85 protein-coding genes and 17 pseudogenes (2 of these 102 only partly in view) are annotated in these 115,343 nt (G+C 61.7%); 13 read left to right on the top strand and 89 right to left on the bottom strand.

Going from position 1 to position 115,343, the window contains the following annotated elements:
• Both OMP40_RS37565 and OMP40_RS37560 read left to right on the top strand, forming a co-directional pair.
• Positions 1 to 558, top strand: the 3' portion of a protein-coding gene (locus OMP40_RS37565) for a helix-turn-helix transcriptional regulator (protein ID WP_277539247.1). It extends 327 nt beyond the left edge of the window; 558 of the gene's 885 nt are visible here — the last part of the coding sequence; its start codon lies off the left edge, out of view; the stop codon is at positions 556 to 558.
• Between the two features lie 93 nt (positions 559 to 651).
• Positions 652 to 1,786: pseudogene (locus OMP40_RS37560) on the top strand (glycoside hydrolase family 88 protein).
• Positions 1,787 to 1,852: 66 nt separating this feature from the next.
• Here OMP40_RS37560 and OMP40_RS42905 read toward each other — a convergent pair.
• The 5 genes and pseudogenes from OMP40_RS42905 to OMP40_RS37540 all read right to left on the bottom strand — a co-directional run bounded on the left by OMP40_RS42905 (position 1,853) and on the right by OMP40_RS37540 (position 5,521).
• Positions 1,853 to 2,140: a GDSL-type esterase/lipase family protein gene (locus tag OMP40_RS42905; RefSeq protein ID WP_420872139.1), complete on the bottom strand. Its 288-nt coding sequence runs from the start codon at positions 2,138 to 2,140 to the stop codon at positions 1,853 to 1,855.
• Positions 2,128 to 2,352 (bottom strand): annotated as a pseudogene (locus OMP40_RS42900) (SGNH/GDSL hydrolase family protein); the annotation flags it as partial. The gene OMP40_RS42905 and the pseudogene OMP40_RS42900, both read right to left, overlap by 13 nt.
• A 96-nt stretch (positions 2,353 to 2,448) precedes the next feature.
• Complete coding sequence (locus tag OMP40_RS37550) at positions 2,449 to 3,351, bottom strand: aldose epimerase family protein (protein WP_277539245.1); 903 nt, start codon at positions 3,349 to 3,351, stop codon at positions 2,449 to 2,451.
• A gap of 6 nt (positions 3,352 to 3,357) precedes the next feature.
• A complete protein-coding gene (locus OMP40_RS37545; protein ID WP_277539243.1) occupies positions 3,358 to 5,097 on the bottom strand; it encodes an extracellular solute-binding protein in 1,740 nt (579 codons plus the stop codon).
• 94 nt (positions 5,098 to 5,191) lie between these two features.
• Positions 5,192 to 5,521, bottom strand: a complete 330-nt coding sequence (locus OMP40_RS37540) for an ABC transporter permease family protein (protein WP_277539241.1) — start codon at positions 5,519 to 5,521, stop codon at positions 5,192 to 5,194.
• On the opposite strand from OMP40_RS37540, the gene OMP40_RS37535 reads away from it, so the two are divergent.
• Positions 5,511 to 6,032 carry a hypothetical protein gene (locus tag OMP40_RS37535; protein WP_277539239.1) on the top strand — a complete coding sequence of 174 codons (522 nt, stop codon included), beginning with the start codon at positions 5,511 to 5,513 and terminating at the stop codon, positions 6,030 to 6,032. The genes OMP40_RS37540 and OMP40_RS37535 overlap by 11 nt on opposite strands.
• Here OMP40_RS37535 and OMP40_RS37530 read toward each other — a convergent pair.
• The 5 genes from OMP40_RS37530 to OMP40_RS37510 form a co-directional block, all read right to left on the bottom strand.
• The gene (locus OMP40_RS37530; protein ID WP_277539237.1) at positions 5,972 to 7,027 is read right to left on the bottom strand and encodes an ABC transporter permease; all 1,056 of its coding nucleotides are present in this window, start codon (positions 7,025 to 7,027) and stop codon (positions 5,972 to 5,974) included. The genes OMP40_RS37535 and OMP40_RS37530 overlap by 61 nt on opposite strands.
• Before the next feature lie 243 nt (positions 7,028 to 7,270).
• Positions 7,271 to 8,326, bottom strand: a complete 1,056-nt coding sequence (locus OMP40_RS37525; RefSeq protein ID WP_277539235.1) for a response regulator transcription factor — start codon at positions 8,324 to 8,326, stop codon at positions 7,271 to 7,273.
• Positions 8,319 to 8,918, bottom strand: a complete 600-nt coding sequence (locus OMP40_RS37520) for a sensor histidine kinase (RefSeq protein ID WP_277539740.1) — start codon at positions 8,916 to 8,918, stop codon at positions 8,319 to 8,321. The genes OMP40_RS37525 and OMP40_RS37520 overlap by 8 nt, the downstream gene beginning before the upstream one ends.
• Entirely contained in the window at positions 8,803 to 10,074 is a 1,272-nt protein-coding gene (locus OMP40_RS37515) for a hypothetical protein (protein WP_277539232.1), read from the bottom strand. Before OMP40_RS37515 ends, OMP40_RS37520 begins: the two co-directional genes overlap by 116 nt.
• Before the next feature lie 116 nt (positions 10,075 to 10,190).
• A complete protein-coding gene (locus OMP40_RS37510; RefSeq protein WP_277539230.1) occupies positions 10,191 to 11,891 on the bottom strand; it encodes a hypothetical protein in 1,701 nt (566 codons plus the stop codon).
• Between the two features lie 50 nt (positions 11,892 to 11,941).
• On the opposite strand from OMP40_RS37510, the gene OMP40_RS37505 reads away from it, so the two are divergent.
• On the top strand, positions 11,942 to 12,328 hold the full coding sequence (locus tag OMP40_RS37505) for a hypothetical protein (protein WP_277539228.1): 387 nt from the start codon (positions 11,942 to 11,944) through the stop codon (positions 12,326 to 12,328).
• 143 nt (positions 12,329 to 12,471) lie between these two features.
• On the opposite strand, the gene OMP40_RS37500 is transcribed toward OMP40_RS37505, so the two are convergent.
• The 5 genes from OMP40_RS37500 to OMP40_RS37480 form a co-directional block, all read right to left on the bottom strand.
• Positions 12,472 to 13,677 carry a glycoside hydrolase family 2 protein gene (locus OMP40_RS37500; RefSeq protein ID WP_277539226.1) on the bottom strand — a complete coding sequence of 402 codons (1,206 nt, stop codon included), beginning with the start codon at positions 13,675 to 13,677 and terminating at the stop codon, positions 12,472 to 12,474.
• Positions 13,562 to 15,112, bottom strand: a complete 1,551-nt coding sequence (locus tag OMP40_RS37495) for a glycoside hydrolase family 2 protein (protein ID WP_277539225.1) — start codon at positions 15,110 to 15,112, stop codon at positions 13,562 to 13,564. The genes OMP40_RS37500 and OMP40_RS37495 overlap by 116 nt, the downstream gene beginning before the upstream one ends.
• Positions 15,113 to 15,182: 70 nt before the next feature.
• Positions 15,183 to 17,423, bottom strand: a complete 2,241-nt coding sequence (locus OMP40_RS37490; RefSeq protein ID WP_277539222.1) for a hypothetical protein — start codon at positions 17,421 to 17,423, stop codon at positions 15,183 to 15,185.
• Positions 17,402 to 18,343 carry an EF-hand domain-containing protein gene (locus OMP40_RS37485; protein WP_277539220.1) on the bottom strand — a complete coding sequence of 314 codons (942 nt, stop codon included), beginning with the start codon at positions 18,341 to 18,343 and terminating at the stop codon, positions 17,402 to 17,404. Before OMP40_RS37485 ends, OMP40_RS37490 begins: the two co-directional genes overlap by 22 nt.
• Before the next feature lie 1,578 nt (positions 18,344 to 19,921).
• Positions 19,922 to 20,932, bottom strand: a complete 1,011-nt coding sequence (locus OMP40_RS37480; RefSeq protein WP_277539217.1) for a LacI family DNA-binding transcriptional regulator — start codon at positions 20,930 to 20,932, stop codon at positions 19,922 to 19,924.
• Between the two features lie 262 nt (positions 20,933 to 21,194).
• Here OMP40_RS37480 and OMP40_RS37475 point away from each other — a divergent pair, with 262 nt between their 5' ends.
• The gene (locus OMP40_RS37475; protein ID WP_277539216.1) at positions 21,195 to 23,147 is read left to right on the top strand and encodes a hypothetical protein; all 1,953 of its coding nucleotides are present in this window, start codon (positions 21,195 to 21,197) and stop codon (positions 23,145 to 23,147) included.
• Positions 23,148 to 23,235: 88 nt separating this feature from the next.
• On the opposite strand, the gene OMP40_RS37470 is transcribed toward OMP40_RS37475, so the two are convergent.
• On the bottom strand, positions 23,236 to 23,727 hold the full coding sequence (locus OMP40_RS37470; RefSeq protein WP_277539214.1) for a DinB family protein: 492 nt from the start codon (positions 23,725 to 23,727) through the stop codon (positions 23,236 to 23,238).
• Between the two features lie 205 nt (positions 23,728 to 23,932).
• Here OMP40_RS37470 and OMP40_RS37465 point away from each other — a divergent pair, with 205 nt between their 5' ends.
• Positions 23,933 to 24,835, top strand: coding sequence for a LysR family transcriptional regulator (locus OMP40_RS37465; protein WP_277539739.1), 903 nt, complete (start codon positions 23,933 to 23,935; stop codon positions 24,833 to 24,835).
• Between the two features lie 511 nt (positions 24,836 to 25,346).
• Here the strand turns inward: OMP40_RS37465 and OMP40_RS37460 are convergent.
• Genes OMP40_RS37460 through OMP40_RS37450 form a run of 3 tightly spaced genes read right to left on the bottom strand, consistent with a single transcriptional unit; the run spans position 25,347 to position 29,163 of the window.
• A complete protein-coding gene (locus tag OMP40_RS37460; RefSeq protein ID WP_277539212.1) occupies positions 25,347 to 28,193 on the bottom strand; it encodes a hypothetical protein in 2,847 nt (948 codons plus the stop codon).
• Positions 28,099 to 28,986: a hypothetical protein gene (locus tag OMP40_RS37455; protein ID WP_277539210.1), complete on the bottom strand. Its 888-nt coding sequence runs from the start codon at positions 28,984 to 28,986 to the stop codon at positions 28,099 to 28,101. The genes OMP40_RS37460 and OMP40_RS37455 overlap by 95 nt, the downstream gene beginning before the upstream one ends.
• A 27-nt stretch (positions 28,987 to 29,013) precedes the next feature.
• Positions 29,014 to 29,163: a hypothetical protein gene (locus OMP40_RS37450; RefSeq protein ID WP_277539207.1), complete on the bottom strand. Its 150-nt coding sequence runs from the start codon at positions 29,161 to 29,163 to the stop codon at positions 29,014 to 29,016.
• 53 nt (positions 29,164 to 29,216) lie between these two features.
• Between OMP40_RS37450 and OMP40_RS37445 the strand changes: the two genes are divergently transcribed.
• On the top strand, positions 29,217 to 29,354 hold the full coding sequence (locus tag OMP40_RS37445) for a hypothetical protein (RefSeq protein WP_277539205.1): 138 nt from the start codon (positions 29,217 to 29,219) through the stop codon (positions 29,352 to 29,354).
• Between the two features lie 50 nt (positions 29,355 to 29,404).
• Here OMP40_RS37445 and OMP40_RS42895 read toward each other — a convergent pair.
• The 17 genes and pseudogenes from OMP40_RS42895 to OMP40_RS37365 form a co-directional block, all read right to left on the bottom strand.
• Positions 29,405 to 29,518, bottom strand: a pseudogene (locus tag OMP40_RS42895) (hypothetical protein); the annotation flags it as partial.
• 13 nt (positions 29,519 to 29,531) lie between these two features.
• Positions 29,532 to 30,191, bottom strand: a complete 660-nt coding sequence (locus OMP40_RS37440; RefSeq protein WP_277539203.1) for a GH116 family glycosyl hydrolase — start codon at positions 30,189 to 30,191, stop codon at positions 29,532 to 29,534.
• 371 nt (positions 30,192 to 30,562) lie between these two features.
• Positions 30,563 to 31,576 (bottom strand): annotated as a pseudogene (locus OMP40_RS37435) (GH116 family glycosyl-hydrolase); the annotation flags it as partial.
• 17 nt (positions 31,577 to 31,593) lie between these two features.
• A complete protein-coding gene (locus OMP40_RS37430; RefSeq protein WP_277539201.1) occupies positions 31,594 to 32,445 on the bottom strand; it encodes a carbohydrate ABC transporter permease in 852 nt (283 codons plus the stop codon).
• 30 nt (positions 32,446 to 32,475) lie between these two features.
• Complete coding sequence (locus OMP40_RS37425; RefSeq protein ID WP_277539199.1) at positions 32,476 to 33,345, bottom strand: carbohydrate ABC transporter permease; 870 nt, start codon at positions 33,343 to 33,345, stop codon at positions 32,476 to 32,478.
• 68 nt (positions 33,346 to 33,413) lie between these two features.
• Entirely contained in the window at positions 33,414 to 34,436 is a 1,023-nt protein-coding gene (locus OMP40_RS37420; RefSeq protein ID WP_277539738.1) for an ABC transporter substrate-binding protein, read from the bottom strand.
• Positions 34,385 to 34,732 carry a hypothetical protein gene (locus OMP40_RS37415; RefSeq protein ID WP_277539198.1) on the bottom strand — a complete coding sequence of 116 codons (348 nt, stop codon included), beginning with the start codon at positions 34,730 to 34,732 and terminating at the stop codon, positions 34,385 to 34,387. The genes OMP40_RS37420 and OMP40_RS37415 overlap by 52 nt, the downstream gene beginning before the upstream one ends.
• 121 nt (positions 34,733 to 34,853) lie before the next feature.
• A complete protein-coding gene (locus tag OMP40_RS37410; RefSeq protein ID WP_277539196.1) occupies positions 34,854 to 35,438 on the bottom strand; it encodes a sensor histidine kinase in 585 nt (194 codons plus the stop codon).
• Between the two features lie 148 nt (positions 35,439 to 35,586).
• A pseudogene (locus OMP40_RS42890) lies at positions 35,587 to 35,634 on the bottom strand (hypothetical protein); the annotation flags it as partial.
• Positions 35,635 to 36,528: 894 nt separating this feature from the next.
• Positions 36,529 to 36,849 (bottom strand): helix-turn-helix transcriptional regulator, encoded by a 321-nt coding sequence (locus OMP40_RS37400; protein ID WP_277539192.1) that lies wholly within the window; start codon positions 36,847 to 36,849, stop codon positions 36,529 to 36,531.
• A 28-nt stretch (positions 36,850 to 36,877) separates the two neighbouring features.
• Positions 36,878 to 37,339 carry a response regulator gene (locus OMP40_RS37395; RefSeq protein ID WP_277539190.1) on the bottom strand — a complete coding sequence of 154 codons (462 nt, stop codon included), beginning with the start codon at positions 37,337 to 37,339 and terminating at the stop codon, positions 36,878 to 36,880.
• A gap of 415 nt (positions 37,340 to 37,754) precedes the next feature.
• Positions 37,755 to 38,867, bottom strand: coding sequence for a prenyltransferase/squalene oxidase repeat-containing protein (locus tag OMP40_RS37390; RefSeq protein ID WP_277539188.1), 1,113 nt, complete (start codon positions 38,865 to 38,867; stop codon positions 37,755 to 37,757).
• Complete coding sequence (locus OMP40_RS37385) at positions 38,836 to 39,150, bottom strand: hypothetical protein (RefSeq protein ID WP_277539186.1); 315 nt, start codon at positions 39,148 to 39,150, stop codon at positions 38,836 to 38,838. The genes OMP40_RS37390 and OMP40_RS37385 overlap by 32 nt, the downstream gene beginning before the upstream one ends.
• Positions 39,151 to 39,584: 434 nt before the next feature.
• Entirely contained in the window at positions 39,585 to 40,166 is a 582-nt protein-coding gene (locus OMP40_RS37380) for a hypothetical protein (RefSeq protein ID WP_277539183.1), read from the bottom strand.
• Positions 40,163 to 40,672 (bottom strand): carbohydrate ABC transporter permease, encoded by a 510-nt coding sequence (locus tag OMP40_RS37375; RefSeq protein ID WP_277539182.1) that lies wholly within the window; start codon positions 40,670 to 40,672, stop codon positions 40,163 to 40,165. The genes OMP40_RS37380 and OMP40_RS37375 overlap by 4 nt, the downstream gene beginning before the upstream one ends.
• A gap of 344 nt (positions 40,673 to 41,016) precedes the next feature.
• Complete coding sequence (locus OMP40_RS37370) at positions 41,017 to 42,045, bottom strand: carbohydrate ABC transporter permease (RefSeq protein WP_277539180.1); 1,029 nt, start codon at positions 42,043 to 42,045, stop codon at positions 41,017 to 41,019.
• 80 nt (positions 42,046 to 42,125) lie between these two features.
• Positions 42,126 to 43,457, bottom strand: coding sequence for an ABC transporter substrate-binding protein (locus tag OMP40_RS37365; protein ID WP_277539178.1), 1,332 nt, complete (start codon positions 43,455 to 43,457; stop codon positions 42,126 to 42,128).
• A 179-nt stretch (positions 43,458 to 43,636) separates the two neighbouring features.
• On the opposite strand from OMP40_RS37365, the gene OMP40_RS37360 reads away from it, so the two are divergent.
• Entirely contained in the window at positions 43,637 to 44,770 is a 1,134-nt protein-coding gene (locus OMP40_RS37360) for a Fic family protein (RefSeq protein WP_420872118.1), read from the top strand.
• Here the strand turns inward: OMP40_RS37360 and OMP40_RS42885 are convergent.
• The 29 genes and pseudogenes from OMP40_RS42885 to OMP40_RS37230 form a co-directional block, all read right to left on the bottom strand.
• Positions 44,767 to 44,937, bottom strand: a complete 171-nt coding sequence (locus OMP40_RS42885; protein ID WP_420872117.1) for a helix-turn-helix domain-containing protein — start codon at positions 44,935 to 44,937, stop codon at positions 44,767 to 44,769. The two genes, OMP40_RS37360 and OMP40_RS42885, sit on opposite strands and share 4 nt — an antisense overlap.
• Before the next feature lie 542 nt (positions 44,938 to 45,479).
• A complete protein-coding gene (locus OMP40_RS37355; RefSeq protein ID WP_277539172.1) occupies positions 45,480 to 46,106 on the bottom strand; it encodes a response regulator in 627 nt (208 codons plus the stop codon).
• Positions 46,107 to 46,109: 3 nt separating this feature from the next.
• On the bottom strand, positions 46,110 to 47,903 hold the full coding sequence (locus OMP40_RS37350) for a sensor histidine kinase (RefSeq protein WP_277539170.1): 1,794 nt from the start codon (positions 47,901 to 47,903) through the stop codon (positions 46,110 to 46,112).
• Between the two features lie 642 nt (positions 47,904 to 48,545).
• The gene (locus tag OMP40_RS37345; protein WP_277539169.1) at positions 48,546 to 50,219 is read right to left on the bottom strand and encodes a ribulokinase; all 1,674 of its coding nucleotides are present in this window, start codon (positions 50,217 to 50,219) and stop codon (positions 48,546 to 48,548) included.
• 84 nt (positions 50,220 to 50,303) lie between these two features.
• Positions 50,304 to 51,005, bottom strand: coding sequence for an L-ribulose-5-phosphate 4-epimerase (gene araD, locus OMP40_RS37340; protein ID WP_277539166.1), 702 nt, complete (start codon positions 51,003 to 51,005; stop codon positions 50,304 to 50,306).
• A 191-nt stretch (positions 51,006 to 51,196) separates the two neighbouring features.
• A complete protein-coding gene (locus OMP40_RS37335) occupies positions 51,197 to 52,879 on the bottom strand; it encodes a beta-L-arabinofuranosidase domain-containing protein (protein WP_277539164.1) in 1,683 nt (560 codons plus the stop codon).
• A gap of 29 nt (positions 52,880 to 52,908) precedes the next feature.
• Positions 52,909 to 55,278 carry an FG-GAP-like repeat-containing protein gene (locus tag OMP40_RS37330; RefSeq protein ID WP_277539163.1) on the bottom strand — a complete coding sequence of 790 codons (2,370 nt, stop codon included), beginning with the start codon at positions 55,276 to 55,278 and terminating at the stop codon, positions 52,909 to 52,911.
• Positions 55,279 to 55,402: 124 nt separating this feature from the next.
• Positions 55,403 to 55,771, bottom strand: a complete 369-nt coding sequence (locus tag OMP40_RS37325) for a hypothetical protein (protein ID WP_277539161.1) — start codon at positions 55,769 to 55,771, stop codon at positions 55,403 to 55,405.
• Positions 55,772 to 55,781: 10 nt separating this feature from the next.
• Entirely contained in the window at positions 55,782 to 57,206 is a 1,425-nt protein-coding gene (locus tag OMP40_RS37320; protein WP_277539159.1) for an extracellular solute-binding protein, read from the bottom strand.
• A 67-nt stretch (positions 57,207 to 57,273) separates the two neighbouring features.
• A complete protein-coding gene (locus OMP40_RS37315; RefSeq protein WP_277539157.1) occupies positions 57,274 to 58,158 on the bottom strand; it encodes a carbohydrate ABC transporter permease in 885 nt (294 codons plus the stop codon).
• Positions 58,159 to 58,171: 13 nt separating this feature from the next.
• Positions 58,172 to 59,077, bottom strand: coding sequence for an ABC transporter permease (locus tag OMP40_RS37310; RefSeq protein WP_277539155.1), 906 nt, complete (start codon positions 59,075 to 59,077; stop codon positions 58,172 to 58,174).
• Positions 59,078 to 59,194: 117 nt separating this feature from the next.
• The gene (locus OMP40_RS37305) at positions 59,195 to 60,982 is read right to left on the bottom strand and encodes a sensor histidine kinase (RefSeq protein ID WP_277539153.1); all 1,788 of its coding nucleotides are present in this window, start codon (positions 60,980 to 60,982) and stop codon (positions 59,195 to 59,197) included.
• Positions 60,979 to 62,610, bottom strand: a complete 1,632-nt coding sequence (locus OMP40_RS37300) for a helix-turn-helix domain-containing protein (protein WP_277539151.1) — start codon at positions 62,608 to 62,610, stop codon at positions 60,979 to 60,981. Before OMP40_RS37300 ends, OMP40_RS37305 begins: the two co-directional genes overlap by 4 nt.
• A 78-nt stretch (positions 62,611 to 62,688) precedes the next feature.
• Positions 62,689 to 63,789 (bottom strand): hypothetical protein, encoded by a 1,101-nt coding sequence (locus OMP40_RS37295; RefSeq protein ID WP_277539149.1) that lies wholly within the window; start codon positions 63,787 to 63,789, stop codon positions 62,689 to 62,691.
• A gap of 126 nt (positions 63,790 to 63,915) precedes the next feature.
• Complete coding sequence (locus OMP40_RS37290; RefSeq protein ID WP_277539146.1) at positions 63,916 to 65,016, bottom strand: GntR family transcriptional regulator; 1,101 nt, start codon at positions 65,014 to 65,016, stop codon at positions 63,916 to 63,918.
• Positions 65,017 to 65,112: 96 nt separating this feature from the next.
• Positions 65,113 to 65,532, bottom strand: a complete 420-nt coding sequence (locus OMP40_RS37285) for an HAD-IA family hydrolase (protein WP_277539144.1) — start codon at positions 65,530 to 65,532, stop codon at positions 65,113 to 65,115.
• Between the two features lie 142 nt (positions 65,533 to 65,674).
• Positions 65,675 to 65,770, bottom strand: a pseudogene (locus OMP40_RS40955) (HAD hydrolase-like protein); the annotation flags it as partial.
• A 191-nt stretch (positions 65,771 to 65,961) separates the two neighbouring features.
• Entirely contained in the window at positions 65,962 to 67,095 is a 1,134-nt protein-coding gene (locus OMP40_RS37280) for an S-layer homology domain-containing protein (protein WP_277539142.1), read from the bottom strand.
• A 242-nt stretch (positions 67,096 to 67,337) separates the two neighbouring features.
• On the bottom strand, positions 67,338 to 67,865 hold the full coding sequence (locus OMP40_RS37275) for a hypothetical protein (protein ID WP_277539139.1): 528 nt from the start codon (positions 67,863 to 67,865) through the stop codon (positions 67,338 to 67,340).
• A gap of 13 nt (positions 67,866 to 67,878) precedes the next feature.
• A complete protein-coding gene (locus OMP40_RS37270; RefSeq protein ID WP_277539138.1) occupies positions 67,879 to 68,019 on the bottom strand; it encodes a hypothetical protein in 141 nt (46 codons plus the stop codon).
• A gap of 46 nt (positions 68,020 to 68,065) precedes the next feature.
• Positions 68,066 to 68,419 (bottom strand): annotated as a pseudogene (locus tag OMP40_RS42880) (discoidin domain-containing protein); the annotation flags it as partial.
• Positions 68,420 to 70,700: 2,281 nt separating this feature from the next.
• A complete protein-coding gene (locus OMP40_RS40950; RefSeq protein WP_338131384.1) occupies positions 70,701 to 71,747 on the bottom strand; it encodes an alpha-galactosidase in 1,047 nt (348 codons plus the stop codon).
• The gene (locus OMP40_RS40945) at positions 71,692 to 72,864 is read right to left on the bottom strand and encodes a glycoside hydrolase family 36 N-terminal domain-containing protein (RefSeq protein WP_338131383.1); all 1,173 of its coding nucleotides are present in this window, start codon (positions 72,862 to 72,864) and stop codon (positions 71,692 to 71,694) included. The genes OMP40_RS40950 and OMP40_RS40945 overlap by 56 nt, the downstream gene beginning before the upstream one ends.
• A 20-nt stretch (positions 72,865 to 72,884) precedes the next feature.
• A complete protein-coding gene (locus OMP40_RS37255) occupies positions 72,885 to 73,703 on the bottom strand; it encodes a carbohydrate ABC transporter permease (RefSeq protein WP_277539133.1) in 819 nt (272 codons plus the stop codon).
• A complete protein-coding gene (locus OMP40_RS37250; RefSeq protein ID WP_277539131.1) occupies positions 73,703 to 74,473 on the bottom strand; it encodes a carbohydrate ABC transporter permease in 771 nt (256 codons plus the stop codon). Before OMP40_RS37250 ends, OMP40_RS37255 begins: the two co-directional genes overlap by 1 nt.
• A 162-nt stretch (positions 74,474 to 74,635) precedes the next feature.
• Positions 74,636 to 75,406 carry an ABC transporter substrate-binding protein gene (locus tag OMP40_RS37245; RefSeq protein ID WP_277539737.1) on the bottom strand — a complete coding sequence of 257 codons (771 nt, stop codon included), beginning with the start codon at positions 75,404 to 75,406 and terminating at the stop codon, positions 74,636 to 74,638.
• 16 nt (positions 75,407 to 75,422) lie between these two features.
• Positions 75,423 to 75,815: pseudogene (locus OMP40_RS37240) on the bottom strand (ABC transporter substrate-binding protein); the annotation flags it as partial.
• Between the two features lie 362 nt (positions 75,816 to 76,177).
• Positions 76,178 to 77,767: a response regulator gene (locus OMP40_RS37235; RefSeq protein ID WP_277539129.1), complete on the bottom strand. Its 1,590-nt coding sequence runs from the start codon at positions 77,765 to 77,767 to the stop codon at positions 76,178 to 76,180.
• Entirely contained in the window at positions 77,761 to 79,557 is a 1,797-nt protein-coding gene (locus OMP40_RS37230; protein ID WP_277539126.1) for a sensor histidine kinase, read from the bottom strand. The genes OMP40_RS37235 and OMP40_RS37230 overlap by 7 nt, the downstream gene beginning before the upstream one ends.
• A 222-nt stretch (positions 79,558 to 79,779) precedes the next feature.
• Here OMP40_RS37230 and map point away from each other — a divergent pair, with 222 nt between their 5' ends.
• Positions 79,780 to 80,532, top strand: coding sequence for a type I methionyl aminopeptidase (map, locus tag OMP40_RS37225; protein ID WP_277539124.1), 753 nt, complete (start codon positions 79,780 to 79,782; stop codon positions 80,530 to 80,532).
• Between the two features lie 69 nt (positions 80,533 to 80,601).
• Here map and OMP40_RS37220 read toward each other — a convergent pair.
• The 3 genes and pseudogenes from OMP40_RS37220 to OMP40_RS37210 form a co-directional block, all read right to left on the bottom strand.
• Positions 80,602 to 81,463, bottom strand: a pseudogene (locus OMP40_RS37220) (VOC family protein).
• Between the two features lie 456 nt (positions 81,464 to 81,919).
• A pseudogene (locus tag OMP40_RS37215) lies at positions 81,920 to 82,301 on the bottom strand (TetR-like C-terminal domain-containing protein).
• A 172-nt stretch (positions 82,302 to 82,473) separates the two neighbouring features.
• Positions 82,474 to 83,232 carry an MBL fold metallo-hydrolase gene (locus tag OMP40_RS37210; RefSeq protein ID WP_277539122.1) on the bottom strand — a complete coding sequence of 253 codons (759 nt, stop codon included), beginning with the start codon at positions 83,230 to 83,232 and terminating at the stop codon, positions 82,474 to 82,476.
• Between the two features lie 229 nt (positions 83,233 to 83,461).
• Here OMP40_RS37210 and OMP40_RS37205 point away from each other — a divergent pair.
• Positions 83,462 to 84,110: pseudogene (locus tag OMP40_RS37205) on the top strand (M15 family metallopeptidase).
• A gap of 42 nt (positions 84,111 to 84,152) precedes the next feature.
• Here the strand turns inward: OMP40_RS37205 and OMP40_RS37200 are convergent.
• The 8 genes and pseudogenes from OMP40_RS37200 to ypfJ form a co-directional block, all read right to left on the bottom strand.
• On the bottom strand, positions 84,153 to 84,401 hold the full coding sequence (locus OMP40_RS37200) for a hypothetical protein (RefSeq protein WP_277539120.1): 249 nt from the start codon (positions 84,399 to 84,401) through the stop codon (positions 84,153 to 84,155).
• A 175-nt stretch (positions 84,402 to 84,576) separates the two neighbouring features.
• A pseudogene (locus tag OMP40_RS37195) lies at positions 84,577 to 85,050 on the bottom strand (Rossmann-fold NAD(P)-binding domain-containing protein); the annotation flags it as partial.
• 169 nt (positions 85,051 to 85,219) lie between these two features.
• Positions 85,220 to 85,507 (bottom strand): cysteine-rich CWC family protein, encoded by a 288-nt coding sequence (locus OMP40_RS37190; protein ID WP_277539119.1) that lies wholly within the window; start codon positions 85,505 to 85,507, stop codon positions 85,220 to 85,222.
• Between the two features lie 15 nt (positions 85,508 to 85,522).
• Entirely contained in the window at positions 85,523 to 88,417 is a 2,895-nt protein-coding gene (locus OMP40_RS37185; RefSeq protein ID WP_277539117.1) for a phospholipid carrier-dependent glycosyltransferase, read from the bottom strand.
• The gene (locus OMP40_RS37180; RefSeq protein WP_277539115.1) at positions 88,309 to 89,319 is read right to left on the bottom strand and encodes a hypothetical protein; all 1,011 of its coding nucleotides are present in this window, start codon (positions 89,317 to 89,319) and stop codon (positions 88,309 to 88,311) included. The genes OMP40_RS37185 and OMP40_RS37180 overlap by 109 nt, the downstream gene beginning before the upstream one ends.
• A gap of 220 nt (positions 89,320 to 89,539) precedes the next feature.
• Positions 89,540 to 93,268 carry an S-layer homology domain-containing protein gene (locus OMP40_RS37175; protein ID WP_277539113.1) on the bottom strand — a complete coding sequence of 1,243 codons (3,729 nt, stop codon included), beginning with the start codon at positions 93,266 to 93,268 and terminating at the stop codon, positions 89,540 to 89,542.
• Between the two features lie 97 nt (positions 93,269 to 93,365).
• Positions 93,366 to 96,296, bottom strand: coding sequence for an RICIN domain-containing protein (locus OMP40_RS37170; RefSeq protein WP_277539111.1), 2,931 nt, complete (start codon positions 96,294 to 96,296; stop codon positions 93,366 to 93,368).
• 923 nt (positions 96,297 to 97,219) lie between these two features.
• On the bottom strand, positions 97,220 to 98,050 hold the full coding sequence (gene ypfJ / locus OMP40_RS37165) for a KPN_02809 family neutral zinc metallopeptidase (protein ID WP_277539109.1): 831 nt from the start codon (positions 98,048 to 98,050) through the stop codon (positions 97,220 to 97,222).
• Positions 98,051 to 98,360: 310 nt separating this feature from the next.
• Here ypfJ and OMP40_RS37160 point away from each other — a divergent pair, with 310 nt between their 5' ends.
• Positions 98,361 to 99,623 carry a TraB/GumN family protein gene (locus tag OMP40_RS37160; protein ID WP_277539105.1) on the top strand — a complete coding sequence of 421 codons (1,263 nt, stop codon included), beginning with the start codon at positions 98,361 to 98,363 and terminating at the stop codon, positions 99,621 to 99,623.
• 98 nt (positions 99,624 to 99,721) lie between these two features.
• Here OMP40_RS37160 and OMP40_RS37155 read toward each other — a convergent pair whose 3' ends face one another.
• The 3 genes from OMP40_RS37155 to OMP40_RS37145 form a co-directional block, all read right to left on the bottom strand.
• Complete coding sequence (locus OMP40_RS37155) at positions 99,722 to 100,075, bottom strand: stalk domain-containing protein (protein WP_277539103.1); 354 nt, start codon at positions 100,073 to 100,075, stop codon at positions 99,722 to 99,724.
• Entirely contained in the window at positions 99,981 to 101,213 is a 1,233-nt protein-coding gene (locus OMP40_RS37150) for an RCC1 domain-containing protein (protein ID WP_277539101.1), read from the bottom strand. Before OMP40_RS37150 ends, OMP40_RS37155 begins: the two co-directional genes overlap by 95 nt.
• A gap of 184 nt (positions 101,214 to 101,397) precedes the next feature.
• Complete coding sequence (locus tag OMP40_RS37145; RefSeq protein WP_277539099.1) at positions 101,398 to 103,848, bottom strand: glycoside hydrolase family 31 protein; 2,451 nt, start codon at positions 103,846 to 103,848, stop codon at positions 101,398 to 101,400.
• 661 nt (positions 103,849 to 104,509) lie between these two features.
• Between OMP40_RS37145 and OMP40_RS37140 the strand changes: the two genes are divergently transcribed.
• Entirely contained in the window at positions 104,510 to 105,199 is a 690-nt protein-coding gene (locus tag OMP40_RS37140; RefSeq protein ID WP_277539097.1) for a hypothetical protein, read from the top strand.
• Positions 105,200 to 105,777: 578 nt separating this feature from the next.
• Here the strand turns inward: OMP40_RS37140 and OMP40_RS37135 are convergent.
• The 7 genes and pseudogenes from OMP40_RS37135 to OMP40_RS37110 all read right to left on the bottom strand — a co-directional run.
• Positions 105,778 to 107,242, bottom strand: a pseudogene (locus tag OMP40_RS37135) (ABC transporter substrate-binding protein).
• 249 nt (positions 107,243 to 107,491) lie between these two features.
• Positions 107,492 to 108,362 (bottom strand): annotated as a pseudogene (locus OMP40_RS37130) (carbohydrate ABC transporter permease).
• Positions 108,359 to 109,282 (bottom strand): carbohydrate ABC transporter permease, encoded by a 924-nt coding sequence (locus OMP40_RS37125; protein WP_277539095.1) that lies wholly within the window; start codon positions 109,280 to 109,282, stop codon positions 108,359 to 108,361. The pseudogene OMP40_RS37130 and the gene OMP40_RS37125 overlap by 4 nt, the downstream one beginning before the upstream one ends.
• Before the next feature lie 93 nt (positions 109,283 to 109,375).
• Complete coding sequence (locus OMP40_RS40940) at positions 109,376 to 109,519, bottom strand: helix-turn-helix domain-containing protein (RefSeq protein ID WP_338131382.1); 144 nt, start codon at positions 109,517 to 109,519, stop codon at positions 109,376 to 109,378.
• A gap of 887 nt (positions 109,520 to 110,406) precedes the next feature.
• Positions 110,407 to 110,694 (bottom strand): annotated as a pseudogene (locus OMP40_RS40935) (response regulator); the annotation flags it as partial.
• 15 nt (positions 110,695 to 110,709) lie between these two features.
• Entirely contained in the window at positions 110,710 to 110,985 is a 276-nt protein-coding gene (locus OMP40_RS37115; protein ID WP_277539776.1) for a sensor histidine kinase, read from the bottom strand.
• Between the two features lie 171 nt (positions 110,986 to 111,156).
• Positions 111,157 to 111,390, bottom strand: a pseudogene (locus OMP40_RS37110) (sensor histidine kinase); the annotation flags it as partial.
• A gap of 869 nt (positions 111,391 to 112,259) precedes the next feature.
• On the opposite strand from OMP40_RS37110, the gene OMP40_RS37105 reads away from it, so the two are divergent.
• A complete protein-coding gene (locus tag OMP40_RS37105; protein WP_277539093.1) occupies positions 112,260 to 112,499 on the top strand; it encodes a hypothetical protein in 240 nt (79 codons plus the stop codon).
• Positions 112,500 to 112,955: 456 nt separating this feature from the next.
• Here the strand turns inward: OMP40_RS37105 and OMP40_RS37100 are convergent, their stop codons facing one another.
• The 3 genes and pseudogenes from OMP40_RS37100 to OMP40_RS37090 all read right to left on the bottom strand — a co-directional run.
• Positions 112,956 to 114,092, bottom strand: coding sequence for an Rpn family recombination-promoting nuclease/putative transposase (locus tag OMP40_RS37100; protein ID WP_277539091.1), 1,137 nt, complete (start codon positions 114,090 to 114,092; stop codon positions 112,956 to 112,958).
• A 214-nt stretch (positions 114,093 to 114,306) separates the two neighbouring features.
• Positions 114,307 to 114,984 (bottom strand): annotated as a pseudogene (gene deoC, locus OMP40_RS37095) (deoxyribose-phosphate aldolase); the annotation flags it as partial.
• A gap of 26 nt (positions 114,985 to 115,010) precedes the next feature.
• Positions 115,011 to 115,343 carry the 3' portion of a sugar-binding transcriptional regulator gene (locus OMP40_RS37090; RefSeq protein WP_277539089.1) on the bottom strand. The gene runs 618 nt beyond the window's last position, so 333 of the gene's 951 nt are visible here — the last part of the coding sequence; the start codon falls outside the window, past its right edge; its stop codon occupies positions 115,011 to 115,013.

Genomic DNA, 115,343 nt, shown 5'->3' with positions numbered 1-115,343 from the left:
TTGAGGCTGAAGCGGGGCCTGTTGTCCCGCTCCTTCTGCGACCTTGGCACGTCGGAACGTCTGCCGGGCCTGCTGCGGGACTTCCACGAGCGCTGCGGCGCGGTCGGGCCCGCCAAGGAGGAGGAGCGTTCGCTGTTCCTCGTGTCGCTGCTCCACGAGCTGCGGCACCGGGCGTTCCCGGAAGCCGGCCGCGACGGCTCGCCCGAAGCCGAGGGACGCTCTCTTCATATCGACCGGATGATGGATTGGATCGAAGAACGGTACGCGCGTCCGTTCGACCTCCAGTCGCTCTCGGGCGAGCTTCATCTGTCGCCGTATTACCTGTCCCATCTTTTCAAGGAGCATACGGGCAGCAGTATCCGGGATTACATCACCGCCCGCCGGATTCGCGAGGCCTGCAGGCTGCTCAGCTCGACCTCGGATTCGATCCGCTCGATCGCGGAGCAGGTCGGGGGCTTCGGCGCCTCCCACTTTTGCCAGCTGTTCAAGAAGTGCAAGGGCGTGAGCCCCGAGACGTTCCGCAGGACGGTGCAGCAGGGCTTCTCCGCTCACCCTTGACCGCAACTTAGCCATATACTCCCGCAACCCGCCCGAAGCCCGATTTTATATAATGTGGGTGAAAAGAACTTCGGATCAGGGAGGCCATTCGATATGTGGCAGCAAGCGATAGGCGACGCGCTCGGCATTACCGCCCGCAATCTCAAGCAATTCGGGGACCGATTCCCCCCATGTCAGCGACGGGAGCAACAAGTACGTGCTGAACGACAATACCGACTGGACAGACGGTTTCTGGTCCGGCATCCTGTGGCTCTGCTACGAATATACGGGAGACGAGCAATACCGCGAGGGCGCCGTCCGGACGGTCGCGAGCTTCCGCGAACGTCTGGATCGTTTCGAGAATCTCGATCATCACGACATCGGCTTCCTATACTCGCTGTCGGCCAAGGCCCAATGGATCGTCGAAAAGGACGAATCCGCGCGCAAGCTGGCGCTCGATGCCGCCGACGTGCTGATGCGCCGCTGGCGCGCGGATGCGGGCATTATCCAGGCCTGGGGACCGAAGGGCGATCCGGAAAACGGCGGACGCATCATCATCGACTGCCTGCTGAATCTGCCGCTTTTGCTCTGGGCCGGCGAACAGACGGGCGATCCCGAATACCGCCGCGTCGCCGAGGCGCACGCGCTGAAAAGCCGCCGGTTCCTCGTGCGCGGCGACGATTCGAGCTATCATACGTTCTACTTCGACCCAGAAAACGGGAATGCCATCCGCGGCGGCACGCACCAGGGCAACACCGACGGCAGCACGTGGACGCGCGGCCAGGCTTGGGGCATCTACGGCTTCGCGTTGAACAGCCGCTATCTCGGCAATGCCGACCTGCTGGAGACGGCGAAGCGCATGGCGCGCCACTTCCTCGCCCGGGTGCCGGAGGACGGCGTCGTGTATTGGGACTTCGAGGTGCCGCAGGAGCCGTCCTCGTACCGAGACAGCTCCGCGTCGGCCATCACGGCATGCGGCCTGCTCGAGATCGCGAGCCAGCTTGACGAGAGCGACCCCGAGCGCCAGCGCTTCATCGACGCGGCGAAGACGACCGTGACGGCGCTGCGCGACGGCTACGCCGAGCGCGACGACGGCGAAGCCGAAGGCTTCATCCGCCGCGGCTCCTATCACGTGCGCGGCGGCATCTCGCCCGACGACTACACGATCTGGGGCGATTATTATTACCTGGAAGCGCTGCTGCGTCTGGAGCGCGGCGTGACGGGGTATTGGTACGAGCGCGGACGTTAAGCCCCCGCCAATGACAAAACGCAAGAAGCCGGCAGGATTAAGGAGATCCTGCCGGCTTCTTGCGTTTTATCGAATAGCCAAAATGCTGCGTTGAACGACGTCAAGCCACGCGTTTGCGATCAATCGGTTGCCCGCCGCCGTTGGGTGAACGCCGTCGAAGATCCAATCCGAAGCTTTGGTGCGCTCAGCCGCCCGGTCGAACGGTTCCTGAAGCGGAACAAATTGCGCTTGGAACTCCCGTGCCAGCTGCCGGACGACGGCACCGTAATCGTCGATTCGATCCGCCAGGCGTCGTTGACCCCGATCAGAATGCTGATGATGTCTGGATTCAGATGAAAGGCATCTTCGTTCCATCTGGCATACAAGTCGGACACGCGGTTGCCGCTCACGCCTCGATTGACAAACCGGTGCCCGCTGTCCGCGCGCTCGCAGCCGAGCTGCGCCGCGATCAAGTAGGCATAACTGTGGCCAAGCGCCGCATTCGGGTCGTTGCCGTCGCGCCTCCAGCTGCCGTCCGTAATCGAGTCGCCCTGAAACAAAACCGTCCTGCCCTTTCCGCCGCTCATGCGCTCCACTCCGTTTCGTTGTCGGTACCGTCAATGAGAGAAAGTTTGCTGCCTGCCCGCACGGCCATGGGAAGCAAATGACTCAAAGGCCAATGATCAAGGGAGCAATACCCGAAACGCCAAACGCGCATCAATCGTACCGTACGGCTCCAGCCGTAAAGCCGTCCCGGCAGCGATGCTGTCTTCCAGCGCAGCCGACGGCGGCGAGGAGAACATCTCCAACCCCACGTTGTAGTGGCTGCCGAAGTAGGGCGGGCTTGTATCGCCGCCATGATCCCGCCAAAACCAGAGAAACGGCCATACCTGGGCATCCCAGCTCACCTCGGCGCCGATGTCGTCCGGACGCATTAGCGCGTAGCGGCCGGGCCCGGCCGGAAGCACGCCGAAGCCTCCCGGGCTGCCCTTCGCAGGAAGCTCATAAGTTGTCTCCCCGTCCGGTAAGGAAATGAGCGTACCCGGGACAAGAAACGGCTCGCCGAACGTGATGTGATGTCCCCAATCGGCATGGACGACGGCGGGCGAGACGTTCGTCAGCCGCTCTTCCAGGCGAAAGCCGGCTTCGCCGCTCGTCATCTCGAAGCGCTTCTCGATAGCCAGCGGCAGCGACCGCAGCTCCAGCCTGAAGACGACGCGGATGCGCGCAGGGCCGTCTTCCTCGATGTCGTATCGCCAGGCGGACAATGCCGCCTCCCCGTATGCCGCAAGCTCCGTTCCCCGATGCGTGTGACGACCGCCTAGATTGGGGAGGATCTCCTGCCATCCGCCCTCGTATTGGCTCTGAAAATCGTGAAAGGCCGCCTCCTTCGGGCGCAGTCCGAGCCTGGTAAACCAAGCGAAGTCGGTGTCGGTCGGCTTGTGCAGCAGCTCGATCAGGTCCGTGCCCTTGCCGGGCAGCACGGTCAGACGGAACGCCTCGTTTTCCATGACGACGGCTTCATAGCCTTTGTAGACCAGATCGCGCTTGATCCGGCAGCCGAAGTTGCGGTCGTCCGCTCTCACGCCGCGTTACGTCCCGCTCTGCTGCGCGAGGAACGCCTCGACCTGCTTCTTCAGCTCCGCCTTGATCGCCGCGATATCGCTTTGCAGCGCTTTGTTGCCTTCCCATTTCGCTTGCAGCTTCTGCAGGCCCGCCGCAGGCGTCTCGACCATGCCCAATTGGTAGGCTAGCGTTTCATTGAAAATCTTGGCGAAGTCCGGATTGGCCAGCTGGTTCTTCACCGGCTCTTGATTGAAGGCGAAACCGGCAAGCGCGGACCGCACGTAGGATTTTTCATCGGCCACGTACCGGTAGTACGCGACCAGATCGTCCGGAACATTGGCCGACAGGCGGATATAGTTCGGATTCCAGGTCAGCATGTAGCCCGGGAACGTATAATTTTGCAGCGTATCGATACCGTCGGGATACTTGAATTTATCGTCGCCGACCGGCTCCCAGTTTTTTCCCTTGATGCCGAGCTCGAACAGGTCGTGATTGTCCTGGTTTTCGAAAATCCAGTTAATGAACGCCATGGCGCGGTCCGCGTTGGCCGAGGTCTTCGGGATGCACAAAAAGTTCCAAACGCGGAAGTCCGAGATGAGCGTCGGATTCGGCTGAACCATGTCCCGCACGGTCTTCTGCACGACGAACATGCCGAGCTCCGCCGACGGAACGCCCGCCTTGAGCTGCGCGTTGACGGCGTCCAGGTTGGCCACGCCCTCCATCATCGAAGCCGCCTTGCCTGCCGTGAACGTGCCGCGCGCATCCTTGCGGACGATCGGCTCCTTCTCGATATACCCTTTGTCGTGCCATTCGCGGATCGTCTGATACGTCGTATAGTCCGGCTGATTGAATGGCGCTGGAAATGCCGCGGCGCTATCCAGCTTGTCGCCCGTCAGCTTGACGCCCTTCACCGTCTTGCCGTCGAGCTGCAGCGTCGCCACGACGTTCGGCGCCAGGTTGAGGTCCCACAGTCCCGCTTCGTACTTCACGGGCAAGTCCTTGTTGAAGTCGATCGCGGCCGTCGCGCCGTAGTTGCCGTCGTTGCGGATGACGAACGGAATCATATTTTTGTCGTTGGCCAGCACTTGATCGAAGTAAGCCGTCAGCTCCTCGTAGGACTTGATGTCGTTCATCCCGTACTTGGCCGCCAGGTCCTTGCGGTAATAGATGACCGGCATATCGCTCAGGTATTGGCCAAGCGGCACGCCGTAAGTATGCAGTTGCCCGTCCGCGCCGGTGAACTTGTTGTTGTCCAGATAACCGCTGCCGAACGCCTTCTTGAGCCCCGGATATTGGTCGTTGTTAAAATAGCCGTCGAGATTCGTATAGTTGTCCTTGGCGATGAACGCGTTCATATTCATCCAGGGCGCGTCGAAAGCGATATCGACCTGCTCGCCCGCCGCCAGCTTCAGCTTCAGCTTATTGACGTAATCCGCTTGCGGCGTGAACGTCACCTTGAGCTTCAGGTTCAGCGTATCCTTCGTCTGCCGTTCGAACTCGGCCACCACTTCGTCGAACTGCTTCGGCTTGTCGCCCCACAGCATAATGTTAAGCGTCAGCGGCTCCGGCGTCTTTTCCCCGGCCGTCCCCGCCGTCTGCGTCGCCGCCGCGCTGCCGGACGCGCTTGCTTCGCCATTCGTTCCGCTAGCGGCGGTTCCGCTTGCGGCATTGCCGCCGGTTCCGCCGTTGCTGCACGCCGCCAGCAGGCTCAGCGCCAGCGCGGATGCCAGCATCGGCGCCAGCTTTGCTTTTACGTTTCTCTTCATGTCTAGCCCTCCCGGTTATGAATGATGCGAATGAAGCCGTATCGAATTGCGGTGCTGAAGCTATGTTAACCGGCCTTGCGGCCGTGCTCAGCCTTTAATAGCGCCAACTTTTAATCCCCCCGACGAAATAACGCTGCAGGAACGGATAGAGGAATATGATCGGCCCGACCGTGACCATCGCGGTGGCGAGGCGCACCGTGTAAGCCGGAACCGCCTGAACCGCCGACGGCGTGCCCGATACGGCGATATTTTGCGCCATATCGATGTTGCGGATAATCTGCATGATGATATATTGCAGCGAATAAAGCTTCGGATTTTCGATATACAGCATAGCGGGCGCCCACGACGACCAGTAGGCAAGCGCATAGAACAGTCCGATCGTGGCCAGCGCCGGCAGCGACAGCGGGAGCACGATGGACCGCAAAATCCGCAGCTCCCCCCGCGCCGTCCAGCTTTACGGATTCGAACAGCTCCTTCGGAATGTCGTTGAAAAAGTTTCGCATCAAAAACAGGTTCCATGGCGACAGCGCGGCAGGAAGGATGTAAACCCAGATCGTATCCTGCAGATGGAGATACCGTGTCGTCAGAATGTAGCTGGACACCATTCCGCCGCTGAACAGCATCGTAAAGTAGAAAAACAGGGCGAGCTGCGGCGCATAACGGAGTCGGCTGCCGGACAGGGAATACGCGGCAAGGCTGGTGACCAGAAGACTGAGCGCCGTGCCGGCGACCGTGATAAAAATGGTGACGAGGTACGCGTCCGGTATCGTATTCGTGCTGAAGATCGCTTTGTATGCGTTAAACGAGTAGGCTTCGGGCAGGAGCCGGTATCCGTTGCGCAGCAGCGTCGCTTCCTCCGTAAAGGAGCTCGCGATCACGAGCAGGAACGGATACAGGCACAAGGCGGCGAAGACGATCGTAAAGGCATAGAATAGGACCGCCAGCCATTTGTCGTTGCGGGAATTTTGCATTGCGGCCGTGTCGCCTCCTTGCTGTTTAGAATCAGGGCGGATTCGCGATCGAGCTTGGCTGCGATCTTGTTCGCCGTGACGACGAGCAGGAAGCCGACCACGGATTGGTACAGCGCGATGGCTTGCGTCATGCCGAGCGAGCCGGACGTCCGCAGCGCTCTGAACACGTAGGTGTCGATCGTATCCGTACTTCCGAAGAGGAACGAGTTGTCGCCGACGAGGGAGTAGATCATCTCCAGATTGCCGCCGAAAATGTTGCCCAGACTGAGCAGGAACAGCATGACGATCGTGCTCTTCAGCAGCGGCAGCGTAATGCGGAAGATACACTGGAAGCGGGTGGCGCCGTCGATCCGCGCCGCCTCGTACAGCTCCCGGTCGATGCCGACGATCGCGGCCATGTAGACGATCGCGCCGAAGCCGGCCGTTTTCCACAGATTAACGAGTACGAGGATCGGCGGCCATACGCCGGGCTCCGTGTAGAAATCGATGGGCGCAAGTCCCGCCGCATGCAGGAACTGATTGATCGCGCCGGTATCCGCCGTAAAGAAGGTGACGGAGAACAGCCCGATGATCGGCCACGAGATAAAGTTCGGCAGGATCATGACGGACTGTACGGTCCGAACGACCGCATTGCGCCCGAGCTCGGTCAGCATGACGGCGAGCGCCAGCGCCAGCGCGGTTCCCGTGATGATGAACATCAGGTTGAAAAACACCGTGTGGAACGTAATGATCAGCCAATCGCTGCCCCGGAAGAAAAACCGGAAGTTGTCGAGGCCGACCCACTCGCTGCCGAACAAGCCGGCGAGCGGATTAAAATCCTGGAACGCGATCGCGACGCCCGCCATGGGCAAATACGAGAACACGACGCTGAACAGGATAGCCGGAACGGCCAGCAGGTAAAGGGAACGATTATGAACGATTTCCCGGATGCCTCTATGTTTGTTCGTTATGCGGCTCATCTGCCCGCCCCCCTTTCGCTTCTTATTGTAACCCCTTTCAGGGAAAGCCCGGGACGGAACGGTTTGCTCCATTGGGAAGGTTTTTTTTGCGCTGATTCGCCGCAAAAAGCAAAAAAACCGGCCTTTTCGGCGATAAGATTCGCCGTAAATGGCCGGATGGCACCGGGTTGTACCGGGTTGTACTGGGCTGCACCGGGTTGTAATGGAGGGCACTGGATGCCTGCCATTGGATGGCTCGGATGGCTATTCGTCTTCCTGCGCCTTGATTTCATTCCGGCTGCGGAGGCGGTACTCGCCCGGCGTAAGACCGGTCTTGAGCCTGAAGATTTTGCCGAAATACTTTTCGTCCTCGAAGCCCGACAGCTCCGCGATCCGGTACACCGGCTCGTTCGTGTTCCGCAGCAGCTGCTCCGCCTCGCGGAGGGACATGCGCTGCGCTGCCGCAACGTAGGACTGCCCGGTAATCTCCTTGAAGCATTTGCTGAAGTAGCCGACGCTCATCGTCACCGCCTTGCACACGTCCGCCTGGCTCGGCCGCTCGCCCGGCCGCTCGTGCAGCAGGTCCACCGCCCGAATGACGGACCGGATCACCTCTTCCGAGTACATGGTGCCGCGAAGCAGGCGGCGGGCCGCTGTCCGGAACGCTTCCGCTTCCTCGGCAAGCTCGGATACCGAGCTACCGGCCGGCCATCCGGATGCCGGACGCGCTTGCTCGAGCGACGGACATTTGTCCAGCCACAGCTGCAGCGACTCCTCGAGCTTGCCCCGCCAGACGGCGGCAGGCAAGGCGCGGGCCGTATCGTCCAGCATCTGCCCGTACCGGCGGTCGTCGACCAGCCAGCTGAGCGTCTCCCATGCGGCGGCGATGTCGTCTCCCTGGATCCCGGTTCCGACAGCGCCGGCCGAAGACTCGCCTTGCTGCTCCTGCAGCCGCCTGGCCACGCGCCCGAGCAGTTCCTGGACCGAATCGTCGTCGAGCTGCGTTTTGACCATATAATCGACCGCGCCAAGTCGCATCGCCTGCTGGAGATAGTGGAAGTCCTGGTGGCAGGTCAGCATGACGGGCAGCATGCGGGGATAACGCTCCCTTACGATGGCCAGCAGCTCGAGCCCGCTCATGCCCGGCATCGAGATATCCGCCAGCAGCACGTCGGCCTGCAGCCGCTTCAGCGCCTCCAGCGCCTCTTCGCCGCTCGAGGCTTCGCCGACGAGCATCATGCCGAACCGCTCGAACGGCATCATGCTTGCGATGCCCCGGCGAACGAGCGGCTCGTCCTCCACCATGAGCACTTTAATCATCGAGGACGCCTCCTTCCGGCCGGATCGGCACCAGGATTCGAATGCGCGTGCCTTTGTCCGGCTCGCTGTCGATCTCGAGCCGCGCCGCGCCGCCGTAGTGCACGTCCAGCATTTTTTTGACGTATTGAAGACCGATGCCAAGACCCTGTCCGCGTCCGCCGCCCTCGAGCAGCTCGTTCATCCGCGCCTCGGTCATGCCTTTGCCGTCGTCGGCGACGGCAATGGCCAGGCGTTCGCCGCCTTCCTCCCTGATCGTCACGCGGATGTCGCCCTGCTCGCTCAGCAGCCCGTGGTACAGCGAATTCTCGACGAGCGGCTGGAGCACGAACCGCGGGATCGGCGTCTCGCCCAACCGGGGATCGCAATCGATCGAAACGTTGAACCGGTGATCGTACCGGACGTTCTGCAGCTCGATATAATCGCGGAGGGCGACGATCTCGTCGCGGACCGTCACGACCATGCTGCCCTTGCCCAGGTTATAATGCAGCACGCGCGTGAACACCTTGACGAGATTGTAAATCTCGTCCTGGCCGTTCGCCTTGGCAAGCCATTGGATCGTATTGAGCGAGTTGTGCAGAAAATGCGGATTGATCTGGCTCATCAGCTTCTCGACTTCGAGCTCGCTCCTGCGCTTCTCCTTGCGCTCGACCTCCGAGATCAGATCGATGATCCGCTCCCGCATCGACTGGAAGCTCGCGAACAGCATATCGAACTCCTGCAGCTTCGTTGCGATCGCGGTTTTTGCCGACGGATCGTGACTGAAGCGCCTGATCGCGCGGTTCATGCGCTGAATCGGATGATACACCATGCGCCATATATAAGAAGCGGCCAAAATGGTCACCAGAATGGACAAGGCGGCTACGAGCAAAAATTGGCGCTGCCACTGGCGCAGCTCCCGGCGGAAGTCGTCGAGCCCAACGAGCGAATACAGCCTCCAGCCTCCGCCGCCGGCCGACTCGAAACGCTTGTACGCGTTCAAGCCTTCGCTTTGCGGATCCAGACGCTGTCCGACCTCGGCCCCCCTCCGGCAAGTCACTGTACATCACGGTGCCGTCGGCTTGCGTCAGCACGTTAAGCGGGGCGCCCTTCGCCTCCGTTCCCGACGGCCGCAGCAGCTCGCCGAATTCGGCCTCCAGATACATGTAATAGGAACGGCCGGCGCCGTATTCGACGAGCCTCGTCAAGGAGAGGACGGGCTCGTCGTGCCCCGCCAGCGCCGACGGATGCGGTCCGAGAAACATCAGCTGGTTCGCCCGGTACAGCACGTCCTCCGGTCGCGGCCGCAGCACCGTGTCGGGCAGGTCGGGCTTGATCGGCGCGGATTCGAACTGGTAGGCGGACGGATAATCCGGCATGAAAAAGAACAATCCGTTCACGATCAGATTCGAGTAAGCGATATTGATGAGCGACTTGTCGATGCCGCGGAACAGCTCCGTCTTCTCCACCGGGTCCGCTGCCGTCAGATAGGCGATAATATCGTCGCCAAGGCCGCCGTCCACGACGAGCAGCTGCGATACGCTGCCCAGCGTGGCGGCGGCCTTCTCGATGGCGGCCCGCTGTCCGTCGACCATGGACTGATAGTTCGCGACGATTTTCTCGCTCTGGCCTTTGTACATCCAGTAATAAGAGGTGAATCCGATCAGCACGATCGGCGTAATGGTCACGACGATCAGCAGAATGCTAAGCCGGCCCCGCAGCGTGTCCAGACGGATCGCGCGCCAGAGGCTCGAACCAACGGCACGGCTCATGGCGCTGCTCCTTCCCGTCTACGGCTTAAGTTCCTACAGTATAGAACAGTTCGCCGTGCCGAGTCATCCGTCCCATTGAATCAGGTGCCTGTCTTCGCGCGACTGTCGCGCGACTGTCACCCGACCACCTTCACCCGGACCGTTACCCGCTCGCTTGGCGCGAGCCGCACGGCAACCCGGCCTGCAGCGTCAGGCACGACGCGCTCCGCCGCGGCGGACGCTCCTCGCAGCGCTTCGACGACGACGTTGGCGGAAGGCGATCCCGTCTCCAGCGCGCAGCTCTTTTCCGCTTCACCAAGGTTGACGACCAGGAAGGTCCGCGCTTCGCGAACGTCGGAACGGCGCGTCAGCTCGTAGCCGTCCAGGTTCATGACGTAGATGTCCGGCTCGCTGCAGGACAGCCATTGGTCCCACAGCATCGCCGCCCGGAAGGTCTGCCCCGCGCCATAGATTTCCTGGCCCGCATAACCGGTCTTGTCGTCCTCGAGCGTCCCCAGATTTTCCAGCGGAATATATTCGAGCTCCGACAGCCGGAATTTGTCGGGCAGGCAGCGCGGGAAGCAATAGTAATTGTTGGTCCTCGCCTGGTTAAACGCCAGCAGCAACCCGGGCGATGCGTCTCTGTCCTTCAGCGTGGAGGCAATCCGGGCCGAACATTCGATATTTTCGAAAAACGCGGGATACAGCATCGGCGTGCATGCCTGGAACATGCCCCAAATCCGGTAATCGGCAAAAGAAGGATCGTCGTACCAATACATCATGCGGAGGTTTTGCGCGAGCAGATAGCGGTAGGCCTCCCCGTAGGAAGGGTCCCCGGTCTCTCTCTCCAATCCGTCCGCCGCCTGCACGGCCATCGACAGCAGGAACGACTCCTGGTGCAGGCTGTTCACCGGCAGCTGCAGCAGCACCTGGAGCGAGCGCTCGGCTTCCGCCAGATATTCCGCGTCTTTCCTTGCCTTGTACAGCAGCAGCATAAAGTAAGCGTAGGCGCCGGCCACCGGATAGTTGTCGCCGTTGCCGTGCTTGCGAAGCTCGGGCGCGCGGAACGACAGCGGAAACAGATAGCCCGTCTTCCGGGCAAGCGGAATGACGATCCGGTTCACGGCTTCCTCGATGCGCGCGCAAGCTGCCTCGTCTTCTCTGAACCAGGCGGCACGCCACCATTCGTGCAGCAGGTAAACGTACTGCCAGGTCCCCCAGATCCGCGGCTGTTCGCCGAGAAACTCGCCTCCCGCGTGGTTGATATATTGCCAGACCTTATCCCGCAGCAGCGTGTATTCGGACGCGGGGGCCGCTTCCGCGAGCTCCGTGAGCGGATGGATCATCATCAGCGCCGCGTCGAGTCCGGGCTGGTTGCGGAAGTCGATCGTCAGCCCCTTCGCCTTGAACGACTCCTCCCACGCCGGCGACACGCCGTTGACGTAAGGAATCAGCATGTCGCAGTTGCCGTCGTTGCTCCAGCAAGCGTTCGTATCCAGCAGGTCCGCGGCGCACTTCAAGCCGAACTCGCGCCAGCTCGCGCGGTTGGGGGGCGAAGCCGTCGCCTTCGGGACGAAATGGAGGCAGGCTTCCACCAGATCGACTACGGCGCTCTGCTCGGTCGGAGGCGCGTCCAGCGAGAAGCAGCGGATGCCGTAGGAGAAGCGCGTGCCCGCCACCGGGATGTCGGCCGAGAACGCGCGGTCTCCGATCAGCCCGACCGCCAGCTCGCCCGGTCCGTAGCCGTAGGTTCTGCGCAAGCCGCACCGGTAATGGAGGAAGCGCTCGATGCCCGATTCCGCCATCCACCCCATGGCGGACATATCGAAAAACAGCATGACGCCGAATTTTTTTGTACGAATCGTAATAATAGCAAGCCGGAAAATCGTTGCCTCTCGCTTCGTCGTTCCACTTGGTCGGATTGTCGATGTTCGTCTTGAACCAAACGTGGTCGCCGCGCTCGTATGGCGGCAATTCACCCAGGTTGACGGCGATCTCCGGCTCGAGCGGCCCGCTGCCGATCGCCACCTTCCCTTCGCCTTGCAGCGCGATCTCGATCCGCACCCAGCCGGTCGCCGGATCGGCTTCGGCCGTGCCGGTCCACTCGTACAGCAGGCGTCCGCCTTCGAATACGGCGCCTTCGAACGCCAGCGCGTTCGGCGAACGCCGCTCGATTCGCGCCGGGAACAGATTAAACCGCGCGCCCCGCACGAGCGGCTGCAGCGCCGGCGTCATCGCCCTGGCCTGTTCGCCCTCCTGCGATGCCAGCGTGTAACCGTAACCGCCGACCGCCTCATCGTATTGCCAAATCAGCTTCGTCTGCCCGCCGCTTGCCAGTTCGTAGTCCTGACGGACCGTTTGAATGTCGTTCAACATGGTTTCCCCTCTCGCTTCCTTTGCCGTCGTGCGGCTTTGTTTTTATGCATGGTCCCCGAGGTATTCGGCTCGTGCGTTGAACCCCTCCGCGCGAAGCGAAGACAGCCTGCCGCTCCGGCCGGACCAGCCGACCGTCCGGCATTCCCCGGGCAGCAGCGTCAGTCCGTTGTCCGCGAAGCGAACCGGGCGTCCGGCTTCGTCCTCCGCCTCCATCCACAGCTCGACCGCCGCGACGCTTGATTGGTTGGATACCAAAACTTCGCGGTCGCTCCTGGAGGCGGGCCGGATCGTCACGGCTCCCGCCTCGGGGAGCGACCGAAGCGGCTCCCAAGCGCGGCTGCCATTCGTCGCCGTGTACAAGTAGGTCGTCTCCGCGAGCGTCCGGCCGTCCAGCGCCGCGGCTTCGAGGCGCAGCAGGAAGACCGGCTCCGCCAGCTCGGGCACGGCAAACGCGACCGCGCCGAGCGGCGCCGACCCGGACGGCAGCGGAAAAGCGGCAAACTCCCGCTCCGCCAGCAGCGCGCCGCCGAGATCGAAGGCAGCCGCGCGGACGACGGCACCGGCTGCCGGATGCAAAGCTTCGGCATACTCGGCGTGAAGATGGATCTCCGCGCGGAAGGCGTCGCCGGTCCGATAGTCCGTCCGGTCGTACCGGGCCGACACGTGGAGCGGTGCAAACGCTTTTTTCAAGGCGTAATAAGCGGGCTTGGGCATGCCGTCGTACTCCAGAACCGACGTGTTCGCGTTATTCGGGAACGGCTCGTTGCCCATCCACACGAGAAATCCAGATGCTTGCGGCGCGCGCCTGCGCGTCGCTTCGGCCGAATAACGAAGCGACTCCTTCTGCAAAAATCGGCTGCAGCGCGCGAATTGCTCCAGTTCGTCCTCGTCGCGGCGCCACGGCCCGAACGACTCGCCGACCGCTTCCCACGGCACCCACCAGCTGCCGCGATGCGTCCAGTACGGATTGTCCGCGGTCGGCGGCCACGCGTCGCACCTGCCGCGCAGCGCGCGAAGCAGACCCGGGCGGGAAGCGCCCGGCGTGCCGGTCTCCGAGCGGAAGAGCGCATCGTCTCCGTTGAAGAAGGCGTAGTGGCCGGGACTCCCGGCATAAAGCCACGGGCCGTGCACGTCATGATGGAGACCGCGTCCGAAATCCCTCGCATCCGCGCAGAACGCCGGCCCCGACGCGCTGGCCGGCAGGAAACGCCGGCCCGGATCGAGCTCGCGGACCAGTCCGGCCAGCATGGCGATGTTCGCGTGACGCTCGTCGACCGGGCGGAAGCCTTCCCACATCAATTCGTTGCCCCCCGCACCAGAGCAGCAGGCTCGGATGCGCCCGCTTCTCGCGCACGGCGGCCGTCGTGACGGCCGCCAGCCTCTCAAGCAGCTGCGGATCGTCCGGCGGGCAGTTGTCGAGCGCGCTGGACGACTGGAGCAGCTCCTGCCAGACGAGCAGGCCCCGGCGATCGCAATAATCGTAAAATGCGGGCGTCTCGATGATGCCCCCGCCCCAGACGCGCAGCACGTTGACGTTCATCTCCGCGAGCGGGTCGAGCCGTGCCCGGTAGTCCGCCTCCGTCACCGCCCCGTAATAAGGGGATACGGGCACCCAGTTCACGCCGCGTAGAAAGACGGGCAAGCCGTTGACGACGGCCGTATACGGCAGCGCGTCGGCCGGCGATCCCGGATTGGCGCGCCACTCGATGCGGCGGAAGCCGATCGTCCTGGCTGCCGCGGCGAGGACGCGGCCTTCGCCGTCGCGCAGCTCGAGGCGGGCCCGGTAGCGCGGCTGCGCCCCCATGCCGGCAGGCCACCACAGGTCGATGCCGGCTACCTCGGCCGCAAGCGCGAGCTGCGCGGGGCCGGCCCGCAGCGGCTCCCGCCGGCGCGTCTGCCAGATCGTGCGGCCCTCCGCATCTTCAAGCGCGTACAGGCAATCGTATTCGCCGGGTCGCATGACCTCGACCTCCGTGCGAAAGTTCACCGTGCCTTGCCCGGGCGCTTCAGCAGGCGCGGCCTCCGGATAGAAATCCCGGACGGCCACGCCTTCGTAAGTGCGAAGCCGGACGTCCCGCCAGATGCCGACCGCGACCATCCGCGGGATCCAGTCCCATCCGTAGCCGAAGCGCGCCTTCAGGCGGCGGATCCGCGACGAGTAGCCGACCTGGCCGTCCAGCTCCGGCGGCTGCCGGAGCATCACCTGCAGCAGGTTCGCGCCGCCGGGCGCCAGGCTGCCCGTCACGTCGACGACGACCGGCAGGAACGTCCCCTCGAAGTCTGCAGCCTTGCGTCCGTTCCAGAACACGCTGCCCGCATAGTCCAGCCCCTCGAACGCCAGCTCGCAGCGATCCCGCGCCCAGCCGTGCGGAATATGCACTGTCTTCGAATAAATCCACTCCCGCTGCGTCACCCATTCGCCGTGCAGACTGTCCAGACCGACGAACGGATCAGCCATCCGTCCTGCCGCGAGCAGATCCGTCTGCACGGCGCCCGGCACCGAAGCCGGCAGCTCCGCCACGGCCGGCAGGATAGACACGCCGAGCTCCATCGACAGCCGGGGCTGCCATTGGTTCGGGTACCATCCCGTCAGCCGCCAGTCGGTACCGCTCAGCAGCAGCTCAAAGGCAGCTTCCGGAGCCGTCTCGTCCGCGGCTCCCGAGTCACGACCGAAGACAGCCATCGGTACCGGTCCCCCCCTCTTCTTGCGAGCGCAGGGCGTCCGCCGTTCCCGCATCGCTTGCCATCTTTCCTCATCCCTTCTTCTTGTCGCCCGCCAGCGCGATCCGTTCGGTGCCCGATCCCGTCGCAGTGGATGCCTCCACTCGGTATAAGCCTCCCTGCCAGCCCTTCGTCAGATGGAGCACCGCCTTGAACCGGCCGTTCGCATCCGTTCGAACACGCTCTTCTTGCGCGATGCCGCCGATCGCGACGCGAACGTCAGCTTTGCTCGCCGCCTTGCCGCCGGCCGTCTTGACCGTTCCCTCCACCCGAACGATCCGGCCCGCGCCTTCGGCCTCGACCGACGAGATAACGACGCGGTCGCGTGCGGCGACCGCCGCCGGCGTACCGGCGGTCAGGCTGCGGCTGCGGCTGTCCCGGACAATCGTGCGCAGGCTCCCGTCCAGGGCGCGGTACGTGACAGAGGTTTCGACGGGATACAAATACACGGCATCCAGTTCCGCTTCGGCGCCGACGCTTTTCAGAACGAGCGTACCTGCTCCCTTTGCCAGATTGACGGACCCGAGCCGGACAATGGCGATTCGCCCGTCCGTCCCGGCCAGCGTCGTTTTCATCGGCGCAGCCCCGTTCAGGGAAGCCGACAGCGTCGCGGCCTGACCCGGCACGCGCTGAATGACGCTCGCGTAAACGTCGTATTCGCCCGCTCCCGGCACTTCGACGGCGAAGCTACGGCTCGCGTCTGCCGTCATCCGCACGTAGCTGCCCTGCGACAGCGACGGGCTGCCGTACCGGATCTCCGGCACGCTCATCCTGTAGAGCTTGGCCAGCGTGACCGTCGCGTAGCCTTCGTGCGGCAGCGGATTCGTCGACGCATTGGAGAATCGGATGCGCAGCTTGGCCGTCCCTTCCGGTATTTGCGCTTTTGGCGTCGTCTTGACCGTCGACTGTCCGGAGTACCAAGTGCGGCTGGCGTACGTCATCGCGCTATCGTCGGCGAGCAGCGTCGTTTGGCCTTGCGCGTCGACCGCCAGCACCTCCGCCGCAAGGTCGGTATCGAACTGCAGCATCGCCGCAAAGTCCAGTTTGACGGAGTCGCCTGGCCGAAGCCCGTCCGCGCCGCCGACAGGCACATCGCGATACAAGTAGCCGTCGCCGTAGATCCGCACGTTGTCGTGCCCCGTCGCCTCCACGAAGATCGCCCGCTTGCCGAACCAGCCGGGGTATATTTCCGCTTCGGCATCTAGCGATGTCGCATCCGCATAGACGGCAGCTTCGTCGGTGCTCGGTGCGTTGCTTTGCTTGCGGAGCGCCCGCGCCGGATCGTTCAAACCGGCATCCGCCACGGGAATCTCTTCGTCGTCTCCGGCGCCTTGCCGATAGAGCTGCTCCGCCTCCAATGTCTGAACGCCGCGGCTCTCTGCCTTCGTTGCCGTCATCAAGCGCGCGGCGGCCGGCTCCCGCTTGATTCGAAGAATCGCCCGCAGCGCTTCGTCGACCGACTCGGCGCCGCTGTTCGTATTCACGCCGCTGTCCGTGACGCCGTCGAACGCCGCGCCGGTCGTCTGGTCGAACATGGCGACGCCGTCGCGCGTATCGCCGGTCCACCAGGCCGCCGCGATGCCGGCCATCTCGGCGTACTTCGTTTTGCCGGTCACCCGGTACAGCGCCAGCAGATTTTCAACGTAGCTCGCCGTGCCGTAATTAATCTGCGGATAAGCCGCCTTGTTCGGCGACCGCCGATAAGCCCTGCCCGAGATCAGCAGGTCGCTCAGGAAGCTGTCCGCCGCCTGCTCGGCCGCCTGGATCCAATCGCTTCTCCCGCTCAGCTGCCCGGCGATCGCCATCGCCTTTATCTGGGTGCTGCCCCATTCATACCAGGTGCCGTCGCTGTGCAGGAACGCGGAGAGCGGATACGTATTGAAGTCGCCTTCCTGCGACATCGCCAGACCTTCGCCGAGCATCCGGACGAGCGCAAGCGAGGTGTTTTTCTGCGTCCCGGCAGGCAGCGCCCCCTGATGCTGCGCCAGCGCCGAGATCGCGGCCGAGCTAAGCCAGTTGTCGCGCTGCAGCAGCCATGCGGGCGCTTTTTTGCCGTCAACGTTGTCGTACGTGCCGTAAAGCGGCATTACCAGTTGCCGGACGCGCTCGAGACAGAGCGCCGCCCGCGTCCGCACCTTCGCGGCGAATGCCGCGTCCTTGGCCTCGAGCGCGGGCAGCGCCGCCGCCATCGCCTCGTAGGCGCGGACCGCCCAGAAGCCGAAGCCGGTGAACGAGGAGTGGCTGTCCTTTTTTATACAGCTTCCCTTGGGCATCCTCGGCGACGAAGTTGTCGAAGTCGCCCTCCGGCGACTGCATCCACATGGCGAACGACAGGCCGCGCTTGATCATGTCGTAGCTGTACGCGTCGCCGTACGTCCTGTAATGCTCGACATAGACGAGGACGGCGCGGGCGACGTCGTCGAGCGCCGCCACCCCCCTCCTGCGGATCGCCGACCCACTTGTAGCCTTGGCCGAGATCGCTCCGGTCGACGGGCTCCGCGTACAGATGGGAGATGAACATCGGAATGCCGTCGATCTCGATTTTCTCGTTCATGAACCGGAAATGATCGAAGTTGGCATACACTTCGGCAGAATCCCTCAACGCGAATTTCCGGAAAAAGGAGGCGTCCTTGCCCGTCAGTTGGCCGTCCTTGTCGTAGTCCAGCTCGGCGACCAGCGTGCCCCGTTTGATTGTCGCCTGCAGGAAGGCGAGATCCGCCGCGTCCACGCTGCCGCTGCCGTCCAGGTCGTAGCTGCGGTCATCCCGCATGGCCGTCACCTGGACGTCCGTCACGCGGATGGGCGCCGTATTGTCGTTGTGCAGCTCCAGCCAGAGCTGGGCCGCGCCATCCGGAACGGGCGGTCCCGATTCGTCGCTGACGGTGCGCCAGGCGCCGCGCTTAACGGCGGACAGATCCGAGATCTCGAGCAGCGTGTTCGCGCCGTCGTTCACTCTGGCGGTTACGGAGGACGTCCGCGTCGCGTCCGGATGAAGCATCAGCCGGAGCGAGACGGCCGGCTTGTCGCCGGCATGCGGCTGGCGTTCGCCGCTTCCGACCGGGAGATTCCGCCACACCGCGGAGCCCGGCTGCATGACCAGCGCCGACTTGCGCGTGACGGCGCCGCCGCTCGACCAGTCCGAAGCGCTGCCGAGCGGCGCGGCGAAGTCGGGGTTGGCGACCGGGTATTCCACCCGCGTGCCGTCTCCCCCTCACGCCCCACAGCTTGACGCGATGGACGTCGATCTCGCCATTGGTATCGTTGTGAAGCTCCACGTAGACGACCGGCTTGCCCGCACCGATTTTGCCTTCGGCATGGATCGTTTTTGTCGTCAGCTTGACGGTCTCCCCCTCTCGCTGCATCCGAGAGATCGTTGACCTCCGCCAGCGCCGGTCCGCCGTCGTTGATCCGCAGCATGACGTTCGCGTCGACGTCCGCATCGGCGCTTACCGTCGCCTCCACCTCGCCGTAGACCACATCGCCGGCCGAAGGGCCCCTGCCGTCGTTCGTCACCGGGATGCCCTGCCAAACGGCGCTGCCCGGCTCCATGGCGAGGTAATGCTCCGTCTCCGTGTCTCCGGCGCTGTCCCAAGTACCCGCGAGCGGCGATTCAAAGTTTGCGTTCGGCATGTCGTAGACAATAGACTTCTCGGCCGCCGATGCACGGGAATTGTCCCCTGCCCCCGACGGTAATGCCAATACGGCCGCGATTGTGATTGCCAACGTGCCGGACGTCCATTTGCGCAGCACAAAATCCCCTCCTTCGTATGATTGCATGGCTGGGCAAAGCATGAATCCGCTTACAGTTAGGAACGGAAAACGAAATCAGATGCGTGGGGCAGCGAACAACGCAAGTCATTCTTCTAATTTACTGTAAGTCTTACATTTTTACTTACATTTTGATTATAGATTCATTCTCTTGCCGCTGTCAACCGATCCGTTCGTTTGGAAAAAGCCGAAAACGCCATTTTCCCTGCCGATTAGCGCATAAAGGCTGCGCAGGCCGCGGGCGATGTTTTCTTTATTTCCGCTCGCGCTCACAGGAACGCGACCCTCCAGGATGTCATTCGTGCGGCCTCCGATTGTCCGGATATCGCTCCAAGTATCCGCAACAGTCGCCAAACGAACCGCCCGTTTACAAACTAACGATCTAATCTCGCGCAAACGGACACAGTTGGCGCTAAGACGTCCGACTAACTTGACCGTCCGACTAATTTGCCTTTCGCCGCTGCCCTCCGGATCGCGTCTTCGTTTGCTGCGCCTGCTGCTTGCGAACCAGTGCTAACCGACACCAATTAAAACAATGATTCGGCGCTTAGGAGGTGCTGGCTGGCGGTGTTTGGCTGGATGGTATGTGACTTGGCGGTGTTGACTGGGCGGTGGGTAGTTGGCGGTGAATGACTGTGCGGTATGTGGCTTGGAGTGTTGGCTGGGCGTTGGGTAGTTGGCCGACGCCGGCGTGGTTGGCAGGCAGGGTGGGAGTAGGGAGAGGAATCGGCGGGCGGCGACGAACAGTTGTTAGAAGGCAGTTATTTTTCCGCGAGACTGCGAGTTGTCACCCGATAGTTGCTGAAAGGCAGTTATTTTCCGGATTTTTGCTCCTGGGGCAGTACAACGGCGCAGATAGATGCCTTTTAACACCTATTTGCGCCGTGTAACCTCCCGGAGCCAAAATTAACTGCTTTCTGGCAATTATTTTCTTCAAAAAAGCCGGACCTCGCGGCCCGGCTGCACGTGCTTCAGTGATACGGTTTTCCGGAGGGCGTGCCGCCTAATCACGCTCTTCCTTCTCCAGCATCCGGGTGGAGGCCCGTACGACGAGCTGCACGTCGTATACTTCGTCAAGCGGCTCCGTCGACTGTACGGCCCCCTGCATGCGGTCGATCAGATAGCGGGCCGCGGCCATGCTCATCTGCTTCACGGGCTGCCGAATCGTCGTCAATGGCGGGAAAAGGTCGGCGCTGCCCGGCACGTCGTCGGCGCCGACGATCGAGAGCGCTTCGGGAATCGGCACGCCTTTGATGCGAAAATGCCTGTACAGCGTCGGCACGAAATGATCGTTCGCCACGAACAGCGCCGTCGTGGACGGGTAGCGGGACAGGTAGTGATCGATCTGCGCGCACCGGTCCGCATCCTCAAGGTCCCGTACGCGAATCAGATGCTCTTCGCCGAACTCCCGCAGCCCGCAATCTGCCGCTGCCTCCCTGGCCCCCGCCAGCCGTTCGTAATGGTCCGGCGACGTGAACTCGTCTACGATGGCGATATGGGCATGTCCCATGGAAGCCAAGTGCTGGATCGCCGCATACCCGCCCTTCCGCTGGTCGGCGCGAATGCTCGGCACCCGGACCGTCTGCAGCCGGTTGAAGACGAGTACGGCCGGTACGGCCGAAGCCAGCTCGGCAAAATGCTCCTCCGTATAGGGAACGGTCGTAAAGATCGCGGCCCCGATCCCTTTCTCCGCAAAATAGGCCTGGAGATCTTCCTTTTTCTTCGGCACATCCTCGAGCGCGCACAGCTTAACGCTCATCCGTTCGGCGAACGCGACCTCGCCGATGCCGGAAATGATGCTGCTCTCCACGGGAAGCGACCGCGTCGACGTAAAAAATGCCAGCTCCTTGGGCCGCTGCACGGAAGCGCCGAGCTTGGGCGAGAAGCCATGCCGCTCCATGATCTGGAGCACGCGATCGCGCGTCTTGACGTTGACGGCCTCCGGCTTATTCATCACGCGGGATACGGTGGCGATGGAGACGCCCGCTTCCTTTGCGATATCGTAAATGTTCATCGATTCGTTGCTCCCGTTTTTATTTTAGTATAGCACCGATCATGAAAGACTTACAAACGTCTGCGTTACACCTACCGTTTCTGTTTACTGTGTGGCGTTTTAGAGCGAGATGCTTGACGACCACATATGACAAACTTTATGATAATTTACGAAAGAAATAATGTAACTCTTTCAGAAAAGCGAAAGGAGGATGTCATTGCCTGTGGTTTAAGACGCTGCAGACCCAAAAAATTGAAAGCGTAACCAAAGGAGGAAAATGATCATGAAGCATTTAAACAAGGCGATCGCCCTCGCCATAACCGGTTCGCTGCTCGCCGGCTATGCCCCTTCCGCTTACGCAGCCACCAAAACCGTCGACTTCGCCAACTTTCCAGTCAACTTCGCACATCTCAATTGGCAAGCGGTGACTTCGCACTCGGCCACCACCGGCTTCTCCTATGCGCTCGGTACGGGCAACGGTCAGCGCACCAATCAGCATGGCGTCTCCTGGCCGGACAGCGCCTATTACGACACGGTGCTCGGCAGCGGCGGTTATACGGCCGTCAACGGCTGGCCCATGAAGTCCCTTGTTCTCTACGCGACGGAGAAAAACGGAAACTGGCTGGCGAACGGCTGGAACTACACGCAGGATATGGCGGAAGGCGCCAGCGCCGTCGACGATTCCGCCCGGGCGGCCATCGCGCTGGCCGACGATTATTTGCTGAACGGCAACCTGGCGTCCTACCAAAGCGCGCGGGACCTGCTCGCGTTTACGGCCTATATGACGACTTTAAGCGGCAAGGTATACAATTTCGCCTGGCTGGACGCGCCGGCGCTGTTTGGCTGGGACCCGGTGCAGCAAGGTGTCGACAAACATTTTATGTACCGGTCGGAATTCGTCAAACGCACCCAGTATCCTTCCGCGCTGCCGAACGGCGACTGGATGGACGCCGCCTCGGACTCTTCTCATATTTTGACGAACGCCTCAAACCAACCTGTCGCCGCCCCGCCCTTTATCTCGCATCCGAAGTACTCGATTTACATGGACGACCTGCGCGATCCGACAGGCGCCGATATCGCCCCCGTCTACGACGGTCCGCTCTATACGACCGCATCGGGCGGCGTCACCGGCTACAAGACCGGCATCAAGAAGACCTGGACCACCAGCACGCACGAGATCGGGCTCGACGACGCGCGTAATTTGTGGGCGATGGTCAAAGGGCTGCACATGCTGCAAAAACTCATATACACGAACGGTTCGCTGACCGCCGACCAGCTCTATTTCGCCAAATTCCTCGAAAATCATATCCAGCGCATGATGAACAACGTGCTCGCCTATAATCTGTCGGGCTTCGACTCGAAAATGGCCAGCAACCTGCTTATCGCCTTCACCGATTATTACAGGCTGCTGTACGGCACGACGGACTACGGCACCTATACGCCCGTTCTTCCGGCCAACAGCAACACGACCGCGACCTATGACGACCGTCCGTCACAGAGTACTCTTTACGCGCAGATCGACGTGCTTCTGAACAGCATCACCGCCAAGCAGCTTCACACGACCGATTGGAGAAACGGCATCTTCGTCGACGACGCGACCGCCGGCAATTGGTACGCTTGGGGCGAGCTCCAAATCTACGCCCTCTCCAACGTGTACGCAATGAAGCGATCGATCGGCCAAACGCCGGCGCAACTGAACGGCCTGCTGGATATCATTACGTATTCGGCGGACAACTTTTACGGCCTCGAAGCCTATCACTATATCGACGGCGTCAACAACTTCAGCCGCACCAAGGAGCGAATCACCCAGATCAACGGCTGGAGCGCGCAGTTCCATACCAATTCCGCGCAGTTCGCCTACCAGAACTCCTCGCTCGTCGTCGGGCTCAAGGCGCTTGCCGAAGCTTATTACCTGTCGGGGCGGGCGGACGCGGCGGCCAAGCGCACGCAATATCTCGAATATGCGAAACGAGTGGCGACCTGGTTCATCGGCAATAACAACGCGCTGGCGGATATGTATGACGGTGCTCTCGGCACGGGGACATATAAGGGCCAGGGGGCCGTGTTCGACGGCATCACCGTCAACGGCGGCGTGCCGACGGTCAACCGCGGAGCCGGTGGCGAATCGTCCGCGGAAGGCCTGTGGGCGATGATCCATATCAAAAAAGGCCATCTCGCAGTACGGCCTCTCTTCAAGCTTCTCGTTCGATTATTAAACCGCGGGTCTGCAAAATAAGAAGATCGCCTTCACCCAGCCGGAAAGGTTTAGGGGGGAGGCGATCTTTTTGGAGCGGCTGCCACTTTGCTTCACCGCTTTTTCGTCTTCAGGACGCGGATACACCTGCCGATCGCGCGATTGCCGCCTTGACCAAACTCCCGCAAGTCGCCAGATGCATCGACTCGTGCATCAGGCCGAAGTTGAACAGCTCGCCCGCAAGGCGGAACGTGAGCGGTCCGAACTGCAGCGGCGACGGGAGCGGCTCGTTCAACCTGGCCGGCCCGATCTCGCCTACAGACGCGAGCTGGCGCGCCATCATCGCGAGGAGTTCCTCTTTGTCCGGCGGCGCCGCGGTCCAATCCGCGGGCTTCGTGCCGGAGTTAAAGAAGGCCGCGTACGAGGCCGGAATAGCCGACTCGGCGGAAAAGCAAAGCGACCGGTATGCGTCCATCCAGTAGATGAGATGTCCGACGTTCCAGCGAATCGTGTTGTTGAAGCCTTCGGGACGGACGTCGAACAGCGATTCGGGAATGGCTTCGATCGCATCCATGGACAAGCGGCGGACGGTTTTGGCGGAATCCAAAATGATCTGAGACATGAATCATACCTCCTCGGCGAATGGGCGGAATCTGAAACTGACCTCAGTTTACGTCCGTTCACAGGTACCATCAATGCAGCCGCCCTTATCGAAACGTTAAGCAGAACTTAACGATCGAACGTTGACACAAGCGAGGCTCGCGCTTGAAAATAAAGGGAACGGCGGATGGATGCCATAAGTTCGCGTACGGGAAGCGGGGATGGAAATGGAGCTGAAGCAGCTTCAATATTTTATGGCTGTCTGCGAGGAGCTTCACTTCTCCCGGGCGGCCGAGCGGATGGGCGTGAGCGCGCCGAATATCAGCCAGCAAATTCGGGCGCTGGAGGAGGAGCTCGGCATGCTGCTGTTCGACCGCGTCGGGAGAAAAATCGTGCTTACCGACGCCGGCGCGATCCTGCGGGAGCACGGCTCCGCCGCGCTCGGACAGCTGCGGCAGGCGAGCGACGCGATCGCGGATCTGAAGCACAAGCAAGGCGGGGCGCTGTCCATTGGCGTCCTTCCCGGAGACGCGGACCTGTTGTTCAACGCACTGCTGCTCGATTTTCACCGCGCCTACCCGCAGGTGTCGGTATCGCTGCTGGAAACGATGAAGGTTACGGAGCAGGTGCTCGACCGCAGCCTCGACATCGGCGTCACGATCAGTCCCGTCGCCGACGAGCGTCTGACCGCGATCCCCTTGTTCCGCGAGGAGTTCGCGCTGGCCGTGGACAGTCGGCATCCGCTCGCGGCCGAGAGCGCCGTGCCCCTGGCTAAGCTGGCGTCGCTCCGACTCGTCCTGTTCCCTGGCGACCATCAATGCCGCAGGCTGCTCGAGCAATGCTGCGGCGAGCAGGGATTTCGCGTTCAGCCTCATATGGAAGCGACGACGCTGGTCACCCTGCTGCGAATGGTGGAACAGGGCATCGGCGCCTGCGTGCTGCCTCGCTTGCTGCTGGAAAACCTGGATCGCCCCGATATACGAACCTTGCGCCTCATCCAGCCTACGCCGAGCCAGGACATCTGCCTCGTCTACCGCAGCGACAGATACGTCGGCTACGCGATGCGGACGTTTATCAAGACGCTGCGCCATTCTATCGAGGCCGCGATCCGGCACGCAAAAATCTCGTAAATAGCCTAAATAAAACAACCCGTCGACGCTGTTCCGAAGGAGTATGCTTCATACGCTATCGGAATTGCCATTCGGGCGGAATCGAACGCATCGGCGGCGCAGGTGACGGACTGAGGGGCCGTTATTCCTCTTCCGATCGCGCTGCGCGCCCCGCTCGCGGACTCAGGAGGCGCTATCGCGGGATTTCCTGCCTTCCTTTGCCTTAATCCGAGGAAATAACGTCCCTCCAGTCCGAAACAATAGCCATGGGATCGATTTTTACGAAATAGCGCCTCCTGAGTCCGATACCCGCTGTCCGACCTGCCTTCCACGGCTACCCACCCTTCTTATTCAGCATTTCCGATCAGTCGTAAAAAGCCCGCATCCGCGTTTTCCTTAAGGAAAAGCGAATGCGGGCCTTCACGGTTTTACTTCGACGCCTCTTCCTTCAGTGCCTTCAAGCGTTTCATGATGTCGTTAGCGCCGCGGCCGAAGCAGCCGCTTGTATTGATTCTTTCAGTTGCCGGTTCTGTCAGGGCTGCGTCGTCAGTTTCACCACTTTGACCTCGTCGGGCTGAAGCGTCAGCGAGAATTGGTCGCCTGTTGACGAGACGGGCGTATTGCCGGTCATCTCCAGCGCCGTCACTTGCGCGCCGAGCCCCATTCCCGCACGGTCGATCGTGATCGTCGTCGCCGCCGCCGCGCTGCCTTGATTCATGAGCGTGAGATAGACGGTGTCGCCCGCGCCGTAGCGTTCCATCGCGATCGACGATTGGCTCGCGCTTGCGCGCGTCACCGGCTGCCAGCCCGCTTCCGCCACCGCTTTTACGAGCGGGATGTAGGTGAGAAACAGTCCTCTGTCGCGATCGTAGAAGCTTGCGTTTTTCCAATAGTTGGACGCATTGTCCGCCGTTGCGCTGAACGCGCTCGGATAGATGCCGTAGAACAGCAGCTTCTCCATATAGCGCTCCATGTAGGCATGGCCGAACTTGGTGAAGTCGGTATTTTGCAGCATCAGGTAAGGCTTCGCCCCGGACAGCGTGCGGTACTTGCTGAGCGTCTCGTCCGAATCGGGATTAAAGGCGTCGCCAGCGCCCAGCCAGTTGCGTTCGTTGCCCATCGCGTCGAGCCACGGCATATACATCGAGTAGGCATGGGGCGTTCCGTTGGCCATCAGGTACCGCCCGTCGGCATGGAGGTCGTCCGCCAGGCGGGTGGTGGCTTCCAAGCTGGAAAACGCCCGGTGTACGGCAGGCTGCAGCGTCACCTTGGAGTATACGAGCGGCGCGATCGCATAGGCGAAATGGTCGCGGTTGTAGTTCAGCGTGTACGGCCAGCCGTCAAGCGTATCCAAATACTCACCGTCGGGCTTCGGACCCGTCGTATTGTAGCGGGCATCCATCTTGTCTTCGCTAAAATACATCCGGTAGCCGTTCGAGTCGCCCGGCAGGTCCGGGTTCGCGTTGATCATCCAGAGCGCGCCCACGTTCCACGGCGTATCGAGCCACTGCAGGTACGGGTCGCCCGCGGCGTTTTGCATTGCGGCCGCCTGCGCCATCTGCGCCTTCTCCTCGCCTGTAGCGGCCGCGGCATCGCGCGCGCCCTCCGCCGTCGCGACCGTCTTGGGCAGTTGCGGGTCGATGCTCTGCCACCAGGAAGACAGCTCCTGGTAATGGAACACCAGAATATCGTTCGCATTGGCGTAGGCGGTGTCGGTCGGATCGTCGTCGCCTTCCTTGAACCGGAAGCCGAAGTCCTCGTTGTCCGGAATGTCGGAGATCGAGGCGAACGGCATCCAGATGCCTTGATCCGGAATTCTGACCTCGTAGAACTCGGGGAAAAGCTTCATATATTTATCGAAAGCGCCTCTGAAGCCTTGCGCGCCGTCGAAGCCGTAAATGACGAAGCCGAAGTCCGCGGCCGACGGGAAGTTGTCCGTGTCCGGAGACAGACCCAGCTCGAACGTAATCAGCAATTGCCGCGTGCTGCCGTTATAGTCGAGCCGGTAATGCGTCGGGCGATGATAATCCGTGCCCAGCGACAATCCTTTGCCCGTGGCGGGATCGTAAATGGCCGATATCGGATAGATGGACAGCGGGCCCGTCTCGAAATCGGGAATCTGGCTGTTCGTGTACACATCGCCCGCCTGCCCGGTACGGATCGTCCGTTCGCCGCGAACGTAGTCGCCCCACTTCCAGCCGTCCGCGTTGACCGGCAGCGCATAGGTAAGCGTGACGGCCCGGTCCGCGCCGCGCAGATCCGTCAGTTTGCCCGACACCTTGATCCCGCCGGGCACGGCTTCAAAGGCCGCGTCCACGCTCAGATCGAGCCCTTCGGCGGTGCCGCTGAAACCGTCCGTCCGGCTGCCCGCCGAGCGCGCGAATCCGTATACGTCCGAATCCGCCGCCTGATCGCGGACCAGAAAGCCCGACGCCGTGCTTGCCGACGCCAGTTCGCTGCCGCCCAGCTTCAGCGAAGCGATGCCCCGATCGCCCAGAGACAACGCCAGACCGTCCTGCGATTGCAGCGTCGCGTACGCGCTTCCCGGATCGAACGGCAGCGGCGTGACGAGCGCGTCCTCGAATACGGAAGCCTCCGCGGCGATCTCCTTGACCGAGAAGTCGTCGAACCACACTTCGCCCGTATGGCCGTCCCGGAAGATACCGTAGACGGAGATCGTCTGTACCGCCTTTTGCGGCTGGAAATAAAGCTGTCCGTATTGCCAGTCGTGGCTGCCCGTGCGAAAAGGCATCGTCTGCGCGAATTGGCTCGTGCCGTCCGCATAGAACACGTCCATGTAAAGCGCGTAGCCGCGGTCGATGTCCCCGCTGACGTTCGCCGCCTTGCTCCAGCCGCTGAAGACGATGAGCTTCGGCGAAGACTGGTTCAGCTGCAGCGTCTGGTAAATGCCCGAAGCGTCGGTCCCGGCCGCGTTGGTCAGCTTGACTCCCCGGCTGCCGCCGCGCCCGCCGCCGGCCTCTACGGCGTAGCCGTGCCCGAACGAGCCCCAGCCGTCGATCGTCGCGCCGGTCGCGTTTTGCAGCGAACCGTTCTGCAGGCGCTCGGCGCCGGTCGCGGACAGCTCGCGCTTCTGCATCGCGATGCCGGCCTCGGCGGCGTCCGGCAGCTCCTCCAGCGTGACGTTGTCGAACCAGACCGTGCCTGCGCGGTCGTTGAACAGCGCGTACACGGCGATCTCCTTGACCGGCTTCGCCGGATTGATATAAAGCTGCCGCGGCTGCCAGTCATGGGTCCCGGCATCGAACGCGGCGTATTGTCCCCACTCATGCGTATCGTCCGAATAGGTCAGGTCCGCATAGAGCGAGTAGGAAGCGCCTGTCGTTCCCGCAACCCCGTTCGCCTTGCTCCAGCCGCGCACGAGCAGCGGCTTGACCGTCGTGCGGTTCAGCGTCGCCGTCCTGTAGATGCCGTACTCGCCGGTTCCCGACGCATTCGTCGCTTTGGCGGCGACGCTCGCGCCTCTTCCTTCCCCCCGCGGCGACCGTATAACCGTTCTGCCATTCTCCCCAGCCGGCGATCTTGCCGGAGGCAACGGTCTCGAACGCGCCGTTCGCCAGCAGACCGGCCGGCAGCTCCTGTACGGATACGTCGTCGAACCAGACTTTTCCCGTCTTGCCGCGCATGAGCAGATATGCGGTCATCTCCTTGACCGGCTTTTCCGGATCGATATACATCTCGGCCTTCTCCCAGTCGTGCGTGCCCGTCTGGAAGCCTTTGGCTTCGCCGTACAGATGCGTGTTGTCCGTATAGGTCAGATCGACCCACAGCGAATAGTCCGTGGAGACGCCGCCGCTGACATTTTGCGCCTTGCTCCACCCGACGATCTTGAGCGGCTTGGCCTCGGTACGATTCAGCGATATGAATTGGTAGCCGCCGCACTCGCCTGCGCCCGTCAGCTCGCAGGACAAGGAACGCGAGCCCGAACGGCTGACGGACGAATCCACCGTATAGCCGGCGTACCAGCCGATCCAGCCGCCGGCGGAGCCGCCGGATACCGACTCCATGCTCCCGTTCCCCACCAGCTCGGTTCCCGCGTGCGGATAATCCGTCTCGGCGTAATAGGCGGACGCCGGCAAGACCGGACCGGCGACGCCCCCGAGCAACATCAAGGCGATCAGCATCATCGTCAAACCTCGAATGGCTGCGTGCATAGACCGATTCCTCCCGATTACGATTATTTAGTAATGGATCGTCATATTCGCTCCCGCCTCCAGCGTGACGGGCTCCTCCAGCATCGCCGCGCCATCGGCGACGATACTGCGCCTGTCGGCGCCGTTCACGGTCACGCTGCCCCCCGGACGCGCCTGCCAGCCCGCCGCTGCGAACACCGCGAAGCGTAATCGCGCCGCCCAGTAACGTCAGCCGCAGCAAGCCTGCCGACATGTCCACCTCCCCCCAGCCGCCGCCAAGCGACCAGAAGCAGCGGAAACGTCCGCCCGGCGCCGCGGCGGGCGTGAAGCCGATCACGCCGCTTGTCAGATCGAACGCCGTCCCGCTCATGGCGAGCAGCAGCGCATAAGAGGACATCGCCCGCGCGTAATGGCTGCCGCATTCGAATTCGTTCCACGGGTTGCGCCGCTCCCCGTCGTAGCGCTCCCGAACGGCCTCTACGACGGACAAGCCTTCTTCCACCATGCCCGCGTAGATCATATGGCTCGCCGCCTGGTATTCGAAGCCGGTCATGCATTCGTCCGCGTCAGGGGACGGGGACGAGCGGCCGCCCGCCGTTCGGCCAGGTACATACGAGCAAGCCCCGCTCGTCGTTGAGCGCGTACACCCGGTTGGCGTTGGCGTGACCGCGCATGGACGCAAAATTATGGCGATAGATGCTGGCGAGCGCCCGGCGGACCTGCCCCGGGTCGAAAATATCGCCCAGCCCCGCGATGCTCGCATGCCATTGGCCGATCACCTGGTCGATATGGCACCCTTCGCCGATCTGGTACTTGATCTGGCCCAGCTCGGGATCGATCGGGTATCGGTCATCGGCAAGGTCGAGCAATTGACGATAATATTCGCCGTTAAACGCGTGGCGGTCGATCCATTCCCTGCCTTGCGCATACAGGCGGGCATACTCGGCCGCGTCTTCGTCCCCCACGGCCTCGCCCATCCGCGACGCCGCAAGCAAGGCGGCCTGGTAATAGCCGTTCAAATACGCGCTCGGGCCGTACAGCTCGACATCGAGCGTATGATGCTGGGCGCCCTCCAGCACGCCGTCCCGGTCGCGATCCCAGCCGTGCTCGTTGTCCGGATGCCAGGCATAGGCCAGCGCCTTTTTGACCGCGGGCCAGAGGGACCGCATCCACGCCGTATCGCCCGACAGCTTCCACTCGCGGTAGGTACGGACGATGGCGCCCATCTGGCCGTCGACGGCCGCATGGTAATCCCACTTCTCCCTGCCCAGCGGCAGCATGAGGCGGAAGGCCATCTTGCCGCTCGGGTACTGGTTGTACAAGTAGTCGGCGCCGCGCATCGCTCTGGCGAGCCCCGGGAACAAAAAAAGCAAGCGCCTGCTCGTAGTTCCATACATGCGTGCAGCTCCCTTCGCAGGAGCCCTCGTCGGTATGACAGCCTTCGAAGCCGTACAGCGTGCCGTCCGTCAAACGCAGCACCGTCGGCGACTTGAGCGTCGACAAGTTGGCCGACACCGCGTCCAGCACCGCCTCCGGCAGGCTGGAGCCAAAAAAGCGTATCCTTGAACAAGCGCGTCTCGCCGAACAGACGCTCGTATTCCGCGAGCACATAGGAAGCGGTCTCCGCGGCGCTTTTAAACCGTACGGCATAGTAGTTCTTCCAGGCGGCCGCGCGGCCGCCGTCCGAGTCCGCGGGCGGATTCCAGTAATTGTACGCCCACGGGAAATGCCAGGCGATCGCGAAGCGGAACACCGCGCTCTCCCCCGGTCCTAGCGTACGATGCGCCCCCAGGCTGCAAGTATCGTAATTTTTCTCGACGACGCGGTAGGCGTCCAGATCCCGCGGCGCCGCGTACGCTCGTTCCCGGAGACGCCCCGGCGACGCGAATTCTTTCCAGAACACGGTCACGTTGTCGAACCACTCGCCTCTGTACCAGTAGGTCTGCCTGCTGATATCGTCCGCGTCCGTGGCGATCGTCAGCTCTCCGTAATCCGGATCCTCCGAAGTCCGCGCGGCCGTAGACAGCGCGACGCCGCTGACGCCGTCCGCATCGAACGAGGCGTTGAACGACTGCTCGGTAAACGGATTGGAGACGCACCCGACGAGAGAGACGTCAAGCGGATGCTCGGATTCGTTGAACACCTCGTAGGCGAAGATCGCCGCCGGCAGCGACGAGTCCGCGTCGTTCATCGGTATAAACGGGTTAAACGCGGTCAGCTTCACGCGCAGCGGATCCCCGGCATCCTTGAATTCGAGCTCGGCCACCGGGAACTGCCCCTTGAACGTCCAATCGCGAAAATGAGGAAAGCCCGTCATCTGTCCCCGGCGCGGGCCGAAGCCGTAGCCCTCGAATTTGCCGCGCCCTTCTCCCGAATAAGGCGGCTGCTTGTCGCCCTGGACGATCTTGGCCATCACCGTCTGTCCGTCCCGCTCCGCCTTGACGGCGAAGAAGGAGAAGCCGTTCAGGTTCATGTGGGAAGGGCGATTGCGAATTTGCCAATCGGTCAGGCCGCCGTTGCCGGCCAGGCCGATGCATCCCGTCCCGATTCCGCCGAGCGGAAATGAGATTTCCTGCGTATGTCTTCCCGTGTATACAAAGCCCTTTTTCATGTCCGTCGGCGTCTCCTTTATCCCTTCAGCGAACCCGAGGTCATGCCCGCGATAATATAGCGCTGGAGAAACAGATAGAATAGCAGCAGCGGCGCGATCGATAGGAACAGCATGGGAAACAGGCTCGTCCAATCGACCGAAAATTGTCCGATATTTCTGAATACTTCCAGCAGGAGCACGCCTTTGTCGCGCGATTGCAAAAACAGAAGCGGCGTAATGAAGTCGTTCCAGGTGCCGAGTACGTTCAAAATCGTAACCGTCGCCAGGACGGGCGTCAGCAGCGGCAGCGTCACCGAGCGGAAGGTGCGGTACACCGTGCAGCCGTCGATCTTGGCCGCTTCCTCCAGCTCGAGCGGCACGGTCGATTCGATGAAGCCTTTGAGGAGGAAAATGGAGAAGGGCAAGCCGTAAGCGATCTCGATCAAAATGACGCCCGTCAGCGTATTCATCAGCCCCAGCTCCGACACGAGCCGGAAAAGCGCCAGAATGCCCATCTGATAAGGCACCATCATGCCGGCGAGGAAGAGGACGAATACGAATCGCGTATAGCGGCGGCGTCTGCGCGCCAGCGAATACGAAGCCATCGCGGCGAACAGGACGATGCCGGCCACCGCGCCTGCGCTGATCGTAACGTTGTTCGCGAGCGCCCGGCCGAACTGCATCGTGTCCAGCGCGACCGCATAGTTGTGCCACGACCAGTCGGACGGCAGTCCGAGCGGGCGGCGCAGCGCCTCGGCCGGCGACTTGAAGGTGGTGACGAACAAATAGTAGACAGGGATGATAAACGCGGCAGCCGCAAGCCACATGGCCGCTTCCGCGAGCCTGCTAGCCCATGACCTGCGGCTTCCGGTCCGTCGGTCGATTTTCATTTCAGCGATTCCCCCCAGAGCTTTACAAGCCTAAGCTGCAAATACGTGATGATGCCGACCATCGCGACGAATACGATGCCGAAGGCGGAGCCGAAGGCATAGAAGCCTTCGCCGAGTCCCTTTTTTGACCATCAAGGACACGATCGTTTCCGTCGCATGTCCGGGCCCGCCGGAGGTGAGCGAGTAGACGATATCGAATACCTTAAGGCCGCTGATCATGACCGTGACCGTGCAGAAGGTGATGGCCGGCGCCAGAAGCGGCAGAGTGATGCGGCCGAAAGACTGCAGCGGGCCGGCCCCGTCCAGCTTCGCGGCTTCGTAGTATTCCGGGTTGATGCTCTGCAGGTTGGCCAGGTAAATGACCATGTTGTAGCCGACCCACTGCCATACCTGCGTCAGGATCACGGCATAAATCGCGATATCGGAGTCGCCCAGGAAGTTGATCTTGCCGATGCCGAGCGCGGCGAGTCCGCGGTTGATCAGGCCGAAGTCGGAGGTGGAATACAGATAACTCCAGAGGAAGCCGATGATCAGCGGACTGAAGACGGCGGGCATGAAAAAGACGGAGCGAAGCAGCGCGCGCGTCCGAAATCCGCGGTTCAGCGCCGCGGCGAGCGGAATCGCGAGCGCATTGATCAGGATCGTGGAAATAACGGCGTACGTCAGCGTGTTGCGAATGCCGGTCACATAGATGTCTTCCCGGAAGATCGAGCGATAGTTGCGCCATCCGACGAAGGAGACCTGATTCGGATGAACGTCCGACCAGTTCGTAAAGCTGTAATAAAACGTACCGGCCGCCGGATAGACGAAAAACAGGACGTATACGGCCAATGCCGGCAGCAGCAGCAGCGCGTACGCGGGTTCCAGGCGTCCCGGCCGTCTCGATCGTATACGTAGCATCGGGCTTCTGTTCCTTTCATAAAAAAGGGAAGCGGCGTACGGCATGCACGGCCCCTTCCCTGCACGGATTATTTGCTGCGGAGCGCGGCGGCTTTTTTGTCCACCGAAGCGAGCGCCTGCTCGGGCGTCTCCTGTCCGCCTACGACCGCCTGGATCATCTTGCCGAGCTCGTCGATGATCGGGTTGCGCAGCGCGCCCCAGCCGTTCGGCGGGAAGTACACGTTGCCCTGCTTGAACGCTTCCTGCGCGTCGCGGTACTCGGCCGGCATCTCGAACTCGACGCCCTTGAGGAAGGAGGAGCCGCCTTTGTTGTCGTTCCAATAGGCTTCCTGCCCTTCGGGCGTAGACAGCAGCTCCAGCACCTGGAACGCCGCTTCCTTCGCCGTCGACTTGGCGTTGATGCCGAAGGCGACGCCGGGACCGCCGACCATCCAGCCCGGTCCGCCTTTGGTGCCGAGGTTGGGGAACATGCCGATGTTCATAGCCGGGTTTTTCTGCTTGAACGTATCCATGTACCAGGGGCCTGTCTGGAACATGGCCGCCTTGCCGCTGGTGAATTCGTCGATCGCCTGCTCTTCCTCCAGGCCCAGCATGTCCTTCGTGAAGATGCCCCGCTTCAGGTATTCGGTCCATGTGTTCAGGGCCGGCAGCAGCGCTTCCTTCATGGACGCGCTCCCCGTCCGGAACGCTTCGTCGAAGCCTTTGCCTTCCGGCATGCCGATGTAGTCGTTCAGCGCCAGCGCGATGAAGGACTGCATGGCGACGTTCGCGTTCTTGAGCCCGATCGCCTGCGGCTTGATGCCGTTGTCCTGGAACGTTTTGGCGACGGCGAAGTATTCGTCCAGCGTCTTCGGGATCTGAAGATTGTATTTTTTGAAAAGATCGACGTTGTAGTAAATGCCGTTGAACCAGCTCGCCTGGGGAAGCCCGTACAGCTTGCCGTCAAACGTCACGTACGAGGTGCCGGAGTCGTAATACTTCCCGGCAAAGCGCGGGGTAAGGTCCTCGAAATAGCCGAGCTTGACCGTCGTCTCGTCGATCAGTCCGCCGACGATGTCCGGCCCTTCGCCGGCCGCGAGCTGCGTCTTGATGATCGTGTCGTACTGGGTCGCGTCGATGAACTGATACTCCAGGTCAACGTTCGGCAGCTTTCTTCGATCAGCTTGAGCAGCGTCTTCATGCTGTCTTCCTTGTTCCAGTAGGACATTCTGACTTTCACCTTCGCGGCGGCGCCGCTCGGCCCTTCGGATGAAGCGTTTGCATTCGATGTTTGTTGCGAAGCCGGACGCGAAGCGTCCGCATTGTCTTTGCCGTCCGAGCCGCAGCCCGCCAGAATCGGCGCAAGACCCAGCAAGATGGAGGCGGCGGCAAGCAGCTTTTTGGTCATAACGACGAACATCCCCTTCTCTTCTCGTTGATGCGGCGACCCCGGGTTGTCGCCGCGCGCTCCTGCCAGTTCAGTATACGAAGAAGAAGAGCCCCTTCGAAATACAACAATTTATCGATCTCTATCGAAAAACCGCTGGATGTGCGCTTCGCTGCGTCCCGGGCAGCCGCGCCTCCACCGTCGTGCCGACGCCGACCCGGCTCGATACGGCCAGTCCGTACGGCTCCCCGAAGTACAGGCGCAGCCGCTCGTGGACGTTGGTCAAGCCGTAGCCGGAAGAATGGCTCGTCAGCAATCCGGCGGCGGTCTCCTCGTCCATGCCGACGCCCGTGTCGGAGATCGACAGCACGAGATCGCCGCCCCGGATGCAGCCGCCGATCGTCAGCATGCGAAGGCCCTCCGTTTTTTCCTTCAGGCCGTGATCGATCGCGTTTTCGACCAGCGGCTGAAGCACCAGCCGCACGATGCCCAGGGGATAGACGCGTTCTTCCAGCTCGTATACGACGTCGAAGGCATGGCCGGACATGATCTGCTGCAGCTCGACGTAGCTCCGTACCATCGCCACCTCGTCGCGGACCGAGATGTACTCTTTCCCTTTGTTCAGCGCGGTCCGGTAGAACTTCGCCAGCAGCGTCACCGTGCGGCTGATATCGTACGCTTCTCTGCCGATCGCCTGCGAGTTGATCAGCGACAGGGAATTGTACAAAAAAGTGCGGATTGATCTGCGCCTGCAGGGCAGTCAGCTCCGCCTCTTTTCTGGCGATCCGGTTGACGTACGACTCCTCGATCAGCAGGTTGATCCGCCTCAGCATATGTCCGAAGCGGTTCGTCAGCTGTCCGATCTCGTCCCTGGAAGCGGCCGATACGACGAGATCCAATTCGCCCTCCTCCACCCGCTTCATGCGATCGTTCAGCTTGTTGAGTCCGTGCAGCAGCGTGCGGGAGAACAGCGCGATGATGACCGACAGCACCGCCATGCATAGCAGAATCATGGCGCCGGTCGCCTGGATAATGCTCGCCGTGCCTTCGGCGATATGTCCGGTCCCGGCATAGTAGGACAGCGTCCAGCCCGTCTGCGGAATGGTCCGGTCCATGCGGAGGAAATCGGCCTGCGACGCTGCCGTCCCCTCCTTCAGCGAGGAATAGACGATGCCGCCGTCGCGGTCCTTCAGCACGACGCCGTCGGCGCCGTTGATCTTGTTCGCCACTTCGCCGACCATGCGCTCGAAGTCGAAGCGAATGTACAGCATGCCCTGCCGCTCCCCCGTTGCCCGGCTCGTAAATGTTGCGGGTGGCGAACAGCGTGCTGCCGTCGCTCCACCAGCGCGTCGCCGTGGAGGTGCCGGTTTCGACGTACCAAGGTTGTCCGCGAACGAGGGAGGCCGGCTGAAAAAAATTGCCGAACGGCGTATTTCTGCGCTCCGAATAAATCGCGATCTCCTTCATCTCCGACATAAAAAAAAGATAGTTCCAGAAGATCGGCTCGACGTCCTCGTTGAGCTCCACCGCCAGCTCGTACACGTCCTTGTCCGTATCGGAGACCGCGCTGACGACCTTCGGATTAAATACGATGGACTTGATCGGATACTCCTGCCGCTCGAAGCGGTAGGCCAGCTCCGAGGCAAGCTGGTCCGCCGTCGCGGCGGAGGAAACGCGAAGCTGACGCTTCAGGTCCTGGTTCGCGCTGCCGTAGGCATAGGCGCCAAGGAGGCACAGGGGGATAATGATAACCGCGCAGTACGACAGGATAAGCTTCTTGCGGAGCGAGAGATCGCGGAACCCCCGGAGCAGCCCGTTCATGGGCGGGCTCCCTTTTCCCTGTATTGGGCCGGGGTGCAGCCGTACTGCATTTTAAACAGCATGGAGAAATACGAGGGGTTGCCGTAGCCGACCTTCTGCCCGACGTCCGCGACTTTGAGATGCGTCGACGCCAGCAGCCGGCCCGCTTGCTCCATCCGCACGCGAACGATGTGCTTGCCCAGGTTTTCACCCGTATGGGTCTTGAACAGATGGCCGAGATAGCTGGCGGACAGATACACTTGGGCGGCCAAATAATCGATATTGAGGTCGGCGTTGCCGTATTCCTCCTGGACCAGCCTCAAAATGTCGCGGATCACCTTGCGTACGCCGTCTTCGGACGCTTCTTCATCCGGAGATCGCGGTTCCGGGCTCCCTCCCCTCGCCCTCATTTTCGACGGCAGGATGATGGGGCCTGGTCTCCCGCGCGCGCTTGGCGAGACCGATCGCTTTGTCCATGACGGCCAGAAATTCCTCGATATCCAGCGGCTTCAACAAATAATGGATGGCCCCCAGATCGATCGCTTCCTTGGCGTATTCGAATTCGCCGAACGCGCTGTAGATGACCAATTGCGCGGATGGATTGAGCAGCCTGGCATGACGGGCCAGATCGAGACCGTTCATTCGCGGCATTTTGATATCGGTGAACAGGATATCGCAGCCCTCGGCGCGCAGCTGCGCCAACGCCTCCTCTCCGTTCGCCGCCGTCGATACGCGCAAGGGCAAACGATGTTTCTCGATCAGTTTGCGAACCGTTTGCGTCTCGATCGGCTGATCGTCTACCAGCAAGATTGCGTACGGAGGAACCATGTTGTCGCCGCCCCTGTCGGATGAGGTTGAATTTTCTGAATATCTTAACAGACAACCGGGGAACTGCAAAGACGTTCATCCGCTCCGATCGCGCGATTGCCGGTTAGACCGGATATCATAGGCACGCGCAAAAGCCGCATTTTGTCTGGTTGCCTAGCAGACAAAACGCGGCCTTCCATGAGCCCCTCGCTTACCATAAACCTGTAGAGTAACTTTTTGCTTTTAGCGGCACGTAGGTTCCTTATAGGTCGGCGGAGCCTCACCCGGCGCAACAATAGCGGCACAAAGGTACCTTAAGGACCGGCAGAGCCTCACCCAACGCAGCAATAGCGGCACTGAGGTATCTTAATGGTCCGCGAAGCTTCATCCGGCGCAGCAATAGCGGCACAAAGGTACCTTATGGGAGCGCGAAGACTCACCCAACACCACAATAGCGGCACAGAGGTACCTTACGGGTCGGCGGAGCCTCACCTCGCACAGCAATAGTTACAGCACCGTTTAGAGCGGTTCGCCAGCCTGAAGTGTAACTTTTTGACTTTACAGCACCGTTTAGACCGTGCCGCGAGGCAGCTTCGAAGTGAATTCGGCGAGCGACGCGGCGGCCGCGCCGCAGCCCCAGTCGAATATCGTAAACTCCCCCGAGGCCGTCCACCGGCGTGCCGTCGTGATGGTTGAAATTTTCCATATGGAAGCCGTATTCCCGCTCCCCGAAGCCGGGGTGGACGCGCTCGTACAGACGCTTCACGACGTCGTTTTCCGGGCAATACATCATGTAAAAAGAGGCTTCCATCGCCCGAAGCGCCCGTATGCGATAACGCTCGTCGCCGGTCAAATTCGCGTAAGAGAGATAAGTGAGCGCGAACAGGCTCTGCCTGGCGTCGTTCCACTCGTCGTCCGTATTCATGACGCCGAAGCCGCCGATCGTCGGCACCGGAATATACGGCGGCTGCCAGATTTGCTGGTAAAGCGAGGCTTCCGCCAGCACCTGCTCGCCAAGCGCCAGCCAGCTCGCTTCGCCGGTCGTCTCGTACAGGTCCTTGAACGCCTCGGCCGTCCAGTACATGCCGAAGTTGCATTGGTTGTACAGGCCGCTGCGCGCGTCCCGGACGCCGTATTGCTTGCCCGCCCACTCCCGGGAGCACGACCAGTACGTCTCAAAGTCCTCCCAGCGTCCCTCGGGCAAAATATGCGCCGCGACGAACCTGCCGCCGCGCGCGGCGGCTTCGTGGCAGCGCGTATCGCCGACCAGTTTGCCGTACAGACAGAGGAGCATGACATGCGCGCTCGTCTCCGGGCTGGCGGCCAGGAAAGGCGACGCCTCGCGCGTATCGGGCCGCACCCAGGCGGGAAAGCCGCCGTCCTCCCGCTGCAGCGCCAGCAGCGCGTCGACGTAGGCGCCGACGTACGGCAGGATGCGGGCGTCGGCGCCGATGTCCCGGTACCACTTGAGCAGCCAATAGCAGGTCCAGGAAGAATCCAGCAGGTGGACGTAATCTTCATGTCCTTGCGGCCTGCGCGGTCCGGACATATACCATCGTCCCGTCTCCCAGCGACCGTCGTCTCCGGCCTGATAATAGCCGGGGAACAGCCCCCCGCGTCTGCGGCGCGGCCAGCGCGAAGTTCAGCGCGAGTCCCGCCTTGGCGAGCCAGTCGTCGCGGTCCAGCCGCTTGCCCCAGCTGGCGAAGCCGTAAGCGCTGCGCAGGCCGCAGAACCAGGCCTGGTTCCACAGGCTTTTGGGCTCGCGCCAGCTGTCCTCGCGGCCGCCGCCCGGCTGCTGCCGCGCCGTCACGAGGAAGGCGACGCCCCCCAACCTCCGCGCCGCCCAGCCGGAACTGCTGCCAGCCGACGTCGCCCCATCGCTCGAACGCCCAGCCGTAGGCATGGTCGACATAGGGCCGCAGCGCGGCGACTTTTGCCGCGAAAAGTGCGGCATCTTCTCGCGCAGCCAATGTACCTGCCCGTGCGCGCGCAACCGTCCATGAGGCGTCGTCCGCGGCTGTGTCGCCGGCCGTTGCCCTTCCGGCAGCCACCCCCGGCTCGGCGGCCGTCCCCGCACCCGGGTCCGCACCAGGCGCCATCCGGCGCCCCGCCTCCAGCGCCCACAGCAGGCGCTCCACGCGGCGGAAGTCCCGTCGCGCCGCGCCTGCCGCTTTGCGCCAAGAAGCGAGTCTCAGCCGCACGCGCAGCGGGCGGTCCAGCGGGCGCGCCTCAGGCGTCAACCGATAATATACATGGCCTTCTTCCTCATAAACGCAGCCGCCGTACATGAGCATACGGTCGCCCGCCGTATAATCGCAAATATGCGGCAGCAAGCCGCTCGCCGCCGACGCTGTCCAGATCCGGCAGCAGCGCCGTCATCCGCTTCTCGTCCTCGAGGACGATCGCCGGCGAGCGGAACGCCTTATCCCCGATCGCCATGCCGTCTTCGGGCGACAGGTGCGGCTTCCAGACGCAGGCGAGCGGCGCGGCGACCGGCAGCAGCAGTTGCCAACCTGCAAGCGGCAGCGTCTCGTCCGCAGCCGGCGCGAGCTCGATGTCCAGCGTCGCCAGCTCCAGTTCTTCGGCGTCGATGCCCGCATCCGCAGCGTCCCGCGCCTCGCTGCGGACCGCCAGCGTCAAAGTCGCGGCTTCGCCAAGCGACACCCGGCTTGCGCCGGGCGCTCCCTTCGCCTCGCGCCACACGACGGGCGGCGCCGCGCCGTCCGCACCCGAATCCCGGTCGCCGCCGGGAGCCTCCCGGGCCGCCGAACCAACCGCCGACACCGCCCACTTGACCGTCCATTCTCCCGTCAGCCAGTCCGGAAGCTCCGTTAACATCGCCGTCATCCTTTCACCCCGGACATCGTAATGCCCTGAACGTAATAGCGCTGCAGCAGCACGAACACCGCCAGGATCGGCACCGAGCTGATCGTCGTCGCCGCCATGATCTTGCCCCACGAGATGCCGCGCAGCGACTGGTACGAGGAGATCGCCACCTGGATCACCTGCCGCTGCTCTTCGTTGATGACGACGAGCGGCCAGAGGAACGAATCCCACTGGTTCAGGAACGTCATGATGCCGAGCGTGATGAGCGCGGGCACTGCCGCCGGAAGCACGATGACGCCGAAAATGCGCGGCCAGCGGGCCCCGTCCATCCGCGCTGCGTCGAGAATGTCGCGCGGAATGTCGGCGAAAAACTGGATGAGCATAAAGATGCCGAACACCCAGACGATCTGCGGAAAAATGAGCGCCTTGTAGCTGTTGATCCAGCCGAGATCGCGCATGAGCAGGTACTGCGGGATCATGATCACCTCGTACGGAATGACGAGCGAGGAGAGGAACAGCGCCAGCAAGCCTTTTTTTAAAAGGGAACCTCAGCTTCGCGAAGGAGAAAGCCGCCATCGCGTTGATGAGCAGGCCGGCCGCGGTGACGACGACGGCGACCGACAGCGTATTGAGCAGGTACCTGCCGAACGGCTTGGCCGGGTCGAGGAAGATGTCGCGGTAATTTTGCAGCGTCCAGTCGACCGGCAGGAACAGCCCGCGGCCGAGCTCGGTATAGCGGAAAATCTCTTCGTGCGTGCGGAACGAGCTCATGACCATCCAGTAAATCGGGAACAGGGAGACGGCCGCCACGAGCAGCAGCGTCGCCCATCGGAGGGTAAAGCCGATCGGTTTTGTCATGTCGCGCCTCCTTCTAGTACTCGACGTCGCTGCGGAACAATCGCAGCTGCACGGCGGAGATCGCCAGCACGAGCAGGAAAAACAGGAACGCGGCCGCGGCGGCGTAGCCCATGTTCATCTGCTTGAAGGCCGTCTCGTAGATGAAATGCACGACCGTGCTTGTCGAGCCCGCGGGCCCGCCGCTGGTCGTGATGTAGATCGGAATGAAAATTTTGAGCGCATCCATCGTCGTAATGATGACGACGAAGGCGAGCGTGCGCTTCAGCAGCGGAACCGTCACGTAATAAAAGCGCTGCAGCGGGCCTGCCCCGTCGACGTGCGCCGCTTCGTACAGGTAGTCCGGGATGTTGTTCAGCCCCGCCAGGAAAATGACCATGACGAAGCCCATCGCGCGCCAGATGCAGAGGATGATGATCCCCAGCATCGAGATGTCGGGGTTGGACAGAAAGTCGAGGACGGGCATCCCGAGCCCCTTGAGCACGATGTTCAGCAGGCCGTAGTCCTTGTTGTAGATCAGCCTGAAGATCGTCGAGGCGATCGCGAACGAGACGGCGACGGGCAGGAAGTACACGGTGCGGAAAAAGCCGACGCCCCTGAACCTGTGCTGGATGAGCAGCGCGAGGCCGAGCGAGATCGCGGTCTGCACCGGCAGCACGACGACCGTGAAATAGAACGAGTGGCGAAGGCTTGCGAGGAAGGTGTCGTCGCCTAGCAGCTTGCCGTAGTTGCCGAAGCCGGCGAACGCCGACTCGGACGAGATGAGATTGTAGTGGCGGAAGCTGATCCACAGCGCCTGGAGCATCGGGTAGAAAATGAAGACGGCGAGCAGCGCGAAGGCCGGCAGGATGAACAGCAGCGCGGCCTTCGCCTCCTGGCGCTCGTAGGATGCGGAGGGGCGCTTGGATGGTTTGGTTGAACGCGCGGCGTTTGCGGACGCCGAAGCGTCGGCCGATCCGGCCGTGCTTGAGGCCACGGGGATGCTTGAGGCGGCAGCGGCGATTGCGGAGCTTGGCGTTCTTGCGGAGCTTGCGGGCGTTGGCATTCAGTATCCCTCCTTCTGCGGATGACCGCGGGCGGACATGGCAAGGGCAGGGTCGGTCCTGCCCCCTGCCCTCGTACGGACTATTCCTTGCCGAGCGTGGCGATGCCGTCTTCGATTTTCTTGACGGCCTTGGCGAGCGATTCGTCGACGTCGGCGCCACCGAGTCCCACATCCTCGAACAGCTGGCGGATCGCCTCGCTGATCGCCGGATAGGCCGGCGTGACCGGACGCGGATGGCCGTACTTCGAGAGCTGCTCCGCGTAAATGTTCATCGGATACGCCTTCAGCTCGTCGAACGCGTCGAACGTCGACTGGCGTGCCGGCAAGTTTTTCGTCTCCTGGTACCAGACCTTCGAGCCTTCGACGCCGGTCACCCAGTTGACGAATTCCCACGCCTCGTCCGGATGCGCGGACTTGGACGTGATCGCCATGCCCCAGCTGCCCGTCGTGCCGATCATCTTCTTGTCCTTCCAGAGCGGCGCGACATCGTAGTCTTCGCCGAGCTTGAAGTTCGGGAAGTTCTGCTCCTGATACTGGAACGCGAACGGTCCGTCCACGTGGATGGCGACTTTGCCGTTCCAGAACGCATCCTGCGGCAGCTCCTTCGGCGACACCTTGTCCGTGTTGAACAGTCCCTTCCAGAACGTCAGCGCCCGCTTCGATTCGGCAGAATCGAGGTAACCCTTGGCCGTCTTGCCGTCGGGGCTCAAAATCTCCGCGCCGGCCTGCCAGAGGAACGCCATCTCCGAGTACGGCGCGCCTTCGTGGCCGACGAAGCCCCATGGCGTCGGGTTCCAGCCGTAGACGCCTTTGGCGGGATCGCTCAACTTCTTGGCGGCGTCCAGCACCTGGTCCCACGTCCATGCCTCGTCGACGTTTTTGGACGGCAGCGGAATGCCTTTCTCCTCGAACATCTTCTTGTTGTAAAACATGACGATCGTGCCCTCGTTGTTCGGCGCGGCGTACATCTTGCCGTCGTAGGTGAGACCCTCGATGACCGGCTTCAGCAGGTCGTCCTTGCTCCCGTCCTTGGCGAAGTAATCGTCGAGCGGGATAATCGCCTTCTGCGCCGCGTAAGAGGCGAGCGTCGGCGCGTCGAGCGCCATGATGTCGGGCGGGTTGCCGCCGGCGAGCGCCGTGCGGATCTTGGTCTCGTACTGGTCGTTCGGGATCATCTGAAAGTTGATCTTGATGTTTTTGTGGCTCTCCTCGAACGAGGCGATCAGCTTCTTCAGCGCTTCGGCCTCGGGCGCGTAGTCGTGGCGCCAGAAGGACAGCTCGACGACCTCGCCGTCCGCGCTCTGCGAGCCGGATGCGCCCGACTCGGCTTGGTTTCCGTTAGAATCGCCGCAGGCGGACAATCCGCCGACGGCCAGCAGCATGCCGAGCGCCAGCGGCCATTTCTTTTTCATGCGTACCCCTCGCCCTTCGATAGTTTGGCTTGCAAGTTCATGCTACCATCGACCGGACGGCGCCTGAATCCGCTGAGATCGGTTGTTGGCATGCGATTTGTTCGGGTGTGGGACTTACTCATACAACATGTATTGCGGCAATTTAGCGGCAATTGTATAATTGAAGTGAGGTGAAAACAATGTTCAAACCCAGATTCACAACCACGATGAAGATGGTTCACCATCTGTTGGAAATCCAACGTGCCAGTACGATTATCGATCAACTGCCTTTACCGGCCGACATTCTAAAAGAACTGCAAAAGGAAGCCAAAGAAACGACTGTCTTGCTGTCCACCAGAATGGAAGGCAACGAGCTCGACGACGATCAAAAACGCAAATCGTTGTACCGGAACAGCGACAACGATCTCGAACAAGAAGTATTCAATCTCATGAAGGCGATTGACTTCCTGGACGATTCCGAACGCAGAAACCTCCCGATTACGGAAGAATGGATTAAAAAAATTCATGCGATCATTCGCGTCTCGCACGGGCGAAAGCCTCGTTTCAGCGAATATCGCACGGAACAAAATCGGGTGGGCAGCCGCAATCAGTCAGGCTTTTATATGCCTCCGGAACATGCGGACGTCCCTGCCTTAATGGAAGACTACGTCGCTTGGTTAAATGCGCCGGAGTCGCTCGAAATACCTGCTCCCATTCGGGCAGGAATCGCGATGTGGCAATTTTTAACCATACACCCCTATATGGATGGAAACGGCCGCACCTCGCGAATGATCGCAACCTACATCCTGAGACGCCACCAATTTGGTTTAAAGGGACTGTTTATTCTCGAAAACTTCTACGATCGCAACCTGAATGCCTACTACAAGAACCTGCAAATGGGCTTGTCTCATAACTATTATTTCGGCAGACACGATGCCGATCTCACCGTTTGGCTCGATTACTTCCTTGAAGGCCTTGCCGAAGTCGACGCGCAAGCCGCACAAATCGCGTTGGAAAAAAACGCGGAACTTCTTCGTGCCGAGCCCGAGATGATTCGCAAGCTCGACGTGCACCAAAGACAAGTTTTTCGGCAATTTGTTTTTAAGCAAGAAGAAATGAGCATCACCGAAATCATGCTGCTGCTGGACATGGGCGACCGTACTGCGCGCGCCAAAATCAAACAATGGACTGAATCGGGCTTTTTAAGGCCGAAGGACCCGAACGCCCAGCGTGTACGAACTGTCGTTTTATCCGAAGCGTACGGCAAACTTGGCGATGCGATCCGTCAGCATCCGCAGCAATACGGCTACTTGTTGAACGACGAAGATCGCTAAAGCCCGTCGCTCCGCAGCCGCGCCCGGTAGTCCGCCGGACTGAGTCCGTAGCGCTTCTTGAACGCGGCGCTCAGATAGCTAGCGGTGGAGAAGCCGGTCCATTCGGCGATGTCGCCGAGCCGCATGGCCGTGTCCCGCAGCAGCAGTTCCGCCCGGCCAAGCCGCACCTCGGCCACATAATCGCTGAACGTAGAGCCGGTCTGCTTTTTTGAACAGCTCCGACAGGTAGGTGACGTTCATGTGGAAGCGCTCGGCCATCATCGCCAGGCTGATCTCGTCCCTGTAGGCGTCCTCGATGTGACGCCGGATCGCCTCGATCGTCTCGGTGCCGGCGCTCTGCCTGGAGATGCGTCCTTCCGGATCGTCGGCACGAACGATCCGGGACGCCGGTCCGGCCGGCGCGCGGCTTAAAGCCGTCACGGCGGAAAGGTAAGCGCGCCGCAGCGCGGTGCTCCCCGCCGTTGGGGAACAGGGAGCGCCGATCCCCGCGACGGCGGCGAGGCGCAGGCTGTCCTCGGCCGCGGCCAGCAGCGCTGCTGCCAGCTCCGCGAGCAGCGCCTCGCTCTCCGCTTCGTCCGCGGCGGTCGCTGCGAAAAACTGAAAGCGCGGATACGCCTTGTCGGCGAACGACATCACCCGGCCCGACCAGCGTCCGTCCGCCGCGACCTCACGGCAGACGAGCCGAAAGGCCAAGGCAAAGCGCTCGTCGTCATCCCCGCCCGGCGGCAAGCGGCCCGGCGGCACCCGGTACTCGGCGCCCATGAAGCGCAGCGCGGACCTCTCGCCGTCCGCGCCGTCGAAGCCGGCCAGCTCGAGCCGCCGCGCCTCCTGGCATTCGCCGATGCCGGGCGCCTCGTCGCCGCCATAGATCCGGCCGAGCACGTACTGTTCTTGCAGCATCGGGCAGCCGCTGCCGCCACTGTCTGCCGATTGCTTCGCGCGCCCGCGCGGCGTCCCTCTCCGCGTCCAGCTCGCCGCGGATCGTCTCGAGCAGCTCGGTCAGGTCACGGCGGACGACCGGCTTGAGCACATAGTCTCTCGCTCCGCAGCGCAACGCCGTCTGCACGTACTGGAAGTCGTCGTGCCCCGACAGCACGACGATGCGCAGCTCGGGGTGCAGGCGCTTGCAAGCCTGCAGCAGCTCGAGCCCGTCCATGACCGGCATGCGGATGTCGGTCAAGAGCAGTTGCGGCCGCTCGCTCGCGATGGCGGAGAGCGCTTCCTTGCCGTTGCGCGCTTCGCCCGCGATCTCGAAGCCGAGCCGCTCCCACGCGATCTTTAGCCGCAAGCCCCTGCAAATCTCCGGCTCGTCGTCCGCCAGAATTACGCGATACATCGTTCATTCCTCCTTTGCCGGTATAAGCAGCTTGATCGAAGCGCCGCCGTGCGCCGATCGCCCGAGCTCCGCGTCGAACGCCCTGCCGTAATACAGCCCGCAGCGCGCCAGCACGTTGCGCAGCCCGATGCTGCTGCCGCCCGCGCTCAGCACGTCCGCCAGTTCGCTGCGCGCGATGCCCCGCGCCAGCTCCTCGGCCATCTCGAGCGATATGCCCGGCCCGTTGTCCGCGACTTCGATCTCGAGGCGTCGCCCGCGCCGCTTCGCCCGGACGGTCACGACCGCTTCGCCGCCGCTCTCGGCGCCGAACTTGATCGCGTTTTCCACGAGCGGCTGCAAAATAAACTTCACGATCTGCTGCTCCCCAAGGCCGTCTTCCTCTTCGATGGATACATGGAGCCGATCGCCGAACCGGACGCTCATGATCGACACGTAATGCCGGATATAACGAAGCTCCTCCTTGAGCGCCACCAGGTCGCTGTCCGCGCGGAGGGAGTAACGCAGCATTTGTCCGAGCCATTCGGTCACGTCAATGACCTCGTCGCTACGCTCCTGCGCGGACAGACTTCCAATCGCCTCGAGCGTATTGTACAGAAAATGAGGATTGATCTGCATGAGCAGCGCCTTGTATTCGGCGTCCTGCCGCCGCAGGTTCGCCTTGAACTCCGTCTCGATCAGCTCGCCGAGCCTGCCCATCATGCTGCTGAACACCTGGGTGACGTAGCCGACCTCGTTGGCCGGCACCGGCAGCGCTGTGGGCGGGCCGTGAACCGTCGTCGTCTTGAAGCCGCTGCGTTCCGCGCTCCGCATGGCGCCCGCCAGCCGGCTGAGCGGCCGCGCGATGCCGGACGACAGCCAGAAAGCCGCGCCGGTCGTCGCGACGACCAGCAGCGCGCCGACCCACAGCATCGTATGGCGCACCCAGCTCATTTTCTGAAACAGCTCGTACTTCGGCACCTCGCCGACCAGCAGCCAATCCGCGTTTTTGATTTTGCGGTACAGGACGATGTGTTTGCCGCCTTGGCCTTCCAGCGTGAGCTTGCCCCCGGACCGTTTGTCCGCCGCGATCGCCGGCAGCGCGCGCTTGAAGAAGGACATGTCCGCGGGAATTTGCTGTTGCAGCACCGGTTCGCCGTCGCGGTCGACCAGGTAGACGCCGCCCTGCTCGCCGAACGCGATCTTGTCGAGCGGGTCCTGGATCGAGGAGGTGAGGACGTTGACCTTGAGCACGCCGAGCTTGCGGAACGAGCTGAGCTGCACGAGGTTGAACAGCAGGCTGTTCACACTCTCTTCGGTTAAATACGCCGGCTGGTAAGGATCCAGGTGGGCGGTCACCCAACGCGTGCCCTGCCGCATGAAGTCCCGGTACCAGACGGTCTGCAGGAACGAAGGATCGCGGAAGCTCTGGTCGCGGATGCCGACCGCGGTGCCGTTTTTGTTAAAAATCGTGATGGAGGAAATCGAGGAATGGTTGAGCGCGATGGAGGACAAATATTTGCGGAGCTCGGCGTCGAGCGACAGGCTGCGTTCGGTCGACAGCTGCGCATCCATGCGCGCGGAGATCCACTGTTGCGTAATCTCGTTGCTCAGCACCTGGTTGGCGACGTCCTCCGCCTGCGTCGTCAGCGTCGTGACGAGCGATGCGTACTGATCCATCGTCTGCGAGGTCGACCCCTCGATCGAACGGCCGATGACGCTGTTGGAGATCTGGGTGACTACCGCCACAAGGATCATGAACGGAACGACCAGCAGCACGACGAACGTCAGCGTCAATCTGGATCGCAAGCTGTAGAACAAGGTGCATCGCCTCCGTGTACGTCAACGGCTCCCGCCGACGCCGTTTCGAAGGGAGTATGCTTCTACTCTATCAGGAATGCGGAGCGGGCGGAATCGGATATTTTCGGTATACGGCATGCGATATGCTCGGGTGAAACAAACATACTAACCTACTAACCTGGCGGCTTCCAGCCTGGCTCCGCGGTCGCTACAGGCTCTCCGTGCGGGCGAAGTGGTGCTATAAAGGAAAAAAGTTACTCTACAGGCTCTCGGAGCGGGCGATGTGGTGCTGCAAAGGCAAAAAGTTACTCTATAAGCTCTCAGTGCGGGCGATGTGGTGCTATAAAGGAAAAAAGTTACTCTACAAGCTCTCCGAGCGGGCGAAGTGGTGCTGCAAGGGCAAAAAGTTACTCTACAGGCTCTCGGTGCGGGCGATGTGGTGCTGCAAGGGCAAAAAGTTACTCTACAAGCTGATGGAAGGCAGCCGCATCCATTCTTGCATCGAAAAAGGCCCGCATCCTCGCCCCCCCCCTTGGGGAACGATGGATGCGAGCCTTCATGGCAGCATCAGCAAACAGCAAGCGAAACGATAATGACGCCGCTCTTATTAGGGTGCTCTTACTTCGATGCCTCTTACTTCGATGCCTCTTACTTCGATGCCTCTTACTTCGACGCTTCTTCCTTCAGCGCCTTTAGGCGCTTCATGACGTCGTTCGCGCCGCGGCCGAAGTAGTCGTGCAGCGTGCGGTACTCCGCGTACAGCCGCTCGTATACCGCCACGTTTTCCGGAATCGGCTTGAACGTCTCCTTGCGTACGCGCGCCATCGCCTTGGCCGCGTCGACGACGCTGTCGTAGCCGCCCTTCGCCGCGCCCGCCGCCACCGCGCCGAACATCGCCGCCCCGACCGCAGGCGTCTGCTTCGAGTCCGCCACCTTGATCTCGCGGTTCGTAACGTCCGCGTAGATCTGCATCAGCAGCGCATTCTTCTGCGGCAAGCCGCCGCAGGCGTACACTTCGTCGACCGGCACGCCGTTGTCGTGGAAAGCGTCGATGATCGTCCGCGTCCCGAACGCCGTCGCCTCGAGCAGCGCGCGATACATTTCCTCCGGCTTCGTAAGCAGCGTATAGCCGACGACGACGCCCGTCAGGTTCGTATCCACGAGCACCGAGCGGTTGCCGTTCCACCAGTCCAGCGCCACGAGGCCCGTCTCGCCCGGCTTGTACTGCGCCGCGCGCTCCGTCAGCCACTGGTGCACGCCGACGCCGTCTTTTTCCGCCGCTTCCTTCACATACGCCGGCACCGCTTCCTCGACGAACCACTCGAAAATGTCGCCGACCGCCGATTGTCCGGCCTCGTAGCCCATGTAGCCTTCGATAATGCCGTCCTCGACGACGCCGCACATGCCTTCGACCTCGACCTCTTCCTTGCCGAGCAGCATGTGGCAGATCGACGTGCCCATCGCCATGACGAGCTTGCCTTCGTCCACGACGCCGACCGCCGGCACCGCCGCGTGCGCGTCCACGTTGCCGACCGCGATCGCCGTGCCTGCGACAAGACCCGTCAGCGCGGCCATCTCGGCCGTCAGCTCGCCGGCCTTCGTGCCGAGCGGCTTGATGTCCCCGCGCAGCTTGGTCGACGTCAGGTTCTCGAGTCTCGGGTCCAGCGCCTTAAAGAAATCCGGACTCGGATAGCCCTCCTGCTTGTGCCAAATCGACTTGTAGCCGGCCGTGCAGCTGTTGCGCACGAACTCGCCGGTCAACTGCGAGATGACCCAGTCGGTCGCCTCCGTGAACAGGTCCGTCGCCTCGTATACTTCAGGCGCCTCGTTCAGGATCTGCCACACCTTGGCGACCATCCACTCCGACGAGATCTTGCCGCCGTAGCGCGGCAGGAACTTCTCGCCCCGCTCCGCCGCGATGGCGTTCAGGCTGTCCGCTTCGTCCTGCGCGGCGTGGTGCTTCCACAGCTTGACCCAGCCGTGCGGATTATCCGTCCAAGCGGGCAGGAAGCAGAGCGGCGTGCCGCTCGCGTCGACGGGCAGCATCGTGCAGGCGGTGAAGTCGATGCCGAGGCCGATGACGTCTTCCGCCGCGACGCCGGATGCCTGCAGCACGGCCGGCACCGACTGGCGCAGCACCTCCAGGTAATCGTCCGGATGCTGCAGCGCCCAGTCGTGGCCAAGCTCAATGCCGGAGGCCGGCAGCCGCTCGTCGATGACACCGTGCGGGTAAGGCGTGACGTGATCCGCGATCTCGTGGCCGTTCGACAGGTCGACGAGCACCGCGCGGCCCGATTGCGTGCCGTAGTCCACGCCGATGGCGTATTTTGCGCTCATGAAACAACCTCCTTGTATGATGGTTCAGCTAAGGTCAATCGATCCTTCCCGCTGCGATCCATATCGGTTTTCCATCTCGATGAATTAATGCGCGTCGCCCGGCTGGCCGTAATACGCGTTCGCGCCGTGCTTGCGGAGATAATGCTTGTCGAGCAGCTCCTGCTGCATCGACGGAATGCCGGCGTTGAGCTGCCGCGTATGGTACGCCATCTTGGCGACCTCCTCCAGCACGACGGCGTTGTGCAGCGCGTTCATGGCATTTTTGCCCCAGGCGAACGGCGCGTGGCTGTACACGAGCACGCCCGGCACCTGCTGCGGGTCGAGCCCGCGGAACGCCTCGACGATGACGTTGCCCGTCTCATGCTCGTAAGCGCCTTCGATCTCCGCGGGGGTCATGGCGCGCGTGCACGGGATCGTCCCGTAAAAGTAGTCCGCCTGCGTCGTGCCGAGCGCCGGAATGCCCTGGCCGGCCTGCGACCAGATCGTCGCCCACGGCGAATGCGTATGCACGATGCCGCCGATGCCGGGGAACGAGCGATACAGCACGAGATGCGTCGGCGTATCCGAGGACGGACGCAGATCGCCTTCGACGACGTTGCCTTCCAGGTCGAGCACGACCATCTGCTCCGGCCGCAGCTCCTCGTACGGCACGCCGCTCGGCTTGATGACCATCAGGCCGGATTCGCGGTCGAAGCCGCTGACATTGCCCCAGGTGAACGTGACGAGACCGTACTTGGGCAGCTCGGCATTCGCCCGGCATACTTCCGCTTTTAATTGCTCCAGCATGTACGCACATCCTTTATTTAAAAAATAGCTGTCGACAAATCGTTATTACGCGCTTTCGCGAGTCGTCGCGGACAGATGTCCACAAATTTGCATGCCTGACGTCGCTTACATTATATACTTGTACGTACATGTTGTCGAGAAAGAAAACCCTCGGAGACAATTCCACCGAGGGTCCAAACCATGCTTCTGCCTCAACCAAGCGCCGTGCCCTGCGCGTCCAGCTCGAACAGCACCCTGCGCCGATCTTCCATCGCGTCGGATTCGCTCATGCCGGTCAAGTCGGTCAACGGGGCGAATACGGTGCCGTCCGTCTCTGACTCATAAACGGCGGGGCCGATCGGGCGGAGCGCCGCCAGCCGCGCCTGCGCGCCGCCCCCCGCTGCCCCGAGCACCAGCACGCCGTGCCGGATGACTTGTCCCTGGCCGGCATGCCGGGCGTTGCGTACTGTTTCGGCTCGCAGCGGGACGGGGAACCGAAATTCAATCGTATCGCCGGCAAGCCATACGCGCGTCAGCTCGGCGAAGCCGTCCGCGATCGCATACGCAAACGGCGTGCCGTTAAGCAGCAGCTCCGCCTCCCGTTCCCCGCACCAGGAGGGCGCGTACAGCCGAAGCCGTACGGCCTCCGCTCCCCGGACCTCGCTCACGCGCAGGCGCACGTTCCCCTCGAACGGATAAGCCGTCTCTTGCTCGAGGGCGAGCCGCCCGCCGTCCGCCCAGTCCGCCGAGAACGCGCTGTCGTTGTAAAACGGGAGCGTGACCGTGCGATCTTCCGCCACGTACAGAGACAGCACGGCCTGCGCCAGGCCGTCGCCGCCCCGCATCGAACAGCACCAGTACGCTTCGAACAAATCCCGGCGCGGCGACAGATACGCGTCCTTCGCCCCTGCGCAGCAGTCGCAGCCGAACCCGCCGTTCGGACGCTGGCCGTAGCTCAGCCCGTTATAGAGAATCGAATGCGCATCCTCCAGATAACGCCTATCTCCCGTATGCGCCCACAGCGTCTTGGCCAACAGGAACGAATCGACGACCGCGCACGGCTCCGTCCATTCCGGACGTCCGAACCAGTTGTAGTTGGCGTAATTTTCCGTCATCCCCTCCCGGACGTACAGCGCGTAGATGCGACTCGCCAGGCGCAGCAACTCGGGATCTCCCGTCGATTCGTAGTGCCGCACGATGCCTCTGGCCGCAGATAACGTCGCATGGGTCTGGAACGACAGCCCGGTCCAATCGATCGTGCGGAATACCGCGATCATCTCGTCGATCAGGGCGCGCAGCTCCGGCCATCGGAGCACCCGGTAAGCGTGGGTCGCGCCGTCCAGCAAAATAAAGGCGCAGCCGACATCCGTAGACGGATACCAGTTGCCGATCCGCTCGCCGGTCGGTTCGCCGATCGCTTCTCCCTCCGGGTCGCGTTCGGCGCGTTCGACGGGGTACGTTCGGTAATACCCTGTTGCGGGCAGCAGCAATTCCCTGACGACAGTTTGGATGTGACGCAGCGCCCGCTCGTCTTGATTTCCTTCGTAGATCTCGCACATCGCCCGCAAAAACCAGCTATGTCCGGACAACTGCTGCTCGTCCAGCTCGCCCGCGGGATACCGTTCGCCGAAGTAGCCCCTGTCGTTCAAATGACCGTCGACGGCGTCCAGCATCGCTTCCAAATAAAGCGGAGCCCGGCCGGTAGCCCGCTCCAGCGCCGCTAAACCGAGCATGACTCGGCCTTCCCAATCCGCAGGCCAGCTGTATGCCTTTTTGAAGATCGTATCCGGCCGGTACTCCGCTTGCTCCAGCCTGTCGTAGCTCAATGCGGATCGCGCGCCCAAATAGCCGGCGGCCTTGATCGATACATCGATCGTCGCTTCCTTGCTCGTCATTTTCGAACGTCCTTCCTTATCGGCCAGCCTTAATAAGCGACAGTCGGGTCCCAGATCGTCGTATCGTAGCTGTTGGTGCCGTTCTTGTTCACGATAAAATAGAGAACGTCCCCTTTGACGACGTTTACTGTGAAGCTGTGCGCGACGCCAGCCGTGGTCGTTACCGTCTGCGGCCCCCATACCGTTGTGCCGTTTTTCTTGACGGCGGCGACGATGCCGTCGCCGCCGGCCGACTCAAGCCGCACCGTGCCGCTCACCGTGACGGTGCCCGCATACGGGGCGGTCCAGGCGCGCACCGCGTCGTACGTATCCGGATGCTGCCGATCGGCCAGAATCAGCACGTACGGCTGCGTCCCCTGCCATCTGCCCGCCGCCGAATTCCAGGTCATGTCGCTGTATGCGCTGCCGTCCCACTGCTTGTAGGACCACCCGTACCAGCCCTGCCCCTTGGAGAACAGCGAGGACGCCTGATAGCTCGGCGTATTCAGCAGCCCGATATACTTCTTCGTCATATTCCAATACATGGCATTGTCGATTTGCCCGCTCTTGTCGTACCACTTCTCGGAAGAAGACGACAGACTGCCGGTATCCGCATCCGCGACCGCCGTCTCTTCGCCGTACTCGTTAAAGGAATTCAAGATAACGATCTGCGGCTTCGGCGTTTTTTGAAGCACCTTCTCCCAGCCCGACAGCGCATAATAGTCGCCGTTCGCGCGGGATACTGGCGTCGCTCCCTTGTTGTTGTTCCAGCCCGGCATGACCACCATGACCTCGTCGTCGTCGATCGTGCCGTTTCGCACTTCCCAGCCGTACGTGCCCGCCGTGCTCGGGCTATGCGCCCAGCGGACGGTGAAGCGATCCGTGTTCGTTTTCGAGCCGGTCCAGCTCTCCCATGCGGCGCGGTCGGCAGGCGTACAATAAATGACGAGCAGCGGCTTGCCGTTCAAATAAAAGGCGTTGGATGGACCGCCCATTGAAGTATCGTTAAATTGCGACCAAATCTCGCCTGCCTCCCATTCGATATGGGCCGGATCGTGCGACCATTGGACGCCGCCGATCGCATTGGCGTACTTGATCGTCCGGTGGCCTCCCGCGGCATTCCAGGCCGCGATGCGGCCGGCCACCTTGACCGACCGGTTAAAGATGTAGCCGTCGTCCACATAGATATTGTTGGTCTGGTCGAGCAGCAGGAAGTCGACCTTGGCGTCCGAGAGCGTAGCCAGATGCTCGTCGATGACCGCCGGCGTGCCGCTGTCGTATTGCTGGTAAGCGCCGAGCGTAAGCGGTTTGTAATGGATGTTCCAGGCCGACCACGTATCCTGCTCGTTCGCCTTGGTCGCGTGATAGGGCTGGACTTTCCACGTACCGGTCGACGCTTCGAAAGCGACGGAAGCCTTGAAGCCGTCCGGGTCGCCGTTGACGTTGCCCTGCATGACCGCGGTCGCGCCGCTGCCGAAGCCGGTGTTCATCACAAAGTCGTAGCCGTCGAGCGCGCCCGCGTATTTGCTGTACAAGCGCGCGTACCAATCGCCGGGCAGCGCATCGCCGTTCACGTCGCCGTCGAATACGACGAACGGGTCCGCATACCCGTCGGCGTTGCCGTCGCCGACGAGCTGATGCACAGAGCCGGCGCCGTGCCCGGCCGTCCATAGCGAGGATGCGCCGAAGGATGCGCCCCCGGACAGCGCCCGGTACCAGTTGCCGGCGGTGCCGTCAAAAGCGATCGCGTCCGCTTTGCCGTCGCCGTTCGCGTCGCCGAGGAACTGCCGGCTCGTGCCGGCGCCGAAGCTTGAAGCCCATACGGCCGGCGTCCCGAACGCGCTGCCGGTCGAGAGCGCCGCCGACCATTCGCCGGTGCCGCTCCGATAAGCGACGGCGTCGGCCTTGCCGTCGCCGTTCACGTCGCCGGCGAGCTGCGTCGTCGAACCGGCGCCGTGTCCCGACACCCATAGCGAATAGCCGCCGAAGCCTGCGCCGTTCGACAGTGCCGCGTACCAGTTCCCGCTCGACCCGAAAAACACGAGGGCATCCTGTTTGCCGTCCCCGTTCACGTCGGCGAGCAGTTGGCTGCTCGAGCCGGCGCCGTGTCCCGTCGTCCACGTCGAAGGCGTATTGAAGCCGTTGCCGTTCGAGACCGCGACCTGCCAGCTGCAGTCTCCGTTGAATACGACGGCGTCGGCTTTGCCGTCGCCGCTGACGTCGCCCACGAACCGGTTCGCGCTCGAGCTGCCGAAGCCGGTGATCCATGTCACGTTCGGTGTCGTCTTTTTGGCGTACCAGGTACTGTACCACGCGCCTACGGAAGGTACGGAAGCGCTTGCAAATCCGACCGGCGCCACGATTCCCGCTGCAGCCAACATCGAAGCAGCGCCCAGCGCCGCGACCACTTTTCCTTTCATCCTCAACACCGCCTTTAATAAAGTAGCGGGAAGCGGCGTCCATGCCGAAGACGAACGCTTCCCCCCGATCCAGCTCAAAGCTCAATCCATTTTGGTTAATGCGCGGCTCTGCCTCCGCTTGCGACTAGGATTTGCCCAGCGCCCGCTCGAACAACGGCTTCATCTCCGCGATCGCCGCCTCGTAGCCGCCCTTCTCCTCAAAGGTCTTCTTGAGCTCTTCCCACTTCTTGTCGAACTCCGCTTCGCTCTTCGCGGACAGCAGCTTCGCCGTATCCGACGTGCGGAACGTATTCCAGTAATAATTGGACAGCGCGTTCGACTTCTCGCCGCTCGGCGACAGCACGGTGCCGTCCTTGCTCAGCTTGACGGTGGAGACGAACGCCCACATGTCGTTCCATGCGTCGAACTTGGCCGGATAGCTGTGCTCGAACGTCTTGTTGTTGTAGAACGGCGCCGGCGCCGTCAGGAACGCCTTGCTCGTATAAGTGGACACGGTATTGTTTTTATCGAAAATGCCGTAGTACTCCGCGTTTTTGCCGTCCGCGGTCTTTTTTGCCGTCGCGAATCGCTTCGTACAGCGCCTGGTCCTTGAACACCTTGACGCCGTCCTTTAATTCGTACAAGCCGGCGCTCTCCGGCCCCCAGACGGACAGATCCATCGCTTCCTCGGTTTGGAACCAGTCGAAGTATTTCAGCAGACGCGGGATGTCCTTCACGTTTTTGTTGATCATGATGTTGTAAAAACCGGCCGGGTAGGAAGGGTCCACGTAGGAGGCATGGCCCGTGTCGATCTCGTACTGCGATTTGGGCCACGGGATCGGGCGAAGCTCCGCTTCGGGATCGAGCTGCTTCAGGCTCGTGCGGGCGCCGTTCGTATCCGGCACGCTGAACATGGCGGCGACGCGCCCGGAGGCGATCTTCTGCTGAAGCTGCTCCGGCTTCTGCAGCAGGTAATCCTTGTCCAGCACGCCGTCCTTGAACCACTGACGGAGCTTCGCGTAATAGGTTTTCATGTTCGGATTGCCGATGAACCCGGCGACCTCTCCCGTATCCGGATTGGCGTAATAGCCGCCCGTAGGCGCATAAAGGGAGCTGATGTGGTAGGCGCCCCAATCGGGAATCGACAGCGGGATGACCGGCTTGCCGTCTACCTTGAGATCCAGCTTCTGAATGTCGTAGAGCAGCTTCTCGAAATCCTCCGGCGTCTCGATCGGCGGATCGAGCTGCAGATCGGCGTCGGTCAGCTGCCGCGGATTTTGATCGAGCTCGGCTTGAATGTCCTTGACCGTCTTGAACTTGTAGCCGAGCTTCTTCAGGATGTCTTCGCGAAGCATGAAGGCCCAGTTCACCGGATCGCGGTGGAAAATATCGGCTTGCATGGCTGCGGCGACTTCGGGGTTGCCCGCATCCGGCATGGCGCTGGTCGGCAGGGCGACCAGCTTGCCGGCGACCTTGAGCGAATTCCAGCCCGTATCCGATACATACTTGTCGGTATTGACCATGAGACTTTGATATTCGCTCAAATCGGCGAATGCGCCGGTCGAGTACAGCAGCGACAGATTCGGGTTGTCCACGAGGACGACGTCGGGCAGATTGTTGGCGGCGACCAGCATGTTCACCCGCTCGACCGGACTTTGACCTGCCGAGAATACGATGTCCGACACTTTGACGTTGAATTTTTGCTCGACGACCGGCGTGACGACATCGTTCGGATTGTTGTACCCGAACAGCGCCGTCGGGTGCACCGTGTCAAGGAATGTGTAGGAAAAGGGCGCTTCAGCGGAAGCTTGGGCGGATGCGGCTCCCGATGCGGACGAACTGCCCGAGGCGTTGCCCGCATCGTTGCCGCCGCCGTCGGAGCAGCCCGCCAATGCGGATAAGGCCAGCGCAGCCGCGAGCGCAAGCGGTAATGCTTTTTTTTCTGCCATGTGTGTGACCCTCCAGTGATTGATCTGATCTATATTAACGCACGGCCTGTCGTGCGCTAATAACGCGTTAGCCTTTGACCGCCCCGATCATCATGCCTTTGACGAAGTAGCGCTGCATGAACGGGTAGATGCATAGAATCGGAAGCGTGGATACCATAAGCGTCGTCATCTTGATCGCCTCGGAAGTGACCTGCGTCTTGCTCTGCGACATTCGCATGATCTGCTCGACCGTCGTCGCCTGCGATTCCAGAATGATCTTGTACAGCAGCGTCTGGATCGGCAGCAGGTCCTGCTTCGTCACGAACAGCAGCGCGTCGAACCAGGCGTTCCACTGGGCGACCCCGGCGAATATCGATAGCGTGGCCAGCAGCGGCAGGCTCGACGGCAGCACGATCCGGAAGAAGACGACCGCGTCGCCTGCCCCGTCGATGCGCGCCGACTCCTCGAGCGAAGGCGGGATCTGGTCGAAGAACACTTTGGCGAGCAGCATGTTGAAGGCGCTGAACAGCATCGGCAAGATGTACACGAGGAAATGGTTGGACAGCCCCAGCTTCACGATGATGACGTAGAAGGGGAGCAGGCCGCCGCTGACGAACATCGGAATCATAAAAAACACGATGATGGGCTTGCGCCAAAGCAGCTGGTTTTTGGTGATGGCGTAAGCGACCATGCAGACGACGAGCACATGCAGCACCGTGCCGAGAACCGTGCGGGCCGCGGAAATAAAGAATGCATTCATGATGCCGGCATTGCCGAGCACCGCTTTGTAGTTGTCCAGCGTAGGCTTGACGGGCGCGAACGTAATCGTCGTCGCTCCGGCGGCGACGCCGTCGCTGACCGAATAGAAGAGCACGTACAGAAACGGATAAACCATGATGGCGGACAGCAAAACGAGCAGGGAAACGTTCAGGATGGAGAAGAGCCGTTCCCCGCCGGTCGCTCGGATGTTCAACGTCTTCTCCTCCTTACAGCAGCTTGGTGCCGTTCATTTTGTTGCTGAACTTGAAGCCCGCGAATACGAGGATCGAGGCGATGACTGATTGGGCCAGCCCGATCGCGGTCGCGTAGGAAAACTTGATCATCTGGACGCCGTTGCGGTACACGAACGTGTCGATGACGTCCGCCTTTTCCTGCACGAAGCCGTTCATGAGGTTGAACACCGCTTCGAAGTTCACGGATACGAGCGAGCCGAGCGACAAGACGAACATGAGCGCGATCGTCGGCACGATCGACGGCAGCGTGATGTAGATCATGCGCTGGAACCGGCTCGCCCCGTCCACCATGCCCGCATTGTGAAGCTCCGGATCGATGCCGGAGATCGCCGCCAGATAGATGATCGAATTCCAGCCGATGCTCTTCCACACGGACGCCAGCACGAGGATGAACCAGAAGTACCCCGGCGACTGCATGAAGCTGACGGGCGCGAAGCCCAGCTTGACCAGCGCCAGATTGACGATGCCGCTTTCGGTGTCGAGCAGCCGGTAGACAAGACTGGCGATGAATACCCAGGTGATGAAATGTGGCAGGTACGTCACGGACTGCACGACCTTGCGGAACCTGGACGAGGCGACGGCATCGATCATCAGCGCCAGCGCGACCGGCGCGGGAAATCCGATCAGCAAGGTAAGGCCGCTGATCGCCAGCGTGTTGCGCAGCGCCGCATAGAAGTCGGGGTCCGTCAGGAACGCCCTGAATTGATCCAGGCCGACGAATTCGCCGCGCAGAAATCCGTCCGATACCCGGTAATCCTGGAACGCCATCACAAGACCCGCCATGGGCGCGTACGAAAAGACGAGCACGGCTGCCGCGCCCGGCAGCAAAAACATAAACAGGACACGCTGCCTCCACAGCGTCAAACCGATTGATTTCACAGTTGTCTCCCTCCGTCGGTATGTCGTTCTGTGTCTGTGATGTCATTGTAGCCCGACCATGAAAGCGAATACAGAACACAAAACACCGATTGGGAGGTGCAGATGAACGACAAGCGTCTAGCTGTCTTCGCCCCCGCCGGCGGCAGGCAGCGTGACGATCACGGACGTCCCGCTCTCTCCGCTTTGCACGCTTACGCCGTAGCCTTCGCCATAGACGAGCGCGATCCGCTTTTTCACGTTGGACAATCCGTAACCCGGCTTCAGCCGGCCAAGCGACTCGTTGCGGTTGATCTTCGCCGCGATATCCGCATCGATGCCGATTCCGTTGTCGGAGACGACAAATACGACTTTGCCGTCCACCGCGCGGTACCCTTCGATTCGCAGCAGCCCCTGCCGCTTCGACGGCCGGATGCCGTGCACGACGGCGTTCTCGACGATCGGCTGCAGCAGCAAATGAAGCGCGGGGACGTCCAACAGCTCCGGCACGACGTCGATCTCGACCGCGAACGACATGTTATAGGTGAACTGCAAAATTTGCGTATATTCCCGGATCATCTCCAGCTCCTGGCCGAACGTCGTCTCGCCGCCGCCTTTGTTCAAAAAACGCTTGAAAAAGCGAATCAGGCTTTCCGTCACGCGCTGAATATCCGCCGTCCCGGCCTGCTTCGCCCGCCATTGAATCGTCGCCAGCGTGTTGTAGAGCAAGTGCGGATTGATCTGCAGCTGCAGCAGGTCGATCTGAAGCGTCGTCTTCTGCCGCTCCAGCCTGACCCGTTCCTCCGTCATGCCGTTCAGCGAGGTGATCAGCCGGTTAAAGGCGCCGTCGAGCTGGCCGATCTCATCCTTGCCCGCGATGACGGAGAGCGGCTCCAGTCCGTGCTCCTTCACGCGATTCATCTTGTTCGTAATCTTGATCAGCCTGCGCGTCGTCAGATGGGAAATGAACACCGTCGCGCCCAGACAGAGCAGCACGCTGACGATCAGGATCGTCGCCGTCGCAAGCGCGATGCCCCGCAGCGAGCCGGTCACGACATGATAGGGCACGACAGAGGTGAACTGCCAGCCCGTGATGCGGGATGCCGTAGCGGCGACCAAATAGTCGCCGTCCGGCAGCCGGATTCGTCCTACCTCGCTGCCCGTCTCCCGCATGCGATGCAGAACCGCTTCAATCTCCGCTGCGGGCAGCTCCGGGCGGCTGCCGCTGATGCTGTTGCCGTCCGCATCGAACAGCAGCAGCGCCGCCTCCGAATTTTCGTTGTTTTCCTCCAGCAGCTTTTTCAGCTTGACCTCGGGGATCATGATGGTCAGAATGCCAAGCTCCTCGAGCGTCCGGAACGACTTCAGCGTATGGCTGACCGATATATAGCGCTCACCGTTCTCCTCGTACAGTCCCCGCCATATCATCTGGCTCGATTCGGCGCGAAGCGCTTGAACCCAGGGTTCGCGGTCGACGGCGGTCAGATCGCGGATGATGCCCGTCTCCCTCGGCAGCGACGGATTGTCGGAATAAATAATGACGTTGATCAGCTCGTTGCCCTCGGTGAAGATCTTCGTCGACGAATAGGTCATGTCCAGCAGCACGGGCTCAAGCACGCTGTAGATCCGGTTGCGATAGGCGTCGTACAGCGACGAGAAATCGTCGTACCTGGACGCCAGCGTCTCCTGAAAGCTGGAATTGGCAAAAATGATCTCCGTCTTTCGCTGATACGAATCGAGATTGTAATCGACAAGGGCTGCCGTTTGCTTCAAGTTTTGCAGGAGCAGCATCGTCTCCGCCCGTTCGATCCGGCTCTTCGCGATGCGGTAGTTCATCCATCCGCCGAGCAGCACGACGACCGCGATCAGCAGCGTAAAGGTCAGGACAAGCTTGCGCTTCAGCGTCAAATCTCGAAACCACGCCTTCATAGGCTTCCAGGCCCCCGCGTCTTTTCCCGGTATTCCTTGGGGGTCAGCCCGGTGATCTGTTTGAACACGCTGCGAAAATACGTTTCCTGCCCGTAGCCGACCATGCGGGAGATCTCGTACATTTTGGCGGCCGTCTCCCGGAGCAGCTTCTGTGCCGCCTTGATGCGCACATGCGTCAAGTGTTCCAGGATCGTCTGTCCCGTCTCCTGCTTGAATACGAAGTTCAAATAGTTCGGGCTGTAATGAAGGCTGTCGGATATCGCTTTGACCGTCAGCGGCTCGTCGTAGCGCGCTTCCATCAGCCGCTTGGCTTCCCGCACGACGGCGCCGGACTTGTGCTCGCACTGCGCCTCCATCCAGCGGGCAGACGCATCCAGGAAGGCGATCAGCCATTGCCGGATATCCGCGATCGTCTCCAGCTTCAGCAGCCGCTCCCACTGGAGCTCGGGCGCTGCGCCGCTGTGCGCCAAGTCCAGATTGCGTTCGCTAAGCAGCAGTTGGACGCAGGAGACGATGCCGAGACATTGCCCGCGAACGGCATGCGCGCCGCGCAGGCCGCCATCGGCGAGCAATCTGTCGGCGAACCGCTCCGCCTCTCCGCTTAGCAGGGCCCGGTTCACCTCGTCCAACATCCCCTGGGACAGGCGGCCGCCGCGCTCGGCCGCCTCGCCGCCAGGCTCTACCTCGTCCGCGCTGATCAGCTGTCCATGCCCAAGCCGGAACTTGTGCGACAGCGCCTGCGCGGCCTGCCGGTAGCCCTCCGCCAGCCGATCAAGTCCGCTTATCGGGCTTCCGATGCCGATCGTCAGGCTGAATCCCGCATCCGAGGCCTCCTGCCAGATCCGCTCCGCCGCGGCGAACGCCCGATCCGACGCAGCGGCGGCATCCGCTTCCTCCTGGCTGCCGAACAGACAGACGCCCCAGCGCAAGTCCTCCGCCTTGCAGATCAGGCAGTCCGGACGATCCGCCAGCGCCCTTGTCACGATGTCCGATACGCGCAGCAGCAGCAGCTCCCGCTCCGCCACCGGCGCTTCGTCGAGGCGGGCGCCCGGATCGTCCAGTTCTACCGCCAGCACCGCATACGGACCGGCCGGCACGGACAAGGAAAAAAGCGCAGCTGCGCCTCGATCTTCTCTTCGTCGCCGCCCAGCCCCGCGAACCAGCTGCGCACAAAGCGTTCCTCCAGCAAAGGCATGCTGGCCTGCAAGGCTTGCTCCAGCCGGACGCGCTCGTCGATCTCGCAAAGGCGGCGCTTCTTGTCGTCGATGATGCGCTGCAAGGCGCTTACCAGTTCCTCGTCGACAATCGGCTTCAATATAAATGAAAACGCATTCAAATCGATCGCTTTTTTTGGCGTATTCGAACTTCTCGTAATAGGTGAAAAAAATAAGATCGACCTCTGGATGGCGGCGGCGCAGCGCCTCGGCGAACTCGATGCCGTTCATGAACGGCATCTCGATGTCCGTCAGCACGAAGTCCGGCGCTTCCCGTTCAATGAAGGCAAGCGCCTCCCGTCCGTCGCAGGCTTCCCCGGCAACCTCAAGCTCGAGGTCCGACGCCGAGATCAATTCCTTCACCGTCTCCCGCTCGACGAAGAAGTCGTCGACGATAAGCAGCTTAAACGTCATCCTGTATCAACTCCCAATCCTGGTCGTTTAAAAAAAGCCGCCCGGTCGCGAAGGACCGAGCCGGCTTGATTTTTTATGCTATGGAAGCGTCACCTGGCATTGATAGACATCCATGCCGTTGTTCTCCGCGAGCAGGCGGAACGACCGTCCCGTGTCCTGGATCCGGCCGATCGTATCCGTATTGCAGACGGTAAAATAGGGCCGTGAGAGATCCTCCCTGGAAATATCCAGCGTTACAGGCTCGCTCCAGAAGAGAAGATCCGGGCTGAACGATACCTGGCAAGCGCCCAGTCCTCGAACCCAATTTTCGCGGCGATAGCTCGTCATCATGTAGCCGCCCAGATGGCTGTTAAAGGAAATGAACGGAACGTTGCCCTGCGCAATGACCGCGGACTCCTTCCCCCCGTTGCCCGGCTCCGAGAAAGCGCCGTCGTACAGCTTGCGCCAGGTGCCCTGCCTGCCTTTGCCGGAGATCGGCGCCCTTGCCGCGTAAATGTGATCCTCGTGGCGATACGTCGCGCGCTCTACCGTAATCTGCGAATAAAAAATATAAAAGTAACCGTCGCGCGTATTCGGATAAAAGCAAAAGTCTCCCGCGCCCAGCGAAAACCGCTCCCCGGGCTGGCCGCCTTCCATGCCGTCGGGCCGGTAAGCATCCGTCCAGCACGGCTGTTCCGAAGTGATGATCCATTCGAGAAAATCCCACGTCCGCCCCTCGTCATCGGAAGCCATCAGCCCGATATGACGGAAATCCGGCTCTCCCTCGCCTTCGCCGTAAGCGTTGTAAGACGAATCTCCCGCTCCCCACGCCGTCTCGTTATGGACGAAGGCGTAAAATCGGCCGTCCTCGGGATCGATCCACAGCCCGTAGGGCCAGATCAACCCGCGGGATCGCGGTCCGTCCGGATAAGGAATGCCGTGGAAAGCTTGGCCGGCGGCACCCATATCGAAGTTGTAAGCGATTGCGCAAATCTTCGTCAGATCGTCCGCGCATGTGCCCCGCCACAACGTGATTTCTCCTAAATTGTTGTGACCGACCAATGCCCAAAGCGCGTCTTTCGCATCCCGGCACATGGCCAGCGTCCCGTCCTGATAAACGCCGTTATCGTTCGTAAAGGGCGACAGTCTCATCTCCGAAACCGTCCAGCCCCGGTCCGTCAGCGTCCCCGTCTTGTTCACCTGCGCGCCTCCCTTTCCCGTGCTCTTTTCATTTTAGAAAAGCGCGGAACGGTCCGCCCAGCATGCAATGCAACGATCGGGGGCTGAAAAAAGAACGAAGGTTGAAAAGGCCGCAGCCGATTCGCGTTAACGGATCGCAGGCCCGGCCGCGGATTCGCGCACGATCAGCTGCGGCTTGTAGATGTGGCCGACGCCGCGGCCGCCCGCGGCTTTGTCCAGCATCGTCACCAGCGACTGCGCGGCGCGCTCGCCCAGTTCCGCCTTCGGGTGGGAGACCGTCGTCAGCTTCACCTCGGTCGCGGTCGCCAGGAACGAGTCGTCGAAGCTGACGATCGACAGGTCCTCGGGGACCCGGAGCCCCGCCTCGCGGATGACGTCCAGCAGCGACACGGCGAGCTGGTCGTTGTAGCAGACGATCGCCGTCGGCGGCTCCGGCCGCGCGAGCAGCTCGCGCAGCGCCTCCTGCGGCCTGTCGTCGCGGTTTTCCGTGCGGTAGCGCACGAGCAGGTCAGGCGGAACCGACAGACGGCGCTCCCGATGCGCCTGAACGAAACCCTTCATCCGGTGCACGCCCTGCAGATCGTCCGTCTTGAAAAGCCCGACGATCGCGCGGTGTCCGGCCGCGAGCAGATGCTCCGCCGCCAGGACGCCGCCCGCTTCGTCGTCCACCTTCACGCAGGGCCAGTCCAGATCCGGATACTGCTCGTTGATCATCAGCATCGGAATGCCGTGGTACTCCAGCGCCATGAACGTCTCGTAATTCGGGTTGCCCTCCGCGCTCTTCGTCGGCTCGACGATGAGTCCGCACACGCCCTGCGACAGCATCGTCTCCAAGCTCTCCCGTTCCTTCTCCTTGCTGCCTTCGGTGCTGGACAGCAGCAGCCGGTAGCCCTTCTCCTTCAGCGCGGCCTCGACGCCCCGCACGATGGAGGGGAAAATATAATCCGAGATATGCGTCGTGATCAAGCCGACCATCCGGCTGGCGCCCGGCCCTCTGCGATCTCCCTGAAGCTTGGCCACGAACGTGCCCTTGCCCTGCTCGCGGGACAGCCAGCCTTCGCTGACCAGCTCGCCGATCGACTGCCTGACCGTCTGGCGGCTTAAGCCGAACTGCTCGGCCAGCTCGTTCTCGGATGGCAGCTTGTCCCCGGGACGGTACTTGCCCGCCGCGATCCAGGAGGCGATCTCTTCCTTTAACCGCTGATACTTCGGGTATTGCGGATTCAAACCGTTCACCTCGCGCAAAACGTATAGCAGCTATTATAGCACAGCGGCGCACTTGTACGTACAATCAATAGCAGCCGGCTGCCCGCGGTTAAACGGTTAGTCGTTCCAGCGCGCCACGAGCATTTCGAGCTTTTGCCCGTCCAGCGTCGGCACGACCAGATCCGCTTCGGAAAAGTCGAGCCCGGCCGTCATCGCGTTCGGTACGGCGATGCCATATAGCCCGGCCGCCTTGGCGGCTCTCAGCCCGTTCAGCGAATCCTCGATGGCGACCGCCTCGCCCGGCTCCACGCCAAGCGATCCGACGGCCAGCCGGTACAGCGCCGGGTCCGGCTTTACCTTTTCCACGTCGTCCGCCGTGTGGATCGCGTCGAAATGTCTCCGCAGGTCGAGCCGTTCCAAATGCGGTTCGATCCATGCGCGGTAGGAGCTCGTGGCGAGACCGACCGCGAGCCCCAGCCGCTTCGCCTCCTCCAGCGCGTCCAGAATGCCCGGCAGCAGCGGCACCTGGTGCACCATCCCGGCGTACAGCTCCCCCGAACCGGGCGTCGAACCAGGCGCGATCGATCGTCTCGCCGGTGAAGGCCGACAGCTCCGCGCACGCGTCGAAGCCGTGCAGCGTGCCGATCGCGCCTGCCCACTTGTCCATCGGCAGCTCGTGGCCCCGCTCCCTGAAGATTCCGTTCATCGCCTCGTAAGTCACGGTTTCCGTATCCAGTATCGTCCCGTCAAAGTCGAACACGACCGCCTTGATCATCGCTGTCATCCGCTCCCTTTCTGCTTCCCAGGCCGCCCTGCGCAGTACGCCCCGCCTGCGACAAAGCGCTCCGGCAATGGCCGGAGCGCTCTTTTGACCTACTGTACCATGACGGGAGAAGCCGCGGCAAGGCCGGAACCCTGAAATGCCGCAGCCCGGTATCGCTAGCATGCAGTCCGCAAAGCTTCCGGTCAGGCGTCCAGCAAGCCCGCGATCAGCTTCGCGCCCTCGGCCCGGGTCATCCGGCCCTGCGGCTCGAACCGGCCTTGGCCGCGGCCATCGATCAATCCGCGCTGCTCCGCGGCGCGTACGGCCGCCTTCGCCCAGGAACTGATCGCAGCGCGGTCCTCGAATGCGGCATCCCCTTCGGCCGGCAGCTTGACGCCCTTCTTCCATTCGTATGCGCGGACGATCATGACGGCCATTTCCTCCCGCGTGATCCGCTCCGCGGGCGCAAAGCGGCCGTCGATCCGTCCCGTCGCGATGCCCGCTTCGCTCGCGGCGCGGACGGCGTCGGCATACCACTTCGAGGCGTCGACGTCCTTAAACCTGGAATCGCCCTCGGCTCGGGGGCTCAGGCCAAGTCCCCTGGCAAGCATGGCCGCGAACTCCGCTCTCGTCACGAGTCCGCCCGGCGCGAACGCCGATTCGCCGATGCCTTCGACGACGTGCCTGGCCGCCAGGCGCCGGATCGCTTCGCTTGCCCAGTGTTCGGGCCCGACGTCCGCGAAGCGCTTCTCGTACGACAATGCGGCATACGTGCTGAAATGAGAGATACGGGCGATGAGCTTCCCGTTCTCCCAAGCGCCGCCCGCATAATCGATCTTGCCGTCCGACGCGATATGGTAGATGCCCAGCAGGCTCCGGTCCGCGTTCGGATCGGCCTCGAGCGTCAAGGTCAACGGCTCGTCGAAGGCCGTTGCCGGGATCTCGGTCCCGTCCCGCTTGACGACGGACAGGCCGAAGTCGTAGACTTCGCTGCCGACGGCCAGCGCGAGCGAACCGCTGCCGGCAGCCGCCTGAACGCGGTTCGCAGTATCCGGCGCGGACACTTTGATCGCCGCGAAGCGGATCTTGGCGCCTTCTCTTTGGTCGGCGGGAATCAGTGCTTTCAAGCTTTCCAGACTCGCCTTATTAAAGGTGACGGCCATCTTCCCGCCGGACACGACAAGGGCGCGGTCCCCCACGAGATCCGCCGCGGAGATCGGCAGCAGCGCGGCGTTCACGGCTTCGGGGAGCCGAACCGTAACGGCCTGCCCCGCCGGCGCAGCGAGATCCGCCTCCTTGACGACAAGCTCCGTCGCCGGCGTTGGCGGCGGCGGCAACGACGTCGAAGGCGGCGGCGGCGGAGAAGACGGCTCCGGCGTCGCGGTCGGTTCCGGCGATGGCGTCGGATCGCCAGGGTCGCCGTGGTCGCCTGGATCGCCGGGATCGCCGGGATCTCCAGGATCTCCAGGATCGCCGGGATCTCCCGGGTTCCCTGGGTCGCCTGGATCGCCCGGCTCCCCCCGGATCGGTCGAATCCGCAGGCGATTTGTAGATCGTGAAGATCAGGTCGCGCCCGCCGTTATTTTCCCTCGTCCAGGTCTGGCCCCCCGTCGGAAGATACGGCCTCGTAGCCGCCGGCATACGGATTGCCGTCGGCATAGGCGAAGCCGTACTTGTTGTCGGTCGAGCCGTTGTCGGCCGTGCCGGGCGACCGGAGCACGATGCCGTACGTTTTCGCCGGATCGAGATCCTTCAGTCTCGGATAGATCGCATACGGCGTCGGATCGCCCGGGATGTTGTTGGAGGCCAGCGACGCCGTGAACAGCGTCTTCGCGGGTTTGCCGTCGGCCCCAACCTCCACGATATCGACGTAGTAATTATCCTCGGGAACGGCGTTCACGTAGCTCTCGTACACATACAGGTCCAATCTCGGCAGCGTGGAAGAGGTCACCGCGAACGTCTGCATCCGCTGCGTCGTCCCGCGAATGTCCGAATATTTCGCATACGGAACGGCGCTGTCGTCCTGGTCGATGACGGAGCCGGCATTGCCCGTGACGTTATAAATTTCAAGCTCCTTGATCGAGGGGAGAAACCTGTTTTTGTTCATATAAAGCCGAATCTTAGAGGTCGTGACCGTCGGGAAGTCGAAGATCCGCTTGTCCCCCCAGCGTGTAGCCCTTCGCGAGGTCCGCATAGGCGGAACCAGTCCAGTACTGCAGGGCGTAAGTAACGTTCGGAAAATATTGATCCCCCCCCGCCATCCTCCTTCACGACGACGCGGTTGACCTCCGTCTCGGCCTCAAGGTCGATCTCCAGCCACTGGTCGTTCACCTGACCGTTCGCCGCGCTCCAGCGGGTCGACTCGTCCCCGTCCCTCGCGTTCCATGCCGCATACCAATACGAGTCGTATTCGGAAGAAGCGGCGGCCGGCTTGCCGAGCGCCAGGTTTTCCGGCGGCGTCGGCAGCGCGGAGCCTGCGGGCGAGATGCGCAGAATGACGGATTCGCCCGCCTCCTGCAGCCGGGTATAGCCGCCCGTGTGCGTGCCCAGATTCGTGCCGCTGTACAGCTCCGTGACGGTATAAGACTCCGCAGGGCTCAGTCCGATGTCCGCGAACGTCACCGTATGCTCGGCCGATCCGTTCAGGTTCCAGTTCGACATGCCGACGAGCTTGTCGCCGCCGCGGTCCGTCAAGTAGATGACGGGAGGCGAGTGCTCCAGCTTGTTCGTAATGTTCGTCATCGATACCGGCCTGGCCGCCTTGCCCTGGCCCGCGATGCCGATCAGCTCCGGATTCAGGTACGGAGCGAGCCGGTCCTCCGATACGAAGGGCATATTGTCGCCCAGGATCAGATGCCCGCCCCCCCCCCAGGAAGTCGATGGTGGCCTTCAGTCGGCTTTCGTTCAGCGTATATTTGTCGAAGCCGTTCGCGATGTTCTCCGGGATCGCCATGTCGGGATCGTTGTATTCGTAGAGCGTCCCGTTGGTCCACCAGGAGGCGGCCGCGTTCAGCGCCTGGCGCTCGATGCCCGAATACAGGTTGTTCTGCAGCGGAATGGTCGTATCGATGCCCGACCTTCGCCCGTGCGCGTAGCCCGACGGAAGAAGCGGCGCGATGGACTCGTTGATGAAGATCGGACGGTCGGCGGACAGCAGCGCGTCGCGGGCGACCTGCATGCCGAGGCGGTACGCCTGAATCCCGTTCATGCTCGGATCGTAATGCTTGCCCTCGAACATGCCGAAGTCGAGAAAATCCAGCTTGACGTAATCGAAGCCCGTGTTGACGAAATAGTACGCCATCATGTTCCGGATGAACGCCTGTCCGCCCGGGTGGGTCGCGTCGACGATGTACGTGTCCAGATACGTTTTGATCGGTACGCCGTCCTCGTCCTTCAGCGCGATGTCGCCGTAAGTGTATTCGGGCGCTGCCGGCACGGTCTCGGACAGATCCCACCAGATGGCGAACGGCACCTCGTAGCCGCCGGCCTTCATCCCTTTGCCGTGCACGTAGTCCGCATAATCCTTGAAGTCCGCGCTGGTGCCGGTGCCCGACGGACCCTTGAAGCAGCAGTCCAGATTCATGTAAGTATAGCCCAGGGGCTTCAAATGCTCGGCGAAATAATCGACCATCGCATGCATGGACGCATCGGTCGGCATGCCGTAGAACGTATAATAAGTGTTGTAGCCCATCGGGACGCCGTCGGTCCACGGCAGCTTCGGATCCCCGATCGCGTACGTGCTGCCGAACTGCTCCAGGCCGTCGCGGTAATCGTCGTAATAGCCGAGGAAAAACAGGTCCGAAGCGACGGTCGTTCCGCTCTGCGTGCCGCCCGCGTTGTAGACGGAGAAGCCGGTCAACGGCCCGTTGGCGGCAGCCGCCTGGCCGAGGGACTGCATGCTTTTCCACTTGAACGTGGTGGCGGCTCCGCCGATGAAGCCGTGCTTGTTCCCATCGTCGAACATGGCGGCGACCCAATAGCTCGTCCCGTTGAACGGGGACCAGGTCGTCGCAAGGTCCTTGGGGCGATCGTAGCCGTTCTCGCTGAACCCGAAGTCATGGACGGGCGCGACGCCGAAGTCGGTGTTGTTGTTATAGGGCGCGGTATAGATGCGTTTGTCCGTGCCTTCCCCGATGTCCAGATTGTCCGCCGCGACCGGCTCCATGACGTCGATCGTCTGCGGGTCTTCGCTGCGCACGGTCATGCTGGCGAGCGCGAAGGGCTTGCCTTCGTACAGAGACAGGCGAAGGTCCATGCTGGCGCCGTTATCGAACGTGCTCGTAAGGGTCAGCGTCTTCCCGGTCCCGTACGGATCGGTGCCGTCCTCGCCGACGTCGGACCAAGTCGCCGCGGCGTCGGCCGCGGCGTACGAGTACATGCGGACGGGCGTGTCGTAGACCGTATCCGCGACGCTGTAATCCGAGTAAAATCCGTCCATGACGCGGGTCGCGCCCGCGCTCCAGCTGCCTCTGCCCGTAGACAGATCGTACTCGATCGTCAGAATGCCGTTCGTTGCCGTGACGATATCGCCGGATTGCCCGATCGATACCTCCGGCCCATCGTTGTCCGCCGCGCGCGCCGCGGGCGCTCCTGGCGCTAGCGCGCCGACCAGCAGCACGGCTGCCATGACGATGGACGTACTCCAGCGAAAATTCAATGATATCCCTCCAGCCTTCTGTTGTTAGCGCATACAAGTGCGCCGCGACCCCATTATAGGTCCGTCCCGGAAGGCGGAACAATTTAATAAAATGTGCAAATCATGTCCAACTTTATGGTATGGCGCAGTGCGGGCGGGACGAAAAGAAGAGCGGAAATCCCCGCGGGGAATAACCGCTCTTCCAAGCAAATAGTGACTCGCCTTCTCGCCTTTAGCTAATAACCGCCCATCGGGCTAATTGCGGCTCACCTGTAGCTGGCTCGCGCCCAGCCGCCGCTTCGTCTCTCAGGACTTGGCCGCCGCATTCGTCCGCTTGACGCGCAGCAGCCAGCTGACATCGTCGCCGCGAAGCGTCAACGGGACGCCCAGATGCATCAGCGTCGATCCGCGCCGGACGAAGCCGGGCGATCCGTCGTCGCTTCGCACCTCGTAGTACGCATCCGGGACGAGTCCGCGAAGGCGCAGACGGCGCTCGGCTCCGCCGAAGCGCTGCGCCTGCAGGAAGGCGAACACGACCGCCTCTTCGCCGTCGGCATCGACATACTGGCAGGCGGCGACGTTCGAATCGCGCAGCGATTCGAGCCTGTGCAGGTCGCCTTCGGCGATCAGATGCCGGATCTCCTTGTATAAGCCGACGTACCGGGCGGCCGTCTCCATCTCCTCGTCGGACCAGCGCCCGATGTCCGCGCCGATGCCGAGCCCTCCCATCATGGCGCTGTGGAACCGGTAGGACAGCGGCAGCCTTCTGCCGTTGAAGCCGCTAGGCGACTCGGTCACCCAGCACATCATAATAGAGGGGCTGTAGGCGTAAGTGAAACCCTCCTGAATGCTCAGGCGGTCCCTTGCGTCGGTATTGTCGCTGATCCATGCCTGGTCGGCATAACGGAGGATGCCGAGATCGATTCGGGCGCCCCCGCCGGCGCATGTCTCGAATTCGACGTGCGGGAATCGCGCCCTGAGCTCCGCCCAGATCTCGTACAGATGCTCGACGTGGCGGATCCATACCGATTTTCCGGCGCCAGCTCCCGCTCCCGCGCATGCCCAATCGCCCGGTTCGCCGCCCGGCTCGGTCACGGTGCGGTTCATGTCCCACTTGATGAACGAGATGTCGTGCCTGGACAAGAGCTCGGTCATGAACGCCAGCACGAACGCCTTCACCTCGGGCTTGCCCAGGTTCAGCAAATATTGGTTCCGCAGCTGCGTGCCCGCTCTGGCAGGAAATCGATAGATCCAATCCGGATGGCTGCGGAACAGGTCGCTGTCCGGATTGACCGACTCAGGCTCGACCCAGAGGCCGAATTCCATGCCCTGCGCCTTGACGGCGTCGATCAACTCCCCCGAGCCCGTTCGGAAATTTCTCCGCGTTGACGCGCCAGTCCCCCAGACCCGCCCGGTCGCTGTTGCGCTCGCCGAACCAGCCGTCGTCGACGACGAAGCGCTCCACGCCAAGTCGCGCGGCGCGCGCCGCAAGCGCCAGCTGATCGCGAACGTTCACCGCGAATTCGGTCGCCTCCCACGAATTGTACAGCACCTTGCGCGGCGCCCTTCCCGGCAGAATCTCCTCCCGCTGGTAGCGGTGAAGCTTGCGGCTCATGTCGCCGAAGCCGCCGGCCGCGAAGCCGCCGACGAAGACGGGCGATTCGTACGACTCGCCAGGTCCGAGCGCGAACGCGCCGTCGAAGTCGTTCACGCCGCCGGCCACGCGGATGCCGCCGAACGTCGTGCGTTCGAATGCGAGCTTCCAGTTGCCGCTCCAGGCGAGCGCGCCGAACCATACGCGGCCGCCGGTCTCGCTCGCGCCGCCGTCGTCGAGCGCGAACCAGGGATTGGCATGCGGTCCCGTGAAGCCTCTGCGCGATTCGAGCGTCTTTTTGCCCTCGGTCAACGGGGCGGATCGCAATTGATATTCGCCGGCCCAGCGCCCCGTCACGTGGGTCAGCCGGTAGTCGGACAGGCCGCCCACCGACCAAAGAGCGGCCATGACCTGCTCGATGCGCACGGGGGACGTCTCGCCGTTGCGCACGATCGCCCGGCGCTCGATCAGGTCGTGGCGATGAATCGGCCTGTAGCGGAGTTCGACGCGCAGCGCGTAGTGCGCGTCCTCCAGATGGACGGCGAGCGTTTCCCCGTCTTGGCCCTCATGTTCGATCTTGCAGCCGCAGTAGACGAGCCGCACGTCCCGGACGCCGTCCGCGAACGTCGCCTTGAGACCCGGCTCGGCATAGCCCGCGCCGCCCCATCCCCCGTACTCCTCGGTCTCGCGGTCGACCGCGGCGTCGAAGGAGCTGTGCGACCGGCTTTTCAGCAGCTCGGCCGCATCCGGCGCGTCGATCGGCTCTCCCCAATACAGGTGCTGGAGCGTGCCGGCGTCGTTGACGCCGAACAGGTAGGACGAGCGCGCGGTGCGGATCTCGAACAGTCGTCGAACTTCGTAGTAAGCAATCGGCATCGTTATTTTCTCCTTTGCGTTTACCCTTTGATGGCGCCGGCGGCGATGCCCTTGACGATGAATCGCTGCATGAACAGGAAGAACGCCACGATCGGGATCATGCCCATGACCGCGTAAGCGAACGCCAGGTTCAGATCGCTGCTGTATTGGCCGAAGAAGTAATACTGCTGCAGCGGAATCGTCCGGAAGCTTTTGTCCTGCAGGTAGAGCAGCGGCAGCAGGAAGTCGTTCCAGATGTAGAGCACGTTCAGCACCGCGACGGTAGCCGTCACCGGCTTCAGCAGCGGCAGGACGATCCGGAAAAAGATGCCTGGCGTCGTGCAGCCGTCGATCCTCGCCGCCTCCTCGATCTCGCGGGAGATGCCGCGGACGAAGCCGGCGAAAAACAGGACGCCCATCTGCACGCCGAAGCCGCCGTACACGAGCGCGATGCCCCAGTGGTTGTTGATGAGATGCAGCGACTTGCCGAGCTTGTAAAGCGGCAGCATCGTCACCTGGAAGGGCACCATCATGCCCGACAGAAACAGCAGGAAGACGATGTTGTAGAACGGCTTGTTGCGCCTCGCGATCGCATAGCCGGCCAGCGAGGACGCGATCAGGATCAGCGCCACGGAAAGGGCGGTGACGATCGCGCTGTTCAGGACCGCCTTCGGGTAGTCCGAAGTCTGCCAGGCGTGAACGAAGTTGGCGAAGTCGAGCCTGGCGGGCAGCGCGTAGAACGAATCGAACGTCTCCTTGGCGGATTTGAATGCCATCAGCGCCGCGACGTACAGCGGGAACAGGAACAGAACGGCCAGCAGCGCCACGACGGCGAAGGCCGAGATTCGGGCGGCTCTCATTACAGATCGACCTCCCGTCTTCTGAACAAGCCGATCTGCGCGATCGTGACGAGCACCAGCACGACGAAGAAGATCATCGACAGCGCCATCCCGTAGCCGGCCTTGTAGTTATCGAACGAGGTCCGGTAAATATACGTCGACATGACCTCGGTGGAGAATGCGGGACCGCCCTTGGTCGTGACGTAGACCAGATCGAACACCTTCAGCGCGCCGGTCAGCACGAGCAGCATGTTGATCGTCACCGACGGCGCGAGCAGCGGGAACGTAATGTGCCTGAACGACTTCCACACGCCCGCGCCGTCGATCTTCGCGCTCTCGGCGAGCTCGCCCGGTATGCCTTGCAGGCCGGCGATGTAAATGATCATCGGCGAGCCGACGCCCTGCCACACCGCGACCGCGATCAGTCCGTACAAAGCCTGGTCGGGATTGCCGAGCGGGCTGGTCACGTCGATACCGAGATGACCGAGCAGGTTCGGAAAGCCTTGGCTGTAGTTGTAGCCCCAGATGAAGCCGGACAGTACGATGGAGATGACGCTCGGCAGGAAAAAGATCGTGCGAAACGCGTGGCGCCCCGGCAGATACGCGTCCAGCAGCAGCGCGAGCGCGAGCGACAGCGCGTTGACCACGATCGTCAGCGCGATCGCGTATTTGAACGTGTGCCACAGCGCGCTCCACAGATCGGAGTCCTGCACGGCCTTCACGTAGTTATCCCAGCCAATGTAGTGCAGCTTCGGCGCCACGCCGTCCCAATCGGAAAAGGAGTAGCGCACGCCCGTCGCGAGGGGGAATGACGACGGCCGTCGCGAACAGGAACAATGCGGGCAAAAGAAAAAGAAGATACCAGGCCTCGCCGCGCGCGAGGCGCTTTAAGTTCGTCATTTCGCGCCGTCCTTTCTATCGGCGGACGAACGGCACGGGCAGCGCCCGTGCCGTCATCGCCATTTATCGCAGCTTAGTTGTGGTTCTTGGCGATCCAATCGTCCATCTCTTTGACGACTTGATCGACGTCGGACTTTTTTGAAGAACAGCTTCTGCAGCGCCTGGGTGAACGGCGTTCCCCAGTCGATCGTCGTCTTCGCCAGGTACATCTGGGAGTTGTAGAGCTCTCCGCCGTCGAAGTACGGCTTCAGGTCGTTCACGGCCGGCGCGATGTTCGTGTCGGTGCCTTTCACGTAGCTCAGCGTGTTGATGTTCTGTACGACGAGGTCCCCGCCTTCCTTGCTCGCGAAAAACGCGAGGAACTTCTCGGCGGCTTCCTTGTGCGCCGACTTGCTGCTGACGGCGAGCGAGGCGTCGGGATTGAACTCGAGCTTGTTCAGGCTTTCGTCGTTGCTGAACGGATATGGGAAGTAGCCCATGTTGTTATACAGCTCCGGATTTTTCTTCTGAATGTCCGCGAGCGGCCACGTGCCCATGTACATCATGCCGACGTCGCCCTTGGCGAACAGATCGACCGCCCCGTTGTAATCGACGCCGAGCTGGTCCTTGTTGCCGAGGTCGAACAGCTGCTGCGCATGCTCGATCATGACCTTGGTCGCCGGGTTGTCGGAAAATTTGACCGCGCCCGTCTCCAGCTTCTCGAAAAAGTCCGGCTGGCCGAACACGAGCGCCGAGTTGCTCGGCATATCGCGGGTAAGCCACATGCTGAGCGTCCAGGGATCCTTCCAGCCAAGGGCGAACGGCGTCTTGCCGGCGTCCTTGATCTTTTTTGGCGGCCGCGATCAGCGCGTCGTACGTCCGCGGGATCTCGATGCCGAGATCGCCGAATATTTTTTTGTTGTAGAAGACTGCGATCGGGTTCGCGTTCACCGGCAAAATATAGTTTTTGCCGTCGGTCGACTGCGAGTCCAGGACGCTCTTGTCGAAGCCGGACAGGAAGTCCTTGCCGGTCAAGTCCTCGAGATACCCGCCGTCCGCGAACAGCTTCGTCTGCGCGCCCGCATTCAGCGTGAAGACATCCACGACGTCGCCGCCGGCCATCTTCGTCTTCAGCAGCGTGTAGTAGTCGTCGTACTTGACCGGCTGCACGTCGACCTTGATGTTCGGATTCTCGCTCTCGAACTGCTCGACGATCTTGGCGACGCCGTCCGTGAAGTCGCTTTTGAAATGCATGAACGTGATCGTCGCCGGCTTGCCGTCCGCGGCCGGCTCGGACGCCTGAGCGCTTGCGGAAGCGCTCGCCGTGCCGGCGGGCGACGAAGCCGAATCGGAGGCGCCTTGCGCGTTCTCGTCGTTGCCGCCGCCGCACGCGGACAGCGAGAGCGCGAGCAGCGCCGCGCCGATGCTTGCGTTTAACGCTTTTTTCATGTTCTGTATCCCCTTGTCGTCATTTTCGAACGCGGCCGGGCTGCGGCCTGTTCCTGCTCTCATGTTACAGACCGTCCGCCGGTCCCGGAATCCAATAATTTGGCGGGCTCGTGTTCACTTTTTTGCCCGCTGCGGCTCGTGCGCCATAAGCGAAGAGGCATGCACGATCATGCATGCCCAATCGATTCGCGGTATTCGGACGGCGTCTGCGAGGTGTGCTTCTTGAACACCTGGCTGAAGTAGCGCTGGTTCTCGTAGCCGACCAGCTCGGCGATCTCGTTGATCTTCCGCTCCGGCGAGGCGAGCAGCTCGCAGGCCTTCTCCATCCTTTTGCGCGTTACGTATTCGATGAAGTTCTCCTGCGTCGCCGACTTGAACAGCTTGCTCAAATAGCTCGGATCGATATGGTAGCGGGTCGCGACGTCGATCAGGCTGACATCCTCGAAGTAATGCGCATCCAGGTAGCGGACGATGTCCTGAACGATGCGCATGGATTCGGGCGCGTCCCGGCTTAATTCGGCGAAAGCCTCCGCGGCGCGGACAAGCTCGTCCAGATAGGCCTGCAGCCCGCCCGCCTCCATGACGCCGCCGATCGCAGCGGCTTCGAACAGCGGCGCGAACTTCGCGGGCAGTCCCGGCATCGCCGACTTGGCGGCCTCGGCCAGCCGTGCCAGCTCTCGCTGAACGTCCCCGATCGTCGTCGCCGGGCGGCTCGAGATTTTGCGGACGAATTCGTCCAGCGTCAGGCGCACGTCGCGGGCGTTCCCTGCGTCGAAGGCATGGGACAAGCGCCGCATATCGAACGAGGACAGCAGCTCGGCGACGGCAGGTGCGGGTTCCCCGTCAGGAGAACTGATCGTCAAGCCCGCATAGGCGAACGCGCAGCGATGTAAAGCGAGCAGGGCCGCTTGATAGGCGTCGGGCAGTTCCTCCAGGGAGGCGAACGCGGCGCTGAGTCCGACCGCGACGTCGCCGCCCAGCGTATGGGCGACCGCCTGCTGGAATGCGCCCAGCGCTTCTCCGGCGCGCAGGTCCGGGTACGCGGAGCAGGGCAGGATGAGGCACAGGCGAGACCTGTCGTCCGTCTTGAACATCAACGTCCCTTCGTCCCGCAGCACCTCGCGCATGATATTTTCCAGACCGAACATGTACAGGTCCGCATTGCCCCTGAACCGGGAAGCCGAGATGCCTTGAAATTGCCGAATCCGGCATACGGCCGCGCGATAGCCGGCGCTCTCGGCGGGAAGCCCCAGCTCGCGGACTTGCCTCCGAATGTCCGCGCCGTTCGCGATGCGCCGCTCCGCCACGTGCTGCAGGAACACCTCGGTCTTGAGCCTCGCCATGTCGAGCGACGACTTCCTCCCCAGCTGGCGGTCCGAGAACTCGTCCACGGCCCGAATCGCCTTGTTCATCGCCTCGCGAAGCTCGCTTACGGCGACCGGCTTGAGCACGTATTCGCAAGCCTGATATTTGAGCGCCGCCTTCAAGTACTCGAACTGCGAGTAGCCGCTGATGACGATCGCTTTGATCTCCTCGTATTCGCGATGAAGACGCGCCAGAAACTGCTGCCCGTTCATAACCGGCATGGACATGTCGGTGACGACGATATGCGGCTTGTTCGCCCGAATCAGGTCCAGCGCCTCTTCCCCGTTTTTCGCCTCCGCGACGACCTCGACCGGCAGCCCCGACTGTTCGATCAGCTTGACGATCGCTTTGCGCCCCGGCGCCTCGTCGTCGACCACCATCACCTTCAGCATCGACCTCGCCTCATTTCTTGTATGGAATGCGGATCCGGATGACGGTCCCGAGACCGGGCGCGCTGTCGATGTCGAGACCGCAGGCCTCCCCCGTAAACGAGACGAAGACGTTCGTGCACGTTTTTGAGTCCGATCGACACGCCGGAGAATACTTCCAGCGATCGCCGCTCCAGTCCTTGCCGAATCGCCGCCAGCCTGTCCGCCGGTATGCCCGGTCCGTCGTCGCTCAGCTCGATGACCGCCATATCGCCGTCCCGGAAGGCGCTCGCCCGGATGACGAGCGTCGCGTCCTCTTTCTTTTCCAGCGCGTGCACGATGACGTTCTCCACGATCGGCTGCAGCACGAACCGGATGATCGTCACGTCCATGAAGCCCGCGTCCACCTCGATCTCCGTCGCCAGCGAATCCTCGAACCTCAGCTTTTGTATGTAAAGGTAGTTGTTCACGTGCACCAGCTCTTGCCCGATGGTCGACTCCGTATTGCCCTCGTAGAAGCTGTAGCGGAACATATCGGCGAGCGCGCGGCACATTTCGTGAATCTCGTATTCCCCGATCAGGACGGCTTTGCCTCCGATCGTCTGCAGCGTATTGTACAGGAAATGCGGGTTGATCTGCATTTGGAGCGCCAGCAGCTGCGCCTCCTTGTTCCGAAGCTGCGTCTGGTACTCGAGTTCGACCAGCTCGCGCAGCTTGTTCGTCATGAAGTTGAAGTTGCGCATCAGCTCCGAGAGATCGTCCCGGTAGCTCCTGGGCCGCAGCGTGACCTGGAAATTGCCGCCCCGCACGGACTTCATGGCGCTGCCGAGCAGCTGGATCGGCTTCGTGATCGACCTTTGCACCATGTACGAGCAAACGACGATGACGACCATGACGAACAGGATCGCGCCCACGATCAGCCGAAGCGTATTCCGCCTGTTCTCCTGAAGCTCGGAAGCGGGGAAGAGGATCGTCATGCCGATATTGGCGTTGTCGAGCGTCGAACTGCCGACCAGCAGATTGGGCGGGGTCGCGAATCTTACGGAGCGCGTCTGCTCCGCGGACGGCGCGTCCGGCCTTCGGTATCTCGTTTCCGAATTCGGGTAGGCGTCGCTCGATCGATAGAACGTTTCCCCGTTCGCGTTCTGCAGCGAGATGACGTTCGGCGCCCGGTTCACCGCCTCGATCTCCTTGGCCAGGTCCTTCTGGCGAAGGAAGAACACGAGCGTGCCGAACTTCTTGCGGTAAAAGGGATCGTAAATGCCGATCGCGTAGGCGAACAGCTCCTCCTGGATGGCGGGATCCCGATAAGCGAACATGAGCGTATGCTGAAAAGGCAAATCGAGCAGCTCCGGATAGTGCGGCTCGCCTGCGTCCAGCCGAATGGCGTCGTAGCTGGTGGCGCGGGACCAGGCGTCCTTCAGCTTGTCGTCCGCGCCGTACACCATGATCTTGATGATGTCTTTGTTTTTGTTGATGACGAGCGAGTAATAATTCGCGAGCGTCTCCCGCAAGTACAGGATCTCTCCGTCGTTGTAATCCGCGCCGTGCGCCATCAGATTCAAGACGCGGCTGAAGCTTCCGCCGTATAGCTGCAGAGCGGAAGCCGTGAAGTTGTGAAAATATTCGTCGAGCGAGCCGTACATGTAGTCTGCGCTTTGATCGGCGCTTCTGACGAGCGTCCGTTCCAGCGATCGGGTGCTCGACAGATAGAATAAAAATGACAGGATCAGCATGGGAATCAGCGAAATGACGGCGCTGCTCCATACGATCTTGGTCCGAATGCTCCGGTTCACGAACAGCCATCTCAGCATACCATTTCCGCTCCTGTCGTTACCCATAGGCTGCCGCGCGTGCACTACTGTAGCATGCCGCCGCGTCCCGCGCAATTCAATCGTTGGTGCGAAAGATGTTCGATTTTTTTGTCCTCCCGCACGGCCCCGCCTTGTCGCGCATACTGTGGCTATGCCGGCGAATTGACGCCACTCGGCTAAAGGGTGTATCGTGACCGTAGAATAGAGAGGAGCCTGCAAGTCATGGTGACGCTTAAATCCCCGCAGGAGATCGAGCAGATCAGAGCGGCCGGAGCCGTCGTAGCCGCCTGTCACAAGGAGATCCGCAAGATGATCCGGCCGGGCGTGACGACGTGGCAGATCGAAGAGCTTGTCGAAGATGTCATGGCCGGCTACGGCGCCAGGCCGTTCACGAAGACATACAAGGACTATAAATTCGCCACCTGCGCTTCCGTGAACGACGTCATCGCGCACGGCTTCCCCAACCATACGCCGCTTAAAGAAGGGGATCTCGTCACGATCGATACGGTCGCGGAACTGAACGGATGGCTCGGGGATTCGGCATGGACGTACGCCGTCGGCGAGCTGTCGCCGATAGCCGACAAGCTGATGCGCGTGACGAAGGAGTGCCTGGATATCGGCATTCGGCACGCCGTCATCGGCAATCGGATCGGCGACGCGATGTACCCGCTGCACAAGCATGCGGCAGCGAACGGCTTCTCCTGCGTTCGCGAGCTTGCCGCGCACGGGATCGGCCGGGAGCTCCACGAGGAGCCGAACTTCATTCATGTCGGCATCCCAGGCAAAGGCTTCCGCTTCCAGGAAGGCATGGTCATCACGATCGAGCCGATGATCAACGAGGGCACCTGGCGAATGAAAATCGACGACGATGGCTGGACCGCGCGCACGATGGACGGCAAGCTGTCCGCGCAGTTCGAGCACACGATCGCGATTACGAAGGACGGTCCCGTGATTTTGACCTCGCAGGACGATTGATTTAGCCCGCCATGAGAAAAAAGCCTCCGGACGCCGGATTCGGCAGCCGAAGGCTTTTTAATAGGGAGATTAAACACGCACCGTCAGCAGCACGCGATTTGACGAAGGATCGGAGACGAGATAACCGTCCTCCGCCTGTTCCGACGGAATCCCCTGTTCGCCCAGCGCGTTCAGAATACGCGCAAGCTCCGCGGCGTCGGGCAGCCGGACCGTAAAGTAAATCAGCCCGGGCGCGTTCGCCGGGGGCGGCGGCGCGCCGACGCCCGCCCACGTATTGAGGCCGACATGGTGATGGTAGCCGCCCGCGGACACGAAGAGCGCCTGCCCGCCGTAGTTCGCGACGATATCGAAGCCGAGCGTGTCGACGTAGAACCGCTTCGCTTCCTGCAAATCCCTGACGTGCAAATGCACGTGCCCCATTACGGTGCCGGCCGGCAATCCGCTCCAGGGCTTGTCGCCCGCCAAAGCGAGCAGTCCTTCGATGTCGACCGGGTCCGTCGCCATCGCGACCTCTCCCGTCGGCGTATACGACCACGTCTCGCGAGGGCGATCGGCGTACACCTCGATGCCGTTGTCGTCGGGATCGCTCAGATAGATCGCCTCGCTGACCAGGTGATCCCCCCTGGCCGATCGGAACGCGGCGCTGCAGGAAGTTGCGCACCGCGAGCCCCAGCGCTTCGCGCGTCGGCACGAGGATCGCGAAGTGGTACAGCCCCGTGCGCCTGCGCGGCGCCGGAACCGCGCCTTCCGGCAACTGCTCGAGCTGCAGCAGCGCAGCAGCCCCTCCTGCGCCCATGCGGGCCGTATCGCCCTCGCGGGAGATGAGCTTGAGGCCGATGATTTCCTCATAGAACCGGATAGAACGGTCCAGCTCCGCAACCTTTAAGTGAACGGTGCCGAGATCGGTATCGGGATGGATGGAACGCGTCATAAGGACCGCCCTCTCTATCATTTATAGTAAATTACTTTTGGTAAGTTACACTTTATCCGATTCGGCACGCGCTGTCAAGGCATGGCAGTATCGGCCACCTCGCCTGCGTGACGTTTTAACGATATCCCCTTCGGTCAGGGAACCCGGCGTACGGGCTTTCGCTGCGTTTTAACGATATCCCCTTCGGTCAGGGAACCCGGCGTACGGACTTTCGCTGCGTTTTAACGATATCCCCTTGCGTCAGGGAACCTAGCGTACGGGTCTTCGCTGCGTTTTAACGATATCCCTTTGCGTCAGGGAAAGCTCCGCAAACCGGGAATACTGAGCAATAGGACGACAAACTCGCATTGACCGTCGCGCAATCGGCGCGAATGTCATCCCGCAAAAGTGAACATCCAAGTTTGTGCCGTGGGTCGGTTCCTTCGCTTCATGGTTCCCTGTTCGAAGGGGATACTGTTAAAATGGCTCCCGAAAGGATTGGATACCGGCGATAAACGCATCCACCAGCCGCTGAAAAGTCATGTCCAGATCGAGAGGCATCCCGAATCCGCCCTGGCGCTCGAGCGCGACAAAGCCGTGCAGAACGCTGCGGATGCCGCGCACGGCATGGATGGCGGCCTCCCCCGCGCAGGCCGTAATTCTCGATGACGCGAACGACAAGGCTGACGACCGCGGCCCCGGCTTCGTTCAGTTCGCGGTCTGCGGGATCCGGCGCGCGCTGCAACGCTTCGTACAAGCCCGGATGCCGGCGGGCGAAGTCAAGGTAGACGCGGCTGAAAGCGCGCAAGGCTTCGTCGCCGGCGGCTTCGGGCAAAACGGCCTCAAAGCAGGCCGCCATCTTGGCGAGACCCGACAGCGCCAGCTCCCGGCGCAAATCGGGCAAGCCGTTCACGTGATTGTACAGCGAAGGCGAACGGATCTTCAGCTTCTGCGCGAGGGATGCGAGCGTTACGGAATCAAGGCCTTGCTCGTCGGCCATCTCCGTGGCGGCCTGTAGCAGTGTGTTCCGATCAAGGCCGATTCGCGGTGACATGGCTGGCTCCTCCCTTGTCTTGAGACGCAAGACGGCGCTCCGCCTCGCTTACGGAGGCGTTCATCGCCCCGATCGGGTCCGCGATCATCCGGCCATGCCCGACCGCGAGAAGCGTCGGCTTCAGCCCGACGAGCCGCTTGGCCGAACGAATCGCCTCGGCTGCGCTCCAGGTCGCCATCGCGGGAAAAGGAAACAACGGCTGCATCTTTCCCGAGACGGCCATGCCGCCTTTTACCTGGAACGCGTCTCCCACGATCAATGCGCCCGTGCGCGTGTCCAGAAAGGACATTGAACCGGGCGTGTGGCCGGGCGTCGCTACCGCGAGCAACGAGCCAATGCGATCGCCGTCCGCAAGAAGCGTATCCGGCCGCGTACGTATGGCGCCCGGCTTCGGTACGCCGCCGCGGATCGGAGACGCAGGCTCGCCCGCATCCAGCGATTTGTCTCCGGCGAGCAGTCTGGCATCCCGCGCGGAAATGAGCACTTCGGCATCGGGCAGCGCCGACTTCAGACGGTCGAGCGCGCCGATATGGTCGCTATGCGCATGCGTCAGCAAGATGCGGCGAATCGGCTTGCCCATCCGGGCCGCCGCGTCGATAATCCCCTTGGCGCTGTAAGGGAGCGCTGCGTCGATCAAAGTCAGGCCATTCTTTTCCTCAACGAAGTACGCATTAACCGGAAAAAAGCGCGGCAAGAAGGATAGCTGATGCACGCTGGCGCGTGTCGTGATTTTCATGGTTTTTAACCTCCGTCTCAAAAACTAATCTTATTAGTTTTAATATAGCTAACCTCATTAGTTTTTGCAAGCCTGAATTTGCCGATCTTCTTCCTTCTTCTCTTTTTAATATCCGTAACTCATCGACTCCATATTCGTAATCTCAACGAATTTGCAACAGACAGGGACTACGAATCGTATTTCAGAGAATAATAGAGGTTATGATAGAGTTTGAAGGGAAGGAACAGATATGAACCTGGAATCCAACGGCGCGTCGCTGGCGAGAAGGCGTGCCGCTCCCGCCCGCCGTCGCGGAAGACTGCTGCTCGCCGTATGCGCGGCCGTCGCGCTGGTCGTCGCCGCGAATCTGCCGGCCGTCATATTGCTCCTGCCCGCCGGGCTCTGGCGCGACGTGCCTCCGGTCGTCGCCTTGCATCCGATCGTCGCCGAGAAAATGAAGACGCTGAAGGCCGAGGCCGCAGCGTTGGGCATCCGGATCGCGATCACGGACGGCTTTCGCAGCGGGACGGAACAGGACGCGCTCTATCGCAAAGGACGAAGCGCGCCGGGCGCCATCGTGACGAATGCCAAAGGCGGCCAATCTTATCATAACTACGGCTTGGCCATCGACTTCGCGATTCGGGGGGAAGAATGGCGACGTGCTCTGGGATACGTCGTACGACGGCAATCGCAACGGGAAGTCGGACTGGATGGAAGTCGTCGGAATCGCCAAACGTCTCGGCTTCTCCTGGGGCGGCGACTGGGAGAGCTTCCCGGATTATCCGCATCTGCAGATGGACTTCGGCCTGTCGATTCCGCAGCTGCAGCGCGGGCACCGTCCGCCCGAGGATCTCCGGGTCGCGGAAGAATGGGCGCGGCAAGCCGCCGAAAAGGCATAAAAAAAGGCTGTTCCGGCCATTCGCAGGCCGGACAGCCTTTTTTTATGCGTCCCGGTTTTGCCAGGCTTCGAGCAGCGCCGCCTCGCGATCGGGCGCCATGCCGGCGCGTCGCGTTGTTGCTGCCGGCCTCGTCGCATCCCAATCCGCCGTATCGCGGATCGTTTCTTCCATCGGGCGGCAAATAAGTCCGGCGGCGAAGGCTTTGCCCGCATCCGCCGACATCGTGTGCGCGAACGGCGCCGTCTCGCCTTGAGGCGGTATCCATAGCGGCAATTCGATCCACGGCCCCACGCCTCTTTTTTAGAAGAAAATCGTCGCTGATCCAGGTCAACCGCGCCTCCGGGTTCATCGTGCGAACGCAGGCGTCCAAAAAATGCCGCATGCCGATCGCGCCGGCCGGACCTGCTGCATTGTATACGCCGGCCGCCCTGGCTTCGGCTAAACGGACGATCCAGTCCGCGAGATCGCGGACGTCGATGAACTGGACGGGCGCGTCCGGATCGCCGGGCGCCAGCACTTCGCCGCCGAGCCGGATTCTGGACGGCCAGTACGTAAACCGGTCCGTCGGGTCGTCGGGTCCGACGATCAATCCCGGCCGCACGACGAGCAGCTTGCCCGGCAGCAGCGCTTCCAGCTCCGCCTCGCAGGCCGCTTTGAGCGCGCCGTAGTGACGCTGCACGTCCTCGCTGTCCGCTTCCGCCTCCGGCAGCCGCAGCCGCGGCCATGTCTCATTGACGCCCGGTCGGCTCAGGTCGGCATAAGCCGATTTGCTGGAAATGAAAAGATAACGATCGATCGACTCGCCGAGCAGGAGCGCCGACCGGCGCACGACGCGCGGCACATAGCCGGAGGTGTCCACGACAACATCCCACTCGCGTCCCGCGAGCGACGACAAGTCGCCGTCGCGGTCCCCGATCAGCGTCTCGATCCTGCCCGGCATATCGCCGGCCGCGCTGCGTCCCCGATGGAACACGGTCACCTCGTGTCCGGCCCGCAGCGCGGACAACGCGACATGCTTGCCTAAAAATACGGTACCGCCCAAGATTAACAGCTTCGTGACGATCTCCTCCCTATCGCTTAGCGTCAGGAATGCGATCGGATACCGCGGTTCAGCCGCCGCCAGCCGCGCAAATCGGACAGATGCAGGCCGCGCCCCGCAGCTGCGGCGGCACGCCTGCAAGGACATCCTCGCCGATCGTCCTGCGCATGCACCAGCAGGACTCGGGCTGTCGGCCCGCCTCGATCGCGCAGCCGTTCGGCCCGCCGCACAGCGGGCAGCGGTCGCGGTTGGCGCGGTCTCCGCGGTCTCCGCGGTCTGCGCGGTCTGCGCGGTCTGCGCGGTCGGACGGCATCCCTTCCGCATTTCCGCGTTGGGCGTTCGTTTTTTCCGTCATCATCCGCTCTACTCCTTGTTAGCCGTTAAAAATCCAGGAATTGAACCAGCGGAGCGCGTGAACGACGTACGATTTGTCCACGGTCATGCCGGACAGAATCGGGTAGAACAGAACAAACAGCAGCAGCGTTGCGCCGAGATAACCGTAGACGTGGCCGCGCGTCAGCCGCCCGCGATCCCTGCCCTCCTTCAATACGTATACGATCAGGAGAATCACAAAGGGTACGCTCGCGAAAAAATGATAGATAAACGTCAAGCGGGACACGCCGACCCAAGGGAGGTACTCCGCGGCCAGACCGATCAGCAGGAAGACGAGCCGCGGGTCGCGCGCCCTGCCTTTGAAGAGCAGGACGATCGCGGCCGCGACGGCGGCGATGCCGATCCACCAGACGGCGGGATTGCCCATCGCCACGATGCTGGACACCTGATCCGCCGCGACGGCGCCCCCGTAATACCAGATCGGCTTGATCATCAGCGGCCACTCCCACCAGCTCGACGCGAACGGATGGTTCGCCACCAGATGCGCGTGGTAGTTGTACATGAATTTCTGATAAGTGAGCATGTCGTGGAAGCCATGCCCCGGGCCCGGCACGAGGAAAAACGGAATATAGCTCGCCGTATAGATCAGCGCGGGTACGACCAGAAAAAACGGCACGCACCACAGCACGGTGCGCAGCAGGAAAGCATGCTCCGCCCGGCGCCGCCACAGCGTGATCGCGAACAATACCGCAAGTCCGCCCCCCGCGTAAATATCGATCCATTTGCTCGCTGATCCGAGACCGAAAAACAGACCCGCCAGCGCAAGCGGCACGGCGACCCGGCGGAAGCTTTCTCCGGCCAGCGCCCGTTCGTAATACTTGTACATATACAGATACATCAGCAGGATGAAGAAAACGCCGTAGACGTCGACCGTCGCGATGCGCGTCTGCGTGAAGTGCATGAAGTCGAACGTCAGCAGGAACGCCGCCGCGAAGGCAAGCTCGGTGCGACCGAACATCCGCTTGGCGAGCAAATACATGAGCGGAATCATCGCGATGCCGAGCAGCGTGCCCATGATCCGCCAGCCGAACGGATTCATGCCGAACAGGGAGACGCCGAGCGCCATCAGCCCCTTGCCGAGCGGCGGGTGCGTCGTCTCGTAGGGCTCGATATGATGCAGGAACTCGTAAGCGGTGCGGCCGTGGTAGATCTCGTCGAAATACATGCTGTTGAGATAAGACGGCTTCTTCGGCACGTCGCCGGGCTCGTCGAGCAGCGCGGCGCCGCCTTCGCTCGTCTTGGCCGGCGCTAGGCTGCGGCCTTCTGCGTCCCGGAAGGACAGCTCGTACAGCGTCCAGCCCGGATTCGACGCCGAGACGCGCACGAACCGCTGGTTGATGGCGACCGGCTGTTCCTTCCATTGGAAGACGGAGCCGCCGTTCAGCGTGAACGACAAAGTGTTCGTCCAGCTGGCGCCGTCGGCGGATTGCGACAGCTCGATCGTGCTGTCCTCCGCGCGCCCTTCGTCGCGCGTGCCGCCGAACCAGATGACGGAGGCGATCGCCTGCGGCTCGCCGAAGTCGTACACGATGGCGCTGGCCGGCGCGGCCGGCGTCCAGCCGGATTCGGGCGCGCGCATCGAGCCGAGATTGACGAGCGCGATGATGGCGTAGACGAGCGTCAAGCCGACGACGAGCAGCCGGTCGAGCCGGGAGAATTTGGCGTCGGATGCCGGCACGGCGATCTCGAAGGCGGGTTTGGCAGGCCCGGATTTGGACGCCCCATTTTTGGATGGCGCCGTATAGGACGAGGCGCCGCCTTTGCCGCCTTTTGACGAAACGGCTGTTGCGGCCGGCGCGGCCTCCAGCGCCTTGCCCTTGTCCAGCGTCCAGCCGACGTAGACGGCGTAAGCCGAGATCGCCAGGTTGACGAGCGACAGGAAGCGGAAGAAGCCGTCCGTAGCCGACAGGTAATAGTTTTTGTCCAGTCCGAAGTAGAGCACGTAAGCCGCGTCCGCGAAATGCGTGAACGTGAGTCCAAGGAACATCCACAGCAAGCGGCGGTCTTTGAGCAAGATAAACGCGAGCAGCGCAAGCGCGACGGCCGGGTAGCCATAGCGCTCGTGCATGCTGGTCTTGAGGGCGAACACGAGCAGGAACGTCAAGTAAGCGAGATACGCCCAGCGCGGCGCGGCTTCAAGCTTGCGATGCCGCCAGGCCAGCCAGACGATGTAAGCGACGATGAGCACGATGGACAGATTGCTCCAGAACGCCATCGCGGCCGACACCTTGACACCGTTCAGGCCGAGCAGACCGTACAAATTGGCGGCGTTCAGCGTCGCGTACGGATAGCTGTCGAACATCGCCTTGTAGCGCTCGACGATCCAGTCGGGAGATTGATGGATGGAAAACGGCAGTACGAGCAGTACGAAGACGGCCGCGCCGTAGAGCAGCGATTCGCCCCAGGCTCTGAGGCTGCGCCGGACGGCCAGCGCCAGCAGCAGCACCGGAATGGCGACGATCGCCTGCGGCTTGATCAGCACCGCGACGACGACGGCGGCTGTCGCATAAGGGAGCCTGCCAGCCGCGATCGCCCACACGGCAAGAAGGATAAACAGCGCGAGGAACGAATCGATCTGGCCCCACACGACCGAATTGTGGAATACCATCGGGTTGAATAGATAAAGAGAAGCGATCGCAGCACCTGCCGCCGCGCCGAAGCGCGGACGCGCGAGGCGCAGCAGCACATACGAAGCCGCGAGGTCGGCCGCGATCGACGGCAGCTTGAGAAGCAGCGCCGAGCCGGCGGACGGATAGCCGATGTGCATCAGCTTCTGCAGCAGGCCGACGACGTACAGCACATAAATGTAGCCGGGGGGGATAATCCACGAAAATGTCGGACGTATAAAAGCCGTGAAGGCCTGCTTCGTAGGCATGATTCGCCCAAAAATAAAAGTCCAGGGCGTCGATCGGATGCCCTTGCATGATCGGCGCGCAAGCTGCGCGAATGAGCAAGGCGCCGGCAAAAAGCAGGAAGACGGCGGCATTGGCTGCGCGCGGCTTGCCGCCGACAGGCAGCGTCGCCTCTCCCATGCGGCGCAGGTAAGACACGAGGCCCCAGGCCAATGCGGCGTAGGCGGCGGCCAGCAAAAACATCATGGCCGTGTAGGTACCGTGCCCGCCTCCCGAAGCTCCGCCGCCGGATGCCGCTCCAGCGTATGCTTCTGGCCACAGCGGAATGATTACGGCGCCTGCCGGCGCTTCCGCCAGCTTTTCGAGCGAGATGTCGTCGAAGTCCGCCTTGCCGCTGTTCAGGCTGCCGGTAGCTGCCAAGGCGGGCCGCGACGGCGATGCTCGTCTGGTCCGCCCCCGTTTTACCGTACCATTCGACCTGTCGCCATTCGCCCTGGGTATCTCCCACGGCAGGGAAAGGAGCCGCGATGCCGAGTACGGACAGGTTGCCGCCGGTTCGATCGGCGAGTCCGCCCGCGACCCGGATCCAGCCGGACAGCTTGTAGATCGAATCGGCTTCCACCGCGATCGTCTGAATCCAGCGCGCATCGTTCTCGCTCGTACTGGAGACGCTCAAATAAGCTTGGCCGCTATGGCCGCCGTCCTGGCCGACGGTCAGCGTGCTGACCGCCGCGCCGTTCGCGTCAGCCGCGTATACGTCCTGCGTCCAGCCTTCGGGCTGTCCGCTCCCGCCCGCCGCGCGCTCGGCGCCGCCGTTGCGAATCAGCGACGCAGCCTCTTCCGCGTATGCGGCGGAGATCCCGCCTGCGCAGCCCAGCGCGCCGAGCAGCAGCGCCAGCATCCATACCCCTATCGTTCTCCTCATGCTTCCCCCCCGGCGACCTTTTCGTTCTCGCGCATGCGGCGCGGCGCCCGGACGGCCGCCGCGCCCTGGGAAGGCGCCGTCGTCCGCTAACCGGCAAAAATGCGCATCTCCGCTTCGGAGCGAAGACGCGCATTTTCGTTTTCAAATCGTATTGACGATGCGATTCAAGCTTTTGTTGCCGCTCGCCATGCATCGCATCGAAGGATGTCCGGCGCTGCCGTCAATCGGCTGCGTTCGACAGCCCCGCCGCCTGAAGCGTGCGGCTCAGCATCGCGGCGGCTTCCGCGCGGGTAGCCGACGCGCGCGGCGCGAAGCGGCCGTCCGGCAGCCCCTTCACGATGCCGAGCGAAGACGCGGCACGAACCGCGTCGGCCGACCAGGCATGAACGTCCGCCGCATCCGCGAACGCTGCGGCCGACTTCGCTTCCCCGTCCGCCGAGGCTGGCGCGCCGGCCAGCTTCAGCGCCTGCGCCGCCATGACCGCGATTTCTTCGCGGGTGACCGTCGCCTGCGGACGGAAACTGCCGTCCCCGAAGCCGCGGACAAGACCGTAGGCGGCCGCCGTGCGCACCTCTGCGGCATACCAGGCGCTGCCTTCTACGTCCTTGAAGCCGGTGTCGCCTCCGGGATCCCGGAGACCGAGCCCCCGGACGAGCAGCGCCGCGAATTCGGCCCGCGTGATGCTGCGCGCAGGTCCGAACGCATCGCCTCCGATGCCTTTGACGATAAGTTTCGACGCGAGCCGCTCGATTTCCTGCTTCGCCCAGTGATTCGACAGGTCCGCGAACGTCGCGACATGCGATACGACGGCGTATACGCTGTTGCCCGGACTGCGGATCGTGACGATCGTGCCGCCGTCCTCACCCGCCCGGAACAGCGCCGGCACGTAGACGAACGATCCCATGCCCGCTTCGCCCTGCCGGTAGACGACCGCCGTGACGCTCGCTTCGTCGAGCCGATCCGGCGTTCGGATCGTGCGATCGACATAGACGCCGCCAAAGTCGGCGATCGTCTCGATCTTCGCGCCGCTGCGGAGCGCGACGGCGAATTCGACCGGCGCCGCGACCAGGTCGAGCTTCTGACGCGCCGCCGCCTCACGGATCGGCGGCAGGGCCGAATCTTCGAGCGGCTTGATCTCGAAGATCCAGAGCGCCTTCGGATCCTGATCGTAGCCGCGATCCTTGATGAGCTTGGCGGCCAACGACAGCGGGAATCGGTACGTCGCGCCGCCGTTCGCGATCGTGAGAACCGCATTCGGCCGGCCGGCAGCCGCCGTGAGCAGCGCCTGCGCGGTAAACGGCGCGGTGCCGTCGGCCGACGCGTTCACCGCGATCGCGTCGCCCGCCGACGCCTTCAGCTTGGCGTCGTTGGCGGAAGCCGCAGCGTCGATGGCGCTGCCGGCAGATCCGGCATTGCCGCCGCCGGTATCGACCGGCGGGTTTACGGCCTGCGCGGCCGCGACTTTAACCATGTACGTCCGCTCGGCTCCGCCGTAGGCGATGCGCAGGCGCGTCTCGCCAGTCGCGATGCCGCGCAGCACGCCCGCGGCATCCGCGGCCGCAATCGACGCCTGCTCCGTCGCGAACGTCGACTGCGCCGTGACGTCCTTGCCTGCGGCGTCGGTCACCTTGATCGCAAGCGTTGCGCCCGCGGTCAGGGCGAAGCCGTTCGGCGAGCCCCCCTCGGCGGTCGCCGCGAACGGTTTGGCCGCGGACGCGAAGCCCTCGTTAACCTCGCGAAGAGCGAAGCCTGCCGAGGCATTCGCGACGTCCGCGATTTTCGCGCCGCGAACGATGACGTTGTCGACCTCGGCCGCGCCCGTGACGGTCTGCGCCACCTGCACGCCGGCCGTGCCGGCGCCGTCGAGCACGAGATTTTGCAGGAGCAGCCTGCCGCCCGAGATTGCCTGGGTCCCGTTGATTACGACGCCCGCGAACGTGCTGTCCAGCGCCGTATTGTCGCGAACAACGATGTCTCCGGTCATGTTTTTCGTATCGGCGAACAGCCAGAATGCGCCCAGATTCGTCTGCAAGCCCGTATCGTAGCTGCCCGTGCGAATAAGCGTATTGCGCTCGACCACCGTCGTCCCCGCGAACGGCAGCGGATTGAACCGCGTGGACACCGTGATGCCGGAGCCGTTGGTGATCGTATCCATGGCCAAGTTATCCTGAATCCGGTTGTCCGTGCCGCCGAAGACGGCGATGTTGTTTGCCAGCCAAGGCAGGCTCACCGTGTTGAAGCGCGCCGTGTTATTGATGCTCGAGCGCCCGTCGGTCGACCACATCGCGATGCCGTCGTCGCCCGGATAGCGCACGTCGCTCTGCTCGAGCATGCTGTCCGTCGTGCCGACGCTGAAGTTGATGCCGTCCGCCATCAGATTGCGCATACGCAAGCCGACCATGTGCAGGCCGTGCGTATATTCCTCGCCGTCCTTCACCTTGGTAAGCCACAGCCCTGCCTTCGTGTGCTCGATCCAGACGTTGTGCAGCACGGAGCCCGGACCGAAGCCGCCGTGAAACGCATTGGTGATCGCCTCGTCGTCCCGCACGTTGATATCGCCGTCGATGAGCAGATCGTAGACGCCGATATCGTCGCCTTTGCCCACGAACTTGGCGCCCGTCAGCTGCGTATGCCACATGCCCGCGCCGCGGATCTGGATGCGATCCAGATCGAGCAAACCGTCCCGCAGCTCGTATTCGCCGGCGGGGAACCAAACGCCCTTGCCTTCGGCCTTCGCCGCTTCCATCGTACGCTTGAAGGCGGCGGTATCGTCGCTGCCGTCATCCGACGCCGCGCCGTAATCGTCCACGGACAGGAAGCCTTCGGGCATCGGCAGCGGAGCCGTCGCCTGCTCGAAGTCCGCCAGATCGATCGTGTAAAAAGGCGAGGTGCTTTCGGCATCCTTTTTTAGCGTGATCTTTGCGCCCGCAGGCACGTCGCCGATGAGCGCGTGCGTCTCGTCGAAAAAGCGGTGACCGCTGCCCTGCGTCGGATCGTTGGACCACGGATAGCTGCCGTATTCCCAGGCGTACTTGGACGTCAGCGTCAGCTTCTGCCTGAACTGGCCGTTAACGTACAGCCCCAGCGTCTCGGTAAGGCCCGCGCCGTCCGCGCTGTCGGGAATCGCGTAGCGCAGCACGATCGAATTGGCCGGACGCGCCAGCGTGAACGAGACATAGTCGCCGGTCTCGCTCAGCTTCACGGCCCGGCGGCCGGAGGCTTCGGAGGCCGGATCGTAGTAAGCGCGGGAGGCGCGCAGCAGCTCGCCGTTCGTCTCGGCGTCCTCCGCCTCGTAGGTCGCGTACGGCGTCGTCGCGCCGCGGTACGCCGGGGCGACGCTGTACTTCAGCGTGAGCGAATCGACGGCGAGTGCCGCTGCCTGCGCGGCGGCTCCTTCCGCCGGCCGGAGCGCGATCGTGTTCAAGCCCTGGCGCAGCGTCAGCCGCATCGCCGCCGTCGACCAGCCTGCGCCGGTCGGCGGGAGACTGAGCGTTGCGGCGGAAAGGCCATTGACGGCGACGGCGAGCGTCGATGGGACGGATGTGCCTTGATTCGCGTAGCGCACGACCGCGTCGTACTCTCCTGCGGCCTGCGCATTGACGGTGAAGGCCAGCTTGGCATGCGCTTCGTCCGGGCCGGCGGCGCCGTTTGTGCCGTCAGCGCCAGTTGCTGCGCTGACCGCGCCCGCACCCCATCCGGATGCATACCCGGTTCCCGCGTAGCCGGGCAGCTCTTGATGCGCGGCGACGCCGCCGCCCATAAACGCGTTTTCCGCCTCATAGACGACATCGCCCGGCACGCGCTCAAAAACCCAGCGTCCTTGCGCGGCGGCAGCGGCGTTGCCATATTCGACCGCGCCGTCGGCATGCAGGAGCAGTCCCGCGCGATCCGCGGCGCCGCGCAGCTCGAGCAGCCCCTGCGTCTCGACTACGTCCCACTGCGAGCTCATGCGGCCGCGCGCGCCTTCTGCCGCCGCGCTTGGCCGTCCCGTCTGGTCGAGCGCGAGCAGTCGGCCGCTCGCCCGGTTTCGGACCAGCTTGCGCCCGTTAAAGTCTTGGAGCAGCCACTGTGCGGCGGTCCCGCTCTCTTGGGCAAGCGCGATCGTACCGCCTTGGTCGACGAGCCAAGCGTCCCCCGCTGCCGATCCGCGTATAAGCGGTATCGTCGAAGACCGGCGTCGCCGTGTCCGTATTCGCCGCGCCGCCGTCGTCCGGCGTCTCGTAATCCGCCGGCGCCGCCGCGAAGCTCCATCTCGCCGTTCCGAACGAGACGGGCACGAGTCCGCGCTCCGCGTAGCCCGCGGCGTTGTCCGTATGGACGTATTCGTCGTCGTAGCCGGCGGCGAGGCTGCGGATGAGCCATTTGCCCGCGGACGACGCCGAAGGCTCGATCGACCAGCCCGCGGCCGCATCGGCGCTGTCCGCGGCCGGCAAGCTCTCGATATACCGGTAATCCGGCGTCAGCGTCATCCGGTCCCCGGTCGCCCGGTTTTCGACAAGGACCGCGCCGTCCTGCCGGACGAGCCGCCAATGGCCGTAGCCGTTGTTCTCGGCGACATTGCCGTACAGCACGACGCCGCCGCGGTTTTCATAAAGATACTGTCCGTTCGCTTCGTTCTGAATCCGGATGTAGCCTTCCGGCAGCGCCGGCGTCAGCTCGACGGGCTCCGCCTCGAACAGCGCGCTGTCCGCGAAGCTGCCGTCGCCCGACTTGACGGTCTTGCTCACCTTCGCGCCGCCTGTTCCGTCCGCGTAAATATAGTGGCCGGCCCAGCCGCTGCGGATCGCGGTATATCCGCTTTCGGAAGCGGCCTCCAGATACCACTTGGCGCTGCCCCACGATTCATACACGACCGCTTCGGTGCCGAGCGGGATATTGGGCGCGTCCTCCGACTCGTGTCCCGCCATGTTTTCCATCGCGATATAATGGCCCGTCTCGACGTTCTTCAGGCGCTTCGCCCCGCCGCCCGCATCCTCGACGTACCATACGGCGCGCATGTCGGCGCCGGTCGCCTCCCCGTAACGCACCTTGCCTGCGGCATCGCCTTCCGTTTCCTCGAAGAGCGACTGCCCTTGCTTGTTCGTAAAACGCAGGTACGACGGTCCCGCGTCGTCCACCGGAATGAGCGTCCAGTGCGGACTGCCCCAGTTTCGGTTGATCTGGGCGTACTCGGCGTACTTGTTCAGGTTTTGCAGGTTGACCAGCTTCTGAATCTCCTGGTTTTTCACCCGGTCCGCCACGTTGTAGATCAGCTTGGAGCCGCCCGCAAGCGATTCGACGACCCACACCGCGCTCGTCCAGTCGTCGGAGACGTCGGTGACGCGGATATGGCCGCCCGTCATGTTTTGCAGGTTGACATAATGGCCCGTGGCGCGGTTTTTAATCCGCTTGCGGCCCTGATACTTCTCGATCAGCCATTGATCCCGGCCGTCCGATCGCGGGTTGCCGTATTTCAAATCTCCGCCGTCGTCCTCGTACCAGACGAAGGGCTTCCACTCGTTCTGGATGCGCACGTACTGCGGCGTGCCGTCCGTCCGGGCGGACGGATCCTCCAGCAGCCACTGCACGGCGTCGGCGTCCGGATCGGAGGCGCCAGTACGCAGGACGCCGTCCTTAAGCAGCAGCAGGCCGGAGCCGTCAGCGGCGGCGATGTTCACGTAGTCGTCGTACATGTCCGATGGCGCGAGCTGCCATTGATACACCGCAGACGTCACCGACCCGGCGGGGCTTACCGCCAGCGGATCGCCGGAAGCGAGGTAACCGCCCGTCGCCGCGTTGCGGAGACGCTTCTTGCCGTCCTGGTCCTCGACGATCCACTGGTAGGCCGGATCGTCCTCCCGGCCGGCAGTCAGCGCGCCGTGCTTCAGGAAGCCGTCCTCTCCTTCATAGAGATAATCCGTACCGGCGTCCGCCGCCGTATAGTTGACGATGCGGACCGGCTTCACGTCGTAGGCGGGCGCGATTTTCCAGTGCGCGTTGCTGCGTCCCGCGTTGGACCAGTCGTTGGACCGCGCGTACGTATCCTCGAACTGCGTATTCAGCACATAGGCGGGGTGACCCGCGCTTGAGATCGAGACGTAGCCACGCACGGGATCGCCGTTCTCCGCCGCGGCGGGCGCGATCGTCCAACGCTGGGGCTCCGCGGCGGAGGCCGGGGCCATCTCGATCCTGCGCCAATAATTGTCCGCGTCGAACTGCTCGATATAATCGCCGGTGGCCCGGTTCCGGAGACGTACGACCTGCGCCGTGCCCGCGTCGCCCGATTCGACTTCCACGTACCATTGCGCCTTCGGATCCGTCGGGTCGATCTTCCCGAAGGCGACGACGTTGCGCGTACGCCCGTCTTCCGGATTCGCCGTCTCGTACAGGAATTGACCCGCCCTGAATTCATTCAGGATCAGCACCGGCTGCAGCGTCTCCGCCGGCTCGAACATCCATTGCGGACTCTCGAACGTAATGTTGATGTCGTTGCTGGCTTCGGCATAACCGAGCTGGTCCTCCTCGTGAATGACCAGGTTCGCGCTCGGATCTGCCGTCGCGCTCTTGATGACCTTGTAGCCCGGCCGGCTCGCATCCTCGATGAGCCACTGATCGGCAGCCGTGCTGACGGCGATCTCGCGGGCGACGAGCGCATCCCGGCGCTTCGCCGTCTCGGCGATCGTGATGTAGTGGCCGGTGGCGCGGTTCTGGATGCGCGTCCCGCCATCCGCCGGCTCCAGCCGCCACTGCGAAGCGGCATCGTCCAGCGCCGTGCGGCCATAGCGCACGATGCCGTCCGAGCCTTCGTACAAATAGTTGCTCTGCCATTTATTTTTGATGCGTATGTAGGCCGGCGCAGCGGCGCCTGCGCCTCCCGCGTCCGCATCCTGCATACGCTGCGGCTCCTGCTGCGCGTTCTCCGCCGCGAACGCGGGCATCGACGTCAGCATCAACAGCGCCGTCATAAACGCCGCGAGCCATTTTTTCCAACTGGACATGGTGTGGTGGCCTCCCCCATAAAATGGAATCCCCCTCATCGTAAAATGAAAACGATTCCATGGCGATGTGCGTTTATGGGCGTTCTAGGCGCAAAATTACGAAGTTGGAGATCAGGCGCTGTCGCTCGATATAGAGAAAGTTTGTAAATCTAAAAATGCTCATCTTCGGCACATCGATCGACTTTGGCGCTCCGTTAACCGGAAACATTGACCCGCATGGGCCGCGTACCATCGCCCGCGTATTGTTTAACCACGTATGGTCACCCACGTATCGTCACCCGCGTACCACCGCCCGCATATCGTCGCCCTTGTCTCGCCACCCCCGTACCACCGCCCGCATATCATCGCCCATGTCTCATCACCCCCGTACCACCGCCCGCATATCGTCGCCCTTGTATCGCCACCCGCGTACCACCGCCCGCGTACCGTCGCCCTTGTCTCGCCACCCCCGTACCATCGCCCGCATATCGTCGCCCTTGTCTCGCCACCCCCGTACCATCGCCCGCATATCGTCGCCCTTGTCTCGCCACCCGCGTACCGTCGCCCGTGGCGTTCCTTCGCTGCAATTCCTGCGAATATACATCTTTTTCACTAATATCGGCTCTTTTGTTCAAAATACATGCAAATGTGCAGGTATTTTCCTTCATCAGCCGGATTTCCGGCTTGTACTTCGCATTTGCCTGCATATTTGCAGGTATTTCGTCCAGCGTCACGCGTCGGCAGAAAATACATGTATAAATGCAGGTTTTTTGGACCCGCCCCGCCAAAATTCCGAAAAGCTTAAACACGTCGATAGCGCGCTTGCCTGTCCCCGCCTCGCCGCCGCCCGAATTAGGAAGAAATCACAAGAGAGCCGCCAAAAAAAAAGCCGCCGGGAATTCCCCGGCGGCCCTCGCTCGAACTTCCCGCCAACCCGCATCAGCCTACAAATTTTTCGCGCTAAACGTGTCCCCGCCCTCGATCGTGCCGCTGTCAAAGCCCTTCTTAAACCACCGCATCCGCTGCTCCGACGTGCCGTGCGTGAAGCTCTCCGGCACGACGTAGCCTTGCGACTTTTTCTGGAGCGTGTCGTCGCCGACCGCGCTGGCCGCCGTGATGGCTTCTTCGAGGTCTCCCTGTTCGAGCACGTTCATGTCCTGCGCGTGATGCGCCCAGACGCCCGCGAAGTAATCCGCCTGGAGCTCGGTTCGCACGGATTGGGCATTGGTCTGCTTGGCGCCCATGTTCGTCGTGCCGAGCAGCGTCTGAACGTGATGTCCGACCTCGTGCGCGATCACGTACGCCATGGCGAAGTCGCCAGGCGCCTGGAACTTCGTCTTCAGCTCGTCATAGAAGCTGAGATCGATATACAGCTTGTGGTCGCCCGGGCAATAGAAAGGTCCGACGGACGAACCCGCGGTGCCGCACGCGGACTGCACGCTGTCGTTGTAGAGGACGAGCGTCGGATCCTCGTATTTTAATCCTTTTTCCGCAAAAATCTGCGTCCATACGTCCTCCGTATCCGCCAGGACGACCGATACGAACTGGGCCAGCTCCTCTTCCTGCTGGCTTCCCTGATAAGGCGTATCGCTGCCGGAGCTCGTCGACGTACCCGTCATATTGTTCAAGATGCTGCCGATGTCGCCCCCGCCGAACAGCAGCGCGATCACCAGCACGACGATGCCGCCGATGCCGCCGCCGACGAGCTTGCCGCCGCCGCTCATGCCCCGCCGGTCCTCCACGTTCGCGCTGCCCCGTCTTCCTTGCCATTGCATATCGGTTTCCTCCTGCCGTAGTTTAACGTCCACGCCGTCTATCGCTTTCTTCGCTTGCGATGCCCGACTGCTTGCTTGGCGAATGGCCTTCGAGCCGCCTGCGAGTTGCTTAATAGCTCTTACCCGGCGACCCGGCGCGCGCAACTGCACAATCGTACCATGTCCCAGGACCGACAAATGCGGACCAGCAAATCTGCTTTCTCTGTTTCATATTTCCTAATTCTGTATACATTCAGATAGGATTAAAGATTTATCATCATCGTTTCAAATCAGGCAGCCGCCAAATCAGACGGACAGGAGTGTTGTACAGTTGAAAAAGCTCGGAGCTCTCTTTCTTTCTCTCATCCTGGCAGTAAGCGTCTTTTCCGGCGCGGCCTCCGCCGCCGCCAAACCTGTCAGCGTCTGGATGGACGGCGCGGCCGTCTCGTTCAAGCAAGGCGCCCCGATGGTCGAGAACGGCACGACGCTCGTGCCGCTGCGGCCGCTGATCGAAAAGCTCGGCGTGAATCTTTACTGGGACAGCGAAACCCAAACGGTAACGGGAACGAAAAGCGGGTTATCCTTCGCCCTGCAGGTGGGCAACGATACGGCCGTCGTCAACGGCGTCGTCGAGGCGCTCGATGCGGTTCCGCGCATCATCCGCGGCACGACCTACGTCCCGCTGCGCTTCGTCGCCGAAGCAGTCGGCTATAAGGTCACCTGGGACGCGAAAAACAACGCGGTGGCGCTGGCGCCTGCCGGTCAGCCCGGGGGCAGCAAGGGGTTCCTCTGGAAGGCGGAGAAAAATGGAAACACCGTCTACTTGCTCGGCTCCATCCACGTCGCCCAAGCGAAAATGTATCCGCTTCGCGCGGAGATCGAGGCCGCATACAAGGCTTCGAGCTATCTCGGCGTCGAAGTCGACATGACGAAAGTAGACGCGGACGCGATGGAGAAGCTGGTCGAGGACAAGGGTACTTACAAGGATGGAACGACGCTGAAAGATCATGTTTCCGCCGAAACGTACCGGGCGCTCGTCGACATCCTGATCGCGAACAAAATGCCCCTCACAGCTTTCGATCAATACGAACCTTGGGTCGTCGCTCAATCGCTTCCTTCTTTGCAAGGCGAAGCCGACGGCTATCAGGCCAACCTCGGCATCGACGTCTATCTCATGGGAAAAGCCGCTCAGGACAACAAGTTGATCGTTCCGCTGGAGTCGGCGGAAAGTCAGTTGGACATGTTCGATCGCTTTTCTCCGGCCCTCCAGGAAGCGCAGCTGAAGGAAGCGATCGACGCTTACAACCTGCCAAGCGCCCAAGGCGGCGCAGCGATCGATGCGCTCACGCGCATGTGGGTCACGGGGGACGAGGACGCGCTCGTCGAGATGACCAAAGCGTCCGAGGAAAATCAGGAGTATTATAAAGCGCTCATTATCGACCGCAATCTGACGATGACGGGCAAGATCGAAGGCTACCTGAACGACGACCAAAACGTAACCCGCATGATCGTCGTCGGCGCGGCCCATATGCTCGGCAATGACGGGATCGTCACGCATCTGAAAAACGACGGCTATACGGTCACGAAGCTATAAACGGAAGGAACGCCGTCCGGGCGGTAAACGGATAAGCGCTTCTGCGCAAAAAAGAATCGGGCCCCGCGTGGAAGCCCGATTCTTTCTTTTGCCTTGCGTTAAGCCTGGCGGCTCAAGCTAAGCTCGCCCGACTTGGCGTTCCAGACGACCGCGATCCCCATCTGCTTGAACAAGGAGGCCGGTACCATGACCGCGCCTGCCGACATATACGGTTTGCCGGCCAGCGTCGCCGGCGAGCCGTCGAACGTCGCTTGCGCGTCGTTGAAACGGAAGACGGCCGTGGCCTTGCCGAGCGCGATCTCATAGGCGCCGTCCTGCGTTGCCTGGAAGGTCCCGCCAAGCGAACGTACCGTATCCTTAAGCGGCACATAGACGCGATCCGCCGCCATCGCCGCCGGATAGCCCGAGGCGAGCGGCTTGCCGTCGACCTGTACGCCGATCGCCGGCAGCACGCGCGCAGGCTTGTATAGCATCCGCGCGTCGTTCACGTTGGGGGGAACCCGCCTCGAACCATTGGTTTCCGCCGATGCCCCACAGCCTGCCCAGCGAATCGATCCCCAAGCCGTGATGATAGCCGGCGGCGATCTCGCGAATGCCGGACCAGCCGCCGATCTTGCCCGCCTTGCCGGTCAGCCAGTTGTTTGTCGTCCACACCTCGCCTGAAGCGGTACGAATGAGCACGGAGCCGAAGCTCGCGATCTCCGCTTCTTCGGCCTTGAGCGTCGACGCAAAACGCGTCGGCTTGCCCTTAACCTTCACCGCCCCCGGCTTGGCCTGCTGGTAAAGCGCATTGAAGTCCAATTGCGCCTGCCACGCCCGGCCCGCCGTATCGACGCCGACGAGCCGATCCTGGTAGGCGGACAGCTGCTTCATTGCCGGAAAGCCTGCGAGGCGCGCGGGGGTTAAGATCGCGAGCCCGCTGCCGCCGGACTCGCGAATCGCCCCGAAGCCCCAGACGGCGCCTGCGCCGTCGATCGCGTACACGAGATCGCCGCCGGCGGTCATGCTCGCGAAGCGATAGGTGCCCGCGATCTGCGCGACGGCGATCTTGGGCTTGTCCCCTGCCTGCGGCTCGTACGTCCACCTCCACAGCGTGCCGTCCTTCTTAAGCGCGAAGCCCGGCACGGCCGCCTTCGCGTCCTGCAAGCCGGGGATTTGCGTCGGCAGCGTCGTGCCGCCCTGGACCGCGCCTCTCGAGCCCCACTCCCAGACGGTTCCGTCCGTCGCGACGCCGGCCTGCGTGCCTGCGCCGTTCGTCGAGATCGCGGCGATCGCCGGCAGCCCGAAGAGACGGACCGGCCTGTCGATGTCGCTCGTGACGCGGGACTCCAGGACGCCGAGCTCGCCGAACAGCGTCCGGCCCCAAGCCCAGACCGAGCCGTCCGCGCGCAGGGCGGTCGAGTAATAATCGCCGGCGGCGACTTGAACGAAGGCGTACGGGTTCGTTGCGGCGATGCCCGGCGCGGCTGCCGGCAAAGCCGATGAAGCGGCTGCGGTCTTCGGCGCAACTGCCGAAGCGACGGCGCCTGAAGGCAGAAGAAGCGCTGCGGCCAGCAGCGCGTGCGGCAGTCTTCTTGCTATAATCGACAATCCAATCCCTTCCTCTCCTCTTACAGCCTGTTAATAGGAATAGACGCGGGAGATCCGCCAAAAGTTTCCTGACAGACAGAAAACGGTCTCCGGCTGCCGTGCCGGAGACCTGTACACTTCGTATATTTTTGTCCGGACCGTGCGTGCGCGCTGCCCGCCTATTCGTCCCGAGCCGGCAACTCCATTAGAAAAGCCGCAGTTCGAAATTGCCAGCCGCGCCTTCGACGACTGCGTAAAGCTGCCGGGTTGCAGCGTCGTATGTCCATTCTTGCAGCGTGGCGCCAGAAGCGATCGCTTGCGCGGGCGCCGAAGAAAGCTGCCGCACCACGATCCGGAGCGTCTGCTTGTCGGCATTCGCGTCCGAGTCCTCCTTCTGGCTCTCGTGCGGCAAGCCATCGTGCGCCGTCTGGCAGCGCAGCTTGCCTGCGCCGTTTTGCTCAGACCAGTTGAACTCGCGAAGCCGATATGCCCCTTGCTCGTACGCATACGTCCTGCCGTCGTCTTCATACAGACGGAATTGGCCGTCTCCTCCCGCATATACGGTCAGCGTGATCGGTTCTGACTGCGCGGTTGCGTCGTCCGCGTACATCGCAAGCGGTTGCTCCGCAAGGATCCCGCCCGCGCGGACGTACATCGGCATCGTCGCAAGCGGCGCGTCCGCCAGGATCCAGCGGCCGCCTTCATGTCGCTCGCCCGTCCAGTAATCGATCCAGACGCCTGCCGGCAAATAAACGGCACGCGAGAACGTGCCGGGACGCAGGATCGGCGCGATCAGCAAGTCCGGCCCGAAAAGGAACTGATCGCACAGGTTATAAACGTTCGCATCGTCCGGATATTCCATAAGCAGCGGCCGCACGATCGGAAGTCCCGATTCGGACGCCTCGTAGAACAGCGAATACAGCGTCGGCATAAGCCGATAACGCAGACCGATATAGCTGCGACAGATGTCTTCCACCTTTTCCCCGAACAACCATGGCTCCTGCCGGATCGTATCGATGGCGCTGTGATTGCGGCAGAACGGAGTGAACGCGCCTGCCTGCGTCCAGCGCGCGAGCAGCTCGCCCGTCGTATGGTGCGAGAAGCCGCCGATATCCGGTCCCGCGAACGCGACGCCCGAAAGACCCAGATTAAGCACCATCGGAATGCTCATCGCGAGGTGCTCCCAGTAAGCCCGGTTGTCGCCCGTCCACACGGTCGCATACCGCTGAATGCCTGCATAGCCCGCGCGCGTCAGAACAAATGGCCGCTCGCCGTTCAGGTGACGCTTCATGCCTTCCTGCGTCGCCTTCGACATGAGCATGCCGTACAAATTGTGCAGCTCGCCGTGCGTCCTCGGATCTCCGTTGTTGGCGTGAACGACGTCGAGGTCCATCGTCTTGGACTCGTTGAAGACGGACGGCTCGTTCATATCGTTCCAGATGCCTTTGATGCCGTGGCTCGCGTAATGAACGTGAAGATCGCCCCACCAAGCTGCCGCGCCGTCGTCCGTAAAGTCCGGGAACGCGCTCGGCCCCGGCCACACCGGTCCGATGAAAATGTCGCCCTCGAGCTTGCGGCAGAAGTACCCGTTCTGGACGCCTTCGCGGTACGGACCGTAAGACGGGTCCTTCTTGACCCCCGGATCGACGATCGGAACCAGGTTGAAGCCGAGCGCTTCAAGCTCCCGCATCATCTCATGCGGCCGCGGGAACGCGACCGGATCCCAGGTGAACACCCGATACTCGTCCATATAGTGGATGTCCAGGTACAGGACGTCGCACGGAATTTTTTTCTCCCGGAACGTCCTCGCCACCTTCAGCACTTCTTCCTGGCTCATATAGCTGTAGCGGGATTGCTGATAGCCGACGGCCCACTTCGGCGGCAGCGGCGTGCGCCCGGTGAGCGCCGTGAGATGGCGGACGACGTCCTTGAGCGTCGGTCCCTGGACGATATAGAGATCCAGCGCGCCCTTCTCCGCCGAGATCTGATAGCGATCCGCGCGAGTGCGCATGTCGAATGCGGTACGTCCCGGGTTGTCGAGCAGCACGCCGTAAGCAGGGAGGCCGTAGCGGAAATGAATGCTCCACGGAATCGACTGGTACAACGCCTCGATATCCGGCACATGCGGCGCATACACGTCGCTGTTCCACATCTCGTAGCGCTCGCCCTTTTTATCGAGGAAACCCGTCTTCTCGCCGAGCCCGTAAAAATGAGAGCGATCGTCCATCGCAAGCAGCGCCGTCTGCGACCGCTTCTCGTTCCATTCGATGCCGAGCAGGTTGGCCAGCAGCCCGCCACGGTCGTCATAGACCTTAAGGCTGAACGGCGACTTGACGGCGACCGCCCGCAGTCCCGGCGAATCGATTGTGTAAGCCTCCTCGTCTTCAGTCAACGCGCTGTCCCCAGGTCCGGCTAGCGGCAAGATGGCGGGCGTCGTGCCGAGATCGGGAGCGTTTTCGCCGAAAAAGACTTTGAGTCTTAAAATGCCCGCCGCGACGGGGACGATCGCCAGATTCGCGTTGTCGCCGTATAGAGTAACGGCTCCGTCTTCCAACCGTGCGGCGCCGGTCAATCGCCCGATCCGGCTCAGCGAGTGCTTGAACGGGTCCTTGCCCGGACCCTGATGATCGGGATGAATCTCTTCGCTAGTCAACATGCGATGCGACACCTCTGCTTACTAAGATTGCTCCATCATAGCAAACGCCGTGCGGACGCGTAATAAGCGGGACTACGCATTGTATGCGTAGGATTACGGAGGTGAAATGTTCCCGGATAGGAACTACCCTCCCTGCTGTCCATGCCCCTCTGTCGCAGAAGTCCCAGTTAGAAACTAATTCGTCTACCTACCGCATCGCTCTACCGCAGAAGTCCCGGACAGGAACTAACCAGCCTACCCGCCCAGCCTCTCAGTCGCAGAAGTCCCGGATAGAAACTAATCAACCTCGCCCCAGTACCTCTCAGTCTCAGAAGTCCCGGATAGGAACTAACCAACCTCGCCCCAGTACCTCTCAGTCTCAGAAGTCCCGGATAGGAACTAACCAATCTCGCCCCAGTACCTCTCATTCGCAGAAGTCCCGGATAGGAACTAACTCGACTGCCTAGCGAGTCGCAATGTCGAAGAAATCTCGGTTAGAAACAAAAGTTGCTTCCCCTTTTGCACGCCGAACCTGAGAATAAATCTCTGTCTTGTCTACTCCGGCAAAGTCAGGTAAGCTAATAACTACAGCAATTGATATGCAGCCTGAAGCACAGGCCGTCTGCTCCGAAGCTATTCGGACGGGCGGCCTTTTATTTTGTTACCGAGGGGGGCATTAATCGTGTCAGACCGCTTGTTCGAGACGGCTTATCAGGAAATGATGGCAAAGGCGATTCGTAGCAGTAAAGGCGAGCGAAAAAGGAGACTGAAGGACTGCGACAGATACAACGAAAAGTTAGCTCTCGAGAGCGTGTGGTGGCCGGCTGTCGGAAATCTCGATTATATTTTTCCAGAATACGAAGTGGCTGACTTCAATGGGGTCGTTCGATTTGTTGACAATGCCTATGTACCGCCAGGCGCTTACAGAGGTATGTTCGTGGAATCGGATGCTTACGGAACTCATTATAGAGACGTAAACAGGTACAGGTTTGCGGATAATCTTGAGCGGCAAAATCTCTTCCTCATCGACGGCTGGCATATTCTTCGATTCAGTAGGGACGACATGTTGGAAAGACCGAAACGCTGTCAGCAAACGTTATTAATGGCGATGGCAACTTGGGGATATGGTGGCAACGGAGCTAACGCGCTTGAATTAAATCTGATTGAACGTGCGATACTGCACTGGTGCGGCAAGCAGAGAAGCACGATCAAGATCAAAGAGGTAATGACCGCACTCAAAATCGGTCATCAAGCGGCTTTTGCGGGACTGCAAGCCTTGGATGCGAAAGGGATCGTTAAATCAAACCGCACGCCTAGCGGTCGAATTACAAGTTACGCAGTACTGCCCAAACTGTATAAAAGTTTAATGTAATGGAAGCTTCGGCAGGTGAAAGACTGTGCGTGCGGGAACGCTGGATCGTCTGCTCCTAGGCGAGACTTTTGCGGAAGAGCGCCGAGCGAGTTAGCTAGTTTCGTTCCTAACCGAGACTTCGGCGGAGGCGCAATAGCGCAGGATGGTTAGTTTGTTCTTAACCGAGACTTCGACGACCGTACGATGGCGCAGGATGCTAGTTTGTTCCTAACCGAGACTTCGGCGGAGGCGCAAAGCGCAGGATGGCTAATTTGTTCCTAACCGAGACTTCGACGACCGCGCGATGGCGCAGGATGCTAGTTTGTTCCTAACCGAGACTTCGGCGGAGGCGCAATAGCGCAGGATGGCTAATTTGTTCCTAACGAGACTTCGACGGAGGCGTAATGGCGCAGGATGGCTAATTTGTTCCTAACCGAGACTTCGGCGGAGGCGCGGTGGCGCATGATGGTTAGTTTGTTCTTAGCCGAGACTTCGACGACTGCGCGATGGCGCAGGATGACTCACGATGTAGCTATCTCTTATGCAGCTACATAAGAAAACGCCGCGCGGGCATCCGCCCGCGCGGCGCTGTCACACTGCTATTCGACTTTGATGGCGTCGTAGAATTTGGATTGCATCGTCTTGGCCGCGGCGTCGAGCTGGGCTTTGACGTCGGTGCCTTTCTTGGAGAATACTTCCTGGATGACGTTGGTCATCGCAGCGTAGTAGTCCTGCGTGTTGTATTGCGCTTCCGGTTTGCCGTCGAGCAGCGCCAGGGAGTCGGCGTTGTACTGGTAGACGTTGTCGTACTTGGCGTAGACGTCGCGAACTTTCTTGCCGTATTCGGAGTCGTCCTTGAAGTACTGGATGACCGGCGGGATGAAGTACTTGTTGTCTTTTTTTGCGCGCCTGGATGTTCTCCTCGACGGAAGCGAGCCCCTTGTCGGAGAAGTAGTCGAACACGGCGTACTGGAACGCGATCGCTTGCTCGTCCTTGGTGGCGTTCGGGTTGATGACGAGGAAGTCGCCGCCGAGAACGCCGGTGTGCTTGCCGCCTGCTGCGGCCGCCGGCATCGGGTATACGAGCACATCTTCGGGCTTCATGCCGCCCTGGTTCAGCGCCTGGTCGACGGGACCGTCCGGTCCGGCGATGACCATGGCCGTGCGGCCTTGCGCGAACGCACCTACCGCGTCGCCCCATCCGAGCGCCCAATCTTTCGGAATGGCTTTGGCTTCCCAAGCCAGCTTGTTGTAGAATTCCATCGCTTTGACGCCCGCGTCGCTATTGAATGCGGAAGTAACTTTGCCGTCCGCGACATTTTGAATCTCGCCGCCCGCTTCGAACAGGAAGTTGGTCCAATTCCAGCCTGCTTCGTTGCCCTTGCCCATCGGCGCGATACCCGCGATGCCCTTGCCCGGATCGGCAACCGCTTGCGCCGTCTTCAGCATGTCGTCCCAGGTCCAATCGTAAGCCGGTACGGCGACGCCTTTGCCGTCGAGCAGCTTCTTGTTGACGACGGTGCCGGTCACGTAGCCTTGCTGCGCGATGCCGTACACTTTGTCGCCGAGGATGAATTGATCCTGCAGGATCGGGTTCATCTGGTCCTTATACTGGTAGGCGTTGAACAGGTCCGTAATGTCGGCCGCCCAGCCTTTTTCCGCGAGGAATTTGCCTTCGGTGGCGTACGTGTTGAACAGGGTCGGCGCTTCGCCCGCGCCCATCTTCATGCCGATCTCGTTCGGGTTGTACTGCCAGTCGCTCTTGACGATCGTGACGTTCGGGTACACTTCATTGAAGCGCTTGATCTTGTCGTCTTCGAGCGCCCGCTTCTCCACGAGATCCGGCGTCGGGTAGTAGATGCTGATCGTCACTTTCTTTTGCGTAAGGTCGTCGGCTGGCGCTGCGCTCGCGCTGCCGCTGGCTTCGGCGGACGGCGCGGCCGAAGAAGATGCCGGCGGTGCGGACGAGGAACTTGAAGCATTGTTGTTGTTATTGCCGCCGCACGCGGACAGCAGCAGCGCCGAGGCGGCCAGCGTGGCCAGTGTCATTGAAGTCTTGCGCATGGTAACTCCCCTTTTCGATAGGTATGAATGGTTTACACGCTCATCATAATGGAGGCGTTTGCACCTTCGCGATGTGCATTCCTACTTCGATCGTGTGCAGGTTTACGATCCCGCGATTTGCGTAAAATCGCACATTAGGCATGCGTAGAACCGCACATTATCGCGTCGCATCCGCCTTAGCCGGCTCCTAGCCGACGATAAACGCCGGCAGGATCGGGTGCTCGAGACATACGCTTTACAACGCAACGCTTATCCTTTGACGCCACCCAGATGCAATCCCCGCACGATAAATCGCTGGAAAATCAGGAAGATCACGATCGGCGGAATCATGATCATCGTCAGGATGGCGAACCGGATGTTCAGGTCGAGCCGCCGCGCGTCGATGACGAACTTCTTGATCGCGGTCGCGAGCGGGTAATGCTCGCCCCCCCATGACCATGCTCGGCCAGAACCAATCGTTCCAGGACGTGGCGAAGACGAAAATGGCAAGCGTCGCGAAGATCGGCACGGACAGCGGGAAAGCCAGCTGCCAGAAGACGCGAGGCTCGGATGCGCCGTCGACGCGGAACGCCTCGAACAGCTCCTGGTTGATGCCGTCGAAGAAGCTCTTCAGCAGCAGCAGGTAAAACGCATTGGCCCCGGCCGGCAGCCAGAAAGCCCAGAACGTGTTCATCAGATGCAGGTCGCGCAGGTTGATGAAGTTCGGAATGATGTACGTCGTCGGCGGGATGAACAGCGTCGCCAGGAAGAAGTAGTAGACGCCCTTGCGGAACGGCCAATCCAGCCGCGACAAGCTGAACGCCGCGAATCCGATGACGACGACGGTGACAACCATGTTGCCGACGAAGATCAGCATCGTATTTCTTAAATACAGCGGGAGGTCGATGAAGCCCCAACCCTTCTTGTAATTGTCGAAGTGCCATTCCTGCGGCAGGAAATGCGGCGGAAAGGAGTTCACCTCGACGTTGGCCTTAAGCCCGTTGAACAAGGCCGTGGCGATCGGGTACAGCATGCTGACGCACATGACGGCGACGACGATGCACATCAGGATATAGATTGTCTTGTTCAGCGGCTTTTTCATATCGTAGCTGGAGACGATGCCGCGCTCGACGTTTTTCATGCCGCATTCCCTCCTCTCGCGGACAGCCGGTGCTGGATGACGGCCAGCACGCCGAGAACGAGGAACATGAGCACCCCGAGGGCGGAAGCGACGCCGTAATTAAAGCTGTTGAACGCATACTTGACGATATAGAGCGCATAGGTCAGCGTAGCGTTGTTCGGTCCGCCGTCGAGCATGGCGAGCTGGGACTGATAGCCTTGAGAGGTGCCGATCAACTGCAGAAGAAGCAGCAGGCCGATCTGGTTGCGAATCGCGGGCAGCGTGATATGCCAGATGCGTCGCCAGACGCCGGCGCCGTCGATCTCGGCGGCCTCGTACCAGTCGCGGGGAATGCTGAGGATGGCGGCGAGATAGATGAGCATCGCGGATCCGAACTGCTGCCACGTCTCCATGATGACGATCGAGATCATCGACCAGCTTTTGTCGGTCATGAAGCTGATCGGCGCGATGCCGACCTTCTCAAGCGCCGCGTTGAACGGGCCGACCGGATCGTACAGCCAACGCCACAGGCCATACAGCACGACGACCGGCACGACGTACGGCAGATACGCCGCGATCCGCGCGAAGCCTTGGAAGCGCCTCAGCTCGGAGATCGAGATGGCGAACAGAATCGGCACCCAAAATCCGATGACGATGCACAAAAACATATAGTACAAGGTGTTCTTCACGGCGGTCCCGACGTCCGGGTCCTTGAAGATCAGCTTGTAATTGTCGAGTCCGACGTAGGAATTGCCCTTCACGAAGTCGATGTGGTAAAAGCTGAACACGATCCCTTTGACGATCGGCAGCCACAGGAACAGCAGGAAAATCGCGACGGCCGGCAGCACGAAGGCATAGCCCCAGAAGTGCTTCCTCCATCGGCCCCGCGGCTTGGTCGCTTCCGCGCTCAGCGGGCTGGCTACGGCGGTTGTCTGATTCATACGGTCTCCCTCTTTCTTTTTCTGCCTCCTCTTTATTGTAGAAAAAGGGTCCTCCGCTGAATATGTGCGTATCTATTCGGATCGTGAGTGATCTTACTTCTTCAGCTCGCTCGGCGAGATTCCGTAGAATTTCTTGAATATTTTGCTAAAATGTTCCGGCGATTCGTAGCCGACGCGCTCGGCGATCTCGTATCTGCGCAGATCGGTCTGCTGCAGCAGACGCTTGCTCTCCTCCATCCGGAGCTTGATAACGTACTCCCACAGGTTGAAGCCGGTGTTTTTTTTTGAAAAGATAGCTTAAGTAGTTCGGACTGACGTGATTCCGCTGCGCCACCTCGTGAAGGGTCAGTCCTTTTTTGCGCGAAATTTTGCTGGATGTAGGCCATCGCCTTCTCCACGATCTGATTGTTCTGCTCCGTCCACTCTTCCTCGGTCGGCTCTTTGCCGAACAGGCTCCACTTGAAGTCCCCGTAATAAAACACATGATGGTCCTTGTGCTCGCGATTCCACAAGATCGCCTTGCGCGCTTGTTCGCCGAGCGCGGGCAGAAAGGCGGCGCCTTTGAGGATCTGGCTGATGCCGACGACGCAGGGCAAGCGCAAATACTTGGAAATGTTATGTTGCAAGCTGCGTCCGATCAGCTCGAGCTGGTTGATCTTGTCGACGCTGGAGTCGCCGAAGCTCTCGTCGTCCCATTGGAGCAGCACCGAGACCTCGAGTCCGGGCGTGTAAAAGGCGTCGTAGCGCCAGTCTTTGCCCAGCAGCTCGCTGACGATGTTGAGGGCGGCGTATTGCAGCAGCGCCCCGTCTTTATCGCCGTAGCGGCTCCCGGATTGTTCGCGATCGGGATCGAGATTGACCTTGACGACGGCGAAGTAAGGTCCCGAGAGCCCGAGCCGGCCCAGCTCCGCTTCGTCGGGCACGTCCGCGGCGCCGGACAAGACGGCGTTCAGACGATCCGTGCGCGGCTGACCCGGCGTCTCCATCCGGAAATGCTCGCGCAGCTGGGACAGCAGATCGTTCTCCGCCGGCGCAGGCTTATCCATATGAAGCAGCACCTCCCGCACGGAGTCGAGAAACTGCTCGCTTTTGATCGGCTTGATGATGTAATCCTTGGCGCCCAGCTTGATCGCGAGCTGCGCGTACTGGAACGTCTCGTGCGCGGATATGACGATGGCTTGCACCCAAGGCTTGATGATCTTCGCTTGATGCATGAGCTCGATGCCGTTCATCGCGCCCATCTGAATGTCCGTGATCAGCAGGTCGATATCTTCCATCCGCAAGTAATCGAGCGCTTCGTGGCCGCTGCCCGCGGTAAATATGTCTTTAATGTTGAGGCCCGACGATTGGAGCAGATTGCCCAGCCCTTTGCAGATGAGCGGCTCGTCGTCGACGATCAATATGTTATACATCTCGGATCCCCCCTTCTACAATTCACGCTTGACCGGCAGCGCGATGCGCGCGACCGTACCGCCGCCCTTGCGGGCCCGGTAAGATAACCCGTATTCGGCGCCGAACTGCAGCCGAATGCGCTGCTGCACGTTGCGGATGCCGTAGCCCGCGCCCGCGCTTCCGTCATCGCCTTCGAGCAGACGCGCGATCGCCTCGTAGTCGGTCTCCTTGTAGCCGTTATCCTCGACGCGAATCTCGACGCCGCTCTCGGTCATGCTCGCGATGACGGCGATCTCCCCGTCCTCTCCCATATTCCGCACGCCATGAAGAATCGCGTTCTCGATCAACGGCTGAATGACGATTTTCGGAATGAGGTTGGCAAGCGCCCCTTCCTCGACGTCCCAGGCGACGGAAAATCCGTATTCGTAACGTTTCTGCTGCAGGCTCGTATACGCCTTCGCGTGCGCCAGTTCCTCCTCGAGCGTGATCAGGTCGCGTCCGCGGCTCAGTCCGATCCGCATCAATTGAGCCAGCTCCTTGATCATCTCGCCGGATTCGGATTGCCCCTCGAGCGTGCTTTTCCAATAAATGCTCTCGAGCGTATTGTACAGCAGATGCGGATTGATCTGCTGATAGAGCAGTTGAAGCTGCGCCTCCTTCTGCTTGATCTCCAGCAGGTAGCGATCCTCGATGAGCGAATTGAGCCGTCCCGCCATCCCGTAGACCGAGTGCATGAGCACCCCCACTTCGTCGTTGCGGTCTATGGCAGCCTGCGCGGGCACCTTTTTTGCCCGGCACGTACGACCTGGTGAACACGGCGAGCCGCTGAAGCGGCGTCAGCAGAGATCGCCAGAAATACGCCATGACGACGATGCAAAAGAAAAAGTAGACGATGGAGATCAATTGAATCACGAACTTCAGCTCGTTCTGCTGCTGAAGCAGCGAGCGGGTCGGAATCTTGTAGATCAGCTTCTGCTGCGCCAGATACTGATAGCTCTGCACGTAAATATAGCCGTCCGTAATGACGTTGGACTGTCCTTCGACATCGTCCCCCGCGCGCAGCTCCGCCGGCAGCTCAAGCCGGTCCCCGATCGGGCCGGCCGATGAAGCAAGCACTCTGTCCTCATAATCGGTCAAGTAGATCTCGCCCTTGTCGGGCAGCGAGACCGTTCGCATCGATTCGACCAGCTTGCGGTTAATGTTCGTGGCGACCAGCGCGCCGACGACCTGATTGCCTTGGCTCGTACTATACACGGCCCGCACGTAAGCGAGCGTATCCGACCTGGCGGAAGAGCCCAGATCGTTCATGATGCGAAGATAGCCTTTGCCCCGCTTGCTCAATATCTCGTCGATCCATTCGGGCTTCTGCTTGTCGTTGTAAAAGTATACGCCGCCCACCGCTTTGAACTTCGAGGAAGGCGTCGGCGCGAATTCGTAACGGTTGTTCGGGTCGTAGGCGTACAGGTAATAATAGACGGCTTCGCCGCCGTTCATCCCCATCGAATAGGAAGAGAGCAGCTTGTCGGCGTCGGCGTACTGCCGCACCCGGTCGGCGGTATCGCCGTTCATCGGGTTCAGCGACTGAATGAGCGAATGCTGGATCAGCGTCGTCATCACGCGGCTCACCGTATCCATGTCGCGGTTCATGAGCGCGAGATTCTGCTTGCTGAGCTCCGCGTACGCGCTCGTCACATGCTGCTTGAGAATGTCCTCGGCCCTCGCGTTGGCGTACCAGTTCAGCGCGAACACGGGGCTGACGAGCAGCAGGAACAGCAGGATGAGCTGCTGCTTGACCTTCATTCTCGTAAGCGGATTCGTCAGATGAAGCTTCAATGCGGGCCCCCCCCGTCGTCTATCGGCTCCTCCAGTATGGCGGATCGGCCTTGTCCCCGTGTATGCGTTTGCGAAGAGTCCGTAGGACGGCGCACGATTTGCGTAGCAACGCACATGAAGGCGGCCTGATGCCATTGTATATGCAGGCTGGGCTAGACGTCTACGCTGAACAGGGAGGTTGGGGCGAGCCATGAATCCCTGTACGAGCGATTCCAGTTTCGGGCGGACCGAGAAGCCTCTATTGGCATCGGATGCGGGTAAATGGCAGTCATTGCGGAATGCGGAGACGCTATTTGAGTTGAAACGGGGCGTTGGCGGTCGTTTTGAGCTTGTTAGCGGACGTACGGTGCATGGTGAAACAGAGAAATAGCCGCTAGCACGCCACGGCAAAAAGGTTGCCTCAGCAGCCCGTCGAATGACGCACGCTATAATAAACGATCATGGAAAATTATCCTCTCAACTCCTCCTGCGACAAGCCTGTCATGCGCGCAACCTCGGTTGCATCCATGCCGTTAAGCAACAGCGTCCGACCCGTTTCCAGCAGCCGGGCATGCATTTGATCCTTTTCAGTCTCCAGGCTCTCTGTTTTCGACTCCAGGCTCTCCGTTTTCGATTTCAAGGTCTCGGTTTCCGACTTCAGGGTCTCGGTTTCCGACTTCAGGGTCTCGGTTTCCGACTTCAGGGCCTCGGTTTCCGACTTCAGGGTCTCGGTTTCCGACTTCAGGGCCTCGGTTTCCGACTTCAGGGCCTCGGTTTCCGATTTCAATCTCGCCCTCTCGGCCAATAACTGCTCCATCTCCGCCTTGTAGGCCGCATCGTCCATCATCGCCTTGTGCCACATCTCGTACTTGGCCCAAACCTTCGGGTCGCGGCTCATATCCTCCCACCGCCCGAACGCCTCCAGCAGTTCGGTATCACCGCTCATCGCGATCGCCTCCAGTTTTTCCATCAGCTTCGTCTGCACTTCTCCGCCTTGCACGGCGCCGAGCAGCAGCAGCCAACGTATCTCCGGTTCGGTCCATGGATCCGCTTCGCTTTTCGCGGCCCGTCTAAGCAGCTTTTGCAGCTCGATGACGTGCAGCTCGATCACGTCGGTGAGCGGAAAATGCTCCTGCTTTTCGTAAAGACCGAACACGCTATGATACCTTTGGGTCTCGGGCAGCACGTCCACGTTCGAAATAAGGATGGATATCGTGCGTCGCAGATCCGAGTATGGCCGTCCTTTTTCCATCTGCTTGGCAAAGATACGGCTCCAATAATGAAGCTGCCGCTTGGCCAGATGCGGATTGCCCGTAACTTGAATCTCGACATGGGCCAGATCGCCGCGATTTGTTCTCGCCAGCAGATCCAGCACCGCTTTCTTGTCCCCTTCGTGCTCCCGCTCAAGATCCGTGTTTAAAATACTCGCCGAGGTGATTTTCGTATCTGCGCTCGCGCCCAGAAGCGCATTCAGGAACGCGATCAGCACGGCTTCGCCGTCAGGCTGTCCGAACATGCGCTTGAACGCAAAATCAGCTTTTAAATCCACGTATGTTCGAGACGAATAAACTTCCTTCTCTTCCTTTAGTATAACCGTTTGCCGCATCCCGTCCATCCCCTTTTCCCGATTTCAAATCGAACACACGGATGCAGCCGCACGTTACAAAAGAGAACTGGTGTTCTTGTTTATTTTACCATTTAGAAGGAGAAATGGAAACTAAAAAACACGAAATATCGGCTGCAAAGCCGACATCCCGTGCTGATTTCAGGCATCTCGCGTAAACCACGCCCCACGCCTCGCTCAATAGCCTTCGCCCGCGCCCCCCCGAGACGATCGCGACGCTCGCGCTCGCGCCGATGCGCGTGGCGCCGGCCGCGATCATCGCGCGCGCCGTCTCGGCGTCGCGCACGCCGCCGGACGCCTTCACGCCGATATCCGGCCCAACGGCGCGCCGCATCAAGGCGATATCGTGCGCCGTCGCGCCGCCCGGACCGAAGCCCGTCGACGTCTTGACGAAGTCCGCGCCGGCCGCTACGCACAGCTCGCACGCCTTCACCTTTTCCTCGTCGGAGAGCAGGCCCGTCTCCAGAATGACTTTGAGCGCGGCCTTGCCCTCGCAAGCCTCGGCTACGCGCGCGACGTCGCGTTCGACGTCCTCGTAAAGCCCGGACTTCAGCGCCCCGACGTTCAGCACCATATCGATCTCGGTCGCGCCCGCGGCGATCGCGTCCCGAGCTTCCGCCGCCTTCGCGAACGTGCTGGTCGCCCCCAACGGGAAGCCGATCACCGTCGTGATGCCTACGCCGGATTCCCCCAGCATAGCGGCCGCAGTCTTCACCCAGTAAGGATTCACGCAGACGGTCGCGAACCGATATCGCTTCGCTTCCTCGCACAGGCGAACGATATCGTCGCGGCTCGTCTCCGGCTTGAGCGCGGTATGGTCGATATAGGCGGCCAGCGATTCGGAAGCCGGGTTTGTCCCGTTCGTCCCTTTCATCGTCATGTCGGTCCATCTCCTCCAAGTCATCTCTCCAACAAGTATTGGGCCGTATACTGATCCGTAATCAGCACATTGGCATAACCGCCCCGCAGAGCGCCGTAAATGCCCTCGGCCTTCTTGCGTCCGCCCGCGACGAGCACCGAGCGCTCCTTGTGCTTCAGATCGTCGAGCTCGATCCCGATCGTCCGCTGGTTCAGCTCCTCCGAGCAGAGCTTGCCTTCGCGATCGATATAACGGGAGCACAGATCGCCGGCGCCTCGCTCCTTGATCAACGCCAGGTCGTTTTCCGTAAAATAGTTCGCTTTGATCAGCACCGAATCGTCGGTCGGTGAGCCCACGGTAATCACGGCGATATT

This window comes from Cohnella rhizosphaerae, from assembly GCF_029525575.1.
GTDB classification, from domain to species: domain Bacteria; phylum Bacillota; class Bacilli; order Paenibacillales; family Paenibacillaceae; genus Cohnella; species Cohnella rhizosphaerae.
Note: the sequence above shows the minus strand (reverse complement) of the source record. Positions and strands in the feature narration are given on the sequence as shown.

What these genes read in the sequence shown, in the direction of transcription:
- OMP40_RS40945 (WP_338131383.1), bottom strand. Translation starts at nt 72,864, where the DNA reads ATGCCGATTGCTTACTACGAAGTTCGACGACTGTTCGAGATCCGCACC.
- ypfJ (WP_277539109.1), bottom strand. Translation starts at nt 98,050, where the DNA reads ATGCAATGGCAAGGAAGACGGGGCAGCGCGAACGTGGAGGACCGGCGG.
- OMP40_RS37320 (WP_277539159.1), bottom strand. Translation starts at nt 57,206, where the DNA reads ATGGCAGAAAAAAAAGCATTACCGCTTGCGCTCGCGGCTGCGCTGGCC.
- OMP40_RS37115 (WP_277539776.1), bottom strand. Translation starts at nt 110,985, where the DNA reads ATGGGAGAGGACGGGGAGATCGCCGTCATCGCGAGCATGACCGAGAGC.
- OMP40_RS37175 (WP_277539113.1), bottom strand. Translation starts at nt 93,268, where the DNA reads ATGAGCTCGCAGTGGGACGTAGTCGAGACGCAGGGGCTGCTCGAGCTG.
- OMP40_RS37180 (WP_277539115.1), bottom strand. Translation starts at nt 89,319, where the DNA reads ATGAGGAGAACGATAGGGGTATGGATGCTGGCGCTGCTGCTCGGCGCG.
- OMP40_RS37470 (WP_277539214.1), bottom strand. Translation starts at nt 23,727, where the DNA reads ATGTCTCAGATCATTTTGGATTCCGCCAAAACCGTCCGCCGCTTGTCC.
- map (WP_277539124.1), top strand. Translation starts at nt 79,780, where the DNA reads ATGGTGACGCTTAAATCCCCGCAGGAGATCGAGCAGATCAGAGCGGCC.
- OMP40_RS37355 (WP_277539172.1), bottom strand. Translation starts at nt 46,106, where the DNA reads ATGTATCGCGTAATTCTGGCGGACGACGAGCCGGAGATTTGCAGGGGC.
- OMP40_RS37285 (WP_277539144.1), bottom strand. Translation starts at nt 65,532, where the DNA reads ATGGTGCACCAGGTGCCGCTGCTGCCGGGCATTCTGGACGCGCTGGAG.
- OMP40_RS37275 (WP_277539139.1), bottom strand. Translation starts at nt 67,865, where the DNA reads ATGAACAAAAACAGGTTTCTCCCCTCGATCAAGGAGCTTGAAATTTAT.
- OMP40_RS37305 (WP_277539153.1), bottom strand. Translation starts at nt 60,982, where the DNA reads ATGAAGGCGTGGTTTCGAGATTTGACGCTGAAGCGCAAGCTTGTCCTG.
- OMP40_RS37535 (WP_277539239.1), top strand. Translation starts at nt 5,511, where the DNA reads ATGGACCGCAAAATCCGCAGCTCCCCCCGCGCCGTCCAGCTTTACGGA.
- OMP40_RS37530 (WP_277539237.1), bottom strand. Translation starts at nt 7,027, where the DNA reads ATGAGCCGCATAACGAACAAACATAGAGGCATCCGGGAAATCGTTCAT.
- OMP40_RS37545 (WP_277539243.1), bottom strand. Translation starts at nt 5,097, where the DNA reads ATGAAGAGAAACGTAAAAGCAAAGCTGGCGCCGATGCTGGCATCCGCG.
- OMP40_RS37125 (WP_277539095.1), bottom strand. Translation starts at nt 109,282, where the DNA reads ATGAATCAGACAACCGCCGTAGCCAGCCCGCTGAGCGCGGAAGCGACC.
- OMP40_RS37330 (WP_277539163.1), bottom strand. Translation starts at nt 55,278, where the DNA reads ATGAAAGGAAAAGTGGTCGCGGCGCTGGGCGCTGCTTCGATGTTGGCT.
- OMP40_RS37480 (WP_277539217.1), bottom strand. Translation starts at nt 20,932, where the DNA reads ATGAACATTTACGATATCGCAAAGGAAGCGGGCGTCTCCATCGCCACC.
- OMP40_RS37365 (WP_277539178.1), bottom strand. Translation starts at nt 43,457, where the DNA reads ATGAAAAAGAAATGGCCGCTGGCGCTCGGCATGCTGCTGGCCGTCGGC.
- OMP40_RS37515 (WP_277539232.1), bottom strand. Translation starts at nt 10,074, where the DNA reads ATGAGCCGTGCCGTTGGTTCGAGCCTCTGGCGCGCGATCCGTCTGGAC.
- OMP40_RS37190 (WP_277539119.1), bottom strand. Translation starts at nt 85,507, where the DNA reads ATGATGACGGAAAAAACGAACGCCCAACGCGGAAATGCGGAAGGGATG.
- OMP40_RS37380 (WP_277539183.1), bottom strand. Translation starts at nt 40,166, where the DNA reads ATGACGGCGATGTTAACGGAGCTTCCGGACTGGCTGACGGGAGAATGG.
- OMP40_RS37395 (WP_277539190.1), bottom strand. Translation starts at nt 37,339, where the DNA reads ATGGTTCCTCCGTACGCAATCTTGCTGGTAGACGATCAGCCGATCGAG.
- OMP40_RS37370 (WP_277539180.1), bottom strand. Translation starts at nt 42,045, where the DNA reads ATGCCAACGCCCGCAAGCTCCGCAAGAACGCCAAGCTCCGCAATCGCC.
- OMP40_RS37475 (WP_277539216.1), top strand. Translation starts at nt 21,195, where the DNA reads ATGAAGCATTTAAACAAGGCGATCGCCCTCGCCATAACCGGTTCGCTG.
- OMP40_RS40940 (WP_338131382.1), bottom strand. Translation starts at nt 109,519, where the DNA reads ATGGAGGAGAGCAAGCGTCTGCTGCAGCAGACCGATCTGCGCAGATAC.
- OMP40_RS37185 (WP_277539117.1), bottom strand. Translation starts at nt 88,417, where the DNA reads ATGCCTACGAAGCAGGCCTTCACGGCTTTTATACGTCCGACATTTTCG.
- OMP40_RS37455 (WP_277539210.1), bottom strand. Translation starts at nt 28,986, where the DNA reads ATGCACGCAGCCATTCGAGGTTTGACGATGATGCTGATCGCCTTGATG.
- OMP40_RS37495 (WP_277539225.1), bottom strand. Translation starts at nt 15,112, where the DNA reads ATGGCTGTCTTCGGTCGTGACTCGGGAGCCGCGGACGAGACGGCTCCG.
- OMP40_RS37425 (WP_277539199.1), bottom strand. Translation starts at nt 33,345, where the DNA reads ATGCTACGTATACGATCGAGACGGCCGGGACGCCTGGAACCCGCGTAC.
- OMP40_RS37235 (WP_277539129.1), bottom strand. Translation starts at nt 77,767, where the DNA reads ATGCTGAAGGTGATGGTGGTCGACGACGAGGCGCCGGGGCGCAAAGCG.
- OMP40_RS37510 (WP_277539230.1), bottom strand. Translation starts at nt 11,891, where the DNA reads ATGCTGTTTTTCGATATGTCCGCCATGGGGTGGATGGCGGAATCGGGC.
- OMP40_RS37170 (WP_277539111.1), bottom strand. Translation starts at nt 96,296, where the DNA reads ATGTCCAGTTGGAAAAAATGGCTCGCGGCGTTTATGACGGCGCTGTTG.
- OMP40_RS37270 (WP_277539138.1), bottom strand. Translation starts at nt 68,019, where the DNA reads ATGGCGGGGGGGGATCAATATTTTCCGAACGTTACTTACGCCCTGCAG.
- OMP40_RS37430 (WP_277539201.1), bottom strand. Translation starts at nt 32,445, where the DNA reads ATGAAAATCGACCGACGGACCGGAAGCCGCAGGTCATGGGCTAGCAGG.
- OMP40_RS37255 (WP_277539133.1), bottom strand. Translation starts at nt 73,703, where the DNA reads ATGAGAGCCGCCCGAATCTCGGCCTTCGCCGTCGTGGCGCTGCTGGCC.
- OMP40_RS37360 (WP_420872118.1), top strand. Translation starts at nt 43,637, where the DNA reads ATGTTCAAACCCAGATTCACAACCACGATGAAGATGGTTCACCATCTG.
- OMP40_RS37445 (WP_277539205.1), top strand. Translation starts at nt 29,217, where the DNA reads ATGTCCACCTCCCCCCAGCCGCCGCCAAGCGACCAGAAGCAGCGGAAA.
- OMP40_RS37465 (WP_277539739.1), top strand. Translation starts at nt 23,933, where the DNA reads ATGGAGCTGAAGCAGCTTCAATATTTTATGGCTGTCTGCGAGGAGCTT.
- OMP40_RS37490 (WP_277539222.1), bottom strand. Translation starts at nt 17,423, where the DNA reads ATGCCCAAGGGAAGCTGTATAAAAAAGGACAGCCACTCCTCGTTCACC.
- OMP40_RS37335 (WP_277539164.1), bottom strand. Translation starts at nt 52,879, where the DNA reads ATGACGAGCAAGGAAGCGACGATCGATGTATCGATCAAGGCCGCCGGC.
- OMP40_RS37390 (WP_277539188.1), bottom strand. Translation starts at nt 38,867, where the DNA reads ATGTCCGGACCGCGCAGGCCGCAAGGACATGAAGATTACGTCCACCTG.
- OMP40_RS37145 (WP_277539099.1), bottom strand. Translation starts at nt 103,848, where the DNA reads ATGTTGACTAGCGAAGAGATTCATCCCGATCATCAGGGTCCGGGCAAG.
- OMP40_RS37500 (WP_277539226.1), bottom strand. Translation starts at nt 13,677, where the DNA reads ATGCTGGCCGGACTGGTCCGCGAGCTCGATCCGGGCCGGCGTTTCCTG.
- OMP40_RS37210 (WP_277539122.1), bottom strand. Translation starts at nt 83,232, where the DNA reads ATGAAAATCACGACACGCGCCAGCGTGCATCAGCTATCCTTCTTGCCG.
- OMP40_RS37345 (WP_277539169.1), bottom strand. Translation starts at nt 50,219, where the DNA reads ATGAGCGCAAAATACGCCATCGGCGTGGACTACGGCACGCAATCGGGC.
- araD (WP_277539166.1), bottom strand. Translation starts at nt 51,005, where the DNA reads ATGCTGGAGCAATTAAAAGCGGAAGTATGCCGGGCGAATGCCGAGCTG.
- OMP40_RS37415 (WP_277539198.1), bottom strand. Translation starts at nt 34,732, where the DNA reads ATGACCAAAAAGCTGCTTGCCGCCGCCTCCATCTTGCTGGGTCTTGCG.
- OMP40_RS42905 (WP_420872139.1), bottom strand. Translation starts at nt 2,140, where the DNA reads ATGGAACGAAGATGCCTTTCATCTGAATCCAGACATCATCAGCATTCT.
- OMP40_RS37300 (WP_277539151.1), bottom strand. Translation starts at nt 62,610, where the DNA reads ATGACGTTTAAGCTGCTTATCGTCGACGACTTCTTCGTCGAGCGGGAG.
- OMP40_RS37525 (WP_277539235.1), bottom strand. Translation starts at nt 8,326, where the DNA reads ATGATTAAAGTGCTCATGGTGGAGGACGAGCCGCTCGTTCGCCGGGGC.
- OMP40_RS37105 (WP_277539093.1), top strand. Translation starts at nt 112,260, where the DNA reads ATGAGCGAATGCTGGATCAGCGTCGTCATCACGCGGCTCACCGTATCC.
- OMP40_RS37440 (WP_277539203.1), bottom strand. Translation starts at nt 30,191, where the DNA reads ATGGGCGCCATCGTCCGTACCTACCGCGAGTGGAAGCTGTCGGGCGAT.
- OMP40_RS37230 (WP_277539126.1), bottom strand. Translation starts at nt 79,557, where the DNA reads ATGCTGAGATGGCTGTTCGTGAACCGGAGCATTCGGACCAAGATCGTA.
- OMP40_RS37100 (WP_277539091.1), bottom strand. Translation starts at nt 114,092, where the DNA reads ATGCGGCAAACGGTTATACTAAAGGAAGAGAAGGAAGTTTATTCGTCT.